The organism is Streptomyces sp. NPDC050535 (assembly GCF_044457665.1).
GTDB lineage: Bacteria > Actinomycetota > Actinomycetes > Streptomycetales > Streptomycetaceae > Streptomyces.
Window position 1 is genome coordinate 396,754 of record NZ_JBITHE010000005.1, and the last position, 83,143, is coordinate 479,896.

At 69.3% G+C, this 83,143-nt stretch carries 74 protein-coding genes, 7 tRNA genes, 1 other RNA gene and 4 pseudogenes (1 of these 86 cut by a window edge); 48 read left to right on the plus strand and 38 right to left on the minus strand.

Annotation, left to right across the window (positions count from 1 at the left end; genetic code table 11):
- Both ACIBLC_RS14920 and ACIBLC_RS14925 read right to left on the minus strand, forming a co-directional pair.
- Positions 1-3,190, minus strand: partial view of a PAS domain-containing protein gene (locus tag ACIBLC_RS14920; protein ID WP_399211319.1) — the 5' portion only. 959 nt of this gene lie to the left of the window's left edge; only the first 3,190 of its 4,149 coding nucleotides appear in the window; the start codon lies at positions 3,188-3,190; its stop codon lies off the left edge, out of view.
- 303 nt (positions 3,191-3,493) lie between these two features.
- The gene (locus ACIBLC_RS14925; RefSeq protein ID WP_399211320.1) at positions 3,494-4,114 is read right to left on the minus strand and encodes an SSI family serine proteinase inhibitor; all 621 of its coding nucleotides are present in this window, start codon (positions 4,112-4,114) and stop codon (positions 3,494-3,496) included.
- A gap of 282 nt (positions 4,115-4,396) precedes the next feature.
- Between ACIBLC_RS14925 and ACIBLC_RS14930 the strand changes: the two genes are divergently transcribed.
- From ACIBLC_RS14930 to ACIBLC_RS14985, 12 genes are all read left to right on the plus strand, one after another.
- Positions 4,397-4,487 (plus strand) — tRNA-Ser (locus tag ACIBLC_RS14930).
- A 186-nt stretch (positions 4,488-4,673) separates the two neighbouring features.
- A tRNA-Arg gene (locus ACIBLC_RS14935) sits at positions 4,674-4,746 on the plus strand.
- A 143-nt stretch (positions 4,747-4,889) separates the two neighbouring features.
- Complete coding sequence (locus ACIBLC_RS14940; RefSeq protein WP_399211321.1) at positions 4,890-5,474, plus strand: YdeI family protein; 585 nt, start codon at positions 4,890-4,892, stop codon at positions 5,472-5,474.
- 167 nt (positions 5,475-5,641) lie between these two features.
- Complete coding sequence (locus ACIBLC_RS14945; RefSeq protein ID WP_399211323.1) at positions 5,642-5,854, plus strand: integrin alpha; 213 nt, start codon at positions 5,642-5,644, stop codon at positions 5,852-5,854.
- Positions 5,855-5,918: 64 nt separating this feature from the next.
- On the plus strand, positions 5,919-6,839 hold the full coding sequence (locus ACIBLC_RS14950; RefSeq protein WP_399211324.1) for a DUF2797 domain-containing protein: 921 nt from the start codon (positions 5,919-5,921) through the stop codon (positions 6,837-6,839).
- A 164-nt stretch (positions 6,840-7,003) separates the two neighbouring features.
- The gene (locus tag ACIBLC_RS14955) at positions 7,004-7,354 is read left to right on the plus strand and encodes an antibiotic biosynthesis monooxygenase family protein (RefSeq protein WP_399211325.1); all 351 of its coding nucleotides are present in this window, start codon (positions 7,004-7,006) and stop codon (positions 7,352-7,354) included.
- Positions 7,351-8,256: an amidohydrolase family protein gene (locus ACIBLC_RS14960; protein WP_399211327.1), complete on the plus strand. Its 906-nt coding sequence runs from the start codon at positions 7,351-7,353 to the stop codon at positions 8,254-8,256. Before ACIBLC_RS14955 ends, ACIBLC_RS14960 begins: the two co-directional genes overlap by 4 nt.
- Positions 8,257-8,627: 371 nt before the next feature.
- Positions 8,628-9,368, plus strand: coding sequence for a response regulator transcription factor (locus ACIBLC_RS14965; RefSeq protein WP_365440575.1), 741 nt, complete (start codon positions 8,628-8,630; stop codon positions 9,366-9,368).
- On the plus strand, positions 9,365-10,975 hold the full coding sequence (locus ACIBLC_RS14970) for a sensor histidine kinase (protein ID WP_399211329.1): 1,611 nt from the start codon (positions 9,365-9,367) through the stop codon (positions 10,973-10,975). The genes ACIBLC_RS14965 and ACIBLC_RS14970 overlap by 4 nt, the downstream gene beginning before the upstream one ends.
- Before the next feature lie 14 nt (positions 10,976-10,989).
- Positions 10,990-12,483: a glycosyltransferase gene (locus ACIBLC_RS14975; RefSeq protein ID WP_399211330.1), complete on the plus strand. Its 1,494-nt coding sequence runs from the start codon at positions 10,990-10,992 to the stop codon at positions 12,481-12,483.
- The gene (locus ACIBLC_RS14980; protein ID WP_399211331.1) at positions 12,480-14,711 is read left to right on the plus strand and encodes an ArnT family glycosyltransferase; all 2,232 of its coding nucleotides are present in this window, start codon (positions 12,480-12,482) and stop codon (positions 14,709-14,711) included. Before ACIBLC_RS14975 ends, ACIBLC_RS14980 begins: the two co-directional genes overlap by 4 nt.
- A 270-nt stretch (positions 14,712-14,981) precedes the next feature.
- Complete coding sequence (locus tag ACIBLC_RS14985) at positions 14,982-15,758, plus strand: TetR/AcrR family transcriptional regulator (protein WP_399211332.1); 777 nt, start codon at positions 14,982-14,984, stop codon at positions 15,756-15,758.
- 270 nt (positions 15,759-16,028) lie between these two features.
- On the opposite strand, the gene ACIBLC_RS14990 is transcribed toward ACIBLC_RS14985, so the two are convergent.
- From ACIBLC_RS14990 to ACIBLC_RS15005, 4 genes are all read right to left on the minus strand, one after another.
- Positions 16,029-16,499, minus strand: a complete 471-nt coding sequence (locus ACIBLC_RS14990) for a PPOX class F420-dependent oxidoreductase (protein WP_399211333.1) — start codon at positions 16,497-16,499, stop codon at positions 16,029-16,031.
- A 79-nt stretch (positions 16,500-16,578) separates the two neighbouring features.
- Complete coding sequence (locus ACIBLC_RS14995) at positions 16,579-17,400, minus strand: YceI family protein (protein WP_399211334.1); 822 nt, start codon at positions 17,398-17,400, stop codon at positions 16,579-16,581.
- Between the two features lie 90 nt (positions 17,401-17,490).
- Positions 17,491-20,004: an MFS transporter gene (locus ACIBLC_RS15000; protein ID WP_399211335.1), complete on the minus strand. Its 2,514-nt coding sequence runs from the start codon at positions 20,002-20,004 to the stop codon at positions 17,491-17,493.
- 29 nt (positions 20,005-20,033) lie between these two features.
- Positions 20,034-20,534 (minus strand): MarR family winged helix-turn-helix transcriptional regulator, encoded by a 501-nt coding sequence (locus ACIBLC_RS15005; RefSeq protein ID WP_399211336.1) that lies wholly within the window; start codon positions 20,532-20,534, stop codon positions 20,034-20,036.
- A 237-nt stretch (positions 20,535-20,771) separates the two neighbouring features.
- On the opposite strand from ACIBLC_RS15005, the gene ACIBLC_RS15010 reads away from it, so the two are divergent.
- Entirely contained in the window at positions 20,772-20,972 is a 201-nt protein-coding gene (locus ACIBLC_RS15010; RefSeq protein ID WP_399211337.1) for a hypothetical protein, read from the plus strand.
- Between the two features lie 219 nt (positions 20,973-21,191).
- Here the strand turns inward: ACIBLC_RS15010 and ACIBLC_RS15015 are convergent, their stop codons facing one another.
- The 9 genes from ACIBLC_RS15015 to ACIBLC_RS15055 form a co-directional block, all read right to left on the minus strand.
- Positions 21,192-21,971, minus strand: a complete 780-nt coding sequence (locus ACIBLC_RS15015) for a hypothetical protein (RefSeq protein ID WP_399211338.1) — start codon at positions 21,969-21,971, stop codon at positions 21,192-21,194.
- Between the two features lie 72 nt (positions 21,972-22,043).
- On the minus strand, positions 22,044-22,955 hold the full coding sequence (locus ACIBLC_RS15020) for an RNA polymerase sigma factor SigF (RefSeq protein WP_399211339.1): 912 nt from the start codon (positions 22,953-22,955) through the stop codon (positions 22,044-22,046).
- 244 nt (positions 22,956-23,199) lie between these two features.
- Entirely contained in the window at positions 23,200-24,156 is a 957-nt protein-coding gene (locus ACIBLC_RS15025; RefSeq protein ID WP_399211340.1) for an RNA polymerase sigma factor SigF, read from the minus strand.
- 202 nt (positions 24,157-24,358) lie between these two features.
- Positions 24,359-24,652 carry a Dabb family protein gene (locus tag ACIBLC_RS15030; RefSeq protein ID WP_399211341.1) on the minus strand — a complete coding sequence of 98 codons (294 nt, stop codon included), beginning with the start codon at positions 24,650-24,652 and terminating at the stop codon, positions 24,359-24,361.
- Positions 24,653-24,695: 43 nt separating this feature from the next.
- Complete coding sequence (locus ACIBLC_RS15035; protein ID WP_399211342.1) at positions 24,696-24,875, minus strand: hypothetical protein; 180 nt, start codon at positions 24,873-24,875, stop codon at positions 24,696-24,698.
- 188 nt (positions 24,876-25,063) lie between these two features.
- A tRNA-Ser gene (locus tag ACIBLC_RS15040) sits at positions 25,064-25,148 on the minus strand.
- Positions 25,149-25,223: 75 nt separating this feature from the next.
- Positions 25,224-25,655 carry a tRNA adenosine(34) deaminase TadA gene (tadA, locus tag ACIBLC_RS15045; protein WP_399211428.1) on the minus strand — a complete coding sequence of 144 codons (432 nt, stop codon included), beginning with the start codon at positions 25,653-25,655 and terminating at the stop codon, positions 25,224-25,226.
- 82 nt (positions 25,656-25,737) lie between these two features.
- On the minus strand, positions 25,738-26,289 hold the full coding sequence (locus ACIBLC_RS15050; RefSeq protein ID WP_399211343.1) for a hypothetical protein: 552 nt from the start codon (positions 26,287-26,289) through the stop codon (positions 25,738-25,740).
- A 533-nt stretch (positions 26,290-26,822) separates the two neighbouring features.
- Positions 26,823-27,005 (minus strand): hypothetical protein, encoded by a 183-nt coding sequence (locus tag ACIBLC_RS15055; protein WP_399211344.1) that lies wholly within the window; start codon positions 27,003-27,005, stop codon positions 26,823-26,825.
- Between the two features lie 139 nt (positions 27,006-27,144).
- On the opposite strand from ACIBLC_RS15055, the gene upp reads away from it, so the two are divergent.
- Complete coding sequence (upp, locus tag ACIBLC_RS15060) at positions 27,145-27,780, plus strand: uracil phosphoribosyltransferase (RefSeq protein WP_399211346.1); 636 nt, start codon at positions 27,145-27,147, stop codon at positions 27,778-27,780.
- 25 nt (positions 27,781-27,805) lie between these two features.
- On the opposite strand, the gene ACIBLC_RS15065 is transcribed toward upp, so the two are convergent.
- Positions 27,806-28,447: a LytR C-terminal domain-containing protein gene (locus ACIBLC_RS15065; protein WP_399211429.1), complete on the minus strand. Its 642-nt coding sequence runs from the start codon at positions 28,445-28,447 to the stop codon at positions 27,806-27,808.
- 114 nt (positions 28,448-28,561) lie between these two features.
- A complete protein-coding gene (locus tag ACIBLC_RS15070; protein WP_003955420.1) occupies positions 28,562-28,858 on the minus strand; it encodes a type II toxin-antitoxin system VapB family antitoxin in 297 nt (98 codons plus the stop codon).
- 105 nt (positions 28,859-28,963) lie between these two features.
- On the opposite strand from ACIBLC_RS15070, the gene ACIBLC_RS15075 reads away from it, so the two are divergent.
- On the plus strand, positions 28,964-30,652 hold the full coding sequence (locus tag ACIBLC_RS15075) for a helicase HerA-like domain-containing protein (RefSeq protein ID WP_399211347.1): 1,689 nt from the start codon (positions 28,964-28,966) through the stop codon (positions 30,650-30,652).
- Positions 30,653-30,734: 82 nt separating this feature from the next.
- Here the strand turns inward: ACIBLC_RS15075 and ACIBLC_RS15080 are convergent, their stop codons facing one another.
- The 4 genes from ACIBLC_RS15080 to ACIBLC_RS15095 all read right to left on the minus strand — a co-directional run bounded on the left by ACIBLC_RS15080 (position 30,735) and on the right by ACIBLC_RS15095 (position 32,890).
- Positions 30,735-30,929 carry a hypothetical protein gene (locus ACIBLC_RS15080; protein ID WP_399211435.1) on the minus strand — a complete coding sequence of 65 codons (195 nt, stop codon included), beginning with the start codon at positions 30,927-30,929 and terminating at the stop codon, positions 30,735-30,737.
- A 51-nt stretch (positions 30,930-30,980) separates the two neighbouring features.
- Positions 30,981-31,301, minus strand: coding sequence for a hypothetical protein (locus ACIBLC_RS15085; RefSeq protein ID WP_399211348.1), 321 nt, complete (start codon positions 31,299-31,301; stop codon positions 30,981-30,983).
- Positions 31,302-31,413: 112 nt separating this feature from the next.
- The gene (locus ACIBLC_RS15090) at positions 31,414-32,010 is read right to left on the minus strand and encodes an HdeD family acid-resistance protein (protein ID WP_399211350.1); all 597 of its coding nucleotides are present in this window, start codon (positions 32,008-32,010) and stop codon (positions 31,414-31,416) included.
- 286 nt (positions 32,011-32,296) lie between these two features.
- The gene (locus ACIBLC_RS15095) at positions 32,297-32,890 is read right to left on the minus strand and encodes an HhH-GPD-type base excision DNA repair protein (RefSeq protein WP_399211351.1); all 594 of its coding nucleotides are present in this window, start codon (positions 32,888-32,890) and stop codon (positions 32,297-32,299) included.
- A 135-nt stretch (positions 32,891-33,025) separates the two neighbouring features.
- Between ACIBLC_RS15095 and ACIBLC_RS15100 the strand changes: the two genes are divergently transcribed.
- The 4 genes from ACIBLC_RS15100 to ACIBLC_RS15115 all read left to right on the plus strand — a co-directional run bounded on the left by ACIBLC_RS15100 (position 33,026) and on the right by ACIBLC_RS15115 (position 39,569).
- A complete protein-coding gene (locus ACIBLC_RS15100; protein ID WP_399211353.1) occupies positions 33,026-35,107 on the plus strand; it encodes a penicillin acylase family protein in 2,082 nt (693 codons plus the stop codon).
- Positions 35,097-35,729 carry a GNAT family N-acetyltransferase gene (locus ACIBLC_RS15105; RefSeq protein WP_399211354.1) on the plus strand — a complete coding sequence of 211 codons (633 nt, stop codon included), beginning with the start codon at positions 35,097-35,099 and terminating at the stop codon, positions 35,727-35,729. Before ACIBLC_RS15100 ends, ACIBLC_RS15105 begins: the two co-directional genes overlap by 11 nt.
- A gap of 61 nt (positions 35,730-35,790) precedes the next feature.
- Positions 35,791-37,647 (plus strand): copper resistance CopC/CopD family protein, encoded by a 1,857-nt coding sequence (locus ACIBLC_RS15110; protein WP_399211355.1) that lies wholly within the window; start codon positions 35,791-35,793, stop codon positions 37,645-37,647.
- 200 nt (positions 37,648-37,847) lie between these two features.
- The gene (locus ACIBLC_RS15115) at positions 37,848-39,569 is read left to right on the plus strand and encodes a carboxylesterase/lipase family protein (protein ID WP_399211356.1); all 1,722 of its coding nucleotides are present in this window, start codon (positions 37,848-37,850) and stop codon (positions 39,567-39,569) included.
- Here the strand turns inward: ACIBLC_RS15115 and ACIBLC_RS15120 are convergent.
- Positions 39,563-40,879 (minus strand): glycosyltransferase family 4 protein, encoded by a 1,317-nt coding sequence (locus tag ACIBLC_RS15120; protein ID WP_399211357.1) that lies wholly within the window; start codon positions 40,877-40,879, stop codon positions 39,563-39,565. The two genes, ACIBLC_RS15115 and ACIBLC_RS15120, sit on opposite strands and share 7 nt — an antisense overlap.
- Before the next feature lie 208 nt (positions 40,880-41,087).
- Positions 41,088-43,529, minus strand: a complete 2,442-nt coding sequence (locus ACIBLC_RS15125) for a lamin tail domain-containing protein (RefSeq protein ID WP_399211358.1) — start codon at positions 43,527-43,529, stop codon at positions 41,088-41,090.
- A 342-nt stretch (positions 43,530-43,871) separates the two neighbouring features.
- On the opposite strand from ACIBLC_RS15125, the gene ACIBLC_RS15130 reads away from it, so the two are divergent.
- The gene (locus tag ACIBLC_RS15130) at positions 43,872-44,105 is read left to right on the plus strand and encodes a hypothetical protein (protein WP_399211359.1); all 234 of its coding nucleotides are present in this window, start codon (positions 43,872-43,874) and stop codon (positions 44,103-44,105) included.
- Positions 44,106-44,149: 44 nt separating this feature from the next.
- Positions 44,150-44,374 carry a hypothetical protein gene (locus ACIBLC_RS15135; RefSeq protein ID WP_399211360.1) on the plus strand — a complete coding sequence of 75 codons (225 nt, stop codon included), beginning with the start codon at positions 44,150-44,152 and terminating at the stop codon, positions 44,372-44,374.
- Between the two features lie 52 nt (positions 44,375-44,426).
- Here ACIBLC_RS15135 and ACIBLC_RS15140 read toward each other — a convergent pair whose 3' ends face one another.
- Complete coding sequence (locus ACIBLC_RS15140) at positions 44,427-45,071, minus strand: dihydrofolate reductase family protein (protein WP_399211361.1); 645 nt, start codon at positions 45,069-45,071, stop codon at positions 44,427-44,429.
- A gap of 297 nt (positions 45,072-45,368) precedes the next feature.
- Between ACIBLC_RS15140 and ACIBLC_RS15145 the strand changes: the two genes are divergently transcribed.
- Positions 45,369-45,809 (plus strand): VOC family protein, encoded by a 441-nt coding sequence (locus ACIBLC_RS15145; RefSeq protein WP_399211362.1) that lies wholly within the window; start codon positions 45,369-45,371, stop codon positions 45,807-45,809.
- Between the two features lie 633 nt (positions 45,810-46,442).
- Here the strand turns inward: ACIBLC_RS15145 and ACIBLC_RS15150 are convergent.
- The gene (locus ACIBLC_RS15150; protein WP_399211364.1) at positions 46,443-46,982 is read right to left on the minus strand and encodes a DUF4231 domain-containing protein; all 540 of its coding nucleotides are present in this window, start codon (positions 46,980-46,982) and stop codon (positions 46,443-46,445) included.
- Positions 46,983-47,625: 643 nt separating this feature from the next.
- On the opposite strand from ACIBLC_RS15150, the gene ACIBLC_RS15155 reads away from it, so the two are divergent.
- From ACIBLC_RS15155 to ACIBLC_RS15170, 4 genes and pseudogenes are all read left to right on the plus strand, one after another.
- Entirely contained in the window at positions 47,626-48,198 is a 573-nt protein-coding gene (locus ACIBLC_RS15155; RefSeq protein ID WP_399211365.1) for a hypothetical protein, read from the plus strand.
- Between the two features lie 200 nt (positions 48,199-48,398).
- A pseudogene (locus tag ACIBLC_RS15160) lies at positions 48,399-48,998 on the plus strand (ATP-binding protein); the annotation flags it as partial.
- Between the two features lie 367 nt (positions 48,999-49,365).
- A pseudogene (locus tag ACIBLC_RS15165) lies at positions 49,366-49,578 on the plus strand (excisionase family DNA-binding protein); the annotation flags it as partial.
- 173 nt (positions 49,579-49,751) lie between these two features.
- A pseudogene (locus ACIBLC_RS15170) lies at positions 49,752-50,947 on the plus strand (tyrosine-type recombinase/integrase).
- A 332-nt stretch (positions 50,948-51,279) separates the two neighbouring features.
- Here ACIBLC_RS15170 and ACIBLC_RS15175 read toward each other — a convergent pair.
- The 4 genes and pseudogenes from ACIBLC_RS15175 to ACIBLC_RS15190 all read right to left on the minus strand — a co-directional run bounded on the left by ACIBLC_RS15175 (position 51,280) and on the right by ACIBLC_RS15190 (position 54,140).
- A complete protein-coding gene (locus ACIBLC_RS15175; protein ID WP_399211366.1) occupies positions 51,280-51,837 on the minus strand; it encodes a hypothetical protein in 558 nt (185 codons plus the stop codon).
- 1,096 nt (positions 51,838-52,933) lie between these two features.
- Complete coding sequence (locus ACIBLC_RS15180; protein WP_399211367.1) at positions 52,934-53,389, minus strand: hypothetical protein; 456 nt, start codon at positions 53,387-53,389, stop codon at positions 52,934-52,936.
- 339 nt (positions 53,390-53,728) lie between these two features.
- Positions 53,729-53,842, minus strand: a pseudogene (locus ACIBLC_RS15185) (IS5/IS1182 family transposase); the annotation flags it as partial.
- 115 nt (positions 53,843-53,957) lie between these two features.
- On the minus strand, positions 53,958-54,140 hold the full coding sequence (locus ACIBLC_RS15190) for a hypothetical protein (RefSeq protein ID WP_399211368.1): 183 nt from the start codon (positions 54,138-54,140) through the stop codon (positions 53,958-53,960).
- Positions 54,141-54,436: 296 nt separating this feature from the next.
- Here ACIBLC_RS15190 and ACIBLC_RS15195 point away from each other — a divergent pair, with 296 nt between their 5' ends.
- The 3 genes from ACIBLC_RS15195 (at position 54,437) to ACIBLC_RS15205 (ending at position 58,479) form a co-directional block, all read left to right on the plus strand.
- Positions 54,437-55,816 (plus strand): hypothetical protein, encoded by a 1,380-nt coding sequence (locus tag ACIBLC_RS15195; RefSeq protein ID WP_399211369.1) that lies wholly within the window; start codon positions 54,437-54,439, stop codon positions 55,814-55,816.
- A gap of 64 nt (positions 55,817-55,880) precedes the next feature.
- The gene (locus ACIBLC_RS15200; protein WP_399211370.1) at positions 55,881-57,203 is read left to right on the plus strand and encodes a type IV secretory system conjugative DNA transfer family protein; all 1,323 of its coding nucleotides are present in this window, start codon (positions 55,881-55,883) and stop codon (positions 57,201-57,203) included.
- A 772-nt stretch (positions 57,204-57,975) separates the two neighbouring features.
- Positions 57,976-58,479, plus strand: a complete 504-nt coding sequence (locus tag ACIBLC_RS15205) for a hypothetical protein (RefSeq protein ID WP_399211371.1) — start codon at positions 57,976-57,978, stop codon at positions 58,477-58,479.
- Positions 58,480-58,597: 118 nt separating this feature from the next.
- On the opposite strand, the gene ACIBLC_RS15210 is transcribed toward ACIBLC_RS15205, so the two are convergent.
- Positions 58,598-59,650, minus strand: a complete 1,053-nt coding sequence (locus ACIBLC_RS15210) for a DUF1152 domain-containing protein (RefSeq protein ID WP_399211430.1) — start codon at positions 59,648-59,650, stop codon at positions 58,598-58,600.
- A gap of 135 nt (positions 59,651-59,785) precedes the next feature.
- On the opposite strand from ACIBLC_RS15210, the gene ACIBLC_RS15215 reads away from it, so the two are divergent.
- The 13 genes from ACIBLC_RS15215 (at position 59,786) to ACIBLC_RS15275 (ending at position 69,097) form a co-directional block, all read left to right on the plus strand.
- On the plus strand, positions 59,786-60,526 hold the full coding sequence (locus ACIBLC_RS15215) for a GntR family transcriptional regulator (protein ID WP_399211372.1): 741 nt from the start codon (positions 59,786-59,788) through the stop codon (positions 60,524-60,526).
- A 289-nt stretch (positions 60,527-60,815) separates the two neighbouring features.
- Positions 60,816-61,277, plus strand: a complete 462-nt coding sequence (locus tag ACIBLC_RS15220) for an ATP-binding protein (protein WP_399211373.1) — start codon at positions 60,816-60,818, stop codon at positions 61,275-61,277.
- 90 nt (positions 61,278-61,367) lie between these two features.
- Entirely contained in the window at positions 61,368-62,096 is a 729-nt protein-coding gene (locus ACIBLC_RS15225) for a GntR family transcriptional regulator (protein WP_399211374.1), read from the plus strand.
- A 644-nt stretch (positions 62,097-62,740) separates the two neighbouring features.
- Positions 62,741-63,091, plus strand: a complete 351-nt coding sequence (locus tag ACIBLC_RS15230; protein ID WP_399211375.1) for a hypothetical protein — start codon at positions 62,741-62,743, stop codon at positions 63,089-63,091.
- A gap of 4 nt (positions 63,092-63,095) precedes the next feature.
- A complete protein-coding gene (locus ACIBLC_RS15235) occupies positions 63,096-64,469 on the plus strand; it encodes an FtsK/SpoIIIE domain-containing protein (protein WP_399211376.1) in 1,374 nt (457 codons plus the stop codon).
- Positions 64,470-64,556: 87 nt separating this feature from the next.
- Positions 64,557-65,222: a DUF2637 domain-containing protein gene (locus ACIBLC_RS15240; protein WP_399211377.1), complete on the plus strand. Its 666-nt coding sequence runs from the start codon at positions 64,557-64,559 to the stop codon at positions 65,220-65,222.
- 18 nt (positions 65,223-65,240) lie between these two features.
- Entirely contained in the window at positions 65,241-65,456 is a 216-nt protein-coding gene (locus ACIBLC_RS15245) for a hypothetical protein (RefSeq protein WP_399211378.1), read from the plus strand.
- A complete protein-coding gene (locus ACIBLC_RS15250) occupies positions 65,426-65,617 on the plus strand; it encodes a mobile element transfer protein (protein ID WP_326721714.1) in 192 nt (63 codons plus the stop codon). Before ACIBLC_RS15245 ends, ACIBLC_RS15250 begins: the two co-directional genes overlap by 31 nt.
- 10 nt (positions 65,618-65,627) lie before the next feature.
- Entirely contained in the window at positions 65,628-65,822 is a 195-nt protein-coding gene (locus ACIBLC_RS15255; protein WP_399211379.1) for a hypothetical protein, read from the plus strand.
- 17 nt (positions 65,823-65,839) lie between these two features.
- Positions 65,840-66,139: a SpdD protein gene (locus tag ACIBLC_RS15260; protein WP_399211380.1), complete on the plus strand. Its 300-nt coding sequence runs from the start codon at positions 65,840-65,842 to the stop codon at positions 66,137-66,139.
- A gap of 153 nt (positions 66,140-66,292) precedes the next feature.
- Positions 66,293-67,612 (plus strand): replication initiator, encoded by a 1,320-nt coding sequence (locus tag ACIBLC_RS15265; protein ID WP_399211381.1) that lies wholly within the window; start codon positions 66,293-66,295, stop codon positions 67,610-67,612.
- Positions 67,605-67,850 carry an excisionase family DNA-binding protein gene (locus ACIBLC_RS15270; protein WP_384457793.1) on the plus strand — a complete coding sequence of 82 codons (246 nt, stop codon included), beginning with the start codon at positions 67,605-67,607 and terminating at the stop codon, positions 67,848-67,850. Before ACIBLC_RS15265 ends, ACIBLC_RS15270 begins: the two co-directional genes overlap by 8 nt.
- Positions 67,847-69,097, plus strand: a complete 1,251-nt coding sequence (locus ACIBLC_RS15275; protein WP_399211382.1) for a tyrosine-type recombinase/integrase — start codon at positions 67,847-67,849, stop codon at positions 69,095-69,097. Before ACIBLC_RS15270 ends, ACIBLC_RS15275 begins: the two co-directional genes overlap by 4 nt.
- 79 nt (positions 69,098-69,176) lie before the next feature.
- On the opposite strand, the gene ACIBLC_RS15280 is transcribed toward ACIBLC_RS15275, so the two are convergent.
- Positions 69,177-69,264, minus strand: a tRNA-Ser gene (locus ACIBLC_RS15280).
- 71 nt (positions 69,265-69,335) lie between these two features.
- Here ACIBLC_RS15280 and ffs point away from each other — a divergent pair.
- From ffs to ACIBLC_RS15310, 6 genes are all read left to right on the plus strand, one after another.
- Positions 69,336-69,434, plus strand: an RNA gene (gene ffs, locus ACIBLC_RS15285) — signal recognition particle sRNA small type.
- Between the two features lie 107 nt (positions 69,435-69,541).
- Entirely contained in the window at positions 69,542-71,890 is a 2,349-nt protein-coding gene (locus ACIBLC_RS15290; protein WP_399211383.1) for a DNA polymerase III subunit gamma and tau, read from the plus strand.
- A gap of 220 nt (positions 71,891-72,110) precedes the next feature.
- On the plus strand, positions 72,111-73,364 hold the full coding sequence (gene purD, locus ACIBLC_RS15295) for a phosphoribosylamine--glycine ligase (protein WP_399211384.1): 1,254 nt from the start codon (positions 72,111-72,113) through the stop codon (positions 73,362-73,364).
- A gap of 308 nt (positions 73,365-73,672) precedes the next feature.
- On the plus strand, positions 73,673-75,709 hold the full coding sequence (locus ACIBLC_RS15300; RefSeq protein ID WP_399211432.1) for a hypothetical protein: 2,037 nt from the start codon (positions 73,673-73,675) through the stop codon (positions 75,707-75,709).
- A gap of 186 nt (positions 75,710-75,895) precedes the next feature.
- Positions 75,896-77,428: a N,N-dimethylformamidase beta subunit family domain-containing protein gene (locus tag ACIBLC_RS15305; RefSeq protein ID WP_399211385.1), complete on the plus strand. Its 1,533-nt coding sequence runs from the start codon at positions 75,896-75,898 to the stop codon at positions 77,426-77,428.
- Between the two features lie 156 nt (positions 77,429-77,584).
- Positions 77,585-78,496: a phosphoribosylaminoimidazolesuccinocarboxamide synthase gene (locus tag ACIBLC_RS15310; RefSeq protein WP_399211386.1), complete on the plus strand. Its 912-nt coding sequence runs from the start codon at positions 77,585-77,587 to the stop codon at positions 78,494-78,496.
- A 63-nt stretch (positions 78,497-78,559) separates the two neighbouring features.
- On the opposite strand, the gene ACIBLC_RS15315 is transcribed toward ACIBLC_RS15310, so the two are convergent.
- From ACIBLC_RS15315 to ACIBLC_RS15345, 7 genes are all read right to left on the minus strand, one after another.
- Positions 78,560-78,635 (minus strand) — tRNA-Gly (locus ACIBLC_RS15315).
- A 23-nt stretch (positions 78,636-78,658) separates the two neighbouring features.
- Entirely contained in the window at positions 78,659-79,306 is a 648-nt protein-coding gene (locus ACIBLC_RS15320) for a response regulator (RefSeq protein ID WP_399211387.1), read from the minus strand.
- Complete coding sequence (locus tag ACIBLC_RS15325; RefSeq protein WP_399211388.1) at positions 79,303-80,718, minus strand: sensor histidine kinase; 1,416 nt, start codon at positions 80,716-80,718, stop codon at positions 79,303-79,305. The genes ACIBLC_RS15320 and ACIBLC_RS15325 overlap by 4 nt, the downstream gene beginning before the upstream one ends.
- 20 nt (positions 80,719-80,738) lie before the next feature.
- Positions 80,739-81,482, minus strand: coding sequence for an ABC transporter permease (locus ACIBLC_RS15330; protein ID WP_399211389.1), 744 nt, complete (start codon positions 81,480-81,482; stop codon positions 80,739-80,741).
- Positions 81,483-81,541: 59 nt separating this feature from the next.
- Positions 81,542-82,555 (minus strand): ABC transporter ATP-binding protein, encoded by a 1,014-nt coding sequence (locus ACIBLC_RS15335; RefSeq protein ID WP_399211390.1) that lies wholly within the window; start codon positions 82,553-82,555, stop codon positions 81,542-81,544.
- A 141-nt stretch (positions 82,556-82,696) separates the two neighbouring features.
- Positions 82,697-82,772, minus strand: a tRNA-Gly gene (locus tag ACIBLC_RS15340).
- A gap of 79 nt (positions 82,773-82,851) precedes the next feature.
- Positions 82,852-82,923 (minus strand) — tRNA-Gly (locus tag ACIBLC_RS15345).
- Between the last annotated feature and the right edge of the window lie 220 nt (positions 82,924-83,143).

The following is an 83,143-nucleotide window of genomic DNA, read 5'->3' on the forward strand; positions in this document are numbered from 1 at the left end:
GCTTGCGACGACGGCCGCCGTTGGTCTGGTGCGGGGGAGGCGTCGGGGACTGCGGCTGTGCCTGTGTCTGTGCATGCGCCTGCGGGGCCTGCGGCTGGTTCGGGGCGGGCTGGCGGGCGAACGGCACGCCCTGGCCCAGCGTCCGGACGCTGATCGCCCGACCCTGCGTCGAGTTGGGGTCGACCGGGACCGCGGCCTCGGCGGGCAACGGCTGAGCGGCCCGCGGCTGGGCGGGGCGCTCGGGAGGCAGGGCCGGGCCGGGGGCGTTCGGCGCGGAGGTGGTGGGCGCGGCCAGAGCCGGTGTTCCGGCCAGTGCCGGTGCCGGTGCCGCTCCGGGCTGTGCCGCGGTGCCGGCGCCCGAAGTGTCGTGGGCGCTGGTGTTCGCGTTCGGCCAAGCTTGCGCCGGGGCGGCCGCCTGCGCGGGTACGGGCTGCCCAGCGGGGGCCGCACCCGGAGTTTCCTGCGCCGGAACCCCTTGCGCCGGAACCCCCTGTGCTGCCTGTGCCGGAACCTCTTGCGCAGGCGTCCCCGTCACGCCCTGCTGCGCCGGGGTCCGTGCCGCGCGACGCCGTCCCGTAGGGCTGGAAACGGGGTGCGGCTGGGGCGGAGTGTGATCGTCGGCCGGGTCGTGCAGCATCGCGTCGTGACGGCCGTCGCCGGGCCGGCCCTGCGGGGCGCCGGTGGCGTCGGCCTGCTGGAGGCGCTGCCGCTGGGCCTGCTGCTGGGCCTCGATGTACTCCGGGGAGCGGTCCGCGTCCGCGGGCGGCAACGCGAACACCGTGCGGGCGCCCGCCTCCTGCGGCGCGGCATGCTCGGCCGAAGCGGCCAGCGCACGCCGACGCCGCCCGGCCACCGGTGCCCCCTCCGAGGCGACACCGCCGTCGGCCTCGTTCTGTGCGCCGGCCACACCCTGTGCGCCGGCCACACCCTGTGTGCCGGCCGGACTCGGAGCCGCGGGCAGGGCCGGCGGCAGCGCGTGCTGTTCGCCGCCCTGTCGTGCGCGCCGTCCGGAAGGCACCGGCACGCCCTGTGCGGGCACGGGCACCCCCTGCGGAGGCACCGTCCCGCCCAGCCCCGTACCCGTCGCCGCGGTCCCGCTCGCAGCCTCGCCCGCCATGACGACCGCGCCTTCGGAGGCACCGCCGGCCGTGCCCGCGGGGACATCGCCTGCCGAACTGTCGACCGGGCTCGGCCGCCCGCGCCGTCGCCCGGTGCCACCGGAGGCCCCACCGTCGCTGGAGCCGTCGACTCCCGTCCCCTGCGCGGGAACCGGCACCGCGCCCGCCGCCGGCTCCTCCGCCGTACGACGACGCCGACGCCCGGTGGGAGCGTTCGTGCCCTCGCCGGTGGCAGGGTCGGTGCCGGAATCCGTGTCGGGCTCCCCCGCCACCTCGCTCTCCAGGAAGGCGTCCACGGAGGACCGCCGGGCCCGCCGCCTGCCGCCGCCCTGGTGGGAGGCCTGCTCGGGAAGGGCGACCTCGGCGCCGGTCGTGGACGCCACGGCCTCGACGCTCGGCGGAACCGCCCCGGCCCCGCCCCCGATCGGCACCTCCAGCACGAACGCGCTGCCGCTCATCCCCGGCACCTCGTGCGTCTGCAGCACGCCGCCGTGCGCGCGCACCGTCCCACGCACGATCGGCTCGTGCACCGGGTCTCCCCCGGCGTACGGCCCGCGCACCTCGATCCGTACGACCTCACCGCGCTGCGCCGCCGCCACCACGACGGTGTTGTCCATGTAGCCGCCGACGGACATGGGCGCGTTGCCGGTGGCGTCGACGCCGGCGACGTCCGCGATGAGATGCGCGAGCGCGTTCGCCAGCCGCTGCGGGTCGACCTCGGCCTCGATGGGCGGCGCGTGCACGGCGAACTGCACACGGCCGGGCCCGATCAGCTCGACGGCGCCTTCGACACCGGCCGCGACGACCGCGTCGAGCATGACGTTCGTACGGGAGATCTGCTCGGCCCCGGAGTCCAGCCGCTGGTAGCCGAGCACGTTGTCGACCAGGGTCGTGATCCGCGAGTAGCCGGCGGCGAGGTGGTGGAGGACCTGGTTGGCCTCGGGCCACAGCTGCCCGGCGTCGTCCGCGGCGAGCTTCGACAGTTCGCCGCGGAGCTGGTCGAGGGGCCCGCGCAGGGACAGCCCGAGCACGGCGAGCAGTTGCTCGTGCCGGGCGGCGAGCGCCTCGTAGCGGTCCTTCTCGCGCTCCCCGAGCGACGCGTACCGCTCGTCGCCCGCGGCGAGGTCCTCCTCGTGCTGCTCACGCAGCTCGGCGAGCTCGGCGGCCTGCTGCTCGCGCAGTTCGACGAGTGCCTTGTCGTGCTCCTCGGCGAGCCGCGCCAGCTCCTGCCCGTGACGCTCCTCGGCCTGGTCCTTCTCCTCGGCGAGGGTGTCGTACGGCCGCCGGTCGGTGAACGTCATCACGGCGCCGACGAGTTGGTCCCCGTCGCGCACGGGCGCGGTCGTGAGGTCGACCGACACCTTGTCCCCGGACTTGGACCACAGCACCTGTCCGCGCACCCGGTGCTTCCGCCCGGAGCGCAGGGTGTCGGCGAGCGGCGACTCCTCGTACGAGAAGGGCTCGCCGTCGGCGCGCGAATGCAGGATGAGGGAGTGCAGCTCCTGCCCGCCCAGATCGCTGGCCCGGTATCCGAGTATCTGAGCGGCCGCCGGATTGACGAGGACAACCCGCCCGTCCGTGTCCGTCCCCACGACGCCCTCGGCCGCGGCCCGCAGGATCATCTCGGTCTGCCGTTGTGAACGCGCGAGTTCGGCCTCGGTGTCGACGGCACCCGACAGATCGCGTACGACCAGCATGAGCAGCTCGTCGTTGGCGTATCCGTAGCTGTCGTAGGCCTGCTGGCCGTCCTCGAGATTCGCACTGGTGACCTCGACAGGGAACTCACTGCCGTCGGTACGTCGCGCGATCATCCGGGTCGGCTTGGTCCGCCCGCTCGGATCGGCCGACTCGGGCCGCCGCATGCTCCCGGGGATGAGCCGGGAGTCGAACGCGGGCAGCAGATCGAGCAGTCCGCGACCCACCAGAGCGGTGCCCGGGGTCTCGAAGGCCTCCAGGGCGATGGTGTTCGCGTTGACGACGGTCCCATTGGCGTTGACCAGCACCAACGCATCGGGCAGCGCGTCCAGTATGGCTGCGAGGCGAGCAGCGCCTCGGGATGGCCTGCTGCTCACGAGACGCTTCCTCCCTGTTACCGCACCTTGCCGACCGCGAGTGCCATCTTGCCAACCGTCCCGCGGCGTGTCACGCGAGGGAGTCTACGGGCAGAGGTTGCGCTCGCGGCCCCGGATGAGAGGGAGGTCGCACGCAGAACCGGCGGAGAAACCACGCGGAAGCGACGCAGAAGCCGTGACCACGCATTTCATCCCCCTTCGCCCTCCCCGCGGAACCAGGACACCACCGTGGATCCGGCCTGTCTCGACCCCGCCCCGACTCCGCCTCGGGCTCTGCCCCGGTGCTACCCCGTTCCATCCCGGCTATGACCGGAGGTCGGGAAGGAGCGGCGCGAGTGCGTTCCACCGCGCGATCCGGCACCCGTCCCCGCGGTCGAACCTGGCGTCGACGGGCCGCCCCGCCCAAGTGCCGGTGACATGCGCGGTGGCCGGACCGCCGTACTGCATCGTGCACATCGCGTCCTGCGGCACCGGTGCGAACGGATCCTTCCCCCATTGGGCTCCCCGGTCGAGCGCACCGCACGCTCCGCTCACATCGGGGTGAGTGCCACCGCCGGGATGACACCGCAGCTCGTACGTCCCGTCCTTACCGTTCCCCGTGCCGAGGACGGTCACGGTCAGCCGGTCCCGGGAGTCCTCGTCGCGGGCGGGCGGGGGCAGCAGAGCCGGGGGCGGGGATGTGGACAGGCCCGGGCGCTGGGCCGGGCCGAGGACAGCCGGTTCGGCGTACGAGATGACCGGCTCGAAGAAGCCGAGGGACCGGACGGGGGTCCGGATGGATTCGAAGGACCGGATGGATTCGAGGGACCCGAAGGATCCGGCGGGGGCGACAGGCCCGGCAGGCAGCGCGGTGGCCGGCCCGGCGGATACGGCGGAGAGCGCGGCGGCGGACGCGGCGACGGTGAGAACGAGACGACGCAACATGACCTGACTAACGCCACGCGCCCCACACGGTTGCGCGGAGTTCCGGTCACTCCGACAAGCAGGCTCGCTCTCCCTCACCTTTGCCGCCCCCACCTGCCGCCCCTCTCTGTCGTTCGCCTCTGTCGTTCCTCTCTGAGACCCCCGTTGCTCCGCCCGCTCCAGCCGCATTTGACTTTGCTCCGCGGCCTGCCTGCCTAGTACCGTAGGAGCCGATTGGTGACAGCCCGCTCGGCTGTGTCATCATCTGCACGCACCACTCGCGCTCACGCGAGCGGTTGTGCGGGAGGCGTCGCCTAGTCCGGTCTATGGCGCCGCACTGCTAATGCGGTTTGGGCCTCAAAGCCCATCGAGGGTTCAAATCCCTCCGCCTCCGCAGCAAGATCCGAAGCCCCGGACCACCTGGTCCGGGGCTTCGGCGTTACCCCAGGCCAGAGCCCGTATACGCAGCTCACAAGGGGTGCGGCAAACGGATTTCACATGGCGGCGGCAGTCATGTAATGTTCTTCCTGTCGCCGCGAGCGGGCCCGAAAGCCCAGCAAACGGCACAAAAACAAAACAAGCACTCGTAGCTTAACGGATAGAGCATCTGACTACGGATCAGAAGGTTGCAGGTTCGAATCCTGCCGAGTGCACACAGGTGAGAGGCCCCGGAGAGATCCGGGGCCTCTTGAGTTTTCGTGGATCGGCTCCGGGCGATCCTGGACCGGAATCTCACGCGGCTCTAGCGCTGTGACCGGGAAGGTTCACCGGGCTCGGCCGGGCTAGCCTGGCCCGCATGGAGGAGTTCAACGGGGTGGAAGTCGTCGCGTTCCCGGATGCGGCGGCCTTTGAGGAGTGGCTGGCCGCGCACCACACCCGTCGCGAGGGCGTGTGGGTCAGGGTTGCGAAGAAGGCGTCGGGGATCGCGTCCGTCACGGACGGCGAACTCGTCGACGTGGGGCTGTGCTGGGGCTGGATCTCCGGACAGCGTCGGGGCTTGGACGACCTGTATTACCTGCAGAAGTATGGGCCACGGCGACCGAGGAGCCTGTGGTCGCGGGTGAATGTCGAGAAGGTCGCGGCGCTGGCAGCGGCGGGCCGGATGCGGGAGCCCGGCCTCGCCGAGGTCCAACGGGCCCAGGAGGACGGCCGCTGGGACCGCGCGTACGCGTCGCAGGCGACCGCTGTTGTCCCGGACGACCTTGCGGCGGCGCTTGCCGCGGACCCGGCGGCGCGTGCGGCGTTCGACGCGCTCGACCGGACCGCCCGCTACCTCGTGATGCTCCCGCTGCTCCAGGCCGCGACACCGGAGACTCGGCAGACACGGCTGGAGCGGGTGGTACGGGACCTGGCGAAGGAGCCGCAGGCGGGCGAAGTTTGACCGGCCCGGTCGAGCCAACGCGCTGATCGTTTCCGGTCACGGCCGTACGTCCTGTCCGATAGGACAGATAGCTCACCTGTACGGGGTGACGGTTCCGTACCATCCACTTCGGTCACCACCAGAACCAGCGCGTCCTCGGCGAATCCGCAAGCCTCAGCGCCGATTTCGTGAACCGGGACGGGCTCGCCGACATCGTGGTCGGAGCACCGTACGAGGACCTCGGCGAAACCGCCCACGCCGGGCAGGTGACCGTCGTCCCCGGTCGGCGTACCGGAGCTCTCGGCACCGGGGCGTACTCCTTCAGCCAGGAGACGGCAGATGTTCCCAGCGGCTCCGAGGCCACCCTCCTGGGCGGCAACGGCCTGCTCTGGGTGATCTGACGCCGCCGTCCTCGTCGTCGCGCACCCGGACCGGCTGTCAGTGGTGGCCTCTACGCTTGCGGTGATGGCACATGTGTGGAGATGTACGGGGCTGCGGTGGGCCGGGGGCAGCCCCGTGCTGGTGTGGGACGGGGGGCGGAACAGTGCGTTGACCTGGGGGAAGCAGGTCGCGTTCGGTGTGGTGGACGGGGGCGGGCGCAGGTGCGTCGGAGCGCGGGGGAACGCGTGTCCGGTGCGGGCCAGGGTGGCCGGGCGGAGCGTCGGTGCCCGGTGCGAGGAGTGCGGGCGGCTCGAGCGGGCGCACTCCGTCGCGGCGGACACCATCGCCGATGATCTCCGGCCCTACTCCGTCTATCTGGCCTGGTTCGGGCCCGGGATGGTGAAAGTCGGGATCACCGCCGTCGAGCGCGGCCCGACCCGGCTCCTGGAGCAAGGAGCCGTCGTCTTCAGCTGGCTCGGGCGGGGGCCGCTGATGGCCGCCCGGCGGAGTGAGGAGTTGCTGCGTACGGTCCTCGGCGTGCCGGACCGGATCCCCTACGACGCCAAGCGGGCCGTCCGGAGTGCCCTGCCGGACGCGGCGGTCCGGGCCGCGGAGGTTCGTGAGCTGCACGCGCGGGCGGTGAGGCTCGGCGGGTGGCCGGAGTCCCTGGAGCGGATGCCGTTCGAGCCGGTCGATCACGCCGGTGCCTTCGGGCTCGACGGGTTGCCGCCGGCCCGGGGCGTCGTCGGCGAGCTCGTCGCGGGGGGCGTGGTGAGGGGGGCGCTGGTCGCCGCCGCCGGGCCCGATCTCCATCTGGCCACCGACCGCGGAATCGTCGTCCTCGACACGCGGCTGATGGCCGGGTGGGAGCTGACCACAGCCGCCGCCACAGCAGCAGCGTCCGCCGCCACAGCCGCGGTGGACGCCGGCGCCAGGCTCGATGCCGACCTGACCGTGCCCGTACGGGAGTTGAAGGACCCCGCCGTACAGGACGGCCTCTTCTGAAACGACTTGAATCACCTGAAGCCACCTGAAGCCGGCCCCGAGTCCGGCCGTAGCCTCCCCGCCGGGAACCGCCCCGCCCGCAATGGTCAAGACTTCGATCCCTTTCGGATCCCGTTCGGCAAGGTGCTGGACGCCGGGGGACGCGTCGTCCGAGAGTGGCGGACATGAGTGATCGCCCCGTGGCACCTGTCGCCGCCCATGAACCCCCGTACTACGCCGTCGTGTTCACGTCCCTGCGGACGGAAGGCGACAACGGGTACGGCGAGACCGCCGAGCGCATGGGAGAGCTGGTGAAGGAGATCCCCGGGTTCCTCGGGGAGGACTCCGCGCGGACCCCGGGCGGGCTCGCGATCACCGTCGCCTACTTCCGGGACGAGGCCGCGATCGAGGAGTGGCGGAACCATGCGGAGCACCGGGCGGCGAAGAAGCACGGACGCGAGCACTGGTACGAGCGCTACAGCATCCACATCGCCAAGGTCGAGCACAGCCACGCGTTCGGACGGGAGCGGATGTGAACGGGACGGACGGCCGGCATGAGTCCGGCGAGGTACGGGAGTTCTGGACGCGGCTCGGGCTTCCCGGGCTCGTCGACGTCCACACCCACTTCATGCCCGAGCGCGTGCTGCGCAAGGTGTGGGCCTACTTCGACACACTCGGCCCGCTGACGGGCGGGGTCGAATGGCCGATCACCTACCGCGGCGACGAGGACGAACGGCTCGCGGTGATAAGGGAGTTCGGCGCGAGGGCCTTCACGTCCATGCTGTATCCGCACCGGGCGGGCATGGCGCGGTGGCTCAACGGCTGGGCCGCCGACTTCGCCCGGCGGACCCCGGACTGTCTGCACACCGCGACCCTGTTTCCCGAGCCGGGCGTCGAGACGTATGTGCGCGAGGCCGTCGAGGCGGGGGCGCGGGTGTTCAAGGCGCACGTGCAGGTGGGGGCGTACGACCCTGGTGACCCGTTCCTCGATCCCGTGTGGGGACTGCTCGCCGAGGCCGGCATCCCGGTCGTGACGCACTGCGGGTCCGGGCCCGCGCCCGGCAAGCACACCGGGCCCGGTCCGGTGGCCGGGGTGCTGGCCAGGCACCCCCGGCTGCGGCTGGTCGTCGCGCACCTCGGGATGCCCGAGTACGAGGACTTCCTCGGGCTCGCGGAGCGGTACGGGGAGGTGCGGCTGGACACGACCATGGCGTTCACGGACTTCAGCGAGCGGCTCTCGCCGTTTCCGCGCGAGGCGCTGCCCCGGCTCGCCGACCTCGGGGACCGGGTGCTGCTCGGCACCGACTTCCCCAACATCCCGTATCCGTACGTCCATCAGCTGCACGCCCTGGAGCGGCTCGGCCTGGGCGACGACTGGCTGCGGGCTGTCTGCCACGACAACGGGGCCCGGCTGTTCGGGCTCACCCCTCAACCGTGAGCCCGGCACCCGCGATCCCCCTCCCCTCCACAGTGAGCCCGGCACCCGCGATCCCCCTCCCCTCAACCGTGAGCCCGGCACCCGCGATCCCCCTCCCCTCCACAGTGAATCCAGCGCCCCGCGATCCCCCTCCCCTCCCCCTCCACCGTGAGCCCGGCACCTCCGTAACCACTCCGCCCCAGTGAGCCCGGCACCCTCACGATCACCCCGCCCCAGCGAGCCCCCGCGACCCCGGTGCCACCCGCGACCATCCCGTCACAGCACGTGCTGAGCCCTCCCCAGCAATTCCCTGAGAGGCGCCTGTGCGTTTCTCAGGAAAATCACAGGTTCCGGAAAGGATGTTCTCAGCGGCGCCTAGCAATGTGTCCGCTATGACCACGACCTCGCCCCAGGGGCGCACCGAACTGCTGAGGCCGGACGGGAGCCCCGTCCGAGTGCTGGTGGTGGACGACGAGCTGTCGATCACCGAGCTGCTGTCCATGGCCCTTCGATACGAAGGCTGGCAGATCCGCAGCGCGGGTGACGGGACGGGAGCGATTCAGACCGCTCGCGACTTCCGGCCCGACGCCGTCGTCCTCGACATGATGCTGCCGGACATGGACGGGCTGACCGTCCTGGGCCGGCTGCGCCGCGAACTGCCCGACGTGCCCGTCCTCTTCCTCACCGCGAAGGACGCCGTCGAGGACCGCATAGCCGGGCTCACCGCCGGCGGCGACGACTACGTCACCAAACCCTTCAGCCTCGAAGAGGTGGTCGCCCGGCTGCGCGGCCTCATCCGCAGGTCCGGCGCCGCCGACCGCCGCAGCGACTCCACGCTCGTCGTCGGGGACCTCACCCTCGACGAGGACAGCCATGAGGTCTCGCGGAGCGGCGAAGGTATCCACCTCACCGCGACCGAGTTCGAGCTGCTGCGCTTCCTGATGCGCAACCCGCGCCGGGTGCTCAGCAAGGCGCAGATCCTCGACCGCGTGTGGTCGTACGACTTCGGCGGCCAGGCCAACGTCGTCGAGCTGTACATCTCCTACCTGCGCCGCAAGATCGACGCCGGTCGCGAGCCGATGATCCACACGCGGCGCGGTGCCGGTTACCTGATCAAGCCCGCCGCGTCATGAGCGGACGACGACGGCCGCGAGCGCAGAAGAGGCGAGGACGACAGCCGCGCACCCTGCGGACGCGGCTCGTCGTCTCGGCGGTGGCCCTCATCGCCGTGGTCTGTGCTGTCATCGGTACGGTGACCACCATCGCGCTCCAGAAGCACCTGTACGAGCAACTCGACGGCCAGCTCGGCGAGGCCGCGATGCGAGCGACCGGAGGTCCTCTGAAGCCGGGCGGCGGGAACCCGGACGCCGACAGCCAGATACCCGGGACCCTCTCCGGCACCAACTCGCAGGACGACACCTTCGACTTCCTCACCCGGGGGCCGAGCCAGGAGAACACCATCGCGGCCGTCGTGGAGAACGGCGGGATCACCGACGCCGTCGTCTCCAAGGAACAGACCGACACCAACGGCAGCTTCCAGATGGGCACCCAGACACTCACCGAGGCACAACAGGCCGCGCTCGGCTCGGTGTCCAAGACCGGCGTGCACAGCGTGGAGCTTCCCGGCCTCGGTGAGTACCGGGTCATGTACAAGGACGGCACCAAGGGCGCGTTCTACGTTGCCATCCCCACCAAGTCCGTCACCAACACCATCAACACCCTCATCCTCGTCGAGGTGAGCGTCACCGGCGCCGGTCTGATCGCCGCCGGTATCGCGGGCAGCGTGCTCGTCGGCCTGGCCCTGCGCCCGCTGCGCAAGGTCGCCGCCACCGCCACCCGCGTCTCCGAACTCCCCCTGCACAGCGGCGAAGTCACCCTGTACGAGCGGGTCCACGAGTCCGAGGCCGATCCGCACACCGAGGTCGGCCAGGTCGGCGCGGCCCTCAACCGGATGCTCGACCACATCCACGGCGCCCTGCACGCGAGACAGCAGAGCGAGACGCGGGTACGGCAGTTCGTCGCCGACGCGAGCCATGAGCTGCGTACGCCACTGGCGTCCATCCGCGGTTACGCCGAGCTGACCAGACGCGGCAGGGAGGAGACCGGGCCCGACACCCGGCACGCGCTCGGCCGGATCGAGTCCGAGGCCGGGCGCATGACGCTGCTCGTCGAGGACCTGCTGCTGCTCGCCCGGCTGGACGCCGGACGCCCGCTCCAGTACGAGAACACCGACCTCGTACCGCTCGTCATCGACGCGGTCAGCGACGCGCGGGCCGCCGGACGTGACCACAACTGGCGCCTGGAGCTGCCCGACGAGCCCGCGCTCGTCCTCGCCGACGCGGCCCGCCTGCAACAGGTGATGGTCAACCTGTTCGCGAACGCACGCACGCACACACCGCCCGGTACGACCGTGACCGCGCGCGTCCACCAGCAGGGGCCGTGGCTCTGCGTGGACGTCCAGGACGACGGCCAGGGCATTCCGGCCGACCTGCTCCCGCGCGTCTTCGAACGCTTCGCGCGCGGTGACACCTCACGCTCACGCTCCTCCGGCTCAACCGGTCTGGGACTCGCCATCGTGCAGGCCGTCGCCTCCGCGCACGGGGGTGCGGTGACCGTCGACAGCGTGCCCGGACGCACCGTGTTCACCCTGCATCTGCCCGCGCTGCCCGTCGAAACAAATTCGCAAACGTACTCACAGTCGGAGCACAGTGCCACCACATGGGTGCAACAGGGCGTATGAGGAGAGTCGTTGACATGCGAACCGACTCTTCTCCCGGCAACCTGCCGGCGCGGGAGCACCTCCCGGCCGGGTCCGCCGGTACGCCTGTCCTGGATGTTGTGATCCCCGTCTACAACGAGGAGAAGGACCTCCAGCCGTGTGTGATGAGACTGCACGAGCACCTCAGGCGCACCTTCCCGTACGAGTTCCGCATCACCATCGCGGACAACGCGTCGACCGACACGACTCCGCGGGTCGCGGCACGGCTGGACAGCGAGATCCCGGAGGTCAGGTCCTTCCGGCTGGAGCAGAAGGGCCGGGGCCGGGCGCTGCGCACGGTGTGGTCCGCCTCGGACGCCCCGATCCTCGCGTACATGGACGTGGACCTCTCCACCGACCTCAACGCCCTGCTGCCGCTGGTGGCCCCGCTGATATCGGGCCACTCGGACCTCGCGATCGGCTCGCGGCTCGCCCGGAGTTCGCGCGTGGTGCGCGGCGCCAAGCGGGAGTTCATCAGCCGTTCGTACAACCTGATCCTGCGCGGTTCGCTCCAGGCGCGGTTCTCCGACGCCCAGTGCGGCTTCAAGGCGATCCGGCGTGATGTCGCCCAGGTGCTGCTGCCGCTCGTCGAGGACACCGGCTGGTTCTTCGACACCGAGATGCTGGTGCTCGCCGAGCGCGCGGGGCTTCGTATACACGAGGTCCCCGTCGACTGGGTCGACGACCCGGACTCGACCGTGCACATCGTCAAGACCGCGACGGACGACCTGAAGGGCGTCTGGCGCGTCGGCCGCGCCCTCGCCACCGGTTCGCTGCCGCTGGACCGGCTCGCCAGGCCCTTCGGGGACGACCCGCGCGACCGCGAGCTGACCGACGTCCCCAAGGGCCTCGCCCGCCAGCTCGTCGGCTTCTGCGTGGTCGGCGCCCTCTCCACGCTCTTCTACCTGCTGCTCTACACCGGCTTCCGTACGTTCTCGGGCTCGCAGGTCGCCAACGCGCTCGCCCTGCTGGTGTCGGCCGTCGCCAACACCGCCGCCAACAGGCGGCTGACCTTCGGCGTACGCGGCCGGGGCGGCGCCGTCCGCCACCAGGCGCAGGGCCTGGTCGTGTTCGGTATCGGACTCATCCTCACCAGCGGGTCGCTCGCCGCCCTGAACGCGGCGACGACCGACCCGGGGCACTCCACGGAACTGGCGGTGCTCATCGCCGCCAACCTCGCGGCGACGGTGCTGCGGTTCCTGCTCTTCCGGGCCTGGGTCTTCCCCGACCGGCGCGACGACACACCGTCCCCGGTCGCGGCGGGCCACAACCCGGCCTCGCCCACCTACTCGACGGCGGCCCGCTCCCCGTACGACGCGGACCGGTTCCGCACCGGCCGGTTCGGCACGGGCCAGTTCGGCTCGGACCAGTTCCGTACAGACCAGTTCCGCGCCGGTGAAGCCGCGGACCTCACCCGGGGGGACGCGACCATGCAGCTGCAAGCGGTGCGCCCGTACGACGACGAACCGAATCCGAGGGACGCGCGATGACCACTCAGCCCGATACGAGCTATCAGGGGGGAGCGAATCCCCCGGGCGACACCTCGACGGCCGTACACGAGCCGGTCGTATCCACCGTCTCCACCGAGCCCACCGTTTCCACCGGGCCCGAGGTCGCGCCCCGGTCCGGTGAGCCCAAGCAGCCCTTCGCGCGCCGGGTCTGGCGAGGCCGGCCCGAGGACCCGCGCTGGGTGCGCCCCGCGTTCCTCGGTCTGCTGGTCGTCACCGCGGTGCTGTACCTGTACAACCTGAGCGCCTCCGGCTACGCCAACTCCTTCTACTCCGCGGCCGTCCAGGCCGGCAGCCAGAGCTGGAAGGCCTTCTTCTTCGGCTCGCTGGACGCCTCCAACGCCATCACCGTCGACAAGCCCCCGGCCTCGCTGTGGCCGATGGAGCTGTCGGTACGGATCTTCGGGCTCAACTCGTGGGCGATCCTCGTCCCCGAGGTGCTCATGGGCGTCGGCACGGTCGGGGTCCTGTACGCGGCCCTGCGCCGCCGCTTCAGCCCGGCGGCGGGCCTGATCGCGGGCGCGGTGCTCGCGCTCACCCCCGTGGCCGCGCTCATGTTCCGGTTCAACAACCCGGACGCGATCCTCGCGCTGCTCATGACCGTCACGGTCTACTGCGTGATCCGCGCCCTGGAGGACGGCCGTACGAAGTGGCTGGTCTGGGCGGGTGTCGCGGTCGGCTTCGCCTTCCTGTCGAAGACCCTGCAGGCATTCCTGATCCTGCCGCCGCTCGCCGTTCTGTACGCGGTCTGCGCGCCGGTCGGGCTGCGGAAGCGGTTCGTGCAGCTGGGCTGGTCGACGCTCGCGCTGGTCGTCTCCGGCGGCTGGTGGGTCGCGATCGTCGAGCTGTGGCCGGCCTCCTCGCGCCCCTACATCGGCGGCTCGCAGAACAACTCGTTCCTTGAACTGACCTTTGGTTACAACGGACTTGGCCGGATCAGCGGCGACGAGACCGGCAGTGTCGGCGGCGGAGGCGGTGCCGGCGGCACCGGGCAGTGGGGCGAGACCGGCTGGGACCGGATGTTCAACTCCGAGATCGGCAGCCAGATCTCGTGGCTGCTGCCGGCCGCGCTCATCCTCTTCGTCGCGGGCCTCGTCCTCATGCGCGGGGCCAGGCGGACCGACCTGACCCGGGCCTCGTTCCTCGCCTGGGGCGGCGCGCTGCTGATGACCCTGGTCGTCTTCAGCTACATGGCCGGCATCTTCCACCAGTACTACACGATCGCCCTGGCCCCCTACATCGCCGCCGTGGTCGGTATGGGCGCGACGCTGCTGTGGGAGGAACGCTCGAAGATCTGGGCCTCGCTCACCCTCGCCGCCTCGGTCACCGCGACCGCGGCCTGGGGATACGTCCTCCTCAACCGCACCCCCGACTACCTGCCCTGGCTCAAGTGGCTGGTCCTCGTCGGCGGTCTGGCCGGCGCCCTCGGCCTGATCTTCGTGACCAGGCTGGGCCGCCAACTGGCCCTCGCCACCGTCGCCCTGAGCTTCGTGGCCGCGGTCGCGGGCCCGACGGCCTACACGCTCAGCACGGTGAACACCGGGCACACCGGTTCCATCGTGACGGCCGGTCCGTCCGGCGCGAGCATGATGGGCGGTCCCGGTGGAGGTGGCGGCGGCGGTGGCCGTGGTGGTTTCGGCGGCGGTGGAATGCCGGGCCAGAACCAGCAGGGCGGCACCACCGGTCAGCCCCCGACCGGCGGAACGGGCGGCGCAGGCGGCGGCTTCCCCGGCGGCGGCACGAACGGCACCGCCCCGCAGAACGGCCAGCAGGGTGGCACGGCCGGTGGCGGCATGGGTGAAGGCGGCGGCATGGGCGGTGGCGGCGGCGCGGCCGGTCTACTCAACGGGGCGACCGTCACCGACGAGGCGAAGACGCTCCTGAAGAAGAACGCCGACGACTACACCTGGGCGGCAGCCGCCATCGGCGCCCAGAACTCCGCCAGCTACCAACTCGCCACCGGTGCGCCGGTGATGGCGATCGGCGGCTTCAACGGCACCGACCCGTCACCCACGCTGGCCCAGTTCAAGCAGTACGTGGCCGACGGCAAGATCCACTACTTCATCTCCAGTGGAACGAGCGGCGGCATGGGCGGCAGCAGCGACGGCACCTCCTCCCAGATCACCTCCTGGGTCGAGGCCAACTACACGAAGGTGACGGTCGGTTCGGCCACCTTCTACGACCTGACGCAGCCTGCGAGCGGTAGCTGACGGTTCTCTGCACAGGGTGTGGCCCGGAGCGTTCGCTCCGGGCCACACCCTGTTCTGTGCGGTGGACGAGCGGGGGGAGGGCTGGTGGCGGCGGCGTTGCTGCGGCGGGTGATGGGGGTACCACCCAGACAGTGAGTACCGGGGATGCGGCCTCGCGGTGGCGATCACCGTCTGGCGTGCCCGCTTAGCATCGGGGAGAGCGGACCGGGGGGTTCCGGGTCGCTCGCCGAACGTACGTCCGCGTAGTCCGAGTTGCGAGGAAGGTGCGCCATGGTGAGGGCAGCCGACCGGGCCGAGCGTCCGGCGCGGACCAGTGTCTGGCTGGAGGGCAAGGCCGCGCGGGGCGGGGCGGCGGCGCGTGGCGGTGGTCAGCCGACCGGGCTCGACCGGGAGCGGATCACCGAGGTGACGGTGCGGTTGCTCGACGCGGAGGGGATGGCGAGGTTCTCCATGCGCCGGCTGGCCGCCGAGCTGAACGTCACCGCGATGTCCGTGTACTGGTACGTCGACACCAAGGACGACCTGCTCGAGCTGGCCCTCGACGCGGTGTACGGCGAACTGGAGCTGCCCGAGCCGGAGTCGGGGGAGGACTGGCGTGACCAGTTGCGTTCACTCGCCGGCGGGTACCGGGCGCTGTTGGTGCGCCACCCCTGGGTTTCCCCGCTCATGGGCACGTTCCTGAACATCGGTCCGCACTCCATGGCCTTCTCGTTCCGCGTGCAGAAGGTGGTCCGCGGGACGGGGCTGCCTCCGCACGGACAGACGGGCGCGGTCTCGGCGGTCTTCCAGTTCGTTTACGGCTTCGGCACGATCGAGGGGCACTTCGTGCAGCGGTCCGCCTCGGCGGGGGTGAGCCAGGACGAGTACTACCGCCAGGCCATGGGCGCGATCGGCGAACAGCCGCAGTTCGCCGCCCACTTCGAGAGCTTCGCCGATCTCCTGGGGGCGCGGGGCGGGGACACCGTGGAGGAGATGCGGGAGCGGGACTTCAGGTTCGCGCTGGAGACGCTGATCGCGGGGATCGAGGCGATGGTCGAGCGGGGCTGAGCTTCTGTTCGCCCGCGAGTGGTGGGTGGTTCGCCCCTCGCGCCCGCGGGTGGTGGGTGGTTCGCCTCACGCGCCCGCGGGTGGTGGGTGGTTCGCCCACGGGGTGTGGTGGGTCGGGGCCGCGCCGGTACATCCGCCCGCATCCGAACGGATCGACTGTGGGTGAACAGTGGCCGTGGGGATCGATCCGTTCGGATGCGGGCATTTGATGTACCGACACGGCCCCTTCCGCCGGTGGGCGGCTGCGGGTGTCGACTACCGCGGCCTTCGCTACTCCTGCGGAGCCAGCCTTGCCGGGAAGCCGCCTGTGGCCACCGGGCTCCAGCGGTCGGGGGTGACGCGGATGATCGACTTGCCCTGCTTGAGCATCGCCTCGCGGTACTCGTCCCAGTTCGGGTGCTCGCCCGCGATGTTGCGGTAGTACTCGACCAGGGGCTCGACCGAGTCGGGCGAGTCGAGGACCTCGGCCGTGCCGTCGATCTGGACCCACGGGCCGTTCCACTCGTCGCTCAGGACGATCAGGCTGACCCGCTCGTCCCGCTTGGCGTTGCGGGTCTTGGCGCGTTCGGGGTACGTCGAGACGACGATGCGGCCGGAGTCGTCGACGCCGCAGGTCAGAGGTGAGCCCTGCGGGTCGCCGTCGGCGCGGCGGGTGAGCAGGATGGCGCGGTGGCGGGGGCGTACGAAGTCCAGCAGTTCGTCGCGGGATACAGGGGTGTTCGTCGCGGTGTTCGGTGCCATGGTTCGCAGCCTAGGGCCTGCGCTCTCGTCGTGGCTGTCCCTGCCGTTCCTATGACCGCGGAAGAACCCCCGGGTGCGTCTACGCCTGCGGGAGTGATCCGCCCTGCACCGCCTGGATGTCCAGTTCGACCTTCAGGGTCGTGCCGATGGCCGCGATGCCTGCCTGGACGATCTGGTTGTAGTTCATGGCGAAGTCCTCGCGGTGCAGTTCCGTGGTCGCCCGGAACGCGGCGCGGGTGCCGCCCCACGGGTCGGCGCCGGTGCCGAGGTAGGCCAGGTCCAGGTCCACGGGACGTACGACTCCGCGCATGGTCAGCTCGCCGTGGACGGTCCAGCGGTCGGAGCCGGCGAGGGTGAGGCCCGTCGAGTGGTAGGTGATCTCGGGGTACGCCGTGACGTCCAGGAAGTCGGGGGACCTGAGGTGTTCGTCGCGTGTCGTGTTGCCGGTGTCGATGGAGGAGGCGTTGATCACCGCCTCCACGCGGGACTTGGCCGTCTCGTCGGGGGCGATCTCGATCCGCGCCGCGAAGTCGGTGAAACGGCCGTGCACGCTGGAGATGCCCAGGTGCTGGGCCACCGCGCCGACGGAGGAGTGGGCCGGGTCGACGCTCCAGGGGCCGGGAGGCGGCAGTTCCGTGCCGCCCTGGCGGGCGAGGGTCACCGTGCCGACCTCGGCCCGGCCGCTCGCCGTGACGAGGGCGCTGGACGCCGCGGGCGCGTAGCCCACCGCCGTGACGATCACGGTGTACGCGCCGGGGGCGAGGGGGTTCGTGTCGCGCACGGCTCCTTCGGCGTCCGCCTCGGTACGCAGCACCTGGACGCCGGTCATGTCGGTCACCGTGACGACCGCGTGCGACACGGCCCATCCGTCCCGTGTCCGGATCCTTGCGGTCAGTCCCATCCCGTTCTCTCCCTGCGAGTCGGTCAAAAAAGACCGGCCCGTGGAGGCGCGCCTCCGCTCAGAGCGCGCGCCCCACGGGCCGGGGTCCGATTACTCGCCCGGGTGGGCGAGTTCGATGTCGTGCGCGTCGGCGCCGCGGCCCTGGACGGTGAGCGCGGTGGCCACCGGCGGGTAACCCGTCGCGATGACCGTGTACTCGCCGCTGTCCAGGTCGGTGAAGGCGTACGCGCCGTCCGTGCCGGTCCTGGCGGTGCCGACCACGTTTCCGGCCGCGTCGACCAGCGTGACCCGCGCGTCGCCGAGCGGGCCGCCCGGAGCCCGTACGACACCCTGGACCAGGGCGCCGGAGGCGAGCTCGACGTCGACCCGGGTGACACCCGCGCCGCCGACCTCGACGGGGAGCGCCACGGGCCGGTGCCCGGCGGCGTTGACCGCGACGGTCACGGAGCCCGGGATCAGCTCGGCGAAGGTGAACTCGCCCTGCTCACCGGTGGTTCCGGTGGCCAGCACGTCACCGCGCACGTCGGTCACGATGACCATGGCGTCCTTGACCGGGTTGCCGCCCTCGGAGGCCCGTACGACGCCGCTCAGGCCGCTCGTGCCGCTCAGCAGGATGTCGTAGGCGACCGGCTCGTCGTTCACGAGGACCGTCGAGGCCTGCGGCTGGAAACCGTCCGCCGAGGCGATCAGGACGTAACTGCCCACGCCGGGCGCGTCCACGGCGTAGGAACCGTCGGCCTGCGCGACCGAGCGGCCCAACTGCCGACCCGCGAGCGAGATCAGCGTGACCGCGGCCTGCGGCACGGGCGCGCTCTCGGCGCCGCGGACGTGACCGCGTACCGGAATCCCGCCGGGCACGGGGGGCACGGGAGTGCTTTCCCTCTCCGCCGTTGCCACGGCGGAGAGCCGTCGCGTGCTTTCGGGGTCCGCCGCCGGCCGGTCCAGGGCCGGGCTCAGGGCCTTCTCCCCGGCTGTCGGAGCCTGCGCCGCGGCCGCGCTGGCCTCCGCGGCCTGCGCGAGGCCGCCCGAGGTCCGCAGCGGGACCTCCTTGATGAACAGCGTCACGAGGAAGGCGAGCAGCGCCAGAGCCGCGGCGATCAGGAAGACGTCCGCGATGCCGTGGCCGTACGCGCTCTCCATGACGGTGCGCAGCGGCGCGGGCAGCTTGTCCATGTCCGGGATCGCGCTGTCGGAGCTCGAACCGGCCGCCGCGGCGGCGTACTTGGGGTCGAGGCCGGCCACGCCGTCCTTGACGTAGTCGGTGATCCGGGTGGACATCACCGCGCCCAGCGCGGAGACGCCGATCGCGCCACCGAGGGAACGGAAGAACGTCACCGTGGAGCTGGCCGCGCCGAGGTCGGCCGGGGCCACCTGGTTCTGCGTGGACAGCACCAGGTTCTGCATCATCATGCCGATGCCGAGGCCCATCAGCGCCATGAAGATCGCGATGTGCCAGTAGGTGGTGTCGTACCGGATGGTGCCCAGCAGACCGAGGCCCGCGGTGATCAGGACGCCACCGCCGACCAGCCAGTACTTCCACCGGCCGGTCTTGGTGATGATCTGCCCCGAGACCGTGGAGGAGAGGAACAGGCCGCCGATCATCGGGATGGTCATGACGCCGGACATCGTCGGCGACTTGTCCCTGGCCAGCTGGAAGTACTGGCTGAAGAAGACCGTGCCGGTGAACATCGCGACACCCACGAAGAGCGAGGCGATGGAGGACAGCGTGATCGTGCGGTTGCGGAACAGGCGCAGCGGGATGATCGGCTCGCTCGCCCGGGACTCCACGAGCACGAACAGCAGTCCGAGCACGATCGAGCCGCCGACCATCGCGTACGTCTGCCACGACACCCAGTCGTACTTGTCACCGGCGAAGGTGACCCAGACGAGGAGCAGCGAGACCGCGGCGGAGACGAAGAACGCGCCGCCCCAGTCGACCTTCACGTCCCGCTTCACGACGGGCAGGTGCAGGGTCTTCTGGAGCACGATCAGCGCGATGACCGCGAACGGCACACCGACGTAGAAGCACCAGCGCCAGCCCAGCCAGCTCGTGTCGGTGATGACACCGCCGAGCAGCGGGCCGCCGACGGTCGCGACCGCGAACGTCGCGCCGAGGTAGCCGGAGTAGCGTCCGCGCTCACGCGGGGAGATCATCGCGGCCATGACGATCTGGGCGAGGGCGGACAGACCGCCGACGCCGATGCCCTGGACGACACGGCAGGCGATGAGCATGCCGGGGTTCTGGGACAGACCGGCGGCGGCCGAGCCCAGCACGTAAATGACGAGCGCTATCTGTACGAGCGCCTTCTTGTTGTAGAGGTCGGCGAGCTTGCCCCACAGCGGTGTGGTCGCGGTCATCGCCAGCAGTGCGGCCGTGACGACCCAGGTGTAGGCGGACTGGCCGCCGCCCAGGTCGCCGATGATCTCGGGGAGGGCGTTGGTGACGATCGTCGACGAGAGGATCGCGACGAACATTCCGAGCAGCAGCCCGGAGAGCGCCTCCATGATCTGCCGGTGCGTCATCGGTGTGCCGTCGGCGGGCCCGGAGGATCCGCCTCCGTGCTTGGCGTGCGCCCGCACACCGGCTGGTGTGGTTGTAGCCATGGGCTTCCTTCTGTTGCGTACTCGCGTACTCATGCGGGTGTACGGGTGGTCGGTTCCGGCGCTTCCGCCTCCGGCGCCTGCGGAGGTCGCTGCGGGGCGGCACGGCAGTCGCCGAAGCTCTCGCGCAGCCGGCCCATCAGGTGGATGAGCAGCCCGACCTCGTGGTCGGACCAGTCGCTCAGCCGGTCGGCGAGAAGCCGCGAGGTGCGCCGGGAGAGCTCGTCGAGCTGTTCGTGTCCGTCGGGGGTGAGGCGCAGGATGCGCGAGCGCTTGTCGGCCGGGTCCGGGGACCGTTCGATCCAGCCCCGGTCCGCGACGTGCGCGACATGGCGGCTGGTCACCGACATGTCCACGGAGAGCAGCTCGGCGAGCCTGCTCATGCGCATCTCGCCGTACTGGCCGAGCAGCGTCAGCACGGCGGCCGAACCAGCGGGGCAGTCGGACGGCAGGATCCGCCCCATGCCTCTCTTCACCGCGCCGATGGCACTGAGCTGACGAGCCAGCTCCTCGTACTGCGCCTGCTCCGCCATCACCCCTCCTACTCATTCGTTGCTTTGGGCAACCATAATAATGTTGGTTGCTACAGGCAAACTAAATCGGGGGTGGAGCCCTAAAGCCTTGGCAAAGGCAAGCATTGGCGAATGTAAACCCACAGGTGGGGGCGGGTGGGGAGACAGTCCGTTCCGGCGAGTGCGCGGGTATCGGGATCCCGGGTACGGAACCCCCGCACTTGGGCAACCGTTCCGGGTTCGCTAGTGTCCTGGGCCATGGCAAACACCCAGGGCCCCGAGGGCACCCAAGACCCCGCGGGAAGCACCCAGATGTTCCGCGCGTTCGTCGACGAGGCCCCTCAGGGCCGGCAGCAGCAGGCGGTGGCCGCCCCGGCGGGTCCCCGCATCGGCCTGATCATCGGAGTCGTCATCGCCGTGGCGGTCGTGGCCGCGGTGGCCTGGCTCGCACTCAAGTAACGGCCGGTCCGGTCGCCGGCGCGGCGGGCGTTTCCGTCGCCGCGCCGCCGGGCGGTACCCGCGTCACGCGGGGTGCCTCCGGCTCACGCGGTAGGGGCCTCCGGCTCACGGGGCGGCGCATGACGGGGGGACCTGTCGGCTGCCGCTGGCCGACGGCTGCCTTGCCGGTCGCCGGTCGTCGGCCGCCTGGCTGTCGCGGCCGGCGCGGGCCATCGTCGGCTACCGCCAGTCGACGGACACGTCCCGCGTCTCCACGTGCATGCCCAGTGGGACCCGCCATGCCTCGACGCACACCGTCCAAGTCTTCGTCCGTGCCGCGCCCGCGGCGATCGGTACGGGCAGCTCCTCGGCGGACTCGATCGTCGCCCAGTCGACGCCGAGCGCCCCGATGATGTGCGTCCCGAAGGTCACCGCGCCCGAACGCACCGCCGTACCCCCGGTGTTGCGGAACGAGACAGTCACCCGCTCGCACCACCGCTGATCGGCGCTCGCGCGCTCCGGGGCGCCGGTGGTGAGGACGGCGGGCCCGGGTGCCGCGGGAGTCGCCGGAGTCGCTGGGGGCGTGCCGGTGCCCGTACCCGGGCTGGAACTTCCGCCCGTACGGCCGGAGTCGGCATCGCCGGTTCCGGAGGCCGGGCCTGTTCCTAGAGCTGCGCCTGTTCCGGGGGCCGCGCCGCCCGGTGACGCCGTACGTCCGCCGCCAGGAGTGTCCGTCCCCGAGCCGGGCGCACCGCTGCCGCCGCCCGAGGTCCCCGCGCCCGAAGTCCCGCCCCCTGCCGCCCTCTTGACGTCCTCGGAAGCCGGGGCCTCCTCCAGGGGGATCAGCTCCACGTCCCCCGTGGGCGCCACCGCCGGTCCGGACGCGGGATGTTGTACGGCGACGTAACCGCCCCCGCCGCTCCCGGCACCGCAGGCGGCGAGCGCGCTCCCGAGGCACACCACAGCCGCCGAGGCACCCACAAGGGCACCTCGGCGACCACCTATCGACTGTCGACGCATCGCGTCAGTGTGGCTGACGCATCGTCAAATATGAACCCGCGGGACGCCGGTGAGGACCCTCGGTGAGGACATTCAGTCGGAGATGAGGCCTTCGCGCAGCTGTGAGAGCGTCCGGGTCAGCAGCCGGGAGACGTGCATCTGCGAGATGCCGACCTCCTCGCCGATCTGCGACTGGGTCATGTTCGCGAAGAAGCGGAGCATGATGATCCGGCGCTCGCGGGGCGGGAGTTTGGCGAGCAGCGGCTTGAGGGACTCGCGGTACTCGACGCCCTCCAGAGCGGTGTCCTCGTAGCCGAGGCGGTCCGCGAGGGAGCCCTCGCCGCCGTCGTCCTCGGGGGCCGGCGAGTCGAGGGACGACGCGGTGTACGCGTTGCCGACCGCGAGGCCGTCGACGACGTCCTCCTCGGACACCCCGAGCGCGACGGCGAGTTCGGCGACGGTGGGCGAGCGGTCGAGCCGCTGCGAGAGCTCGTCGCTGGTCTTGGTGAGCGCGAGCCGCAGCTCCTGGAGGCGGCGCGGGACGCGCACCGACCAGGACGTGTCGCGGAAGAACCGCTTGATCTCACCGACGACGGTCGGCATCGCGAACGTCGGGAACTCCACGCCGCGTTCGCAGTCGAAGCGGTCGATCGCCTTGATCAGGCCGATCGTGCCGACCTGGACGATGTCCTCCATCGGCTCGTTCCGGGAGCGGAAGCGTGCCGCCGCGTACCGGACGAGCGGGAGGTTGAGCTCGATGAGGGTGTCCCGGACGTAGGCATGCTCGGGGCTGTTCTCGCCGAGTGCGGCGAGCCGCAGGAACAGGGAGCGGGACAGGGTGCGGGTGTCGATGGCCCCTGAGGTCGCGGGTGCCGGGACGGCCTGGGCGGCCGGCGCGGCATCGGGGGCTGGAAGGGCTGGAACATCGACATGGTGAAGCGCGTCGGGCGCGGGTTCGCTCTTCGTGAGCGTGAGCACCTTCGAGCTGCCCTGTTCTGCGGACATGCCACCCCCTTTGGGTCGCGGACGGTCGCGGCGGACGCTCCCGTCGGAGGAACGCAGCCTCCACCTGAATACCGGCGGCGGGGCTGCGGCAAACGCGCTTCCCGCAGAATGTCACATGTCGGCAACACGCTGTAGTGACATGTCGACAAGTGGAGGGTGAATAGGCCCTGGATAGAGGGGGTCTGACGGTTTTTCAGTGCCGAACGGCCAGGAAAGACGTCGGTGGGCGATTCGCTCCTACCGGTTACGCCTCGATCCTGTTTGCGGATCGAAGACGCGCGAAACTACGGGCGAGCAGCCTTGACACATGCATCTGGGAAACTCCCAGTTCGGCGCTGATCTGTGACTGCGTCAGATTGCTGTAGTAGCGCAGCAGAAGGATCCGCTGTTCGCGCTCGGGCAGTTGTACGAGGAGATGGCGGACGAGGTCGCGGTGTTCGACCCCGTCCAGCGCCGGGTCCTCGTAGCCGAGCCGGTCGAGCAGTCCGGGCAGTCCGTCGCCCTCCTGGGCGGCCTCGAGGGAGGTGGCGTGGTACGAGCGCCCGGCCTCGATGCAGGACAGCACGTCCTCCTCGGTGATCCGCAGCCGCTCGGCGATCTCGGCGGTGGTGGGCGAGCGTCCGAAGGCTGTGGTGAGGTCCTCCGTCGCGCTGTTCACCTGCACCCACAGCTCGTGCAGCCGGCGCGGTACGTGGACGGTGCGGACGTTGTCGCGGAAGTACCGCTTGATCTCCCCGACGACGGTCGGCATCGCGAAGGTCGGGAACTGCACGCCGCGGTCCGGGTCGAACCGGTCGATCGCGTTGATCAGGCCGATCGTGCCGACCTGGACGACGTCCTCCATCGGCTCGTTGCGGCTGCGGAAGCGGGCGGCGGCGTACCGGACGAGCGGGAGGTTGGCCTCGATGAGCGCGCCGCGCACGCGGTTGTGCTCCGGAGTGCCCGGCTGGAGCCCTTTGAGCTGGCCGAAGAGCACCTGGGTGAGAGCCCTGGTGTCAGCTCCGCGGCGCCGCTCCGGGGCGACTTCCTGGGGCGGGTCCTGGATGACCACGACGTCCTGCGGCGGCGCCTGGGGCGGCGGCTGCGGTGACGCCTGGGGCGGTGCTTGCGGCGACGCCTGAGGCAGTGCTTGCAGGGGGGCTTGCGGGGGTGTCTGCAGTGGTGCTTGCGGCGGTGCTTGAGGCGCAGTACTGGCCGGCACGGTCAACTCCACCTCTATGATCCGTCAGATCCATCAACTCATCCGTCAAAAGCGGTCATAGCATCACAAGACATGTGCACTGTGTGCAAGCACCCCATAACGTCGTGTTGAACCAGATTTAGGGAGAGTTGGGGCATAGGACGCAAAAGAGCCCCTGCCGGTTCCGGCGAGGGGCTCCCGAACGCGCGGCTCGGAACAGGGGTCAGAACGGATAGTCGGCGATCACCCAGGTCGCGAACTCCCGCCACAGCGCGACGCCCGCCTGGTGCGCCGGGTGCTCCAAGTACCGCTTCAGGGAGTCGAGGTCGTCGACGGCGGAGTTGATCGCGAAGTCGTACGCGATGGGCCGGTCGGTGATGTTCCAGTCGCACTCCCAGAAGCGCAGCTCCGGAATCAGCTCGCCGAGAGCGCGGAACGCCGCGACGCCCTCGACGACGCGCGGGTCGTCGCGCTCGACACCCTCGTTGAGCTTGAAGAGGACCAGATGGCGGATCACGGGTACTCCCTGGTGGTGCGGTTCTTTTCGCTGTCGCGTCGGCTCAGTCCTTGGCCCCGTCGGCGATCCACGTCATGAAGTCGCCGACGCTCTGAGCGGCGTTCGATATGCCCTCGAACCCTATCTGGACGTAGTCGGCCGCCTTCGCCGGATCCGTGATGATCACGTACAGCACGAAGACCACGAGCACATAGACGGCGATCTTCTTCGAATTCACCGCCATCGCGGCCTCCCCTGTGACTGCTGCGCCCGCTGGGCCCCTGTTGACGGCCGCGAGTGTAACCTTCGCCACCCCCTCGGTGACCAACGGCCCGCTGGTAGAAGCCCGTTGCGGGACTCCCGCCGCCGTCCGCGCTCGCCCCGCGCCGTTACGCACGAAGGGCCCCGTCTCTCGACGGGGCCCTTCTCAAGCGGTAGCGGAGGGATTTGAACCCTCGGTGACTTGCGCCACACTCGCTTTCGAGGCGAGCTCCTTCGGCCGCTCGGACACGCTACCGAGACAGACCTTACCCCAAGGTGGGGCGTGCTTCGAAATCGGTTTACCGGCCCCTGGGAGCGGTCGGGCCCGGGGTCAGCGGTGCCGGAAGAAGTCGGTGAGCAGGTGCGCGGACTCGTCGGCGAGGACGCCCTCGATCACCTCGGGGCGGTGGTTGAGCCGGCGGTCGCGCACGAGGTCCCAGAGGGAGCCGGCCGCGCCCGCCTTCTCGTCGCGGGCGCCGTAGACGACCCGTTCGACCCGGGACTGCACCAGGGCGCCCGCGCACATGACGCAGGGCTCCAGGGTCACGACGAGCGTGCAGCCGGACAGCCGCCACTCGCCGAGCTTGGCGGCAGCCCTGCGGAGCGCGAGAACCTCGGCGTGCGCCGTCGGATCGCCGGTCGCCTCGCGCTCGTTGTGCCCGGCCGCGAGCACCGTCGTGCCGTCCGTGGACAGCACGACGGCGCCGACGGGGACATCCCCGCCCTGGACGGCCAGCTCGGCCTCGTCCAGGGCGAGCCGCATCGCGGCCCGCCAGCGGTCGCGTACCGGATCGGGTTGTGGGGTCTCCTTGGCGGTGCTCACCAGGGGAACCTAGCCGAGGAACCTAGCGGACGGTCTCCAGGACCTCCGCCGCTCCCAGCGCGTCGGCGATCGTGCTGAGCGCGTCGCCTTCGTCCAGGGCGAGCAGTTCCTTCTCGCTGACACCGAGGTCGGCGAGGATGCCGCGGTCCCCGACGGGGCTGTGCGACACGGCGTCGCCGGAAACGACGGTCTCCTCGTCCTCCTCGTCGGAGTCGTCCGCGTCGTCGGGTTCACCGTCCTCCGTGCCGTCCAGGTCCAGGGAGTCGAGGTCGACGACATCGTCGTCGCCGGGCTCCCTTCCGAGCAGTTCGTCGGTGAGCAGGATCTCGCCGTACGAGCTGCGGGCAGCGGCGGCGGCGTCCGAGACGTAGATACGAGGGTCCTCCTCGCCATCCAGGCGGAGAACGCCGAACCACGCGTCCTCCTGCTCGATGAGGACGAGTACCGTGTCCGCCTCCTCCGAGGCTTCACGGGCCAGATCCGTCAGATCCGACAGGGTCTCCACATCGTCCAGCTCTGTGTCGCTCGCTTCCCACCCGTCTTCGGTGCGCGCGAGCAGTGCGGCGAAGTACACCGTGACTCTCCCACTGTCATAGGCGTGCCGGTTGGCGGTCCCCCCGGCGGAGGCTGTGGGCGGGGCGCGTTTCTCCGAGTCCCACCCACTCGGAATCGTGGCAGAAACAGAGCCTTCAGGGGACGTCTTCGGCCTGCTGTGTCTGCCTCTTTTGATCGCTAACAGCGGATCGTACGCGGCCGTCGGCGCCACATCCGCACCTCCCCGCCCGCACGGCGTGGGCGGCGCGCAGGCGGGTTACCGGCGGATGTCGCGCACCCGCACGGCGTGGCAGCCGGCGAATGTCGCGCAAGCACATGGTGCGGCTCACGGCGAAGACCGCGCAAGAACCCCGCGCGTCCCGCGGCGGCTCCGAGCGCGTACCGGGCCGCCCAGCTCCGGCTTCCGAGCGTGTGCCGGCCGCCCAGCTCCGGCCTCCGAGCGTGTGCCGGGATGCCCGGGGGCGGCCTCCGAGCGCTTGGCGGGTGGCCGGAGCCGGTCTTCCGGGCGCGCGTGGCGGGTGGTCGGCGGTGGCTTCAGAGCGCGCGTGGCGGCTACCAGCGGAACGTGCGCATGCGCATCGCGTGCCGCAGCCGGGCGGTCTTGGCCCGGCGGGGCTGGACGCGGTCGCGCAGTTCGCGCGCCTCGGCCAGGTCGCGGAGGAACTGGGCGCGGCGCCGGCGGCGCTCGGCGTCCGTCTCCGGCCGTTCGGGGAACTCCTCGTCCCGGTCTCGCACAGGCTCACCACCCCAGGTCCGTCCCTCCCACTTTCCCCCCGCCGGGCGGTTTGATGCCAGCGGACGGGTGAGGGGCGGCGCCGGACCGTACCGGGACAGGGCACTGGTGGGCGGCCGGAGCCCGGCTACTGTTGTGGACATGCGTCTCCACGTCGTCGACCACCCCCTGGTCGCCCATAAGCTCACCACTCTGCGCGACCGTCGCACCGACTCCGCGACCTTCCGGCGGCTCGCCGACGAGCTGGTCACCCTGCTCGCCTACGAGGCCACCCGGGACGTGCGTACGGAGCAGGTCGACATCGTGACCCCGGTCTCCCCGACCACCGGCGTCAAGCTGTCCTACCCGCGCCCCCTCGTCGTGCCGATCCTGCGTGCGGGCCTCGGCATGCTCGAGGGCATGGTCCGGCTGCTGCCGACCGCCGAGGTCGGCTTCCTGGGCATGGTGCGCGACGAGGAGACGCTCCAGGCGTCCACGTACGCGACCCGCATGCCGGACGACCTCTCCGGGCGCCAGGTGTACGTCCTGGACCCGATGCTGGCCACCGGCGGCACCCTCGTCGCGGCGATCCGCGAGCTGATCAAGCGCGGCGCCGACGATGTCACCGCGGTGGTGCTCCTCGCCGCCCCCGAGGGCGTCGAGCTCATGGAGCGAGAGCTGGCGGGCACACCGGTGACGGTCGTGACCGCGTCGGTCGACGAGCGGCTCAACGAGCACGGCTACATCGTGCCGGGCCTCGGGGACGCGGGGGACCGGATGTACGGGGCTGCCGAGTAGGCACCCCCGCGCGTACGTACGGGCTTCAGCAGCCGTTCTTCGTGGCGGAGGGCGTCGGACGGGGCTGGGCCAGAACGGCCAGCGCCTTGTCGGCGTCCTCCTTCACCGTCAGGTTCCTGAAGCCGGTGCCGAGGATCAGGTCGACCTGGTCGGCCTTCGCGCGGCCGTCGGTCTTGAGCTGCGCGCCGGAGAGCTGGGTGTTGAGCACCGGCAGCGCGGCCTGGGCCGCCCCCTTCGCGCCGAGCAGTATCCCCGCGCCGTCGACCTTCTTGTCGTAGGCCTTCGGCGCGTTGCCCACGTCGCCGATCCGGAAGCCGCGCTTCTTCAGCTCGTCCGCGGTCTCCTTGGCGAGCCCGCTGCGGGGCGTCGCGTTGAAGACGTTGACGGTGATCTGGCCCGGCCTGGGCGGCGTCCCGGCGGAGGCGGAGGCCGTGGAGGCGCCGGAGGCGGTGGCCGAAGGGCTTGCCTTGGACGCGCAGCCCGACTTCGTTCCGGCCGCCACGGCCTTGTCGCCGCCGGTGAAGACGTCGATGAGCTGGAGGGTTCCCCACCCGATCAGCCCGAGCGCGGTGACGGAGGCGACGATGAGGAACGCGAGCCTGCGGCGCCCGCGGGGTCGGCGCATCCGCGGGTAATTGTCCCCCGTGATCCGGTACTGGCCACCCATGCCAGGGGGAGTGAGCATGCTCATGGGCGCAGCGTAGTGCTCCGCGGCGACGATAACTACTAGATGATCATTGTCCCGCGCTCAGTCCAACCCAAAAGGGTCAACAGGGGTCGGTCAGCCCAGTTCGAGGACGCGCGCGTGCAGTACCTGGCGCTGCTGGAGCGCCGCGCGGACGGCGCGGTGCAGGCCGTCCTCCAGGTAGAGATCGCCCTGCCACTTCACGACGTGCGCGAAGAGGTCGCCGTAGAACGTGGAGTCCTCGGCGAGCAGCGTTTCCAGGTCGAGCTGGCCCTTGGTCGTCACCAGCTGATCGAGGCGGACCGGGCGCGGCGCGACATCCGCCCACTGCCGGGTGCTTTCCCGGCCGTGGTCGGGGTACGGCCGGCCGTTTCCGATGCGCTTGAAGATCACACGGAAAGCCTACCGGTCAAGACCTTCCGGGCGCAGCCATGGCGACGGAGTGCGACGCTGGAAAAGACGCCGTAAATCAGGGCAAACCGGAAACAGGGGCCTCATATGAGTGACAGCGAGACGGTACCTCCGGCCACTGCCGGGACCACGCCCTCGGCGACCGCTCCCGCGACGGACGGAAGCGCTTCCGCGTCGATCGGTGGCGTTCCGGGGGCGAACAATGGCGCTTCCGGGGCGATTGGTGACGCCGCGGCCCTGCCCGAGGGAGTCCTTGAGATCGCCGCCGGGTACGCGTTCTCGGGACCCGCGCTCGATCTCGGCGCCCTGCTCTGGGACGCGCGGTGCGTGCCGGACGTACAGATCCGCATCCCGCTTCCGATGCTGAACCGGCACGGGCTGGTCGCCGGCGCCACCGGCACCGGCAAGACCAAGACCCTCCAGCTCGTCGCCGAACAGCTCTCGGCGCAGGGCGTGCCCGTGTTCCTCGCCGACATCAAGGGCGACGTCTCCGGGATCTCGGCCCCCGGCGTCCCCAACGAAAAGGTCCGGCAGCGCGCCGCCGAGGTACGCCAGGAGTGGACGCCGACCGGCTGTCCCGCCGAGTTCTACGCACTCGGCGGCATGGGCCACGGCATCCCCGTACGGGCGACCATCACGAGCTTCGGCCCCGTGCTGCTCTCCAAGGTGCTCCAGCTCAACCAGACCCAGGAGCAGTCGCTCGGCCTGATCTTCCACTACGCCGACCAGAAGGGCCTGGAGCTGGTCGATCTCAAGGACCTGCGCGCGGTCGCCACCTTCCTGACCTCGGACGAGGGCAAGGCCGAGCTGAAGGGGATCGGCGGCCTCTCGACCGCGACGGCGGGCGTGATCCTGCGCTCCCTCACCGCGTTCGAGGCGCAGGGCATGAGCCCCTTCTTCGGGGAGCCGGAGTTCGACACGGCCGACCTGCTGCGGACGGTGGCGGACGGGCGGGGTGTCGTGTCCGTCCTGGAACTCCCCGGGGTCCAGGACAAACCGCAGCTCTTCTCCACCTTCCTGATGTGGCTGCTCGCCGACCTCTTCCACGACCTCCCCGAGGTCGGCGACGCCGACAAGCCGAAGCTCGTCTTCTTCTTCGACGAGGCCCATCTCCTCTTCAACGACGCGTCGAAGGCCTTCCTGGACTCCATCACCCAGACCGTCCGGCTGATTCGCTCGAAAGGAGTCGGCGTCTTCTTCGTGACGCAGACCCCGAAGGACGTGCCCGCGGACGTCCTCGGGCAGCTCGGCAACCGCGTCCAGCACGCTCTGCGTGCCTTCACGCCCGACGACCAGAAGGCGCTGAAGGCCACGGTGAAGACCTTCCCCAACTCGCCGTACGACCTGGAGGAGGTCCTCACCGGCCTCGGCACCGGCGAGGCCGTGATCACCGTGCTCAGCGAGAAGGGCGCGCCGACGCCGGTCGCGGTGACGCGGCTGCGGGCGCCGCGGTCCCTGATGGGGCCGGTCGACGCGGAGGCCCTCGACGCGGCGGTGCGGGGGTCGACGTCGTACGGGCGCTACGCGCAGGCGGTGGACCGGGAGTCCGCGTACGAGAAGCTCGCCGCGGCGCGGGCACCCCGCGCGGGTGGTCCTGCGCCCGAAGCCACGGCGGCCCCGGCGAAAGGGCGGGCCAGGGCGCCCAAGGAGGACGCCTCCGTCGTCGAGCAGGTCGTCGGGAGCGGCATGTTCAAGTCCCTCGCGCGGTCGGTGGGGACGCAGATCGGGCGGGAGATCACGCGGTCGCTCTTCGGGACGGCACGGCGCAAGCGGTAGGGGCTGGTCCGGGGTGCCGGTGGCCGTCCCTCGGGTGAGGGACGGCCACCTTTCTGGTGTGGCTGGGCGGTGTGGGGTGTGGCTAGGCGCCCGCGGGGTTCCTCCGGGGGGACCTGTGCGGCTGGTCGTCCAGGACGGGGCGGGAGTCCGGGGTCGGTGGGCTCGGCTGCGGGCTCGCTTGCGGGTTCGGCGTCGGGGTGCGGGGCGGCTTCGGGGCGTTGCGTACGGCGTCTGCGCGCAGGAGTGCGCGCAGGACCGCGTACGGGTCCTTGGGCATGGCTGTGTCCTTGCGGTCGCTGGTGAGTGACGGGTCCGGAGGCCGGGTCTGTCAGCAGCGCAGGACCACGCAGCGCAGTGCGTGCAGGGTGGGGGAGTGCGACGGGGGCGCGGGTACGGGGCGGGGGTGCGGGCCGGGAGCCGGGTGGTCCGCACCGGTGCGGGGGGCTGGGCGCAGGGGGGTGACCGGGCGGTGTCCCCGGCCGGCCGGGGGGCGCAGGGCCGTGTCCGGTACGTCGGGTTCGGCGGCGGCAGGGGCCGGGGCGCTGGGGGCGGGGGATTCCGTGCTTGTGCCCGTCGCGGTGGGCGTCGAGGGGTGCGGGGGCGTCGCGAGCAACGCGACGACCAGCAGGACGAGCACCCTCAGCCTCATGAGACGTCATGTCCCCATCGGGAGCCGGTGGTTCATCGGCGGGCGGGGAGATCCGCTCTCTTGGCGTACCGGGCGGGCGCGGAGTTGACCTGTGAGGCCGGGCCCGCGGGTGTCAGACGGTGCTGGGAACATGGTGGGCGCGGCCGCGGATCCGGAACGCCGTGATGATCTCGGTGACGCCGACCGCGAGGAGCCAGCAGCCGCCCACCAGGGTGAGGACGCCGACCGACTCGAACGGCGAGACGATCAGCACGATGCCGGCGAGGAAGCTGACGATTCCCAGGAAGATCTGCCAGCCGCGGGCCGGTACGCCCGGGTCGGAGGCGGCGGCCAGGGTCTGCGTGATCCCGCGGAACAGCCAGCCGATGCCGATCCACAGGGCGAGCAGCAGGATCGACTGCATCGCGCCGCGGAAGCAGAACAGGCCCAGCAGGATGGAGAGGGCGCCGCTGATGAAGGCCATCACGCGGAGGGAGGTCGCCGCGTGGGTGCCGAAGGCGGCGACCAGTTGCAGGATGCCGCTGACCAGCAGGTAGAGGCCGAAGAGGATGCCTGCGGCGAAGAGTGAGGCGCCCGGCCAGACCAGGACCATGACGCCCAGCGCCAGGGTTGCCACGCCTGCGGCCAGGACTGCCTGCCAGGCGGCGCGGGTGAGGAGGTGCAGGGGGCCTTCTAGGGGCGTGGGGGGCGCGTCTCTTTCCTCGGTCATGTCTCATGCTGGGGGCGGCTCGGAGGGGGTCGCCACCGGGATGGACCGAGTGGTGTACGGGCTCGCTGGCGCGGCGTGGGAGGGCGCCTGGCCGTGGGCGGCCGCTCGGCCGGTGGGGGGTCGGGGGCGTGCCGGTACGTCCCGCCCGTCGCCGCCGGATCAGACGTCGGGCAGGAGGGGGCGGGTCCGGTGACGCGAACGTACGCGACGGGCATCTGGACGTACCGGCACGCCCCCTTCCGTGGGTGGGTGGCTGCGGGTCGTGCCGGGCCGAGGGCCTTCGGCGTTACTTGCCGGTCGTCTTTGCCGCTTTTGCGGCTGCCTTCAGTTCCTGTTTGTGGGCTCTTACTTTTGCCAGGGAGGCGGGGTCGGTGATGTCGGCTACCGAGCGGAAGGATTTCGGGGCGCCGTAGGGGCCCGCGGCGTCTCGCCAGCCCTTGGGGTGTACGCCGAGTTGTTTGCCCAGGAGGGCCAGGAAGATCTGGGCTTTCTGGGGGCCGAAGCCGGGGAGTTCCTTGAGGCGGGCCAGGAGTTCGTCGCCGGTGGTGGCGTCTTTCCAGATGGCGGTGGGGTCGGCGTCGTAGTGCTCCACGAGGTACTGGCAGAGCTGCTGGACGCGCTTGGCCATCGAGCCGGGGTAGCGGTGGACGGCCGGCTTCGTGGAGAGGAGGGCGGCGAAGGCCTCCGGGTCGTACGTGGCGATCTCCTGCGCGTCGAGGTCGTCCCTGCCCATGCGCTGGGCGATCGTGTACGGGCCGGCGAACGCCCACTCCATCGGAACCTGCTGGTCCAGGAGCATGCCGACGAGGGCGGCGAGCGGACTGCGTCCGAGGAGTTCGTCGGCTTCGGGCTGCTGGGCCAGGTGAAGGGTGACGTCCATGGATCGATGATGGCGGGTGTGGTCCTGAGACGCTCGCCGGTATCCAGAGGTACGGGTTCTGGTGTTCCTTCGCTCGCGTACGATCTCTCCTAGAAAAGTTAGGTTAGCCTAACCTGAGGAGAGTGGGGCTGGACCGTGACCGTCGAGATCTACCGTGATGCCTGGGGAATCCCTCATCTGCGAGCCGGCAGCGCGCTTGAGCTCGCCCGTGCCCAGGGCCGGGTGACCGCCGTGGACCGGGCCTGGCAGCTGGAGGTGGAACGGCACCGTTTCCAGGGCACCTCCGCCGCGTTCCTCGGCGCCGAGGCCGTCGGCTGGGACCGGTTCGCGCGCCAGGCCCGGCTCGACGACACCGCCAGACGCTGTTTCGCCGCTCTGGAGCGACGGGACCCCGAGACCGCCGCCTGGGTTCTCTCGTATGTCGAAGGCGTCAACGAGGGGCTTGCCGAGGGTGGCCGGCGGGCCGTGGAGTTCGCGGAGAGCGGGCTCGCTCCCGGGCGCTGGGATCCGTGGACCCCGCTCGGCGTCTGGCTCGGCACGCACATCCTTTTCGCCGGGTTCCCCGCCAAGCTGTGGCGCGAGGAGGTCGTGCGGCGGCTCGGCGCGGAGGCCGTGGGGCTCTTCGCCACCGACGGGCCCGGTACCTCCGGCAGCAACGGATGGCTGGTGAGCGGCGCGCGCACGGTCACCGGACACGCGCTCATCGCCGGTGACCCCCACCGCTTCATCGAGGACCCCGGCGTCTACCAGCAGATCCATCTCTCCTGCCCCGAGTTCGACGTCATCGGCCTCGGCGTCCCGGGCGTCCCGGGCATCGCCCACTTCGCCCACACGGGTCACGTCGCCTGGGCGATCACCAACGCGATGGCCGACTACCAGGACCTCTTCCGGGAGCGGCTGCGGCGGACCGGTTCCTCGTCGGGGGAGGTGGAGGCCCTCGACCCGGACGGGGAGTGGCGGCCCGTGACGCGGCACGTGGAGAGCGTGGAGGTCGCCGGGAGCGAGCCCGTCGAGGTCGAGGTGATCGAGACGGGGCGGGGGCCTGTCATCATCGGGGGAACCGGCGCGCCGGAGTCCATCAGCCTGCGTTATCCGCCCCGCGTCTCCGAGGACCTCGGCTTCAGCGCGCTGCTCCCCCTCCTTCGCGCCCGCCGGGTCGCCGACGTGGACCGCGCCTTCGACCTCTGGGCCGAGCCCGTGAACGTCGTACAGGCCGCCGACACCGAGGGCGGCCTGCTGCACCGGGTCGCCGGACGGGTCCCGGTGCGCGGTACGGACAACCGCACGCGGGTCGTCAACGCCTGGGAGCCGGGACGGGAGTGGCGGGGATGGCACGACCGGATGCCTCACGACCACAGTCACCGTGACGACGGGGTCGCCGTCATGGCCAACCAGCGGGGGCCGGCCACTCCGTTCGGGGTCGAGTTCGCCGCGCCGCATCGTGCGGATCGGATCGCGGAACTCCTCGGGGGGCGGGCGAAATGGGCCGTCGGTGACATGGCGGCCGTTCACACAGATACTCATCTGGCTTCCGCCGCTGCCCTGTTGGACCAGGTCGACGCTCTGCGGGAGGGGCTGAGTCCGCGTGCCGTCGAGCTGCGGGACCAACTCCTCGGCTGGGATCGGCACATGGACGCCGACAGCCATGGTGCGGCGGCGTTCGCGGCGGTTCGTGGCGCGGTCGTGCGCGGGCTCGCGGCGCAGCCCGCGCTGGCGGTGCTCGCCGAGCCGCCCGCCCACCCGGAGGTCTTCCTTCCCTGGCTCGCCCTCGTCCCCCGCATCGGGTTCGCTCTCGAAAACCTGCTGCGGGCCGAGGAGTTGTACGGCATCGACCGTGCCGCGATCGTCCGTACGGCGCTCGAGGAAGTGGCCGCCGACTGGACCCCGCGCGCCTGGGGCGAGACCCACCGGCTCGTGCCCTGGCGCGCGCTGGGCCGCACGTCGTACGACGAACCGGGGCTGTCCGGCGACCACGACTGCGTGCTGTGCACCTCGGCGGTCCCCGGGATCACCGACCTGAGCGCGCGGGGGCCGGCCGCCCGGTACGTGTGGGATCTCGCCGACCGGGAGCGGAGCCTGTGGATCGTGCCTCTCGGTGCCGACGGGGTCGCGGGAGCCGTCCACCACCGTGACCAACTCCCCCTGTGGCTCAAGGGAGATCTCGCCCCCGTGACCACCGACTGGAACGCACTGACCAGGGAGAACCATGCGGACTGAGCCGTACGCCGTGGACCGCGACGCCGTCCACGAGCAGCTTCTCGACGGCTTCGGGACCGTCCGTATCCTGCCCGTCGACCCGCACGCCGACCTGGACGTCATCCACGGCTGGGTGAGCGGGGAACGGGCCCGGTTCTGGGGCATGAACGGGCTCAGCAGGCAACAGGTGCTGGAGACGTACCTCCACCTGGACTCGCTCGACACCCACCACGCGTTCCTCGCGGTCAAGGACGGCGAACCGGCGGCGCTCTTCCAGTCGTACGAGCCCGGGGCCGACCGCGTCAGCGAGTGCTACGACGTCCGGGACGGTGACATCGGGGTCCATCTGCTGATCGCGCCCGCGGGAGCCGGCGGTGGGCGGCCGGGGTGGTCCTCCGCGCTGCTGACCGCGTTCACCACGTACCTGCTGATCGGGCTGGACCGGCGGCGGGTCGTGGTCGAGCCCGACGCGCGGAACACGAAGGCCATCGACCGGCTGATCAGGCAGGGGTTCGTCCCGGAGTCGCTGATCGTGCTGCCCGAGATCGACCTGCCCGAGGTGTATCTGCCGGAGAAGCCCGCCCAACTCGCCTTCCTGACACGGGAGAGGGCTTTCGCGGGGGGTTTCCCGCCGCGAAGATGAGCAGGACGCCGCTTTCGTCCGTACGTATCCGAGACCGGGGGAACGCGGGCGCGACCAGGACATGCGGATACGGAGACGGTACGTGAGCGGACGGCGAACGCGGCGGCACATCGTCCGGGGACTGGCGCTGCTGGGCACGGTGCTGGTCCTGGTGCTCTTCGGCGGTGTGGGCGGCGCGTCCGCGCACGCCGCGCTGAAGGGCACCGATCCGCAGGACGGCAGCGTGGTGAAGAAGGCGCCCACGCAGATCACGCTGACCTTCACCGAGTCCGTCGGCCTCCTCGACGACTCCTTCCGCGTGATCACCCCGGACAACCGCCGCGTCCACACCGGCAAGCCGGGGCACGCGGGCGACCGCGCCAACACCGCCCTGGTGAGCCTGCCCGACGACATGGGCACCGGCACCTTCACCGTGGCCTGGCGGGTCGTCTCGGCGGACAGTCACCCGGTCTCCGGCGCCTTCACCTTCTCCATCGGCAAGCCCTCCGCGACCGCCGCCGTCCTGCCCGCCGCCTCCGCCCAGGACACCCTCGCGAGCAACCTCTACGACATCACCCGCTACGTCGCCTACGGCGGGCTCGCCGTGCTCATCGGAGCCGCCGTCTTCGTCCTGGCCTGCGGGTTCCAGGGCAGTGTGCGCCGCCTGCTGCTGGGCGGCTGGTGGACCCTGTTCGTCTCCACCCTGCTCCTGCTGCTCCTGCGCGGCCCCTACGAGCGGGGCAGCGGCCTCGCCGCCGCCTTCGATCCCGCCGTGCTGCGCGAGACGCTGACCAGCAGGCCCGGGCTGGCGCTGGTAGGCAGGCTGGTGCTGCTGGGCGCCGTCGTCTTCTATCCCGTACGGGCGGGAGAGCGGGGGCCGGGACGGGTCAGGTGGGCGACCGGCGGAGCACTCGCCCTCGGTCTCGCGGTCACCTGGGCCGCCGCCGAGCACGCGTCCGCCGGCATCCAGGTCCCGGTGGCGATGGTCTCCTCCGTACTGCACCTGCTCGCCATGGCCGTCTGGCTCGGCGGCCTGACCGCCCTGCTCACCGCGCTGTACCGCCCCGACGAACCGGTCCCGGCAGCCGTCGTCACCCGCTTCTCCCGGCTCGCCCTCAGCTCGGTCGCCGTCCTCGCCGCCACCGGCGTCTACCAGTCCTGGCGCGGCCTCGGCACCTGGGACGCGCTGACCTCGACGTCGTACGGCCGCATCCTCGTCGTCAAGCTGTGCGCGGTGCTGCTTCTGCTGGCGGGGGCCTGGTTCTCGCGGCGCTGGACCGGGCGGCTGGCGGTTCCGGAGCAGATGGCCGCGCCGGTGCTGGTGAAGGAGCGGGTGGCCGCGTCGGTGGTGGTCGGGGCTCCGGGCGCCTCCGAGGGCGTACGGGACGGCGAAGGCTCCGACGACGCGGGAGCCGACGGGACCGGTGAGGCGGCGGCCCCGCCCGATTCCGGTGTGTACCGGCGGGCGCTGCGCCGTTCCGTCTTCGCCGAGGTCACCGTCGCGATCGTCGTCCTGGTGGTCACCACCGTGCTGACCGGTACCCAGCCGGGACGGGCGGCCACCGAGACCGCGGCCGCCGTGTCGGCCGCCGAGCAGCCCATGGGGTCGACGACGCTGATCCCGTTCGACGTCGGCACCCCCGGCGGGCACGGCAAGGTGCAGATCGAGCTGGCGCCGGGCCGGGTGGGCGAGAACTCCATCCAGGCCGTGGTCTACGGCCCCGACGGCGGGCTCGCCACCGTCCCCGAGCTTCGCCTCACCTTCACCCTTCCGAAGCAGGACGTCGGCCCGATCGACGCCCAGCTCGCGGACAAGGGCGGCTACTGGGCCACCGACGGCCTCACCCTCCCGCTGGCCGGCACCTGGACGATGAAGGCCACGGTGCGGACCTCGGACATCGACCAGGTCACGGTGGAGAAGTCGGTGGAGATCGGCTGACACCCGCCGCTCCCCGCGGCGGCGGCCTCGAACACTGTCAAGCCGTACGGCGGGTGACGGTGTGCAAGCTAAGTTCCCCGCTTGGAAGCTGTGAGTCACCACCGGGGTTCTTGCCGCTCCCCGGGGCCGGGCACAGCATGGGGCGACTCCTCACGGAATGGTTCATCCCCCTTCTGTCACCCCCTCGACCGGGAGACCCTGTGACCTCGCGAGACGTTCCTTCCGCATGCCCCGGAAACGTTCCCTCCGCCCGCCCCGAAGCGCTCGGGCGGCGCGGATTCCTCGGCCGTACCGCCGGCGCCGCGGTCGGCACCGCGCTGTTCGCCAGCCTGGAGACGGTCCCGGCCTCGGCCGCGTCCCGGGCCCCGGTGAGAACGGAATCCGGTCTGGTGACCGGTGTCCCGGCCGCCCTCGACGGCATCACCGTCTACAAGGGCATCCCCTACGCGGCCTCCACCGCCGGGAGGAACCGCTGGCGCGCGCCGCGGCCCGCACCCTCCTGGAAGGGCGTGCGCAGGGCGGACACCTGGGGTGCGGCCTGCCCGCAGCCCGTCACCGGCATAGCCGCCGACAAGGTGCCGCCGCTGAGCGAGGACTGCCTGAACCTCAACATCTGGACGGGGGCGGCCCGTTCGCGTGAGCGGCGGCCTGTCCTCGTGTGGATCTACGGCGGACGCAACAGCGCCATGTGGGCCTCGCAGCCGGTGTACGACGGTGCCAACCTGGCGGACAAGGGCGTGGTCGTCGTCACCTTCAACCACCGTGTCGGCGCCTTCGGGAACCTCGCCCACCCCGGCCTGAGCGCCGAGTCCGGGCACGGCGGCTCCGGCAACTGGGGCGTCCTGGACACGGTCGCGGCGCTCAAGTGGGTCCGGCGCAACATCGCCGCGTTCGGCGGGGACCCGGACCGGGTGACCATCGCCGGCTGGTCGCACGGCTCGTCGTTCGTCAACATCTCGATGATCTCCCGGCTCGCCCGGGGCCTGTACCACCGGGCCCTGCTGGCCGCCGGGGTGCAGTACACCAAGGACCCGGCGCTCGGCCATGTGGCGGGCGGTTACCGGACGTTGGCCGCCGCCGAGGCCAACGGCACCGCGTTCGCCGCCTACATGGGCGCCTCCTCGACCGCCGGGCTACGGGCGCTGTCCGCCGCCGAGATCGTGTCCAAGGTCTACGCGGACGACGCCCCGGCCGCCGGGACCGACTTCGGCAACGTCCTCGACGGCTACGTCCTGCCGACCTCGTACACCGAGGCCATGGAGTCGGGGGCCGAGGCCGACGTGCCGGTCCTCACCGGCAACAACAAGGACGAGAACGGTGCCTCGCCGGACCTGGAGATGACGGTGGACCGGTTCCGGGCGTACGCCGCGTCCGAATTCGCCGACCGGGCACCGGAGTTCCTCGCCCTCTACCCGGCCGTCACCGACCAGGAGGCGGCCCGGCAGTACAACAACTACGCGCGCGACGAGGAACGCGTCTCCACCTTCCTGTGGGGCACCCAGTTCAAGGAGACCGCGGGGAACAGGAGCCCGGTCTACAACTACTGGTGGACGCACGTTCCGCCGGGCTCGGACACCACCAACCCGGTCGAGCCCGCGGACGGCGCGGGCGCGTACCACGGCGCGGAGAAGTACTACCTCTTCGGCAACCTCTACGGAACCGACCGCCCCTGGACGGCGGCGGACCACGCCATCGCCGACACGACCTCCTCGTACGTGGCGAACTTCGCGGCCACCGGCAACCCCAACGCCGGCTCCGGACACTCCGGCCGCCACCCGCTGCCCACCTGGCCCGCCCTTCGTACGTCGAAGCCGCTGTCGATGGAGCTCGGGGACGGCTTCGCGCCGCTCCCGGCGGCCGACAGCGACGCCAAGTACGCCTTTCTGAAGGCCTACTTGGAGTCGCGGACCACGGCCTACTGACTCCTGGCGGAACGCCCGAGGAGGGCGCGCAGCCGTCGCCGCAGGGCGCCCGGAACGCGGCGCGCCCTGGCGGCGGTCGCGCCCGCGAGGTCCCGGACGGTGTGTGCGGCCGCACGCGGGAAGACGGCGGCGGGCTGCCGAGGGGCGGCGACGGTGCCGGCGCGGGTGTCCAGGAGCTCCTGGAAGAGGGCCGCGCACTGTCCGGCGATCGGCTCGGGGTCGTACCGCGCGCCCTTGAGCAGTCCCTCCCGGCCCATGCGCCGGCGTCGTGGCTCGTCGTCGATCAGCTCCAGGAGCGCCGCGGCCAGCGCGTCGACGTCGCCGGGCGGAACCAGCAGGCCGTCCACCCCGTGGCTGATGATCTCGCCGGGGCCGTGCGGGCAGTCGGTGCTCACCACCGGCAGGCCCACCCGCATGGCCTCGACGAGTGCCATGCCGAAGGACTCCATCCGTGAGGACATCGCCAGGATCGACGACTGGGCCATCACGGGTTCGACGGGGGTGACGTTGCCCAGGAAGGTGACCCGGTCGGACAGCCCCAACGCCTTGACCAGCGCCTTCAGTTCGCGGTCCTGAGGGCCGACGCCGCAGATCTGCAGGCTCCAGTCGGGGCGCCGGGCGGCCACCTGGGCGAAGGCGCCGATCAGGTCCGGGTACCGCTTCACCGGGGCGGTCCGGCCGACCGCGACGATCTGCGGGGCGGCGCAGTCGGAGGGGGCGATGCCGGGATCGGGGACGCTGTTGGGCAGCGCGGATATCCGTACGCCCGGCAGCCACATCCGGCGGCGGTACGCCTCGGCGTCGGCGCGGGTGGTGGTGGTGACCGCGTCGAGCCGGCGGTACACGCGGCGCAGAGTGAGGTTGAGCCGGTGCGTGTGCGCTTCGAGCGACAGGTGTTCCTGGCCGACCCTGACGACGTGGGCCGGGGCCTGCCGGGCGATCTGCACGTTGAGTCCGGGGCGGGTGCCGACGAGGACGTCGGTGTCCAACTCGGCCAGGAACTCGGCGATACGACGGTCCGTCAGGGCGCTGTACTCGTGGTACCGGTGTTCGCCGCGCGGGAAGTCGGCGGAGGGGACCGCGAAATCGGGGTGCTCGCCCTCGTAGCCGGGGCTCTTCCTGTCGGAGTCGACGAGATGGCGCAGGCGCACGCGTTTGTCGTAGGAGAAGCGGGGGGATTCGAGATGCCGGAAGACCGACACCACCTCGACCTCGTGCCCCAGCTCGGCCAGCGCGCCCGAGAGGTTGCACGTGGTGCGGATGGTTCCGCCGACGCCGTAGCCGTTGTGGATCAGAAACGTGACGCGCATGCGTGCCAATCCCCCGTTGGTTCCCGGCGGGCACCCTGTGAGCTCCCCGCCCACCTCAAAGGGTGGAAGCTTAGCGCGGCCTGTGAAACGGCTCTCGCCGTGCCGGTTCCCGACTGGCGGGACGGCACGGCGAGAGCTTGGTGCGCACTCGTACGGAAAGGGCTACCGCTCTCGTACCGAAAGGGCACCGCACTCGTACGGAAAAGGACTACCGATTCCCGCACTTGCTGATGTCGATGCGGACGATCTGCGGGTCGTGGTCGCTCGCCTGGTCGGCGAACTCGGCGTTGATGTGGACGACGTCGTAGTCGAAGTCGCTGACCGCACGGCTGGTCAGGATGTGGTCCAGGGTCTGCGAGTTGCCGTCGTACACGTAGGTGTAGCGCTGCGATTTGGGGAGCGTCGTGATCAGCGGGGTGAGCACCCGGCCGGCGGTGAGCGTGGTCACCGTCTGCGAGAACTCGTAGTCGTTCAGGTCGCCGAGCACGACCACCTTGGCGCTCCTGTCCGCGGCGAGCACGCTCTTGACGAAGGTGTTGACCTCGGCGGCCTGGGCGTTCCGCTGCGTCTCCGAGCTGCGGGTGGGCAGTTGGTCACTGCCGTGCAGCGGCTCGTCGCCGCCCTTGGAGACGAAGTGGTTGGCGATCACGAAGACCTGCTCGCCCTGGAAGGTGAACTCGCCCACCAGCGGCTTGCGGCTCGCGTCCCACGCGTCGCTCGCGGGGTTGATACGGCCCGGCGAGTAGGTGAGCTGCGCGCCCTTGCGGGTCTTCACCACACCGGTCGCGGTGGTGGCGTCGCCGCCGGGGCGGTCGGTGAAGGAGACCCGCTTGGCGTTGAAGAGGAAGACCTGCCGGATGTTGCCGCCCGGCTCGCCGCCGTCCTTGTTGTTCTCCGGCACGACATAGCGCCACGAGTAGCGGGGGCCGCCGGCCGCGACGATCGCGTCGGTGAACCGGGTCAGCGTCGCCTCACTGGTGACGGTGCCGTCGTTGGTGGCTCCGTTGTCGTCCTGGATCTCCTCCAGGGCCACGATGTCCGGGGAGTTGAGGCTGACCGCGACGCCGCCGGCCAGCCGGTCGAACTTCTCCTGCTCGTCGAGCGCGTCCAGGTTCTCCACGTTGTACGTGGCGATCGCCAGCTCCTTGCTCTTCTGCTTGCGCGTGGTCTCGGGCTTGAGACCCTTCGCGGTGAGCGTGCCGAGCTGGGTGGCCTGGAGGTTGTAGCCGCCGTACGTGGAGTAGTCGAGCGGGCCCGCCGTGGTGCCGGTGAGCACGTCACCGACGTTCGCCACCGGGAAGGTGGCGGTGTCGTCGATGGACATCACCTTGATACGGCCGGTGTTGGGCTGGTCGTACGAGGAGTACAGCGTGCCGCCGCGCGCGGTCGGGTTCTCGCCGGGCTTGACCGTCACCCACACCTCGTCGTACGCGGTCGTCGCACCGACCACCCGGGTGTCGGTGGCCGCGACGCGCACGCCTTCCAGGGACTCGTAGAAGTCCAGTGCGTACGCGGCCGGTTCGAGGGCCAGGGAGTCGATGCTGCCGCCCGCGGCGGTGGGCGTGTAGGCGCTCGGAACGCTGGTGGCGTTCAGGACGACGGCCTCGGGCAGCGCGTTGCCGCTGGAGAGCACCTTGGTGGTGGGGGTGCTGATCTCGGTGAGCGACTGGCTGGTGCTGCTCGGGTAGTACTCGGTGACTTTGCCGGTGGTCAGGACGCTGTCGCCGACCTTCACGGCCGGAGCCGCGGAACCGGTGTAGACGAAGACGCCCTCGCTGGTGCGGGCGTCGGCGTCGGGCTGCGCGTCCTGGATCCAGTAGCCCTTCGAGCCCGTGGTGCGCACGCCGGTGACGATGCCCGGGACGCGGGTGACGGTCTGCCCGGCGTACGGGGAGAGCCGGGTGGTCCCCTGGATGTCGTGGACGCGGACGGTGCCCGGTTCGGTCGAGCCGTCGTCACCGCCGCCGCCGCCGTCACCCGAACCGGCTGTCTCACCGGCCGAGTTGAACGGCGTGGGCGCGCCCGCGGTGAGGTCGGCGGCGTTGTCGTCGGTGTCCGCCAGGGACGCGGCGCGGGCCACGGCCGCGGTGTTGGAGGCGCCGGCCGCCGGGCCGCTTCCCTCCCGTACGACGGCCGTGCCGTAGCCCACCAGGTCGACGATCCGGCTGTCGGCCGCGCAGTCCGCGGCGGTCTTGCAGGCGAGCGCGGTGGTGCCTGAGACCAGGGCGATCGTGCCGGTGGTCGCGCTCATGGCGATCGTGCCGGTCGCGTCCGCGGTGGGCAGCGCCGTCGTCCCGCCGGTGCCCGCCGACTCGGCCACCAGGAAGCGTCCGCCGGGCGCGACCGAGCCGCTGAGCGCCGTTACTCCCCACTGGGAGGACGCCGACGGCGAACCGGGCAGGTACTGCACGCTGAAGCCCGACAGGTCGTACGCCGCCGAGCCGGCGTTGCCGAGCTCGACGAAGTCGCGGGTGAGCGTCGCACCCGAGTTGCCCCCGCCGCCGTACACCTCGGTGATCAACGCGCTCGCCGAGGGCGCCGCGGTGGCGGCGGGCACCGCGGTCAGGACGAACGCCCCGGCCACGCCCGTCGAGAGGAGCGGGTAGGCGAGATGGCGCCAACGGGGCCTGCTGTGTGGAGTTCTGGACACGCCGACTGTCTCCTTGGGTACGTCACGAACGTCAACGCGCCACCGGCGGGCGGCACATGGAGTGGCTGCTGTGGGGAGTCGGCTCAAGTTACGCGCGTAGACCGAGGGTGCCAAGGCGTCGTACGTTAAATCTCGGGAACGAGCGGGTGTCCGTCCCGGGCGAGCCATCCCCCCCCGCAAGCCTTGAGGAGCCGTCGCTCGCCATGAGCGACCACGATCCGGGGATGATGCCTCCCGCATGCCCCTGAGACGTATCCGGATCTGTCCGCCACGCCACCGGTTCACCACCGGACGCGGCCTCTACGCTGGACCAGAAAATCGAACACATGATTGAATTTTGCCATGCGACCGTTCCCAGCCGACCTCACCCAGGCACAGCAGGAGTGGAGGACCACCTACCTACAGCTCGCCCAACGGCCCGGCCGCACCGAGCTGCGCCGACGCCTGCACCAGCTCTCCGCTCGGCTGTTCTTCCATCCCTACTGGCAGCAACGGCGACCGAGCCCCGGCGCCTGGTGGGAACTGCGTGACCTGGGACGACCGGACGAGGACGTACGCGAGCGGCTCCATCGATGACGCGCCGGAATGCGGATCCGCAGGTCCCGGACGAGCCTGAGGACATGTCCGGACCGATTCGCGTGACCGTCCATCCACCGTCGCCCACCGGCGGCCGACGCGTACGCGTCGACGGCGAGATCCTCGGCCTCGCCCACAACCTGGCCGACGTAGCCGAGTTCCTCCGCCGAGCCGGGCTGGAACTCGACCCGGCGGAGGTGGCGGAGTCGCCGTGGATCGACTGGCGCGGCGCGGGCCCTGAGCGGTGGGGCGGGGAGACGAGCGGCTGACGTACCGAAGGGGCGATCCCCTGCCCCTGCCGGCAAGGGCTGTGTGGCCGCTTCAGTCGCCGCGTCCGACACCGCGATCGGGGGCGCTCATGTCCCCCGTGCCGGGAGTGCCGTCGGCGAGCCCGTAGCGCAGGTACACGGTGCCCTTCGGACCGGCTACCGGCGGTTCGAGGAGCGTGAGGTTCGCGGGCACCGCGCCATCGTCGAACACCTTCTTCCCGACGCCGAGCACGATCGGGTGCACCCAGAGGTCGAGACGGTCGAAGAGCTTCTCGCGCAGGAGGGTCTGCACCAGGTTCAGGCTCCCGACGACCTTCACATGCTCGTGCCGGTCACGGATCTCGCGCACCGCGGCGGCCAGATCCGGGCCGAGCTGTGTGGACCCGGCCCACGGAAGGTCGGGCCTGCCGCGGGAGGCCACGTACTTCGGGACGCTGTTGAAGAGCGTGGCGATCTCGTTGTCCTCGCCGCCCTCCTGGTGCGGCCAGTAGGCGGCGAAGATGTCATACGTCCGCCGGCCGAGCAGGAGGGCGTCCGTCCCCTCGTACGCGGCACCGACCTGCGCCCCGGCGACCTCGTCCATCAGCGGCGCCTGCCAGCCGCCGAACGGAAACCCCACCGGGTCCTCGTCAGGCCCGCCGGGCGCCTGCCCGACAAGGTCGAGGGTCGCGAACATCTCGACGTGGATAAGGCCCATGCCGTACTCCCGATATGAGTTGGTTTTCTCCGTCGGAAGGTAGACCCGCGGACGCCGGCAGACTCATCGCTGCCCGGGCCTCCAACATCGAAGGGTCCACTGAGAGGGCGAAATTCCACGGGTTGCCCCCAGCACGCTTTCAGCCTGTGGTGGGGGTACATCCGGATGAATCTCACCTGAGGCGCGATCCAGATTTTTCGGAGTTCGGCGGTCTGCGGATGTCGAGAACGTGCCACCGGCTCCGTCCCAGGGGCATCAGCGGCCCCCCCGGCCGCACGAGGAGAAGGAGAGACCAGCATGGCGATTCAGCGGATGGACAACGTCGGCATCGTCGTCGAGGACATGGATGCGGCCATCGCGTTCTTCGTGGAACTCGGTATGGAGCTGGAGGGCAGGGCGGAGGTCGAGGGCCTCTTCGCCGACCAGTGCACCGGACTCGACGGCGTCCACTGTGACATCGCGATGGTCCGGACCCCGGACGGTCACAGCCGGCTCGAGCTGGCGAAGTACCGCAGCCCCGCGGTGATCAGCGCCGGGCCGCGCAACCGGCCGCACAACATTCTGGGCACGCACCGCGTCATGTTCGCCGTCGACGACGTCGAGGACACCGTTGCCCGCCTGCGCCCGCACGGCGCCGAACTCCTCGGCGAGATCGCCCGGTTCGAGGACAGCTATCTGCTCTGCTACCTCCGCGGCCCGGCGGGCATCATCATCGGCCTGGCCGAGCAACTGCACTGAGAAGAAGGAACCGAACCACGCAGCCCCGTCTTCATGGCGCACGCCACACGGCCGCGGCCCGGATGCGCGCTCGGTACACGCACGTCACGCGGCCGATGCTCCGGAAGGTGGCGCAACAGGTTGGCGCCATGCTCCGCGAACCGCCGCCGACAACTGACTGAGACGGGAAGCCAACTGAGACGGACAACGTCGAAGGGCCCCACCTTGCGGTGGGGCCCTTCGACGTTAGTGCCCGGTGAGGCACTGGCGGAGGATACGAGATTCGAACTCGTGAGGGGTTGCCCCCAACACGCCTTCCAGCTCTGCTGGTTGCTGTTCCTGGTAGTTCAGACCCGTTCAGATCCTGCATGTCGCCCTCTGCTGACACGGCTGTGAACGAGCGCGAACTCTCACAGATGAGATTGCCGTTGAGACTGAGCGACAGCATCAGCAGCACCACCCCAGTCGCGCCAGAGGCCCATGTGCGCATCCTTGATGCGGGCTTCTGCCAGGCTGCCCGACCAGCTCCTCAGGTGCCCTGAAGGTCCGCTGCGGTCGCCGTGGTTGCTTTACTCCGCTGCTGTACAGCACGCCCACTGACCACCGCCTTAGGAGTGAGGTTGGGCGATCACAGCCCGCCCTGCGGGTCCCTAACTAGTCTTCGCGTCGAGCCCCAGGCAGTTCGTGCGCACTCTGCACATCTGCATGGACCTGACTGCCCAGAGTCATCACGTTGAGTGTTGCGGAGTTCTCGCTAGCGATTGCCGTCTCAACTCTGGCTACCAGGGTCCTATACGCCTGGGCGTCTGGTAGGTCAGCGTACGGTCCCACCTTGGCTTGGAAGTAGATCCGCTCGTGGCCCAGCAACTGCTCTGTCGACCGGTAGTTCTTCCACTGCTCGCGGTATCGGTACACGCTCTCCAGCGAGACAGAGCCCACAACGACCAAGCTCAGTACCGTGGCGGTGAGCTTGGCGAACGACACGTCAAGGTTGACTAAGACGGGCACCAATGCGCCGCCTACTACGGACAGCGTTCGCATTCTCAGGTGCATGGCCTTCGTCTTGACGGCCTTCCTGTTGTACCACTCCTGGTACTGAGACAACCTGGTCTCTACATAATCCTGCGCTGTGGACACTGGTTGGGTGGTTTCTGGATGCATCTCGAGCGAGCGCGCTTTGTCCATCCCCGGCATGAGGTGCAGTAGATCGGGGCCGACTGGTGGAGTCAACTCCCCTCATTGCTAGGGGTGCGGCCTGCTATAGAGGTCGGTGGAGCGGTTTGGGCGGGACCTGCCATGGGGCGAGACATCATGGCCCTTAACGCTGACCGTGAATCGGGCTGGCTCCTCGCCTGCCCGCAATTGCCCGATCGGTTCCATGATCTTGGAGGCTCGCCCCATGGCGGCTGCCTGAAGCCGTGGAGCCGACCGCCCTAGCCCCGTGTCGGCCGTTTTTGCCTCGGCCAAGATGGCTCGCTCAATCGCGCGGCCGGCGTATCCGGGGACGGAGCGAGACGCCGTGATGACGTAGGGAAAGCCTGATCAACCAGGGTGGTGACGGCTTTCAAGACCGCTCGGCAGCTCTAGCACCGACCGCCGCTGACCAGCAGCTTCCCGGTTGCGCCTTCTCGGCTAGGAGCATTCTGGCCAGAGGATGGCCACGAGGCGGCGTCTCGGCGCCTACCAAGGTCGGCTGGCCGCCTTCTCGTCAAGGCCGCATTCGGTCAGCCGACGCTGATCTAGGGATGAGCAGGTGTCCCCGATCGGCCGTCGTTGGCTACTGCTGGCTGCGTGCGAGATGGTGTGTGCCCATCCGGGCAGAGGGCAAGTTGACGGCATGGATTCGACCTCCCTGGCAGCGGTGATCGCTGCAACGGTCACCGCTGGCGGATGGTTAGCCAATCATGCGCTCTCAGCACGGGCCGATCTGAAGCGAAGGCGAACCGAGGCGCGGCTCACGCACGTCGAAAACCAACTGGAGCAGCTCTACGGCCCCCTTCTATTCCTGGTGAAGGAAGGACGGTCGGCCTTCGATGACTTCTGCGACACGCTCGGGCACACTCCCGCGTTCCCCCCAGACGGGCACCTCAGCTCTGCAGAAAGGGACCTATGGTTGTTCTGGGTTGACCATGAGTTCATGCCACGCAATAAGGCGATCCAAGATCTCTTGGCCTCAAAGACCCACCTGCTTGTGGGCGATCGGATACCAGACTCCTTCCTGGCGTTCATCGACCACTACAACTCCTGGCGCGTGACCCATCAGAGGTGGAAGGAGAGGGAGGTGGAGTACTCCTGGCACTCCAAAGCCCACTGGCCTCTGTCGTTCGAGACAGAGGTGGTCGCAACCTACGAACGTCTCAAGAACCTTCAGATCCACCTGGCCGGCCTCGTGAGGGGCATGGAGGCTTGAAGACCGTTCAGTGATCCGCAAAAAACCGGTCCTGAGCAGTGCGTTTGCCGTCTGTCGTTGTCTCACAGAGACCGCCCCAACACGCCGTCAGCCCCGAGTCACCTTGTCCGGCAGAAGGCGGCTGGTGAAGCCTTCGGCGCGCAAGCCCTGGTACGCCACCGCCACGTCGTCGGGGATCACCTGTTCGATCATGAGCCCCGCAATCCGTCCGTATCCACCCCTCGGGCTGGGACATCCTCACCCCCGACCCGCGTGAAGTCTGCTGGCGGCGCACACAGCTCACCGGGGAACTGCCCCTGCCCGTCAAGGACACCGGCGGCAGGGGCATCGACCTGCTGATGCGGCTGCGCAACTTCGCCACCGCGGAGACCGAATGCCTGGCCATCGTGTGGCTGATCGGCTGCCTCGGACCGTCCGGGCCCGTCCCTGCGCCGTTCCTCACCGGCCCGCAGGGCGCGGGCAAGTCCACGGGTGGCCGGATGCTCGTGCGGATCATCGAGGGGATGAGCGGTGACCTGCGGCGGGCACCGAAGGATGAAGAGAGTCTGATCGCGGCGGTGGCAGCGGGATGGGTCACCGCACTGGACAACCTCTCCCACGTCACGCCGGACCTGTCGGACGCGATCTGCTGCATGGTGACCGGAGCCGAGAGCGTCAAGCGCGCCCTGTTCGCCAACGGAGACGTGTTCCGCGTCGGCTACCGCCGCCCGCTCCTCCTCACCGGTATCGATGTCGGAGTCATCCGCCCCGACCTCGCGGACCGACTCCTGCCCTTGCGGTTGGAATACCGCCCCAAGGTGGCGCCGCGCAGCGGCTCTTTCTTCACGCTGCGAGGCGCACCCAAGTACTACAGGCAGCCCCTTCTTTGTCCTAAGAAGGAAGACCCTGCGTCATGCGCGTCTTGCGGACCGAAAAACGGCTCCTGACTTGCGGCAACAGGCATGACGCAGACGGCTTCCTCTGCGTTATCTGCGTCATCCGATGACGCACCCCATGACGCCGGCATGACGCACGCCCTAGCTACTACGTCAGACAAAACCTCAGTTCAGAGCCCCGGATGACGCTGCCGACGCGATGACGCAGAAATCCGTGCTTCGGACAGATACGCCTACCCGCGACCCCTGAAAGACCCCAAGCTCCTTCCTACGGTCCTAGGGAGATCTCTGCATGGACACGGCCCCCGTCGACGCATTCGACACCACTCTCGTGCTCCTCACCGTGGAGGAGGCTGCCCGCCGCCTCCGTATCGGAAGGACCACCTGCTACCGACTCATCCACACCGGAGAGGTGGAGTCCATCCCCGTCGGCAGTCTCCGCCGCGTCCCCGCAGACGCACCTGCCGAATACGTCGCCCGCCGACGCGCGGCCCAACGAGCCGCTGGACGACGCCAGGGGCGGCGGCACTCCCGGAGGGCAGGCCGCCCCCCTCTCCCCACCCCGGCACCGAGAATCAGGAGTCTGCCAGGGGAGAAGAGAAGAAGCGCACCCGCCGGGCCAACGGCGAATCGGCCGTCTACTACGGGAAGGACGACCGTTGGCACGCCCGCGTACCGATGGGCTACAAGGACGACGGGACGCTCTACCGCCGACACCTGACGCGCCCGACGCGCAAGGACCTCGTCGACGAGGTCCGCAAGCTGGAGAAGCAGCGCGACGAGGGTTCGGCGCAAACAGCCCGGCAAGCCGTGGACGGTCGACAAGTGGCTCTGGCACTGGGTTGAGAACATCGCCAAGCCAGTCATCAGCGAGAACACCTACGACGGCTACGAGGTGGCGGTGGCGGTTCGCGTGCACCTCGTGCCCGGTCTCGCAAAACACCGCATCGACCGCTTGGAGCCCGAGCACCTGGAAAGCCTGTACCGCCGGATACAGAAGAGCGGGAGCAAGGCTGGCACGACTCATCAGGCACACCGCACCATCCGAACCGCCCTCGAAGAGGCAGCACGGCACGGTCACGTAGCTAAGAACGCTGCAGCGCTCGCAAAACCGCCACGGATGGAAGAGGCGGAAGACGAGGTTGAGCCCTACTCCGTGGAAGGGGTTCAGAGCCTGTTGCTCGCAGTCAACAAGCGCCGGAACAGCGCCCGTTGGATGCTGGCACTGGTGCTCGGTCTGCGGCAGGGCGAGACGCTCGGACTGCGCTGGTCTGACGTCGACCTGGACGCCGAGTACCTGAAGCTGCGCCGGAACCGTCTGCGCCCTAGATGCGAGCACGGGTGCCCGGAAGCGTCACCGTGCGGCCGCAAGGCGGGGTACTGCCCGGACAAGGTGCAGGTCCGGCGCGAAACCAAGAACACCAAGTCCAGAGCGGGTCGCCGCGCGGTGCCCCTGCCTGGCCCGCTGGTCGCCATGCTCCGATCGCATGCCGAGGTGCAAGCACGGGAGCGCAAGACGGCCGGCAACCTGTGGGTCGAATCGGACTACGTGTTCACCAAGCCGCTGGGTGGCCCGCTGAGTGCCAACACGGACTATCACGACTGGAAGCGGCTGCTCGAAGACGCATGTGTTCGGGACGGCCGGCTTCACGACGCCCGGCACACCGCCGCCACGGTGCTCATGCTGCTCGGGGTCCCTGCCCGCGTCATTGACCAGATCATGGGATGGGAGCCGGGCACCCTCCGCACGCATGCGGGCGCGGTACCTCCATGTACCGGACGCCATGCTCAAGGACGTTGTCCAGAAGATCGCCGATGCCACAAGAGGGCCCTCGGCCCCTCTTGTGGACAAAAACAAGGACAACGAGGGCTGAGGACAACGTCGAAGGGCCCCACCTCGCGGTGGGGCCCTTCAACGTTAGTGCCCGGTGAGGCACTGGCGGAGGATACGAGATTCGAACTCGTGAGGGGTTGCCCCCAACACGCTTTCCAACTGTGGTGGTGGGGTGTGGGGGTGCGTGCGCGCACGTTCACCTGGGTTCATGAGCGGCCGGACGGTGGGGCAGGTTCGGTGCGCGGTCTCCGCTGAACGGTGGTGAACGGGGCTGAATGAGACGGAAACTGAGACGGCGCGATGCGAGTTGCGCTACGAGACTCCTTGTCCCGAGCCCGCAAAAGACGGGGGTCGCTCAGGTCGCGTGAGTGATCAATTACCTGGTCCCCGGTCGTACTTACCCAAGTCCCTTCTCTCCTGAAGTGGATCGTAGCCAAGCCGAACTCGAAAGCTCCGCTCAAGGTTCTGGCGTGCGGCACGAGCGTGGCCCACGAGCTGTTCGCAACCTGTGGCATCGCCGCTCCGTGCAGAGTTCAGCATGTCGTCAAGGATCTTCCTCAAGCCGCGCACGTCACGCCACATTTCCGCTGATGCATCGAGGTTGAGGCCGTGGTAGAGGCTGATGAACTCGTCATGAGCGGCACCAGCCGCCTTTGCTAGATCCGGATCAGATGACTCGCCGCCAGCCTGTGCAAGCTGGACGGAGGCCTGCCGAGAATGGCGTTGGGCCACGAGGAGCTGTGAGTACGTCGTGCGTAACGCCGCCCTGGTCTGGTGTTCCAACTCGCGCGTTTGTAGGCGCAGTTCGTGGATAGATTCGTACCTCTTCACGATGAGGCCGGCAACAATCCCAATGAAGACAGCCGTAAGAAGCGCGTTCACTGCCCCCGCAGCCAGCGTCTCTCCGAAGTCGAGTTGGGAGAGCGTCATCCCGAACTCCTCTCTCAAAGCGCAGCCCACGGCAGTCGTCACCGACACCGCATCGCTGACCCTGCCGCCGTTCGTGGCTGAGTGCTGTGACCGTCGTCCTGACCTTGGATGGTGTCAACGCAGTCCGTCGCGGAGTACGTCCTGCGTTACCTACGCGAGGTGGTTGACGCTAATGCCGGTTGCGTAGGGACCGAAACTGCAGGGGCTCCAGCGCTCCGTAGGCCTACCGTGACGCTGCTTGCGTCCGGGTTGGCTGGTCATCTTGGCCAGGGACTGACCGCGGGTGTGTGGAAGATGCGGCAGTCGTGCCTACTTCCCGAGAGGTTCACCGCGCGGTGTTCCTGTGATCTGGCTTCTTCCGGATCTCGCGCTTGACGGAGCGAACAGCCCTCGCGGCTGAGATCGTCTTCTTTGCCAGCTTGGGTACCTGATCCAGTAGATGACCCACTACAAGCGTGGCACTCGTGATGGCGCCAATAGTTGCAAGTGCCCAGTCCCCAACGCTCACGCCGGTACCTCGTTTCGGCTGGTCGAGCACACCCGCAATGGGGCCTCGACTCCACGTACTCGGAAGCCCGGCGTCGGTCTGAGAGGCGGTGTGCCACTAGCGACGCCGATGCTAGTTGTGCCGCGTCAATGCCCGACCTAGGCACTTGCCAAACATGCCGACTCGACGCAATGGCGATGAATGATTCTCAGTCCATCGGCGAGGACATCGACGACCCGGACCTTAGCTTGGGAAGCTCGTGTCTCCTGGTGGCGGATTACCGTGTTGACCTGCGGCCAACGGAGCTGGTGCCCCAGGTGAGCCGCCTTCGATTCCCTGGTATTCCCTGTGGTTCCCCGTACAACCTGGCACGCGTCTGGCACGACTTCTTCGCCTCGGACTCTCGGCAGGGGACATTGTGGTCGCGTCTCGTTGGCGTGCCGCGGTGAGTACGCACAGAACCATGGTGCCGTCGTCGTTTCGTAGGGGAGGATGCAAGAGAGTGCCAACGATCGAGAGCACGACGGGGTGGGGATGAGCCAGGGAGAATCTGAGCCTGTGGTCGGCATTGTCAAGCTGACGGGCCAGGAGGCACGCGAAGCCTGGGGCTCAGAGGCGTACTTGATCCTCGTAGGCGTAGCGCAGACGTACCACGCAGTAATCACTTACAAGGAGTTGGCGGAAGAGATCCAGAGCCGCACTGGTATCCGGACCAAGACTCTCCTGCACAACTGGATCGGTCCGATCTTGGGCTGGGTGGTGCGTGAAGCCCACCGTCGCGGTGACCCACCACTGACAGCTCTGGTGGTCCATACAGACGACGGCAAGGTAGGCAGCGGCTACAAGGAAGTTCTGGCGGTCGCCGGAGAGCCGCCGGTAGATGACGAGCTGGAACGTGAGCACCACGCTGCCGACGCCCGCCTTGCTTGCTACCGCCACTTTGGGGCGACCATGCCGCCTGGCGGCGGTGTGCCGGCCCTCGCCCCCAGACTGCAAGCCGCCGTCGAACGCCGTCGCGAGCGCACCGATAAGCCCGCCCGGGTATGTGAGCGCTGCTTCGTCCAACTGCCTTCGACGGGCGTTTGCGATTCGTGCGGATAGCCGACGACTGCTTCGTCCCGAAGCAACTGAAACGGGGGTGCTGTCTCGGGCTGCTGCATGCCTCACCTGCGCCAATCGTCCGGAGACGTTCGCGCTTGTCCGCCGATGTTCGTCGGCGTTGTCACGCAATTAGGCACTCACCACGTCGTCGACTCCCCTCTTGTGACGCTTGCTCGCCCCTTGTTCAGCTCGGCCTGGACGCGCTTCGTCCAGGCACCTTCGTGGAGGTAGCAGCTAGCAGCGCGATGTCCCCTTCACTGTCTTGTTGTGGCAACGACCGCCGATCGCCGTGAGCGATCAGGGCCGCTGGTGCGGTGGGAGCTTGCAGCGGCGGTCACCCTCGCGGGTGACGATGAGCATCGCGAGCCAATCGATGAGCGCATGAGGCAAGTCGAGTACGGCAGGATGGGGGGCCAACAGGGCTCCTGCGCCAATGGGTTGAGATTTCGAACACCTCCCATAACGGCACGGGAGCCCTGTGCGTTGTGGCCACGATGCCTGTCACCCGATCGGTGGCCACCCTTAAAAGACCTCAATGGCCGGCTGTGCTGATGATCGTGGCAACCAGGGTGATCAGCACGGCTGCTCCAGCCAGCGCAACCGACAGCGGTTGGGTGAGTGTCGGGTGACGGTGGACGCAGTAGGCGAGCAATCCGACGGCCATCAAGCCGACCAAGCCGAGCAGCAGGACGACCAGCATAACGAGCGTGGACATGCGATTCCCCCTTGGGGCGCGGTCTGGGGACATGCGGGCGAGGTGATCACGCGGTGTCCTGACCAAAGCTAGTCAGCCGACACTGATCTATCGCCGTTGTCCAGCGGCGCGACGAGTGGAGGTTGTGTCGTCAAGGGCCAGGGACAATCTCCGCACGGCGATCTACGAAAATGCGTGCTCGTATTTTTGGCCTAACTAAGCCCAGAATCAGACCGCATAAATCAGCACGGTAGGTCTGTGTGGCGTCTAAAAGTGGCGGGAAGGATCGCACGGTACGGATCCTTCAGGAGGCAGCAATGGACCAGCCCGTGCGGCTCACGGTTCACGTTGGACTCATGCCCCCCAACGACGGAAAGATCGTCGTTTGCCGAAGGGCGAACAGAGAGGAACGGCAGGTTCCGCTCGAGCTTCAGTTCAGTGAAAGGGCAACCCTTCGGGAACTGGCCGCCGGTGTCCTCTTGGAGCACATACCAGGTGACCCCTCGCAGCATTACGATGGTCAGTGGATTACTCTTGACTCGCTCACAGGTCTGCCTTCAGGCAGCAAACCCAGTTCCCGCACCATCGAGACTGTCAAGTCCAGCCTTCACCGGGTCGAGAAGAAGATAAACGCCCAATGCGGCGACACAGCTGCAATATTTCTCAGCACAGATGGAAACAAAGCGTCCATCCCGAACAATATGCGCACAAACTTCGGCATCATTACCGAGTACTGTTCCGGCGCTGAGAATGCGAACAGTTACGCCAAGGCCATCAAGCTCGCGTCGACTGCCGAAGATTTCATCGCAGCGTCGATGTCGCTAGAGTACGGTTCCGAGGAAGTCAAAGCAACCAAATCTTTTAGGCCTCTCGGGTTGAACCTCTACTGGAAACCCAAGGCTCTATTGATAAGTTTATACATGGGAGATGCGCTGAGTAACCCTACTCGCAAGGTCGACAACTATCGACGTCTTTTGCAGTCTGCCGAGAATTGGAACACAGACTTCAAATGGGACGGTGATGAACTGGTACACGCCGCGCTTTTCTTTGCGCGTATGGAGTCAAGCGAATATGATCACTTGGCGGCCTTCCGAGATTATCGCGGTCGAACCATCGCTGCAAAGGATCTGCGCGACATCAATGCCCTGAAGCGGAGGATATTCAGGGAAACCATGTCGCGCTTCGGCCGAGAATTGCACGTTTACCGAAGCCAGCCCATCAGCGAGGAGTTCGAATACAGGTCCAGTATGGACCGCATTAAGATATATCGCAGCTTGTTGAAGGATGACGGCGACCATTTTCTGCAAATCGCCATGCGGTATCCTAATCTTGGCGAAATCAGTTCGGCATGTCATGACGCACTCAAAGAAAGCATGCATCGCGCAGGCGATGGAATCAATTCAAAGCTTCTAGTGCGAAGCCTGGCTGCCTTGGAAGTGCTTATTCTGGCGCGACGCAATGAGGTCTTTCGCGCAATCCTGAATGACCGTGCGGTATCAGGGCGCGATGAAAATTTTCTTTCGCTTGTCCGATCTGTCGAGCGTAATGGGCTGCAATCGATCCTTTCTGGTGAAGCGGCCCGGAGATACCCGAACGTCGCGGAAGAAGGTACCAAAGTTACGCATTTGCTCACCGGCGTGAGGTCCTCTCGCAACCGGGAAATCGGCGGTGATGATGCGAAGGGCATCGCATCATGATCCGCTACTCCGTCAATCCAACGGCGCTCGATTCTCGGAAAGGTCCGGAATGATACCTCAAAGCGTGATCAAGGAACTTCAGGTGTCATCAGCCGCGCCTGGTCGCGTCATTCTCGGCATCGACCAGCACTGTGAGTTGCGGAAGACATTCGCTGCAGCACCAATGCGTCCCGTATTGGTTATCGGTCCACAGCGAAGCCGAAAGACAACCAGCATGGTTATTCCGACACTCTTGGAATGGAAAGGTGCGGCGGTTGTAACATCCGTACGCACTGACGTCCTGTTTGGGAGTTTTGAACGCCGCAGCTCGGCCGGTCGAGTCTATGTCTATGAGCCGGCCGGGAGGCTGCAACGAGAGGGGCCTGTTATGGGATGGAACCCCCTTGATGACTGCTCCACTTGGGATGGAGCCATGGCCACGAGCAGGGCGCTGACTGAAGGTGGCTACCTGAGCATGCGTGAAGGTGAATTCTGGTATGGTATGGCGTCGCAACTTCTCACCCCCTTACTCTTCGCCGCTGCCGTTAACCATTACTCCATGACAGATGTGATTCGCTGGGTTAAGTCGCAGGAAGAGTTCGAGGTGCGTTCCCTGCTCCAAGCGGCCAATAATGCAGAAGCCAGTCAGGCTTTTGAGGGAATAGTATCCCTGGAGAACAGAACCCTCTCCAGTATCTACGGAACGCTTATGTCTAGCCTGGCGGTGTTCGACTATCAGTCGGTAGCGGACTCTGCGAGTGGTGGACTGGATATAGGGGAATTCTTCGACGGGGGTGACAATACGCTCTATATCTGCGCTCCGCCGGATGAGCAACGGCGTTTCGCCCCGTTGTTCACCACTTTAATTCGCCGTATCCTTCGAGAGGCATACGCGCGTGAAGCCACAGGGCAACCAACTTCGCCCCTGCTCCTTCTCCTGGACGAGGCCGGGAACATTGCACCGCTTCGAGACCTGGCCACATTGGCCACGACCGCAGCGGGTACCGGAATTCAAATGGTGACCGTTTTCCATGACCTTTCGCAGATGATCGGAATTTACGGAGAATCTGATGCGCTGACCATCGCGAACAATCATTCTGCGCTTCTGCTGCTTCCCGGTAACCGGGATCCGCGGACCTCGCAACTGCTTGGGGACCTTCTTGGAGGGGAAATAATCCCAGGGCTTGGAGGCGGTGCATCAGGTAGGTATCCACTGCGCCGTATCGAACCGGGACAGGCTGTGTGCATCTACGAGCATCACAGTCCGTTTCTCTTGACGCTACGTTCTTCCACTCATGATCCAGAACTGCAACAATTGGCGCGTACGCAGTACGTGCAACCAGCAAGCAATGTCGTGCCACTTCGCAGTACCCGGAAACTGCCGTGGCATGGTTCACTCAATGCGTAGGGAAACGCGGTCCGCGCTTCAGCGCAGAAATCGGTGATGGCAAGTGAGTCTTTTCAATAATCCCCCTCAAGGGTGTAGTGCTCGCTGAACCTCATGTAGCCTTCACCAGCTCCCATTTAGTATCGACGAGCATGCGTGACGCTCGACCGCTGCTCCAGTTCGAGAGATCCGCCCCTTCGCTCGCTGGTGCCATCGGTTGGCCTCGATCATCAGAAGGTGGATGCAAGGCCCACGGCTGTCGCAGCGAGAGGATTAGGTTGGCGTAGCGGGTTTGGCCGGTGGCCTGCCCGGTCTGGGGTCGAGCATGATCAGGGGGCCATAGGCTGGTTGGCAACTCGGGCAGGCTTTGGGCCTGACCGCAATGTGCACGAGTGGCCCCCTGGTCTTGCTCGACGCGGGCCCCGGGCCGGGGAGGTGGCTAAAGCCGTGGAGCCGACCGTCCCAGCCACGACGTACCCCTTCACTGACATCAGGCGGCTGCATGCTTTGAGCGCGGCACGGGCGCCGGCAGGGCTGGAGCGGGGCGGAGACAGGAGCGCAGGCCCGGCCGGGGGCCGGGCCGCGCGCGGGGAGCGGAGCGAGCCGCCTTGAACTAGTAGAGAAAGTTGTAACTCAGCCGGACGCGTGGGGCTGTGTCTTGTCTCGGTTGATAGTTGACACTGCGGCTTCACCTGATGCTTGACACCGCTTGCCTCGGCTTGGACGTATATCTCGGCAGGCAAAGGGATCACGCTGGCAGGATGCCGTTATGGGGAACACATGTGCGTGGCCCGTGTTGCGAACCACGGATCTGGCTGAGGCGTTGAGGCTCGCGGAGAGGTTGCTGTCGGTCGCGTCCTGGTACAACTCCAGCGGCTGCTACCTGGATGCGTGGGCGCGCGACGATGACCAGCTGCGGCGTTTGACCGAGGCTTCTTCTGAAGCGAGGGTTGAGTGGTACGGGGAGGGCCACATCGGCTTTCCCGCGAGTCTGCTCCTGAACGTGACGACCTTTGCGCAGGCGGGTGATGCCCTGGGGGCTTGGGCGGATATCACCAGATGCTATGTCCTATGGCATGACCTGAAGTGGCCGACCGTGCCTGAGCTTGGACTGGTCGAGGAGTACAAGTACGCCGAGTTGCAGGTCGCGTGCAACAGTCACGACATCCACTGTGAGGAGTGGGCCGCCGAGCACACCGTCTTCATCCACGCCCGCCCCGGGCATGACGAGCGGGCTGCTTGGCTGGCGGCGCAGGTCGACGCCCAAGTTGTCGGGTCCCCCGAGGAGGGGTGGTAGCTGATTAGGTGGTCCCGTTTGTCACCTGGCAGAAGATCGTCTAGGTCTGACGTCAAACATCACCCGACGTCAGCCGGTCAACCATCAACTGATACGCGGCACTTCGGCTGGGGTGTATCTAGGCGGAGGTGGGCCCAGCTGAGATGCGCCAGAGCGGAGCCTCGTACTGGTCCGGCCGGCTACTGAGTAGTAGGGCCCTGAGGTCCTGGCGCTTTTTGCCGTTGAGGCCGAGTGCCTCGGTGATCCTGCGAAACGTCGTGTGTGTGATGCCGCGGCTGCGGGCGTCGGCCTCGAACTGGTTGAGTTGTCGGAGCGTGCCCTCTGGGTCGAGCTTCTGTTCCGGTTGGCTGCCGAGCCAACTGGCCTTGTTCCGCTCGTAGTCGATCTCCGAGTAGCCGCAGATTTCGCGGCTGTGCTGCTCCGCTTCCTCAAGGGTCTCCGTCGCGAGGATGGCGCGGGCAAGCTCGTTGCGATTCAGCGCGTCGTCTAGATCCGCTCCATGGACGGTGGGGCCTTCCTCGCTGAGCGGGACGGGTAGGCCGGCGTCCCTGACCTCGCAGAGGCCGCGGACTCCTCGGGCCGTGGCCGCCAACATGCCTGTTGCCTCGGAAGGGTGCCACTCCAGAACTGAGCCGACCGTTTCGACGTGCTCGGCCGTGAATGTGAGGAGCGCAGGGCCCATGCGATCGTGCAAGTCCTCGGCCGGGATCTCTCCATCCAGCCCAGGACCGGCGACCAAAAGCCTTACCGGTACGTTGACTTGGCAGCACGCCGCCAGCGTGAGGGCATCGGCGAGCGGGCTGCGGAGCGTTGGTTCGTCGCCCCTGGCGAGGATGTCGCCGCCGACGTCCAGGAGGTCGATGGACTCGGGGGCCAGGTGCTCGATGAGTTCTTCGAGTTGGCGTGTGATGCCCTCGGCGCCGTGCTCTGGATCGATGAGGGCGAAGGTGTGCGGCAGTTCGGCTGCCAGCCGGGGGAGTGTCGAGCCTGCGGGAGCGATCGGCTTCGCTTCGGCGGGTACGGTCCACACGCTTCGCGTGAGTGGACGTAGGCCCGTGAAGTTGGCCGGCCCTCGTGGCCCTGGCACCGGATCGATCAGCAGCCGGTCCCACGCGTACGTGAGGATCACCGCCGGACTTCCGCCACCTCCGTAGAGGGCTGCGTCGAGCATTGCGGCGGCGACTGCGTCGCCCCCTCCTCCTGCTGCCACGATCAAGCGGGTCACCCGCGTCAGCGTACGGGTTCCCCTGCTGACCACTCACCCTATAGTGGCTACTGGTCATAGCCACTTAGGGAAGGGGCTCCGATGCCGCAGATCGAAGAGACCCAGCCCAAGTACCTCCAGATCGCTCACCACATCCGCGATCAGATCTTGCGAGGCGACTTGAGGCCTGGCGACGAGGTTCCCTCGGAGCGGCAACTCGCGGCTTCCTGGAACGTTTCGCGGCCCACGGCAGCTCGGTCGCTGGAAGCCTTGAGTCATCAGGGGCTGGTCGAGAAGCGGCAAGGGTCGGGCACCTACGTGCGCGGGCTTGCCGTGAACCGGCGGGCCCGGGAGCTCTACGGCCGTGCCAAGCAGACCGGCAAGATCTACACGGCTGGCGAGTACGCGGTGATCACGTCGGCCGGATGGCTTGAGGCTCCGGACTACGTTGCCGAGGCTCTGAGTCTGGCGCCTGGCGCCCGGGCTGTTCACCGCCGTCGTGTGACCAAGAATGAGTCTGGGCCCATCACGATCTCCACCTCGTGGTTCAGCCCCGATGTCGGCGAGCGCGCCCCCAAGCTCCTTGATCCCGGCCGGATTCAGGAGGGAACGCTCATGTACGTAGAGGGCATGACGGGCCGTCAAGGCAGCTACGCCGAGGATCGGATGTGCGCCAGATTGGCGACCGGTGATGAGACCGCTGATCTCGAACTCGACGCGGGTTCAGCGGTCCTGATTGTCCATCATGTGGTCTATGACATGCAGGATCACCCCCTGGAGTTCGCCGAAGCGACTTACCCGCCCGGTCGTTGGGCGTTCGAGCAGGGCTACCCGATCAGCTAGAAAGTCCCGCCTGTCTCAGCGAACCGCTTGTGGCTTCGAGTGGCTAATGCCACTATCCAGTAAGTGGCTAAGGCCACTTGACCGGAAGGGGCATGGGCGTGAGCCAGGAGCGCGCGGAGTTACGGCACGTGTCGCAGGAAGCGGACTGCCGTGGATGCCGGGGGCGAGGGTGGAAGCACGTTGGCTCCCGCTCCGCCCTGGCGCTCTCCGCCGCCGATGCTCGCGCCTGTGCGACATCCAAGCGGCGCTGTCTCGACTGCGACGGCACTGGTAAGGAGTAGTGGTGCTCATGGCGGATGCACACGATGAGTCCGGTGGGGCGGCTGCTGAGCCGCCGCCGATCGGGGGTATGACCCTCTATCCGGTGCCCGAGTCCGTTGCCCGGGCGCGGCGCTGGTTTCGTAAGTTCACCGCTCCGTACAACCTGGCGATTCCGATCGACGACTGTGTGCTGATGCTCTCCGAGCTGGTGACGAACGCGATTCTCTACGGAGAGGCCGAGGACGCTTGGCGGGTGCGGGTCGAGTGGACCCGGGTGGGGGAGTCCCTGCGGGTCGCTGTGCACAATCCCGGGTTCCCGGCAGACGTCCGACTGCGTAGTCCCGATGCCAATGACGCGCACGGGAGAGGACTCCTCCTGGTCGACGCGCTGGCCGATTCCTGGAGTGCCGGCCCGAGCCGCTTCGGTGGAACCGTCGTGTCGTTCCAGGTAGACCAGGCCTGGAAGCCGTGGGATCGACCCGCCAAGTAGGCACACGCGAGTCCGAGGGTGTTCAGCAGCCTCCTCATTTGAGTAGGCTGGTTGACAGGTTGACTTGGCGGATTCTCACTAGGCGGAGCTATGGCGTACGAGGTGGCTGCACCCAAATATGTGCGGCTGGCGCAGACGCTCCAGGGGCGCATCGAGGACGGTACGTATCCGCCGGGAAGTCGCGTCCCGAGTGAGAATCAGCTTGTCCAGGCCTTCGGCATGTCCCGCCCCACTGTCGTTCGCGCTCTGGAGTTGCTAAAGCGGGATGGCTGGTTGGAGTCCCGCCAGGGGTACGGAACGATCGTCCGTGGGCGCCCCGAAGTGATCGAGCGGAAAGATCAACGGGGGCGTGAGGCGCTGGAGCGTGATGAGTCGGCCGCGCCCGGGCGTCTCATTGAGGTCGGCCAGGTGCCCGTGCCGCCGCGGGTTGCTTCGCATCTCGGTGTCCCGAAGCGGGCCAAGGTACTCGTCCGGCGGCTGCTGGTCGAAGAAGACGGAGAGCCCGTCGAGCTCTCCTCTTCCTACTTCCCCGCCGGCCTCGCGGAGGGCACTGACCTCGCTGACTCGACTCCGCTCGCGGAGGGACTGCGAGCGCATTTGGAAGCGCGAAAGAAGGTCCGCTTCGACCACGTCACGGAGCGGGTTTCGGCTCGTATGCCGAGCGCCGAGGAGGCAGGTCTCTTGGCCCTGCCCAAGGGGGAACCCGTCCTGAGTGTGCTCGTCGTCGCGTGCGATGTGTCCGGACAAGCCTTGCAGGTCACGGACGTGCTGCTACCCGCTGATCGGCAGGAACTGGAAGACACCTACCGGCTTGGCTGACTGAGTCGGCGCTCTCTTCGCTGTTGGCCTTAGGTTCGCGGCTGCCTGCTGGCCATCCGGTAGATCACGTACGTGAGGGCCAGGATGAAGTCTGTGGCCACCCAGAATGCGACTACCAGGCCGACCCCGATCGTGGTGCCGAGGTCGCCGGCGTCCTCGCACAGTTGGAGGTCGTCGCCCGTTAGGCCAGAGCACGATTCGGGCGTCCCGCTGCTACTGGCGACGCCTGCCACGATCCAGATCAGGAACAAGATCTGGACCGCCAGGAAGATCCAGAAGAAGACGCGATGGCGCTTCCTTGGGGGAGGGGGCGGCTGCCCCTGGTAAGGCGGTTGGTCTGGTGGGGAAGCCTGTTGAGGTCCGGGCCATTGGCTCGGTTGGGGTGGCGACGGACTGGGAGACCGTGCGCCCCATGTCTGTGGTGGGTGGCCTTGTGGGTGCCGAGAATGCCGAATCTTGCTCATGGACCCGTCCTTCCATGAGGCGTTGTCTCTCATCGTGCGCTTGTGAATCCGTTGGTGCTTGCTGGGGTCGTCGGCCCGATCACCTGAATCACTTGACAAGTCAACCTGGCATCTCTAACTTCGAACTTGCTAAGTCAACCTGTCAGGTCGTCTGGCAGGTGTCTACGAAGGAGAAGTTCTGTGCGTGTGATCCGAGTTGAGACCTCGTCCGCGACGATCCTGCTGACCGAGGCTCCTGAGCCGAAGGTCAAGGACCGTCAGACGGGCGAGATCGCCAAGGACGCTCTCAGCGGTGAGGCGTTGATGAAGGTCGGCGTCGTCTACATCGATGAGGGGGAGTCGTCGCTCCTCGCGGTGACCGTCCCGGAGAGCGGGGTGACTGACGGCCTGGTCGTCGGAGCTCCGGTGTCTCTCCCCGGCCTCATCGCCCGGCCGTGGGAAAGCGTCTTCAGCGGGCAGGCCCGCCACGGCATCGCCTACCGAGCTGCTGCCGTGGTCGCCGGTGCTTTCCCGGCCGGACAGGGGAACTGATCTCGTGTCCGAGCTGATGACGCTGGTCGAACTGGGCGGACCGCTCGCCGCGATAGGTGGGGCGGTCTACGCCCGGAAGGCGCACCCGGCGGTCTACTGGGCCACGGTCGGGCTGCCGTCGTCGGTGGCGCGGCTGATGGCCTCGTACGGCTCCACCATGGATGCCTGCGGGCTGACGGTCGCGCCGTCCCGACTGCGAGCCCTGGCCGTACGGGCGAGCACTCGTCGTGAGGTTCGCCCGGTGCCTCCGCGGCGGGGTCTGATCCGCCCGACCTCTACGGGACTGCGGGTCCGGCTTCGGCTGGCTCCCGGTCAGGAGCCGGCGGACGTGGCCGCCTCGTGTGAACGGCTTCGGCATGCCTGGGGCGTTCACGCCGTGCACGTTCGCGAGATCAAGCCGGGTGTGGTCGAGCTGCGGTTGGTCGGCTTCGACGTGCTGCGGAAGGTGAAGATGCCCCGCCGGGGCGAGCATGACGTCTTGGCGGTACCGGTGGCGTTGCGTGAGGACGCGACCGTGTTCGTCCGCGACTACCGGACCGTTCCTCACCAACTAGTCCTCGGCGCGACGCTGTCGGGGAAGTCGATGTTCCTGCGCAACCTGCTGACCGGCCTGGCGACGCAACCGGTCGCCCTGGTCGGGATCGACTGCAAGCGCGGCGTGGAGCTGGCGCCGTTTGCTCCGCGGCTCTCGGCCCTGGCCACAGATTCGAGTGAGGCCGCCGAGCTGTTGCCTCTGCTCGTCCAGGAGATGGATGCCCGATACGACCTGATCAGGGCTCGGCAGGGCATCGCGCCTGGCACTCCCGACGAGGAGATCACCTCGGACGTGTGGGGGCTGCCGGCGCACGAACGTCCGGCGCCGATCGTGCTGTTCGTGGACGAGGTGGCCGAACTCTTCCTTGTCGCCACGCGCAAGGACGAGGAGCGACGGGACGAGATGGTGACCCACTTGATCCGGCTCGCCCAGCTCGGCCGGGCTGCGGGCATCTACCTGGAGATCTGCGGGCAGCGCTTCGGCGCTGAGTTGGGCAAAGGAGCGACGATGCTCCGCGCTCAACTCACCGGCCGTGTCTGCCATCGCGTCAACGACGAGGCCTCGGCGAAGATGGCGCTCGGCGATATCGCCCCCGAGGCGGTCGGTGTTGCCTCCACCATTCCGGCCGAACGTCCGGGCCTGGCCGTGGCCGGCGACACCTCGGGCGGGTGGGGGCGTATCCGTACCCCGTACCTCTCGCTCGCCGATGCTGCGGCGATCTGCCGAGAGACGGCTGAACTCGCCCCCCGCGTAAAGGTCTTGGAGCCCTTCCGGCCGCACGCTCTGTTCCCGCCCGTGGCCTCTCCGACCGCGGTGACAAAGCCGAGTCCCGCGACCGGCTGACCTGCTCCCTCATCGGTTGGCACGACCGTCTCGTGCCAAGTCCCTACCCCTGCCGTGCCCGAAACCGATCGAGAGGACGTGATCAGGATGGCCGAGAGTTCCTCGGCGCGTGCACTTCCGAACCGCGTGGATGCCGTACTGATCCAGGCGGCTATTGCCGCCGCGTTGTCCTTCGCTCATCTCCACGACCTGGCTGTCGCCGCCGGACAGGACGGCTGGAAGGCATGGGCCTACCCGGTGAGCGTCGATCTCCTGTTGGTCGCGGCCTGGAAGCGGTTGCGGTCGGGGGAATCCAAGGCGGCCGGATGGTCCTGGTTCCTCGTCGCGCTGGCCGCCAGTCTCGGCGCCAATGTTGCGACGGCGGGGCTCCTCGACCTCGACAACGTTCCGGCCTGGCTCCGTATCACCGTGGCTGGTTGGCCGGCGGTCGCGTTCCTCGGCGGCACGTTGCTCGCTCACGGAAGCACCGATCGTTCCGCAGCGACCGCCGAGCAGCACGAGGGCCTGACGAAGACAACGACGCGACCCGATCCCGACTCCGGGGCTGCTCCCGAGTCGCCTCCCGCTGCCCCGCGGCCCGCGCTCACCGCCAGTCCAGCCGACCAGGTTCCGGCCGCCCTCGTCGAGCACGCCCGGAAAGTGGCCGCCGAACACCACACCCGCACGGGCGCCTCCATCGACACAGCAACCCTCCGTGCCCGGCTGGGTGTCCCGGCCCCGCTCGCGGAGGCCATCGCCGCTCAACTCGCCTGACCGACAAGGAATCCGCTCTTGCATTCGTCCACGCTGCGAGCCCTCCGGCGCGCTGCCGAACTGACCCGTCAGAACAGGTTCACCGAGGCCGTCCTGATCGCCGAGCCCGTGATCCTCAACGCCGACATCGACGAGGGCGACGAGATCCGTCGCTGGTTGACCGACCACGTCGCCGACTTCACCGGACAGAAGGAGACCCGCTCATGCCCGCCGAACGCCGCTTCCGTCGAGTGATCCGCATCGGCCCCGTACAGGTCGGCACTTTCTACGACGGCCGGGGCCGCGAGAAGCACACAGCCGCTTGTACGGCCCCGCGCTGCGGCTTCTCGACCGACTACGACAGCCGGGCCGCCGCCGAGCTGGCAGCCCGAACCCACCGATGCTCCGCCCGCTGAGGAGATCCCAGTGACCGTCAGCCTGCCCCTCGTCTTCGTCCTCGGGGTCATCGCCTGGGCCGCGATCAAGTTCCTTGGCATCCGCCTCTGGGTCGCCGTCGTGATCGCCCTCTTCGGCTTCTGGCTCTCTCAGACCTTCCTTGCCCCCGCGATCGAGTCCGGCACCCGCTCCGGAGTCGACGTCATCGACGGCACCAACCGCTGAAAGACAGGAGAACCGCCGTGCTGCTCCGCCCGAAACTGCCCGACTCCGCACCTGTCGCGACGGCACACGTCGTCGCCTCTGCCGAGCAACGCGCCGCCCCGGTGGCCTGCTCGTGCAGCCACGCGCACGCGCCGGTGCCGTCCCCCAGCAGCCCTGTTGCCCCGTTCCTGGCTCGCCCTGCCGCTGCCGTCGCGTGCGTTCTCGTCGTCGGCGTGGTCCTGACCGCTCTCCTGGCCACGGTCGCCATAACGGCCGTCTCCGTATCCATCGCGGCCCTCGTGCTGCGCTCCCTGCTCAACGGCGCCAATAGGCGCTGACCAGCCTGCCGGGGCGGCCTCGATACCGCCAAGCATCCCGCCGCCCCGGCAGGCGCGGACCTCCCGACCAACAGCCGAAAGGACAGCTCCATCATTACCGGACGCACTTCGCCCCCGCTCGCAGACCTGGGGGCACTCGCGACGCTCGGCAACATGCCGACCCTCGTGCGGCAGTTGCGAGGCCTGGGCGGGTGTACGAACCCCGTACGCCTCGACGGACACCGGACCGAATACCAACTCAACTCTCAGACAGGGGAGATCGGCCGAGTCCTGCACCACCTGGACTCCTCGACTCTTCCCGCCGGCCGTCTGCTCATACGGTGCAACAACCGTCGTACGACCCGCTGTTCGGCCTGTGCCGAGACCTATCGGCGCGACACCTACCACCTGATCACAGCGGGCCTGCGCGGCGGCAAGGGCACTCCTGACACCGTCGCCGCCCACCCCCGAGTGTTCGCCACCTTCACCGCACCCGGCTTCGGGCCGGTTCACAACCGGCCCGCCGACCGACGGGGCACCGTACGCCCTTGCCGCTGCGGCACGTTGCACGACCAGGACGACTCCGAGCTCGGCACTCCGCTCGACCCGGCCACGTACGACTACGAAGCGGCGGTGCTCTGGAACGCACATGCCGGGATGCTCTGGCGCCGGTTCTCGATCTATCTCCGTCGAGAGGTGGCCAAGCGGGCGGGACTCTCGCAGAGGGCATTCCCGGACCACGCGCGCGTGTCCTTCGCGAAGGTCGCCGAGTACCAACGGCGCGGCGCCGTGCACTTCCACGCCGTGATCCGCATCGACGGCCCGGAGGGCGGGAGCAGCACCCCACCGCCCTGGGCCACGGCCGAGCTGCTGACTGATGCCATCGCTGCCGCGGCTGCCAAGGCAACGGTGGTCGGCCCCGTGGTCGACGGCCGAGCGCACGTCTTCACCTTCGGACGCCAACTCGACGTCCGGCCCATCCGATCCGCCGACTTCGACGGCTCGACCGAGCTGACGGAACGCGCGGTGGCGGCCTACATCGCCAAGTACGCGACCAAGGGAGCAGAAGCCGCGACAGGCACCCTGGACCGGCCGATCAGGTTCCTCGCCGAGCTCGACGGCGTACGGATCACGGACCACGCACGCCGCATGATCCGAACCGCCTGGAATCTCGGCGCTCGCCGCGAACTGGCAGAGCTGCGGCTCAGGGCCTGGGCTCACATGCTCGGCTTCCGCGGCCACTTCTCCACCAAGACCCGCCGCTACTCCACCACCCTCGGCGCACTTCGCAACGCCCGAGCCGAATGGCGCCGCGCAGAGGCACTTGCAGCTCTGCCCGACGACCCGCGCCCCGACCTCGACGACCAGGAGGAGACGACGTACGTCCTCGCCCACTGGGCCTTCGCCGGAATCGGCCTCACACGCGGTGAGGAATGGCTCGCTGCCACCCTCGCCCCCGCCCCTGGAACGGAAGGAGAACCGACCCATGGTTGAGTCGGCACGTACTCACGCCGTTCTCCAAGCACTCGACGCATCGCTCGCGCTGCTGACCGTTGAGGAGGCGGCGCGACGACTCCGCATAGGCCGTACGACGTGCTTCAAGCTCGTGCGTGCCGGCGAGATCGAGTCCGTGACGGTCGGTCGTCTCCGCCGCGTTCCGCCCGATGCTCTACCCGCTTACGTGTCGGAATTACGTCGTCGTACCGGCAACCGGCGTGAGGGGCGGGCATGACAGAGCAGAAGCGCACCCGCCAGCCCAACGGCGCCTCGTCGATCTACCTCGGCAAGGACGGCAAATGGCACGGCCGGGTGACGGTCGGAGTCAAAGACGACGGCAAGCCCGATCGCCGTCACATCGAGCGCAAGACCAAGGCCGAAGTGACCAAGGCCGTCCGCGAGATGGAGCGGGCCCGGGACGACAAGAAACTCCGGAAGCCGGGCAAGGGGTGGACCGTCCAGAGCTGGCTTGAGCACTGGGTCGAGAACATCGCCAAGCCGTACGTCTCCGAGAACACGTATGACGGGTACGAGGTCGACGTACGCGTTCACCTCGTCCCTGGCCTGGGCGCTCACAAGCTCGACCGCCTGGAGCCCGAGCACCTCGAACGCTTCTACGGGAAGATGCAGAGCTCCGGGAGCTCCGCCGGCACCGCTCACCACGCGCACCGGACGATCAGGGTCGCCCTGGGTGAGGCAGTCCGTCGCGGGCACGTCGTCACCAACGCTGCCGAGATCGCCAAGGCTCCCCGCCTGGAAGAAGAGGACATCGAGCCGTTCACGATCGAGGAGGTACAGAGCCTCCTCGTCGAAGCGGCCAAGCTCCGCAACAGCGCTCGGTGGGTCGTCGCCCTGGCGCTCGGTCTCCGCCAAGGTGAGGCGCTCGGCCTGCACTGGGAAGACGTCGACCTGGACGCGGGGTACGTCCGTATCCGTAAGAACCGGCTGCGCCCGAAGTACGCGCACGGCTGCGGCGCCAACCCGTGTGGCCGGAAGGCGGGCTACTGCCCCAAGAAGGAGCAGACCCGTCGCGAACACAAGTCCACCAAGTCCCGAGCCGGACGGCGCACCATCGGCCTGCCCGATCCGCTGATCAAGATTCTCCGGCAGCACAAGGAAGTCCAGGAGCGGGAGCGGATCGCGGCCGGCGCCGACTGGGAGGGCAAGGGGTACGTCTTCGCCTCGCCGGCTGGTGGGCCGCTGAGCCCGAACACCGACTTCCACGTCTGGAAGCGACTCCTGAAGGACGCGGGTGTGCGAGACGGTCGTCTCCATGACGCTCGGCACACCGCCGCGACCGTGCTCCTGATTCTCGGCGTCCCAGACGTCGTGATCGACTCGATCATGGGTTGGGAGCCCGGGGGAGCGGCCAGGATGCGCGCTCGCTACATGCACGTGACGGGGACCATGCTCCGCAAGGTCGCCCAGCAGGTTGGCGACGCTCTTTGGGAGCCGACCGGATCGGACAACAGAACCAACTGAGACGGAAAATGAGACGGAAACCGTCGAAGGGCCCCACCGCAAGCGGTGGGGCCCTTCGACATCGTGCCCGGTGAGGCACTGGCGGAGGATACGAGATTCGAACTCGTGAGGGGTTGCCCCCAACACGCTTTCCAAGCGTGCGCCCTAGGCCACTAGGCGAATCCTCCGCGGCAAACAATACAAGACGTTGAGGAGTGCTCGCGAACTCGTTCCCACCGGCAGGTTCCTGTACTCTGTGCGGAGCCCCTCACGTGGCGCTATCTGACTGAACTCCCCCAGGGCCGGAAGGCAGCAAGGGTAGGTTGGCTCTGGCGGGTGCGTGGGGGGCGCTTGCGTTTGCGTGCCGTACTTGCAGGGGCGTGGGCGGGGGCCTGTACGGGTGTGGGGCCGGGGGCGGCTTCCGGGCGGTCCCTGTTGTCAGTGGGCGCCTATAACCTCGTACGCGTGTCGTCTCTCGCGCTGTACCGCCGTTATCGCCCGGAGTCGTTCGCCGAGGTCATCGGGCAGGAGCATGTAACCGACCCGTTGCAGCAGGCGCTGCGGAACAACCGGGTCAATCACGCGTACCTGTTCAGCGGTCCGCGCGGGTGCGGGAAGACCACCAGCGCGCGGATCCTGGCCCGCTGTCTGAACTGCGAGCAGGGGCCGACGCCGACGCCGTGCGGAGAGTGCCGGTCGTGCCGCGACCTGGCGAGGAACGGGCCGGGTTCGATCGACGTCATCGAGATCGACGCCGCGTCCCACGGTGGTGTCGACGACGCCCGTGACCTGCGCGAGAAGGCCTTCTTCGGGCCCGCCGGGAGCCGGTACAAGATCTACATCATCGACGAGGCCCACATGGTCACGTCGGCCGGTTTCAACGCGCTGCTGAAGGTCGTCGAAGAGCCGCCCGAGCATCTCAAGTTCATCTTCGCCACCACCGAGCCCGAGAAGGTCATCGGGACGATCCGCTCGCGGACCCACCACTACCCGTTCCGGCTCGTGCCGCCTGGGACCCTTCGGGAGTACCTCGGCGAGGTCTGCGGGCAGGAGGGCATTCCCGTCGCGGAGGGAGTACTGCCCCTGGTGGTGCGGGCCGGCGCCGGGTCCGTGCGTGACTCCATGTCCGTCATGGACCAGCTGCTCGCGGGCGCGGGCGACGCCGGTGTGACGTACGCCATGGCCACCTCCCTGCTCGGGTACACGGACGGGTCGCTGCTCGATTCCGTCGTCGAGGCCTTCGCCGCCGGGGACGGCGCCGCGGCCTTCGAGGTCGTGGACCGGATCATCGAGGGCGGTAACGATCCAAGGCGGTTCGTCGCCGACCTGCTGGAGCGGCTGCGGGATCTCGTGATCCTCGCGGCCGTGCCCGACGCCGCCGAGAAAGGGCTCATCGACGCTCCCGTCGACGTGGTGGAGCGGATGCAGGCCCAGGCCGGCGTCTTCGGCGCCGCCGAGCTGAGCCGTGCCGCCGATCTCGTCAACGAGGGACTGACGGAGATGCGCGGCGCCACCTCGCCGCGACTCCAGATCGAACTCATCTGCGCGCGCGTGCTGCTTCCCGCCGCGTACGGGGACGAGCGGTCCCTCATGGCCCGGCTGGACCGCATCGAGCGCGGGGTGAACTTCTCCGGGGGCGGGGGCGCGCCTTCCATGGGGTACGTGCCTGGGGCCGATGCGCCTCTGCACGTGCCTGGGCCCGGGCACGCGCAGGGTGGGGCTCCGGCCTCGGCGGGGCAGGCGGTTCCTCCCGGGAGCGGCGTCGCGGCGGCTCGGGCCGCGGTGCGTGGGTCGGGGGCCGGGCCGGTCGCCGACCTGGCCGCTACCGCCCCGGTAGCCACCGCCCCGGTCGCTCCCTCCTCGGCTCCTCCGGCCGCTTCTCCCGCACCTTCTGTCAGCGCACCTCCCACGGCCGCACCTCGCCCGCCCGTACCTCCCACGCCCGCAGTTCCTGAGGCCGCACCTCCCGCGGCGGAGCGGCCGCAGGCTCCGACCGCTCCCGCCGCTCCACCGGCGCCCTCCGCTCCGTCGGGCACCGCGCCCGGCTCCTGGCCCACCCCGACGGCCGCGGGCAGTGGCCGGCGTCCCGGCGGATGGCCGACGGCGGTACCCACGGGCGGAGGACAGCCGGCTGCGCCCGCGGCCCCGGCGCCGTCGGCCGCGGCGTCCGCACCCGCTCCGGCCGCCGGCTTCGCGTCTCCCACGGGCGGCGGCCCCGACCCCCGCACGCTCTGGCCGAACATCCTGGAAGCGGTGAAGAACCGTCGCCGGTTCACCTGGATCCTGCTCAGCCAGAACGCGCAGGTGACGGGATTCGACGGCACGACTCTGCAGATCGGCTTCGTCAACGCGGGCGCCCGGGACAACTTCGCGAGCAGCGGCAGCGAAGAGGTGCTGCGGCAGGCGTTGTCCGAGCAGTTCAACGTCCAGTGGAAGATCGACGCCATCGTCGACACCTCGGGCGGCTCGGGTGGGCCGGGCGGTCCAGGAGGCTCGGTGCCGCCCGCGCCGGGTGGCGGATCCGGGTACGGCGGGGGGTACGGCGGGGCGCCGGCACCCTCGCGGCCCGCGCCCCAGCAGCCGTCGTCCCCGGCTCCGGGCTCCGCCGCGTCCCCTGGCCCTTCCGGGAGCCACGCTTCCGCCGAACCCACGCGGGCATTCGCTCCCGCCGCCCCCGAACCGCCCCCGGTCGCCCCCGAGGACGACATCCCCGAGGACGACGACCCCGATCTCGTCGAGTCCGCCCTCTCGGGCTACGACCTGATCGTCCGCGAACTGGGGGCCACGGTGGTGGAGGAGTTCTCGAACGAGTAACGGGTAACGAGTAACGGGTACCAGATAACAGGTAACGAGCGATCAGCGACGAGTAGCGAGCGACGGGTAGCGGGACAATCCGGTGGGCGCGAGTCGCCGGTTCGGACACCCGGTGGGGGCGAGGCGCCAGTAAGGGCGTTGGAGGATCCCACCATCATCCGCACCCCCTCCTTCGGCGGCCCCCACAAAGGCACCCGCTCCCGGCGGTTAGGCTGACCCCGTGAAGGTCCTTGTCATCGGTAGCGGCGCCCGCGAGCACGCCCTGTGCCGTTCCCTGTCCCTCGACCCCGACGTCACCGCCCTGTACTGCGCCCCCGGGAACGCAGGCATCGCGCAGGTGGCCGAGCCGCACGCGGTCGACGCCCTCGACGGCGTGGCCGTGGCCGCGCTGGCCACGGAGCTCGGCGCCGAGCTGGTGATCGTCGGCCCGGAGGCCCCGCTCGTCGCGGGGGTCGCCGATGCCGTGCGCGCCGTGGGCATCCCCTGCTTCGGCCCCTCCAAGGAGGCCGCGGAGCTGGAGGGTTCCAAGGCCTTCGCCAAGGATGTGATGGCAGGAGCGGGCGTTCCGACGGCACGCTCGTACGTCTGCACCACACCGGACGAGGTCGAGGAGGCGCTCGACGCCTTCGGTGCCCCGTACGTCGTGAAGGACGACGGGCTCGCGGCCGGCAAGGGCGTCGTCGTGACCGACGATCTCGCGAAGGCCCGTGACCACGCCAACGCGTGCGACCGCGTCGTCATCGAGGAGTTCCTCGACGGCCCCGAGGTCTCCCTCTTCGCGATCACGGACGGCGAGACCGTGGTCCCGTTGCAGCCCGCCCAGGACTTCAAGCGGGCGCTGGACGGCGACGAGGGCCCGAACACCGGCGGCATGGGCGCGTACTCGCCGCTGCCCTGGGCCGACCCCAAGCTCGTCGAGGAGGTCATGCAGACCGTCCTCCAGCCGACCGTCGACGAACTGCGGCGCCGCGGCACCCCGTTTTCCGGCCTTCTTTACGCGGGCCTGGCGATCACCGGCCGAGGCGTACGGGTCATCGAGTTCAACGCCCGCTTCGGCGATCCCGAGACCCAGGTCGTCCTGGCCCGCTTGAAGACGCCCCTCTCCGGGGTGCTGCTGGCCGCGGCGAACGGCACTCTCGCCGATCTGGAACCCCTGCGCTGGAGCGACGCCGCGGCCGTCACCGTGGTCATCGCCTCGCACAACTACCCGGACACCCCGCGCACCGGCGACCCGATCACCGGGCTCGACGAGGTGGCGGCCCAGGACGCCCCGTACGCCTACGTTCTGCACGCCGGGACCAGGCACGACGGCGAGACGGTCGTCAGCGCCGGGGGCCGGGTGCTCTCCGTCACGGCGACCGGCACCGACCTCACCGAGGCACGTGAACGTGCGTACGAGGCGGTCGGCCGCATCCGTCTTGACGGTTCGCAGCACCGCACGGACATCGCGGCGAAGGCGGCGGCAGAGGCGTAGAGCCTGGTCAGCACAGTTTTCCGGGCCCCGGATTCCGTACGGAATCCGGGGCCCGATCATTGCCCACCGTCATCCACCTTTCCCCAGAGCCATTCCATCGAGTGACCGATGCCCCATCCGGCTGACGGAGGGCGGGGCCCCAACTAGGGTGCGGCGAAAGCGTTCCGGCACTTGGCCCACCGGCATTGCGATGTCGGTGGCGGGTGCCACAGTGGGGGAGTGAGCAACGCCAGGACATCCGCCGACGCGGGCTGCGAGACAGCCCGCGCCGGGCGGACCGTAGGGGGTGAGGTCCGGTCGTGACAGGTATGGGTGTGGAGGTGGGCGCGCAGTCCGCGCGCTCCCGGGCTCTGGCCGTGCTGCGTGTCCGCAGCAGGGCGCTGGCCGTCGCCCTGCTGCCCGCGGCCGTCGCCGTCGTCCTGGTGGCCGGCGGCTCCACCGGGCACATCACCGGCGGCGGCTGGGACACCACCCGCTGGATCGTGACCGGCTTCGCCGCCGTCGTGCTCCTCGCCGCCGCGGGCATCGCGCTGGTCGTCGCCCGTGCCCGGCCCGCCGTGAGTCCCACGGTCGCCATCGCCGAGGAGTCGGCGCCCGACCTCTACCGCATGGTCCGCGACCTGGCGGACCGACTCGACGTCCCGGCCCCCTCGGCGATAGCGCTCACCCCGGACTGCGACAGCTGGCTGGAGGACCGCGCCCACCTGTCGCACGGCCGGCCTGCGCCGGAGGACAAGGACGACGCGGAAGGAGCGCGAAGCCTGACAGGTGTACGCGGGATTTCGACGCGTTCCCGCCAGGCACCGTCCGCCCCTGTCCTCGTCATCGGCTCCCCCTTCCTGTGGTGGATGCGCGTCGGGGAACTGCGCGCGGTCCTCGCTCCGGTCGTCGCGGGCACGGGCCCGTCGGCGCACCCCGACATAGCCGCGGCCCGCCGTTTCGTACGGGGTCTGGACGCGGCCGTGGCCGTGGCCTCGGCGCCGACCCACGGCCCGCTGTCCCGCGCGGTGCTGGGCGGCGTCGGCTGGGTCACCCGGCTGTTGCTGCGCAGTTGCCGGGGCCACGCGGCCGAGATGGAACGAGGCGTGGCAGCCGCCGCGGCCGAGCGTGCACAGGCTGTGGACTACGGCCTGCGGATCGTCGCGCAGGAGCAGGTGGGACTGGCGTACGCGGGCTGGGACCGGCTCCTGACCCGCGTCGCGCTGCCCGCCTGGCGGATGGGCCGCTGGCCCTCCCGGCTGGACGCCGGCGTCGTCGCCGCCCTCACCGAGCTGTCCCGACGGGACCGGCTGGCCGAGGGTTTCACCTCACGGCTCGGCGAGCGCCCCGCCTGTGACCTGCTCGAAGAGCCCGGCACGGTGGACGAGGCGGCCTCGCTGCTCGCCGCCCGCCTCTTCCACGGCGGTCCCGCCGAGCCCGGGCCCGACTGGGCGCCCGTGGACTGGCTGGACTATCCGGACGAGGTCGTCGACCGCAAATGGCGCGCCGACGCGGCCCGCCTCCACCGGGTCCTGGACGCGCTGGGCGTCCGGCACGCCCCGAACCCGGCCACACCCGACTCCGGCGGCCCCACGCTGGCCCGCGTGATGAACCACCTGATGACTTCGCCGGACGACGACAAGGACGTACTGGACGAGGACAAGGACGTACCGGGCGAGGACAAGGACGTCCCGGGCGAGAACCGGGACGTACCGGGCGGCGGCAAGGACGTATACGCAGCGGACGGGGACACGGACGTATCGGGTACGGACTTGGGCCGGGACCCGAACTCGGACCGGGACCCGAACTCGGACTCGGGCCCGCACCCGGACCCGCACCCGGACCTAGACCCGCACCCGACCCCCGACGGAGCCCTCGCCCCCGAGACCCCCACCCCCGCCTACGCCGAGATGGGCATCGGCCTCGACGAGGACGACGCGGAGCTCGGGAACGAGCGGACGGCCGCGCTCGCGGCGGGGCTCAGCGCGGAGGTGGCACGCGAGGAGGCGGCGGCACCGGACCTGACGTCCGGATCGCCGGCGGCCGGCGCCGAGCCGCAGGGGCCCGACCTGGCCTTCTGGGACGACGGACTGCTGCCCCTCTTCCCGCTTCAGCCGCCGCGGACCGGCCGCGAGCTGCTGGCCGACCATGTGACGGCCATGGTGTGCTGCGCCGCGATGGACACGGCGGGCGCGGCGCCGGGCCTCGACTGGCTCGACGGGCCCTCACTCCTCGTCGACGGCGAACGTGCCGCCGACCTGAGCCCGCGCGTCCTGACCCTCGTCGAAACCGGCGACCCCGCTCCTCTCCGCGACTGGCTCCGCCGTCTGGGCGTCCGCCCCGAGAAACCGGTCCGCCTGATCTGAACGCGGCGCCCGCCCCTTCCGGGCCCGCTCGTTCAATTCGCGACGAAGGGTGACGGCGTGCGTGCGTAATGTGATGTGCTGGGACCGAATCGCGCACACAGCAGGGACGCACGAGGACATAAAAGGACGTACAGGAACATATGCGGGCGTAAAAGGGACGCGATGGCAACAGGGAGGGGAGTCGGCATGGGGTCCGAGCAGATTCGCCGCTGGGAGTCGGGTGCACTCGCCCACGCCGTCACGGACCCTTTCGGCCAGGGCCCGGTCCCCTGGCTCCGCGGCGACGAGCAGTACTTCGACGACACCGGTCACGTCGTCCCCTGGTACATCGACCACGCCCCCGGCGCCGTCAGCCCTCCCGAGAGGGGACGCGGCCGCCGGACCCATGCGGCCGAGGACGCCGTCAGCGCCATCCCGCATCCCAGGGCCGGCGGCCCCCGCCCCGCGGACGACGTCCACCGCCAGATCAAGGGGTTCACCTCCACCGGCGCGGTCGCCCCCGGTGAGGCCATCGACTTCCGTGTCACGGTGGACCCGCCGCAGGAATTCAGCGTCGACGTCTACCGGATCGGCCACTACGGGGGCGACGGAGCCGCGAAGATCACCACCAGCCCCCGCCTCTCCGGCATCGTCCAGCCGCCGCCGCTCACCGCCGACCGCACGGTCTCCTGCCACCACTGGTGGCTGTCCTGGCGTCTGCAGATCCCGAGCTACTGGAACATCGGCGCGTACGTGGCCGTACTCACCACCGCGGACGGCTACCGCTCCCACGTCCCCTTCACCGTCCGGGACAACCACCCGGCGGACCTGCTCCTGATCCTCCCGGACATCACCTGGCAGGCGTACAACCTCTACCCGGAGGACGGCCACACCGGCGCCAGCTTCTACCACGCGTGGGACGAGGACGGCCGGCTGCTCGGCGAGGCCGACGCCGCGACGACGGTCTCCTTCGACCGCCCCTACGCCGGCGCGGGCCTCCCGCTCCACGTGGGCCACGCCTACGACTTCATCCGCTGGGCCGAGCGTTACGGCTACGACCTCGCCTACGCCGACGCCCGCGACCTGCACTCCGGCCGGATCGACCCCACCCGCTACCGTGGACTGGTCTTCCCGGGCCACGACGAGTACTGGTCGCCGTCGATGCGCCGCATCGCCGAACTCGCCCGCGGACACGGCACCTCGCTCGTCTTCCTCTCGGCCAACACCATGTACTGGCAGGTCGAGTTGGGCCCGTCCCCGTCCGGCGCCGCCGACCGACTGCTGACCTGCCGCAAGCGCAGAGGCCCCGGAAAACCGGCCCTGTGGCGTGAGATCGACCGGCCGGAGCAGCAACTCATCGGCATCCAGTACGCGGGCAGGGTCCCCGACCCGCACCCCCTCATCGTGCGCAACGCCGACCACTGGCTCTGGGAGGCGACCGGCGCGCACGAGAGCGACGAGCTCACCGGCATGGTCGCGGGCGAGGCCGACCGCTACTTCCCGCGCATCCCGCTCCCCGAGCACCAGGGGCGCATCCTGCTGGCCCACTCCCCGTACGCCGACAGCGAGGGCACCTCCCGCCACCAGGAGACCTCCCTCTACCGCGCTCCCTCCGGCGCCCTGGTCTTCGCCTCCGGCACCTTCGCCTGGTCCCCGGCCCTGGACCGCCCGGGTCATGTGGACCCGCGCGTCCAGCGAGCCACGGCCAACCTCCTGGACCGCATCTGCAAACACGACTGAACCCGCATGGAACGCCCTCCGGTGGGGACCCGCCCAGCGCACTCGTCAGCGCGCCCCCGCGCCCCGGCCGCGAGGCACCCCACGTACCCCCCGGCCGAACCCGCTCCCCTCATACGGGAGAATCGAGACACATGGACAGAACCACGCGGAGGAACCGTGTCCGGATTCGTTGAAAAGCCCGAGCCGCTTCAGGTTCCGGGACTGGTGCATCTGCACACCGGCAAGGTGCGTGATCTGTACCAGAACGAGGCGGGCGACCTCGTGATGGTCGCCAGCGACCGCATCTCCGCCTACGACTGGGTGCTGCCCACCGAGATTCCCGACAAGGGCCGCACCCTCACCCAGCTCTCCCTGTGGTGGTTCGACAAGCTCGCCGACCTGGTCCCCAACCATGTGCTGGGCACCGAACTCCCGCCGGGCGCCCCGGCCGACTGGGCGGGCCGCACCCTGATCTGCAAGTCGCTGCGGATGTCCCCGGTCGAGTGCGTCGCCCGCGGCTACCTCACCGGCTCGGGCCTCACCGAGTACCAGCAGACCCAGACGGTCTGCGGGCTCGGCCTCCCCGAGGGCCTGACCGACGGCTCCGAGCTCCCCGGGCCGATCTTCACCCCGGCCACCAAGGCCGCGGTCGGCGAGCACGACGAGAACGTGTCGTACGAGGAGGTCGCCCGTCAGGTCGGCGCCGAGACCGCGGCCCGGCTGCGCCAGACGACCCTCGCCGTCTACACCCGCGCCCGCGACATCGCCCGCCACCGGGGCATCATCCTCGCGGACACCAAGTTCGAGTTCGGCTTCGAGGGAACCGGCGAGAGCGAGACCCTGGTCCTCGCCGACGAGGTGCTGACCCCGGACTCCTCGCGCTTCTGGCCGGCCGAGCAGTGGGAGCCGGGTCACGCGCAGCCGTCGTACGACAAGCAGTTCGTCCGCGACTGGCTGACCTCGGCCGAGTCCGGCTGGGACCGGGCGAGCGAGCAGCCCCCTCCCGCGCTGCCGCAGCACATCGTGGACGCGACGCGCGCCAAGTACATCGAGGCGTACGAGCGCCTCACCGGTACGAGCTGGACCTGAGCACCACGCGCGCGAGGACGTACGACAGAGGCCCCGGTCGATGACCGGGGCCTCTGTCCTCGCTGGAGCGGACGACCAGGTTCGAACTGGCGACCTCAACCTTGGCAAGGTTGCGCTCTACCAACTGAGCTACGTCCGCGCTGCGCCGTGGCGCGAGAGCAACTATACCCAACCCCGCTCGCGCGCGAGACGCACCGCCGTGTGCCGGTTCTCGGCCCCGAGCTTGGTCGCGGCGGACGACAGATAGTTCCGTACGGTGCCCTGCGAGAGCGCGGCCCGCTCCGCGATCTCCGCGACCGGCGCCCCGTCGGCGGCGAATTCGAGCACCTCGGCCTCACGCGCGGTCAGCGGCGAGTCACCGGCGGAGATCGCGTCGGCGGCCAACTCGGGATCCACGTAACGGTTTCCCGCGTGCACCGTGCGAATGATCTCCGCGAGCCGCTGCGCGCTGACCGTCTTGGGGACGAACCCGCGTACACCCGCCGCGAGCGCCCGCTTCAGGTGCCCCGGACGTCCGTGACTGGTCACGATCAGCACCTGGCACGCGGGCAGTTCGGCCCGCAGGGATGTGGCCACCCTCACACCGTCGGCGCCGGGCATCTGCAGATCCAGTACGGCGACATCGGGCATGTGCGCCCGCGCCATCGTCAGTGCCTCCGGCCCGGACGCCGCCTCGGCCACCACGACCAGATCGTCCTCCAGGCCGAGCAGCGCGGCGAGCGCTCCGCGGATCAGATGCTCGTCATCGGCCAGCAGGAGGCGTACGGGAGGCGCCGACGTCACGGGCGGGACGGGTGGTACGGAAGTCATGACGTGACCCCACTCACTGGATCTGGATCTGCGTCTGCGTCTCGGTGTGGAGCTGGATACGGAGCGGGCGAGGCGGGCCGCCGGGAGGCCGCGTCCCGCTCGGAGGCGTCCGGCACGGAAGGCACCGGAACAGCGGGCACTGGAACAGATGGCACCGGAACAGATGGCACCGGCACGGATGCCACCGGAACAGATGGCACCGGAGCCGGCAGTGGTACCACCGCGGTCAGCCGGAAGACACCGCCGTCGGCGGGACCGGCCCGCAGCACCCCGCCCACCTCGGTCAGCCGTTCCCGCAGCCCCACGAGCCCGGACCCCCTGCGGAGCGTGGAGTCCGACCGGTCCTCCGTCACCCCGTCGTTCTCGACGGTGAGCGTGACCTGCCCATCCGCGACCAGCAGCGACACCGTGCACCGCTCGGCGTTCCCGTGCCGCAGCACATTCGTCGTCGCCTCCCGTACGACCCAGCCGAGCGGCGGCTGGACCTGCGCGGGCAGCCCCGTCGCCGAGCCGCGGATCTCGCATTCGATGCCGGCGGCGGTCAACACGCCCTGGGCGCCCGCGAGTTCGTTGCTCAGGTCGGCCTCCCGATAGCCGCGCACGACCTCGCGCACCTCACGCTGCGACTCCTGCGCGATGCGCTGCACCTCGATCATCTGCTCCACGGCCTCGGGCCTGCCGCGGCGCGCGAGCTGTACCGCCAGCTCGCTCTTCAGGGCGATCACCGCGAGGTTGCGGCCCATCACGTCGTGCAGATCGCGTCCGAAGCGCAGCCGCTCCTCGGCGACGGCGAGCCGGGCGCGGGTCTCGCGGGCCTCGTCGAGCGTGTAGACGGTGTCGAGCAGCCAGACGGAGAGGTGCGAGGTGCCGGCGAACAGCGCGGTGGTGATCAGGGTCACCCCTGCCGTCCCCAGCGCGGCGGCCGCCGGGAGGCCGACCAGGAGCCCCACACCCGCGACGCCGGTCGCGACGCCCGCCGCCATGACGAGCGTGCGCCTCCGGTCGCGGACGGCGAGGGCGATGGTCCCGAAGCCGTACGACGGGACCGTCACGGACAGCATGGCCGCGCCGGACTCGGTGCCCGAACCGTTGCCGCCGTGCTCGAACAGGACGAGCGCGGCGACCCCGAGCAGCGCGGTGACGCCGCCGAGCGCCCACAGGAGTCGTACGGGCAGCTCACGGTTGCCGCGTGTCCAGTCGAGCACCCGCGACGCGGTCAGCGCGCAGAACACCCCGTGCCCGCACACCGCCAGCAGCACCGGGACCACGAACCGCGCCCCCACCTGGCCGACCGCCGGAAGCCCGACGCCGGCGATCGTGACCACGGCGACGAAGTGGAACGACCAGCGGGTGTACGTCTCGACCTTCGCCGGCGTGCTCTTGCCCCGCCACCAGACCCCAGGTCTCCGCATGCTCCCGCTCCCGTCGCCTCTCACCGTCGGGGTTCCCAGCGGAACCACCGTCGTACAGCAAACACCGCGAGAACCGTCCAGGCCACCGCGATGGCGAGGGCACCCATCGCCTCCGCCGCGGAGAGGTCTCCGGTCCAGCCGCCGCGTATCAGGGTGATCACCGGGGTCAGGGGCAGCAGCTCGCAGATCCTGGCGAGGCCGTCGGGCATGAGCTCGAGGGGGAAGAAGGTGCCGGAGCCGAGCAGGGAGACCATCAGCAGTGGCATGGTCGCCACCTGGGCGCCCTCCACACTGCTGCTGAAGGCCGCGGTGACCGCGGCCAGCGGGGGCCACATGACCAGGCCCAACAGCAGTCCCAGGACGGCGAGATGAGGTGCCGAGGGCGCCCCCACGTCCAGCAGCGCGACGCATGCCGCCGTCAGGACCACGCACTGCACCAGCGCGATCGCCACCGACGGCAGAGCCGCGCCCGCGAGGATCTCGGTGTCCCGCAGCTCCCCGGTGCGCAGCCGCTTGAGGACGAGTTCCTCGCGCCGGGCCGCGTACACGGTCACCAGCGAGCTGTAGACCGCGAAGAGCAGCGAGAAGCCGATGGAGGAGGGCAGGATCACCGACCCGGTCGAGAGTCCCGCGCTCTCCAGATCCATCTGGTCGACCGTCGAACTGAGGCTGAAGGGCATCACCACCGGCACGAACAGCGCGGCGAAGAGCGTCGCCTTCGTACGCCCCAGGAGCGTGAGCTCGGCACGCGCCAGGGCGGCCATCCGTCCCGTCACGGTAGTAGTGGTCTTCGTGGGCTCTGTACTCGTTGCGGCCACCGCGCTCACGCCACCGTCTCCTTGCTCTTGTCGTCGTTCCTGTCCTGAGGGTCCTGGGGGTCCTGGGGAGCGGCGCCCGCGCCGGAGGCCCCGGCCGCCTCCCGCGCGATCCGCAGGAACGCCTCCTCCAGCGAGGCGGACCGCACATCGAGCCCCCGCAGCTCGACGCGTGTCCGCTCGGCCCACAGCAGCAGTGCGGTGGCCGTCCGCTGGAGTTCGTGGGTGCGCAGCCGGACGGTGCGCCCTTCCGTCTCGTGCCCGGTGATGCCGAGCGGGGCGAGCGGGGGCAGGTCCCCGACGAAGTAGCCGTCGGGCAGTTCGAAGGAGATCCGGGACGGCTGGGAGGCGGTCACCTCGGCCGGCGTTCCGGTGGCGGCGATGCCTCCCTCGTGCAGGATCGCGAGCCGGTCGGCCAGCTGCTCGGCCTCTTCCAGATAGTGGGTGGTCAGCAGCACGGTCGTACCGCCGTCGCGCAGTTCGCGTACCAACTCCCAGGTGCTCCGGCGTCCTTCGGCGTCGAGTCCGGTCGTCGGCTCGTCGAGGAAGAGGACCTCGGGGCGGCCGAGGAGGGCGAGCGCCAGGTCCAGGCGGCGCTTCTCGCCGCCGGACAGCTGCTTCACCCGTACGCCGGACCGCCGGGCGAGCCCGACCATGTCCAGGGCCTCCGCCGTGGGGCGCGCGCCGCTGGTGCAGCCCGCCCACATCCGTACGGTCTCCGCGACCGTCAGCTCGGAGGGGAAGCCGCCCTCCTGGAGCATCAGGCCGATCCGGGGCCGTACGAGCGCCCGCTCCTTGTACGGATCGTGCCCGAGGACCCGTACCCGGCCGCCGCTCGGGGGCGCGAGTCCCTCGAGGAGCTCGACCGTGCTGGTCTTGCCCGCCCCGTTCGTCCCCAGCAGTGCGAAGAGCTCACCGCGGCCCACGGAGAAGGTGATTCCACGCACCGCCTCGAAATCCCTCCCGTACACGCGGCGCAGCTCAGTGACCTCAATCACGTCATCGTGCTCGTTCGTGTTCATGGATTAAGCGTCCCCGCGGACAAGGCCCGGCGGCAGTGCGCGGTGTCATCACTCCGCATGACATATGTCAGACGGCTGAGACGGAGGGGAGCGCGCGAGTACGACAAAGGCCCCGGTCGATGACCGGGGCCTTGTTTTCGCTGGAGCGGACGACCAGGTTCGAACTGGCGACCTCAACCTTGGCAAGGTTGCGCTCTACCAACTGAGCTACGTCCGCATTGCCTCCGACCAGCTCTCACTGATCGGCGCGAGCACCACCCTACCTGATCCAAATGGATGCCTGGTAAGGGATGCAGAGCGGGTGACAGGAATTGCACACTGCGCCTTCCCCCTGGAAGGGGGATGTTCTACTACTGAACTACACCCGCGTGACCCCGTGAGGTTCGGCGTTTCGGCCTGGCCCCTCGGCGTGTTCCAGACTCTAGCTGACCAGCGGGGGGTCTGCGCAAGTCGGCTCCGCTCAGGGGCGGATGACCGGCCTGGACGGGACGCCGGCCGGGGGGGGGGGGGGGGGGGGGGGGGGGGGGGGGCGGGCGGCGCGGCGGCCCCGCGCGCGCCGGCGGGGGGGGGGCGGGGCCCCGCGCCCCC

Coding starts and splice junctions, on each gene's coding strand:
- ACIBLC_RS14925 (WP_399211320.1), bottom strand. CDS start 4,114: ATGTTGCGTCGTCTCGTTCTCACCGTCGCCGCGTCCGCCGCCGCGCTC.
- ACIBLC_RS14940 (WP_399211321.1), top strand. CDS start 4,890: ATGGAGGAGTTCAACGGGGTGGAAGTCGTCGCGTTCCCGGATGCGGCG.
- ACIBLC_RS14950 (WP_399211324.1), top strand. CDS start 5,919: ATGGCACATGTGTGGAGATGTACGGGGCTGCGGTGGGCCGGGGGCAGC.
- ACIBLC_RS14955 (WP_399211325.1), top strand. CDS start 7,004: ATGAGTGATCGCCCCGTGGCACCTGTCGCCGCCCATGAACCCCCGTAC.
- ACIBLC_RS14965 (WP_365440575.1), top strand. CDS start 8,628: ATGACCACGACCTCGCCCCAGGGGCGCACCGAACTGCTGAGGCCGGAC.
- ACIBLC_RS14970 (WP_399211329.1), top strand. CDS start 9,365: ATGAGCGGACGACGACGGCCGCGAGCGCAGAAGAGGCGAGGACGACAG.
- ACIBLC_RS14975 (WP_399211330.1), top strand. CDS start 10,990: ATGCGAACCGACTCTTCTCCCGGCAACCTGCCGGCGCGGGAGCACCTC.
- ACIBLC_RS14980 (WP_399211331.1), top strand. CDS start 12,480: ATGACCACTCAGCCCGATACGAGCTATCAGGGGGGAGCGAATCCCCCG.
- ACIBLC_RS14985 (WP_399211332.1), top strand. CDS start 14,982: ATGGTGAGGGCAGCCGACCGGGCCGAGCGTCCGGCGCGGACCAGTGTC.
- ACIBLC_RS14990 (WP_399211333.1), bottom strand. CDS start 16,499: ATGGCACCGAACACCGCGACGAACACCCCTGTATCCCGCGACGAACTG.
- ACIBLC_RS14995 (WP_399211334.1), bottom strand. CDS start 17,400: ATGGGACTGACCGCAAGGATCCGGACACGGGACGGATGGGCCGTGTCG.
- ACIBLC_RS15000 (WP_399211335.1), bottom strand. CDS start 20,004: ATGGCTACAACCACACCAGCCGGTGTGCGGGCGCACGCCAAGCACGGA.
- ACIBLC_RS15005 (WP_399211336.1), bottom strand. CDS start 20,534: ATGGCGGAGCAGGCGCAGTACGAGGAGCTGGCTCGTCAGCTCAGTGCC.
- ACIBLC_RS15010 (WP_399211337.1), top strand. CDS start 20,772: ATGGCAAACACCCAGGGCCCCGAGGGCACCCAAGACCCCGCGGGAAGC.
- ACIBLC_RS15015 (WP_399211338.1), bottom strand. CDS start 21,971: ATGCGTCGACAGTCGATAGGTGGTCGCCGAGGTGCCCTTGTGGGTGCC.
- ACIBLC_RS15020 (WP_399211339.1), bottom strand. CDS start 22,955: ATGTCCGCAGAACAGGGCAGCTCGAAGGTGCTCACGCTCACGAAGAGC.
- ACIBLC_RS15035 (WP_399211342.1), bottom strand. CDS start 24,875: ATGGCGGTGAATTCGAAGAAGATCGCCGTCTATGTGCTCGTGGTCTTC.
- tadA (WP_399211428.1), bottom strand. CDS start 25,655: ATGCGGCTCGCCCTGGACGAGGCCGAGCTGGCCGTCCAGGGCGGGGAT.
- upp (WP_399211346.1), top strand. CDS start 27,145: ATGCGTCTCCACGTCGTCGACCACCCCCTGGTCGCCCATAAGCTCACC.
- ACIBLC_RS15065 (WP_399211429.1), bottom strand. CDS start 28,447: ATGGGTGGCCAGTACCGGATCACGGGGGACAATTACCCGCGGATGCGC.
- ACIBLC_RS15075 (WP_399211347.1), top strand. CDS start 28,964: ATGAGTGACAGCGAGACGGTACCTCCGGCCACTGCCGGGACCACGCCC.
- ACIBLC_RS15080 (WP_399211435.1), bottom strand. CDS start 30,929: ATGCCCAAGGACCCGTACGCGGTCCTGCGCGCACTCCTGCGCGCAGAC.
- ACIBLC_RS15085 (WP_399211348.1), bottom strand. CDS start 31,301: ATGAGGCTGAGGGTGCTCGTCCTGCTGGTCGTCGCGTTGCTCGCGACG.
- ACIBLC_RS15090 (WP_399211350.1), bottom strand. CDS start 32,010: ATGACCGAGGAAAGAGACGCGCCCCCCACGCCCCTAGAAGGCCCCCTG.
- ACIBLC_RS15095 (WP_399211351.1), bottom strand. CDS start 32,890: ATGGACGTCACCCTTCACCTGGCCCAGCAGCCCGAAGCCGACGAACTC.
- ACIBLC_RS15105 (WP_399211354.1), top strand. CDS start 35,097: ATGCGGACTGAGCCGTACGCCGTGGACCGCGACGCCGTCCACGAGCAG.
- ACIBLC_RS15110 (WP_399211355.1), top strand. CDS start 35,791: ATGCGGATACGGAGACGGTACGTGAGCGGACGGCGAACGCGGCGGCAC.
- ACIBLC_RS15120 (WP_399211357.1), bottom strand. CDS start 40,879: ATGCGCGTCACGTTTCTGATCCACAACGGCTACGGCGTCGGCGGAACC.
- ACIBLC_RS15130 (WP_399211359.1), top strand. CDS start 43,872: ATGCGACCGTTCCCAGCCGACCTCACCCAGGCACAGCAGGAGTGGAGG.
- ACIBLC_RS15135 (WP_399211360.1), top strand. CDS start 44,150: ATGTCCGGACCGATTCGCGTGACCGTCCATCCACCGTCGCCCACCGGC.
- ACIBLC_RS15140 (WP_399211361.1), bottom strand. CDS start 45,071: ATGGGCCTTATCCACGTCGAGATGTTCGCGACCCTCGACCTTGTCGGG.
- ACIBLC_RS15145 (WP_399211362.1), top strand. CDS start 45,369: ATGGCGATTCAGCGGATGGACAACGTCGGCATCGTCGTCGAGGACATG.
- ACIBLC_RS15150 (WP_399211364.1), bottom strand. CDS start 46,982: ATGCCGGGGATGGACAAAGCGCGCTCGCTCGAGATGCATCCAGAAACC.
- ACIBLC_RS15155 (WP_399211365.1), top strand. CDS start 47,626: ATGGATTCGACCTCCCTGGCAGCGGTGATCGCTGCAACGGTCACCGCT.
- ACIBLC_RS15175 (WP_399211366.1), bottom strand. CDS start 51,837: ATGACGCTCTCCCAACTCGACTTCGGAGAGACGCTGGCTGCGGGGGCA.
- ACIBLC_RS15190 (WP_399211368.1), bottom strand. CDS start 54,140: ATGTCCACGCTCGTTATGCTGGTCGTCCTGCTGCTCGGCTTGGTCGGC.
- ACIBLC_RS15195 (WP_399211369.1), top strand. CDS start 54,437: ATGGACCAGCCCGTGCGGCTCACGGTTCACGTTGGACTCATGCCCCCC.
- ACIBLC_RS15210 (WP_399211430.1), bottom strand. CDS start 59,650: ATGCTCGACGCAGCCCTCTACGGAGGTGGCGGAAGTCCGGCGGTGATC.
- ACIBLC_RS15215 (WP_399211372.1), top strand. CDS start 59,786: ATGCCGCAGATCGAAGAGACCCAGCCCAAGTACCTCCAGATCGCTCAC.
- ACIBLC_RS15220 (WP_399211373.1), top strand. CDS start 60,816: ATGGCGGATGCACACGATGAGTCCGGTGGGGCGGCTGCTGAGCCGCCG.
- ACIBLC_RS15225 (WP_399211374.1), top strand. CDS start 61,368: ATGGCGTACGAGGTGGCTGCACCCAAATATGTGCGGCTGGCGCAGACG.
- ACIBLC_RS15240 (WP_399211377.1), top strand. CDS start 64,557: ATGGCCGAGAGTTCCTCGGCGCGTGCACTTCCGAACCGCGTGGATGCC.
- ACIBLC_RS15250 (WP_326721714.1), top strand. CDS start 65,426: ATGCCCGCCGAACGCCGCTTCCGTCGAGTGATCCGCATCGGCCCCGTA.
- ACIBLC_RS15265 (WP_399211381.1), top strand. CDS start 66,293: ATGCCGACCCTCGTGCGGCAGTTGCGAGGCCTGGGCGGGTGTACGAAC.
- ACIBLC_RS15270 (WP_384457793.1), top strand. CDS start 67,605: ATGGTTGAGTCGGCACGTACTCACGCCGTTCTCCAAGCACTCGACGCA.
- ACIBLC_RS15275 (WP_399211382.1), top strand. CDS start 67,847: ATGACAGAGCAGAAGCGCACCCGCCAGCCCAACGGCGCCTCGTCGATC.
- ACIBLC_RS15300 (WP_399211432.1), top strand. CDS start 73,673: ATGGGTGTGGAGGTGGGCGCGCAGTCCGCGCGCTCCCGGGCTCTGGCC.
- ACIBLC_RS15305 (WP_399211385.1), top strand. CDS start 75,896: ATGGGGTCCGAGCAGATTCGCCGCTGGGAGTCGGGTGCACTCGCCCAC.
- ACIBLC_RS15320 (WP_399211387.1), bottom strand. CDS start 79,306: ATGACTTCCGTACCACCCGTCCCGCCCGTGACGTCGGCGCCTCCCGTA.
- ACIBLC_RS15325 (WP_399211388.1), bottom strand. CDS start 80,718: ATGCGGAGACCTGGGGTCTGGTGGCGGGGCAAGAGCACGCCGGCGAAG.
- ACIBLC_RS15330 (WP_399211389.1), bottom strand. CDS start 81,482: ATGGCCGCCCTGGCGCGTGCCGAGCTCACGCTCCTGGGGCGTACGAAG.
- ACIBLC_RS15335 (WP_399211390.1), bottom strand. CDS start 82,555: ATGAACACGAACGAGCACGATGACGTGATTGAGGTCACTGAGCTGCGC.